General features: G+C 48.4%; 92 protein-coding genes and 1 pseudogene (2 of these 93 cut by a window edge). 43 read left to right on the top strand and 50 right to left on the bottom strand.

From position 1 onward, the window contains the following. From ACO0LE_RS03715 to ACO0LE_RS03830, 24 genes are all read left to right on the top strand, one after another. On the top strand, positions 1-363 hold the 3' portion of the coding sequence (locus ACO0LE_RS03715; RefSeq protein WP_422959065.1) for a hypothetical protein. It extends 249 nt beyond the left edge of the window; only the last 363 of its 612 coding nucleotides appear in the window; the start codon falls outside the window, past its left edge; the stop codon is at positions 361-363. A gap of 75 nt (positions 364-438) precedes the next feature. Then, positions 439-711: an HPr-rel-A system PqqD family peptide chaperone gene (locus tag ACO0LE_RS03720; protein WP_422959066.1), complete on the top strand. Its 273-nt coding sequence runs from the start codon at positions 439-441 to the stop codon at positions 709-711. Between the two features lie 67 nt (positions 712-778). Continuing rightward, positions 779-1,621, top strand: a complete 843-nt coding sequence (locus tag ACO0LE_RS03725) for an HprK-related kinase A (RefSeq protein WP_422959067.1) — start codon at positions 779-781, stop codon at positions 1,619-1,621. Further along, positions 1,618-2,730: a nucleotidyltransferase domain-containing protein gene (locus ACO0LE_RS03730; RefSeq protein ID WP_422959068.1), complete on the top strand. Its 1,113-nt coding sequence runs from the start codon at positions 1,618-1,620 to the stop codon at positions 2,728-2,730. The genes ACO0LE_RS03725 and ACO0LE_RS03730 overlap by 4 nt, the downstream gene beginning before the upstream one ends. Positions 2,731-2,974: 244 nt before the next feature. Next, complete coding sequence (locus ACO0LE_RS03735; RefSeq protein WP_422959069.1) at positions 2,975-3,883, top strand: transglycosylase SLT domain-containing protein; 909 nt, start codon at positions 2,975-2,977, stop codon at positions 3,881-3,883. Positions 3,884-3,895: 12 nt separating this feature from the next. Further along, entirely contained in the window at positions 3,896-4,708 is an 813-nt protein-coding gene (locus ACO0LE_RS03740; RefSeq protein WP_422959070.1) for a PEP-CTERM/exosortase system-associated acyltransferase, read from the top strand. Between the two features lie 52 nt (positions 4,709-4,760). Then, positions 4,761-6,188 (top strand): hypothetical protein, encoded by a 1,428-nt coding sequence (locus ACO0LE_RS03745; RefSeq protein WP_422959071.1) that lies wholly within the window; start codon positions 4,761-4,763, stop codon positions 6,186-6,188. A gap of 176 nt (positions 6,189-6,364) precedes the next feature. Beyond that, entirely contained in the window at positions 6,365-7,219 is an 855-nt protein-coding gene (locus ACO0LE_RS03750; protein WP_422959072.1) for a PEP-CTERM sorting domain-containing protein, read from the top strand. Between the two features lie 207 nt (positions 7,220-7,426). Next, positions 7,427-8,824 carry a TIGR03013 family XrtA/PEP-CTERM system glycosyltransferase gene (locus ACO0LE_RS03755; protein ID WP_422959073.1) on the top strand — a complete coding sequence of 466 codons (1,398 nt, stop codon included), beginning with the start codon at positions 7,427-7,429 and terminating at the stop codon, positions 8,822-8,824. Between the two features lie 25 nt (positions 8,825-8,849). After that, the gene (gene prsK / locus ACO0LE_RS03760; protein ID WP_422959074.1) at positions 8,850-10,955 is read left to right on the top strand and encodes an XrtA/PEP-CTERM system histidine kinase PrsK; all 2,106 of its coding nucleotides are present in this window, start codon (positions 8,850-8,852) and stop codon (positions 10,953-10,955) included. Beyond that, on the top strand, positions 10,952-12,304 hold the full coding sequence (gene prsR / locus ACO0LE_RS03765; protein ID WP_422954973.1) for a PEP-CTERM-box response regulator transcription factor: 1,353 nt from the start codon (positions 10,952-10,954) through the stop codon (positions 12,302-12,304). Before prsK ends, prsR begins: the two co-directional genes overlap by 4 nt. A gap of 54 nt (positions 12,305-12,358) precedes the next feature. Then, positions 12,359-13,951, top strand: a complete 1,593-nt coding sequence (locus ACO0LE_RS03770) for an acyl-CoA ligase (AMP-forming), exosortase A system-associated (RefSeq protein WP_422959075.1) — start codon at positions 12,359-12,361, stop codon at positions 13,949-13,951. Next, complete coding sequence (locus ACO0LE_RS03775; protein ID WP_422959076.1) at positions 13,948-15,183, top strand: pyridoxal-dependent decarboxylase, exosortase A system-associated; 1,236 nt, start codon at positions 13,948-13,950, stop codon at positions 15,181-15,183. Before ACO0LE_RS03770 ends, ACO0LE_RS03775 begins: the two co-directional genes overlap by 4 nt. A gap of 241 nt (positions 15,184-15,424) precedes the next feature. After that, on the top strand, positions 15,425-17,641 hold the full coding sequence (locus ACO0LE_RS03780; protein WP_422959077.1) for a hypothetical protein: 2,217 nt from the start codon (positions 15,425-15,427) through the stop codon (positions 17,639-17,641). 238 nt (positions 17,642-17,879) lie between these two features. Further along, entirely contained in the window at positions 17,880-19,067 is a 1,188-nt protein-coding gene (locus ACO0LE_RS03785; protein WP_422959078.1) for a glycosyltransferase family 4 protein, read from the top strand. A 187-nt stretch (positions 19,068-19,254) separates the two neighbouring features. Continuing rightward, complete coding sequence (locus tag ACO0LE_RS03790; protein ID WP_422959079.1) at positions 19,255-19,437, top strand: hypothetical protein; 183 nt, start codon at positions 19,255-19,257, stop codon at positions 19,435-19,437. An 8-nt stretch (positions 19,438-19,445) separates the two neighbouring features. Then, a complete protein-coding gene (locus tag ACO0LE_RS03795; protein WP_422959080.1) occupies positions 19,446-20,816 on the top strand; it encodes a putative O-glycosylation ligase, exosortase A system-associated in 1,371 nt (456 codons plus the stop codon). Positions 20,817-20,950: 134 nt separating this feature from the next. After that, positions 20,951-23,251, top strand: coding sequence for a polysaccharide deacetylase family protein (locus tag ACO0LE_RS03800; RefSeq protein ID WP_422959081.1), 2,301 nt, complete (start codon positions 20,951-20,953; stop codon positions 23,249-23,251). 43 nt (positions 23,252-23,294) lie between these two features. Further along, positions 23,295-24,800: a lipopolysaccharide biosynthesis protein gene (locus ACO0LE_RS03805; protein WP_422959082.1), complete on the top strand. Its 1,506-nt coding sequence runs from the start codon at positions 23,295-23,297 to the stop codon at positions 24,798-24,800. Positions 24,801-24,804: 4 nt separating this feature from the next. After that, on the top strand, positions 24,805-25,959 hold the full coding sequence (locus tag ACO0LE_RS03810) for a carboxylate--amine ligase (protein ID WP_422959083.1): 1,155 nt from the start codon (positions 24,805-24,807) through the stop codon (positions 25,957-25,959). A gap of 103 nt (positions 25,960-26,062) precedes the next feature. Then, positions 26,063-27,211: a hypothetical protein gene (locus ACO0LE_RS03815; protein ID WP_422959084.1), complete on the top strand. Its 1,149-nt coding sequence runs from the start codon at positions 26,063-26,065 to the stop codon at positions 27,209-27,211. 96 nt (positions 27,212-27,307) lie between these two features. Next, on the top strand, positions 27,308-28,267 hold the full coding sequence (locus ACO0LE_RS03820) for a polysaccharide deacetylase family protein (RefSeq protein WP_422959085.1): 960 nt from the start codon (positions 27,308-27,310) through the stop codon (positions 28,265-28,267). 246 nt (positions 28,268-28,513) lie between these two features. Further along, the gene (locus ACO0LE_RS03825) at positions 28,514-29,542 is read left to right on the top strand and encodes an acyltransferase family protein (RefSeq protein ID WP_422959086.1); all 1,029 of its coding nucleotides are present in this window, start codon (positions 28,514-28,516) and stop codon (positions 29,540-29,542) included. Positions 29,543-29,583: 41 nt separating this feature from the next. Then, positions 29,584-30,465 carry a glycosyltransferase family 2 protein gene (locus tag ACO0LE_RS03830; protein WP_422959087.1) on the top strand — a complete coding sequence of 294 codons (882 nt, stop codon included), beginning with the start codon at positions 29,584-29,586 and terminating at the stop codon, positions 30,463-30,465. A 128-nt stretch (positions 30,466-30,593) separates the two neighbouring features. On the opposite strand, the gene ACO0LE_RS03835 is transcribed toward ACO0LE_RS03830, so the two are convergent. The 16 genes from ACO0LE_RS03835 to ACO0LE_RS03910 form a co-directional block, all read right to left on the bottom strand. Then, entirely contained in the window at positions 30,594-31,256 is a 663-nt protein-coding gene (locus ACO0LE_RS03835) for a PEP-CTERM sorting domain-containing protein (RefSeq protein ID WP_422959088.1), read from the bottom strand. Positions 31,257-31,386: 130 nt separating this feature from the next. Next, complete coding sequence (locus ACO0LE_RS03840; RefSeq protein WP_422959089.1) at positions 31,387-32,640, bottom strand: hypothetical protein; 1,254 nt, start codon at positions 32,638-32,640, stop codon at positions 31,387-31,389. Positions 32,641-32,649: 9 nt separating this feature from the next. Next, complete coding sequence (locus ACO0LE_RS03845) at positions 32,650-34,194, bottom strand: MBOAT family O-acyltransferase (RefSeq protein ID WP_422959090.1); 1,545 nt, start codon at positions 34,192-34,194, stop codon at positions 32,650-32,652. Between the two features lie 216 nt (positions 34,195-34,410). Further along, positions 34,411-35,523: an acyltransferase family protein gene (locus ACO0LE_RS03850; RefSeq protein WP_422959091.1), complete on the bottom strand. Its 1,113-nt coding sequence runs from the start codon at positions 35,521-35,523 to the stop codon at positions 34,411-34,413. Between the two features lie 216 nt (positions 35,524-35,739). After that, positions 35,740-36,954 (bottom strand): TIGR04063 family PEP-CTERM/XrtA system glycosyltransferase, encoded by a 1,215-nt coding sequence (locus tag ACO0LE_RS03855; protein WP_422959092.1) that lies wholly within the window; start codon positions 36,952-36,954, stop codon positions 35,740-35,742. An 8-nt stretch (positions 36,955-36,962) separates the two neighbouring features. Next, on the bottom strand, positions 36,963-38,927 hold the full coding sequence (locus ACO0LE_RS03860; RefSeq protein WP_422959093.1) for an XrtA/PEP-CTERM system amidotransferase: 1,965 nt from the start codon (positions 38,925-38,927) through the stop codon (positions 36,963-36,965). Beyond that, positions 38,912-40,081 carry a TIGR03088 family PEP-CTERM/XrtA system glycosyltransferase gene (locus ACO0LE_RS03865; RefSeq protein WP_422959094.1) on the bottom strand — a complete coding sequence of 390 codons (1,170 nt, stop codon included), beginning with the start codon at positions 40,079-40,081 and terminating at the stop codon, positions 38,912-38,914. Before ACO0LE_RS03865 ends, ACO0LE_RS03860 begins: the two co-directional genes overlap by 16 nt. Beyond that, positions 40,081-41,598, bottom strand: a complete 1,518-nt coding sequence (xrtA, locus tag ACO0LE_RS03870; protein ID WP_422959095.1) for an exosortase A — start codon at positions 41,596-41,598, stop codon at positions 40,081-40,083. The genes ACO0LE_RS03865 and xrtA overlap by 1 nt, the downstream gene beginning before the upstream one ends. 55 nt (positions 41,599-41,653) lie before the next feature. Next, positions 41,654-42,862 carry a TIGR03087 family PEP-CTERM/XrtA system glycosyltransferase gene (locus ACO0LE_RS03875; RefSeq protein ID WP_422959096.1) on the bottom strand — a complete coding sequence of 403 codons (1,209 nt, stop codon included), beginning with the start codon at positions 42,860-42,862 and terminating at the stop codon, positions 41,654-41,656. A gap of 7 nt (positions 42,863-42,869) precedes the next feature. Then, on the bottom strand, positions 42,870-43,958 hold the full coding sequence (locus tag ACO0LE_RS03880; RefSeq protein WP_422959097.1) for a FemAB family XrtA/PEP-CTERM system-associated protein: 1,089 nt from the start codon (positions 43,956-43,958) through the stop codon (positions 42,870-42,872). Positions 43,959-43,963: 5 nt separating this feature from the next. Continuing rightward, a complete protein-coding gene (locus ACO0LE_RS03885) occupies positions 43,964-44,836 on the bottom strand; it encodes an XrtA system polysaccharide deacetylase (RefSeq protein ID WP_422959098.1) in 873 nt (290 codons plus the stop codon). A 7-nt stretch (positions 44,837-44,843) separates the two neighbouring features. Further along, positions 44,844-46,019 (bottom strand): non-hydrolyzing UDP-N-acetylglucosamine 2-epimerase, encoded by a 1,176-nt coding sequence (gene wecB, locus ACO0LE_RS03890; RefSeq protein ID WP_422959099.1) that lies wholly within the window; start codon positions 46,017-46,019, stop codon positions 44,844-44,846. Continuing rightward, positions 46,019-47,017 (bottom strand): XrtA/PEP-CTERM system-associated ATPase, encoded by a 999-nt coding sequence (locus ACO0LE_RS03895; protein WP_422959100.1) that lies wholly within the window; start codon positions 47,015-47,017, stop codon positions 46,019-46,021. Before ACO0LE_RS03895 ends, wecB begins: the two co-directional genes overlap by 1 nt. A 16-nt stretch (positions 47,018-47,033) precedes the next feature. Next, positions 47,034-48,605: a TIGR03016 family PEP-CTERM system-associated outer membrane protein gene (locus ACO0LE_RS03900; protein WP_422959101.1), complete on the bottom strand. Its 1,572-nt coding sequence runs from the start codon at positions 48,603-48,605 to the stop codon at positions 47,034-47,036. Next, the gene (locus ACO0LE_RS03905) at positions 48,586-49,599 is read right to left on the bottom strand and encodes an XrtA-associated tyrosine autokinase (RefSeq protein WP_422959102.1); all 1,014 of its coding nucleotides are present in this window, start codon (positions 49,597-49,599) and stop codon (positions 48,586-48,588) included. Before ACO0LE_RS03905 ends, ACO0LE_RS03900 begins: the two co-directional genes overlap by 20 nt. A gap of 68 nt (positions 49,600-49,667) precedes the next feature. Further along, positions 49,668-51,194 carry an XrtA system polysaccharide chain length determinant gene (locus ACO0LE_RS03910; RefSeq protein WP_422959103.1) on the bottom strand — a complete coding sequence of 509 codons (1,527 nt, stop codon included), beginning with the start codon at positions 51,192-51,194 and terminating at the stop codon, positions 49,668-49,670. Positions 51,195-51,771: 577 nt separating this feature from the next. Between ACO0LE_RS03910 and ACO0LE_RS03915 the strand changes: the two genes are divergently transcribed. Beyond that, positions 51,772-52,338: an XrtA/PEP-CTERM system exopolysaccharide export protein gene (locus ACO0LE_RS03915; protein ID WP_422959221.1), complete on the top strand. Its 567-nt coding sequence runs from the start codon at positions 51,772-51,774 to the stop codon at positions 52,336-52,338. A 322-nt stretch (positions 52,339-52,660) separates the two neighbouring features. Here the strand turns inward: ACO0LE_RS03915 and prsT are convergent, their stop codons facing one another. The 9 genes from prsT to ettA form a co-directional block, all read right to left on the bottom strand. Beyond that, positions 52,661-55,444 carry an XrtA/PEP-CTERM system TPR-repeat protein PrsT gene (gene prsT, locus ACO0LE_RS03920; RefSeq protein ID WP_422959104.1) on the bottom strand — a complete coding sequence of 928 codons (2,784 nt, stop codon included), beginning with the start codon at positions 55,442-55,444 and terminating at the stop codon, positions 52,661-52,663. 215 nt (positions 55,445-55,659) lie between these two features. Continuing rightward, the gene (locus ACO0LE_RS03925; protein ID WP_422959105.1) at positions 55,660-56,775 is read right to left on the bottom strand and encodes a GNAT family N-acetyltransferase; all 1,116 of its coding nucleotides are present in this window, start codon (positions 56,773-56,775) and stop codon (positions 55,660-55,662) included. 94 nt (positions 56,776-56,869) lie between these two features. After that, entirely contained in the window at positions 56,870-57,901 is a 1,032-nt protein-coding gene (locus tag ACO0LE_RS03930) for an SDR family oxidoreductase (RefSeq protein ID WP_422959106.1), read from the bottom strand. A 20-nt stretch (positions 57,902-57,921) separates the two neighbouring features. Next, positions 57,922-59,202: a nucleotide sugar dehydrogenase gene (locus ACO0LE_RS03935; protein ID WP_422959107.1), complete on the bottom strand. Its 1,281-nt coding sequence runs from the start codon at positions 59,200-59,202 to the stop codon at positions 57,922-57,924. 181 nt (positions 59,203-59,383) lie between these two features. After that, the gene (locus tag ACO0LE_RS03940; RefSeq protein WP_422959108.1) at positions 59,384-60,157 is read right to left on the bottom strand and encodes a S1C family serine protease; all 774 of its coding nucleotides are present in this window, start codon (positions 60,155-60,157) and stop codon (positions 59,384-59,386) included. Positions 60,158-60,337: 180 nt separating this feature from the next. After that, positions 60,338-61,429: a trypsin-like serine protease gene (locus ACO0LE_RS03945; RefSeq protein WP_422959109.1), complete on the bottom strand. Its 1,092-nt coding sequence runs from the start codon at positions 61,427-61,429 to the stop codon at positions 60,338-60,340. Positions 61,430-61,711: 282 nt separating this feature from the next. Further along, on the bottom strand, positions 61,712-62,305 hold the full coding sequence (locus ACO0LE_RS03950; RefSeq protein WP_422959110.1) for an IMPACT family protein: 594 nt from the start codon (positions 62,303-62,305) through the stop codon (positions 61,712-61,714). Beyond that, the gene (locus ACO0LE_RS03955; protein WP_422959111.1) at positions 62,305-62,736 is read right to left on the bottom strand and encodes a flagellar basal body-associated FliL family protein; all 432 of its coding nucleotides are present in this window, start codon (positions 62,734-62,736) and stop codon (positions 62,305-62,307) included. Before ACO0LE_RS03955 ends, ACO0LE_RS03950 begins: the two co-directional genes overlap by 1 nt. Before the next feature lie 123 nt (positions 62,737-62,859). Then, positions 62,860-64,527 (bottom strand): energy-dependent translational throttle protein EttA, encoded by a 1,668-nt coding sequence (gene ettA, locus ACO0LE_RS03960; protein WP_422959112.1) that lies wholly within the window; start codon positions 64,525-64,527, stop codon positions 62,860-62,862. Between the two features lie 176 nt (positions 64,528-64,703). Between ettA and ACO0LE_RS03965 the strand changes: the two genes are divergently transcribed. Continuing rightward, positions 64,704-65,324 carry an OmpW/AlkL family protein gene (locus ACO0LE_RS03965; RefSeq protein WP_422959113.1) on the top strand — a complete coding sequence of 207 codons (621 nt, stop codon included), beginning with the start codon at positions 64,704-64,706 and terminating at the stop codon, positions 65,322-65,324. A gap of 191 nt (positions 65,325-65,515) precedes the next feature. On the opposite strand, the gene ACO0LE_RS03970 is transcribed toward ACO0LE_RS03965, so the two are convergent. From ACO0LE_RS03970 to ACO0LE_RS03990, 5 genes and pseudogenes are all read right to left on the bottom strand, one after another. Continuing rightward, complete coding sequence (locus ACO0LE_RS03970) at positions 65,516-66,205, bottom strand: methylamine utilization protein (RefSeq protein ID WP_422959114.1); 690 nt, start codon at positions 66,203-66,205, stop codon at positions 65,516-65,518. Between the two features lie 86 nt (positions 66,206-66,291). Further along, positions 66,292-66,741: a group I truncated hemoglobin gene (locus tag ACO0LE_RS03975; protein ID WP_422959115.1), complete on the bottom strand. Its 450-nt coding sequence runs from the start codon at positions 66,739-66,741 to the stop codon at positions 66,292-66,294. A 75-nt stretch (positions 66,742-66,816) separates the two neighbouring features. After that, positions 66,817-67,686 (bottom strand): DUF3034 family protein, encoded by an 870-nt coding sequence (locus ACO0LE_RS03980; RefSeq protein WP_422959222.1) that lies wholly within the window; start codon positions 67,684-67,686, stop codon positions 66,817-66,819. A 359-nt stretch (positions 67,687-68,045) separates the two neighbouring features. Beyond that, on the bottom strand, positions 68,046-68,507 hold the full coding sequence (locus tag ACO0LE_RS03985; RefSeq protein WP_422959116.1) for a group I truncated hemoglobin: 462 nt from the start codon (positions 68,505-68,507) through the stop codon (positions 68,046-68,048). A 122-nt stretch (positions 68,508-68,629) separates the two neighbouring features. Further along, positions 68,630-69,438: pseudogene (locus tag ACO0LE_RS03990) on the bottom strand (DUF3034 family protein). Positions 69,439-70,071: 633 nt separating this feature from the next. Between ACO0LE_RS03990 and ACO0LE_RS03995 the strand changes: the two are divergent. Further along, positions 70,072-71,802 (top strand): diguanylate cyclase domain-containing protein, encoded by a 1,731-nt coding sequence (locus ACO0LE_RS03995; RefSeq protein ID WP_422959117.1) that lies wholly within the window; start codon positions 70,072-70,074, stop codon positions 71,800-71,802. 61 nt (positions 71,803-71,863) lie between these two features. Here ACO0LE_RS03995 and ACO0LE_RS04000 read toward each other — a convergent pair whose 3' ends face one another. Next, positions 71,864-74,224: an EAL domain-containing protein gene (locus tag ACO0LE_RS04000; RefSeq protein WP_422959118.1), complete on the bottom strand. Its 2,361-nt coding sequence runs from the start codon at positions 74,222-74,224 to the stop codon at positions 71,864-71,866. Positions 74,225-74,414: 190 nt separating this feature from the next. Then, positions 74,415-75,023: a methylamine utilization protein gene (locus tag ACO0LE_RS04005; protein WP_422959119.1), complete on the bottom strand. Its 609-nt coding sequence runs from the start codon at positions 75,021-75,023 to the stop codon at positions 74,415-74,417. A 357-nt stretch (positions 75,024-75,380) separates the two neighbouring features. On the opposite strand from ACO0LE_RS04005, the gene ACO0LE_RS04010 reads away from it, so the two are divergent. Then, the gene (locus tag ACO0LE_RS04010; RefSeq protein WP_422959120.1) at positions 75,381-76,439 is read left to right on the top strand and encodes a GGDEF domain-containing protein; all 1,059 of its coding nucleotides are present in this window, start codon (positions 75,381-75,383) and stop codon (positions 76,437-76,439) included. A 22-nt stretch (positions 76,440-76,461) separates the two neighbouring features. On the opposite strand, the gene yedA is transcribed toward ACO0LE_RS04010, so the two are convergent. After that, complete coding sequence (gene yedA, locus ACO0LE_RS04015) at positions 76,462-77,343, bottom strand: drug/metabolite exporter YedA (protein WP_422959121.1); 882 nt, start codon at positions 77,341-77,343, stop codon at positions 76,462-76,464. Positions 77,344-77,471: 128 nt separating this feature from the next. Between yedA and ACO0LE_RS04020 the strand changes: the two genes are divergently transcribed. Both ACO0LE_RS04020 and ACO0LE_RS04025 read left to right on the top strand, forming a co-directional pair. Continuing rightward, positions 77,472-77,927, top strand: a complete 456-nt coding sequence (locus ACO0LE_RS04020; protein ID WP_422959122.1) for an Lrp/AsnC family transcriptional regulator — start codon at positions 77,472-77,474, stop codon at positions 77,925-77,927. Positions 77,928-78,036: 109 nt separating this feature from the next. After that, positions 78,037-78,972, top strand: a complete 936-nt coding sequence (locus ACO0LE_RS04025) for a LysR substrate-binding domain-containing protein (protein ID WP_422959123.1) — start codon at positions 78,037-78,039, stop codon at positions 78,970-78,972. A 219-nt stretch (positions 78,973-79,191) separates the two neighbouring features. Here the strand turns inward: ACO0LE_RS04025 and ACO0LE_RS04030 are convergent, their stop codons facing one another. From ACO0LE_RS04030 to ACO0LE_RS04050, 5 genes are all read right to left on the bottom strand, one after another. Then, positions 79,192-80,334 carry an ABC transporter ATP-binding protein gene (locus ACO0LE_RS04030; RefSeq protein WP_422959124.1) on the bottom strand — a complete coding sequence of 381 codons (1,143 nt, stop codon included), beginning with the start codon at positions 80,332-80,334 and terminating at the stop codon, positions 79,192-79,194. Between the two features lie 127 nt (positions 80,335-80,461). Further along, positions 80,462-81,337, bottom strand: a complete 876-nt coding sequence (locus ACO0LE_RS04035; protein ID WP_422959125.1) for a carbohydrate ABC transporter permease — start codon at positions 81,335-81,337, stop codon at positions 80,462-80,464. Further along, complete coding sequence (locus tag ACO0LE_RS04040; protein ID WP_422959126.1) at positions 81,327-82,274, bottom strand: carbohydrate ABC transporter permease; 948 nt, start codon at positions 82,272-82,274, stop codon at positions 81,327-81,329. The genes ACO0LE_RS04035 and ACO0LE_RS04040 overlap by 11 nt, the downstream gene beginning before the upstream one ends. 99 nt (positions 82,275-82,373) lie before the next feature. After that, on the bottom strand, positions 82,374-83,624 hold the full coding sequence (locus ACO0LE_RS04045; RefSeq protein ID WP_422959127.1) for an ABC transporter substrate-binding protein: 1,251 nt from the start codon (positions 83,622-83,624) through the stop codon (positions 82,374-82,376). A gap of 148 nt (positions 83,625-83,772) precedes the next feature. Continuing rightward, on the bottom strand, positions 83,773-85,044 hold the full coding sequence (locus ACO0LE_RS04050) for a maltoporin (protein WP_422959128.1): 1,272 nt from the start codon (positions 85,042-85,044) through the stop codon (positions 83,773-83,775). A gap of 540 nt (positions 85,045-85,584) precedes the next feature. Here ACO0LE_RS04050 and ACO0LE_RS04055 point away from each other — a divergent pair. The 11 genes from ACO0LE_RS04055 (at position 85,585) to ACO0LE_RS04105 (ending at position 102,240) form a co-directional block, all read left to right on the top strand. Beyond that, positions 85,585-86,898 (top strand): ABC transporter substrate-binding protein, encoded by a 1,314-nt coding sequence (locus ACO0LE_RS04055; RefSeq protein ID WP_422959129.1) that lies wholly within the window; start codon positions 85,585-85,587, stop codon positions 86,896-86,898. A 10-nt stretch (positions 86,899-86,908) separates the two neighbouring features. Further along, complete coding sequence (locus tag ACO0LE_RS04060; protein ID WP_422959130.1) at positions 86,909-87,622, top strand: response regulator; 714 nt, start codon at positions 86,909-86,911, stop codon at positions 87,620-87,622. Further along, positions 87,615-89,144 (top strand): ATP-binding protein, encoded by a 1,530-nt coding sequence (locus tag ACO0LE_RS04065; RefSeq protein ID WP_422959131.1) that lies wholly within the window; start codon positions 87,615-87,617, stop codon positions 89,142-89,144. The genes ACO0LE_RS04060 and ACO0LE_RS04065 overlap by 8 nt, the downstream gene beginning before the upstream one ends. A gap of 748 nt (positions 89,145-89,892) precedes the next feature. Continuing rightward, positions 89,893-93,534, top strand: coding sequence for an indolepyruvate ferredoxin oxidoreductase family protein (locus ACO0LE_RS04070; protein WP_422959132.1), 3,642 nt, complete (start codon positions 89,893-89,895; stop codon positions 93,532-93,534). 497 nt (positions 93,535-94,031) lie between these two features. Beyond that, entirely contained in the window at positions 94,032-97,391 is a 3,360-nt protein-coding gene (gene icmF / locus ACO0LE_RS04075; protein ID WP_422959133.1) for a fused isobutyryl-CoA mutase/GTPase IcmF, read from the top strand. Positions 97,392-97,866: 475 nt separating this feature from the next. After that, positions 97,867-98,526 (top strand): hypothetical protein, encoded by a 660-nt coding sequence (locus ACO0LE_RS04080; protein WP_422959134.1) that lies wholly within the window; start codon positions 97,867-97,869, stop codon positions 98,524-98,526. A gap of 491 nt (positions 98,527-99,017) precedes the next feature. After that, a complete protein-coding gene (locus ACO0LE_RS04085; RefSeq protein WP_422959135.1) occupies positions 99,018-99,575 on the top strand; it encodes an SUKH-4 family immunity protein in 558 nt (185 codons plus the stop codon). Between the two features lie 157 nt (positions 99,576-99,732). Then, positions 99,733-100,185, top strand: a complete 453-nt coding sequence (locus tag ACO0LE_RS04090; RefSeq protein ID WP_422959136.1) for a hypothetical protein — start codon at positions 99,733-99,735, stop codon at positions 100,183-100,185. A 283-nt stretch (positions 100,186-100,468) separates the two neighbouring features. Beyond that, positions 100,469-101,143 (top strand): DUF4336 domain-containing protein, encoded by a 675-nt coding sequence (locus ACO0LE_RS04095; RefSeq protein ID WP_422959137.1) that lies wholly within the window; start codon positions 100,469-100,471, stop codon positions 101,141-101,143. Positions 101,144-101,263: 120 nt separating this feature from the next. Continuing rightward, entirely contained in the window at positions 101,264-101,761 is a 498-nt protein-coding gene (locus tag ACO0LE_RS04100) for a DUF3291 domain-containing protein (RefSeq protein ID WP_422959138.1), read from the top strand. A gap of 137 nt (positions 101,762-101,898) precedes the next feature. Next, positions 101,899-102,240 (top strand): zinc ribbon domain-containing protein YjdM, encoded by a 342-nt coding sequence (locus tag ACO0LE_RS04105; protein WP_422959139.1) that lies wholly within the window; start codon positions 101,899-101,901, stop codon positions 102,238-102,240. Positions 102,241-102,364: 124 nt separating this feature from the next. On the opposite strand, the gene ACO0LE_RS04110 is transcribed toward ACO0LE_RS04105, so the two are convergent. After that, positions 102,365-103,285 carry a hypothetical protein gene (locus tag ACO0LE_RS04110; RefSeq protein WP_422959140.1) on the bottom strand — a complete coding sequence of 307 codons (921 nt, stop codon included), beginning with the start codon at positions 103,283-103,285 and terminating at the stop codon, positions 102,365-102,367. A 284-nt stretch (positions 103,286-103,569) separates the two neighbouring features. Here ACO0LE_RS04110 and ACO0LE_RS04115 point away from each other — a divergent pair, with 284 nt between their 5' ends. Together ACO0LE_RS04115 and ACO0LE_RS04120 are read left to right on the top strand one after the other, a co-directional pair. Continuing rightward, positions 103,570-104,253 (top strand): hypothetical protein, encoded by a 684-nt coding sequence (locus ACO0LE_RS04115; protein WP_422959141.1) that lies wholly within the window; start codon positions 103,570-103,572, stop codon positions 104,251-104,253. 78 nt (positions 104,254-104,331) lie between these two features. Continuing rightward, positions 104,332-104,544, top strand: coding sequence for a DUF3820 family protein (locus ACO0LE_RS04120; protein ID WP_422959142.1), 213 nt, complete (start codon positions 104,332-104,334; stop codon positions 104,542-104,544). Between the two features lie 204 nt (positions 104,545-104,748). Here the strand turns inward: ACO0LE_RS04120 and ACO0LE_RS04125 are convergent, their stop codons facing one another. From ACO0LE_RS04125 to ACO0LE_RS04175, 11 genes are all read right to left on the bottom strand, one after another. Beyond that, complete coding sequence (locus ACO0LE_RS04125) at positions 104,749-106,257, bottom strand: sulfite reductase subunit alpha (RefSeq protein WP_422959143.1); 1,509 nt, start codon at positions 106,255-106,257, stop codon at positions 104,749-104,751. After that, a complete protein-coding gene (locus ACO0LE_RS04130; protein WP_422959144.1) occupies positions 106,250-107,296 on the bottom strand; it encodes an FAD:protein FMN transferase in 1,047 nt (348 codons plus the stop codon). The genes ACO0LE_RS04125 and ACO0LE_RS04130 overlap by 8 nt, the downstream gene beginning before the upstream one ends. 322 nt (positions 107,297-107,618) lie before the next feature. Beyond that, positions 107,619-108,443 carry a DUF4198 domain-containing protein gene (locus tag ACO0LE_RS04135; protein ID WP_422959145.1) on the bottom strand — a complete coding sequence of 275 codons (825 nt, stop codon included), beginning with the start codon at positions 108,441-108,443 and terminating at the stop codon, positions 107,619-107,621. Positions 108,444-108,466: 23 nt separating this feature from the next. Beyond that, positions 108,467-108,979, bottom strand: a complete 513-nt coding sequence (locus ACO0LE_RS04140) for a DUF2271 domain-containing protein (RefSeq protein ID WP_422959146.1) — start codon at positions 108,977-108,979, stop codon at positions 108,467-108,469. Positions 108,980-109,061: 82 nt separating this feature from the next. Continuing rightward, positions 109,062-109,736: a PepSY-associated TM helix domain-containing protein gene (locus tag ACO0LE_RS04145; RefSeq protein ID WP_422959223.1), complete on the bottom strand. Its 675-nt coding sequence runs from the start codon at positions 109,734-109,736 to the stop codon at positions 109,062-109,064. Between the two features lie 225 nt (positions 109,737-109,961). Beyond that, positions 109,962-110,903: a CysB family HTH-type transcriptional regulator gene (locus tag ACO0LE_RS04150; protein ID WP_422959147.1), complete on the bottom strand. Its 942-nt coding sequence runs from the start codon at positions 110,901-110,903 to the stop codon at positions 109,962-109,964. A 4-nt stretch (positions 110,904-110,907) separates the two neighbouring features. After that, complete coding sequence (locus tag ACO0LE_RS04155) at positions 110,908-111,978, bottom strand: sulfate/molybdate ABC transporter ATP-binding protein (protein WP_422959148.1); 1,071 nt, start codon at positions 111,976-111,978, stop codon at positions 110,908-110,910. A gap of 9 nt (positions 111,979-111,987) precedes the next feature. After that, positions 111,988-112,908, bottom strand: coding sequence for a sulfate ABC transporter permease subunit CysW (cysW, locus tag ACO0LE_RS04160; protein ID WP_422959149.1), 921 nt, complete (start codon positions 112,906-112,908; stop codon positions 111,988-111,990). Next, positions 112,908-113,762: a sulfate ABC transporter permease subunit CysT gene (gene cysT, locus ACO0LE_RS04165; protein ID WP_422959150.1), complete on the bottom strand. Its 855-nt coding sequence runs from the start codon at positions 113,760-113,762 to the stop codon at positions 112,908-112,910. Before cysT ends, cysW begins: the two co-directional genes overlap by 1 nt. 169 nt (positions 113,763-113,931) lie before the next feature. Continuing rightward, the gene (locus ACO0LE_RS04170; protein ID WP_422959151.1) at positions 113,932-114,780 is read right to left on the bottom strand and encodes an EAL domain-containing protein; all 849 of its coding nucleotides are present in this window, start codon (positions 114,778-114,780) and stop codon (positions 113,932-113,934) included. 344 nt (positions 114,781-115,124) lie between these two features. Further along, positions 115,125-115,343 carry the final stretch of a sulfate ABC transporter substrate-binding protein gene (locus ACO0LE_RS04175; protein ID WP_422959224.1) on the bottom strand. It continues 747 nt past the right edge of the window, so only the last 219 of its 966 coding nucleotides appear in the window; its start codon lies beyond the right edge, outside the window — the gene reads right to left on this strand; its stop codon occupies positions 115,125-115,127.

The raw sequence follows: 115,343 nt of genomic DNA on the forward strand, positions 1-115,343 counted from the left end.
TGCTATTGGGCGGGAACAACTAGCTGGCCTGGTGGTTTGAAGCACGATAATCCGGATAAAAAAATTAACGGCACTAAATTCCAGGACGTTTTTACTGACTGCTCAAAATCTTCTAAATACTATGGCGTAACTTGTTCAGACTTGGTCGCAGGACTGTCATTTGACAGTAGTAATTACTATGTCGGGATGTATTTGATGGCGGCATACCTGAATTCCCTGAGCCACTGGACGCCATTCCTTACTACGCAAAAGATACGTGATATGTTCACGCAGTGGCAAAGTAAGGGCAAATTCTCTCCTTCTCCTGGTGTATATTGGAACGCGGCTCAAATCGTTACCTATTTAAAAGCTACCTGGACCTGATTTGTGTAGTTGGGCTTACTATAGGTTTCTCGTTGTCATTCAATAACAAATTTTAGTTCCGGGTGGATAATTCGTATGCAATGGAGAGTGCTTGCAAGCACCGCTAGCAATTCTCATGATTGGGGTGATGAAGTTGTATTGTTTAATTGCCAGTCTGGTGCTACCCACTTATTGGATCGCGCAGCCGGACAAATTCTGGATCAACTAACTACTTCACCTGGCGATGCAAAATCAATCGCAACCAAGATGGCAGATCTATGGCACGTTGAGATCGACGAAGATTTAGTTCGTTATGTTCGTGACGTCCTTATCAGTCTGCATGCTCTTGTTTTGATTGAGCGTATTTAATTTGAAAGTAGCTGATTTATCTTATCCCGAGCTGTGCAATGAACTGAAGCACGGTTTGTTTCTGCAGATGGGGACATTCGTCCTCAATATCCAAACACAAATTCCAGCAGCAATACATAGCTTTGCCAAAATTTACGCAGATTATTCACTGGTCGGTTGTGAGTTTGCGGATTTTCATGTCCGGTTGAAATCCTCAGATGGCATGCGACGTTGGGTGCGACGGCAGGTTTTGTTTGAGTGTGACGGTACCTTGCCGTTTAAGCCGCTCCCATATAGCCAGGCTTTTCCTATGCTCGAATGGGGCATGAACTGGTGCGTGTCAAGCCATGCGCATAGCTATTTGATGATTCATGCTGCGGTATTAGAGCGGGGTGGCCACGCGGTTATCTTGCCTGCGCCGCCAGGGTCTGGTAAAAGTACCTTGTGTGCCGCTCTGACGCATCATGGCTGGCGTTTATTGTCCGATGAATTAACACTAATAAATTTGCATAATGGCGATGTAACCCCATTGCCGCGGCCGGTTAGTTTGAAAAATTCGTCCATTGACGTCATAAAAAAATTCATTCCTGATGCAGTTTTCAGCAATCCTGTAAGCGATACCATCAAAGGTACGGTTGCACACATGAAGCCGACCTTAGATAGTGTCGTACGAGGACAGGAAGTAGCACACCCTGCATGGATTATTTTTCCTCAGTTTCTGGTAAATTCTGAAACGATTATCAACACGGTTCCTAAGGCTCGTGCTTTTATTCGGGTTGCAGATAATGCATTTAACTATAGTCTGCTTGGTGCTGCTGGCTTTCACGCTTTAGCTAAGGTAATAGACGGTGCTGACTCGTTTGAATTTACCTATAGTTCCCTTGAGCAGGCCATCCAATTTTTTGATTCCTTAGTCGAGGCTAAGGGATGACATCGCATTTGATTGACAAAATCCAGAGTGACATCGATCCGCGACGACTTTTGTTGCGCAGCTTGCACGAGCCAGAACTCAGTCAATCTTTCACATTGTCCGATTGGGATTTGCTGATCCGGCAGGCGCGTGCCGCAAATATATTAGGCAGTTTGTATTACCTGTTTAAAGAAAAAAATTTATTACCATCAGTCCCCGATCAAGCTCTCAGACATCTCTTATGGGCGGAAAAGGTTGCACAAAAACACCGTCACGCAGTTCAGTGGGAAGTGCATATGATTGCAAATGCACTGAAAGATACAGATGTACCCGTTGTATTGCTTAAGGGCGCTGCTTATGTCATGGCGGACTTGCCGGCAGCACAGGGGCGTCTGTTTTCCGACATTGATATCATCGCACCAAAGGATGCGCTAGATGCTGTTGAGGCTGCTTTGATGTTGCATGGCTGGGAGTCTACGCATCACGATAAATATGACCAGCGCTATTACCGGCAATGGATGCATGAATTGCCTCCCATGCAGCATGTAAAGAGAATGACGGTCGTTGACTTGCACCATGCAATCTTGCCCGAAACCGCCGCGGTGCATCCGGACTCAAAAAAATTGCTTGATGCCACGATTTGCTTGAAAAACGACTCACAGATTCGGATACTGGCACCGGTTGATATGGTGTTACATAGCATGGTACATCTGTTCTATGAGGGCGAGTTTCATCACGGATTGCGAGATTTAATAGATATTCAGCGCTTGTTTGCGCATTTTGGTAAGAATCCATTTTTTTGGTCTGCCCTTGTTCCGAGGGCAAGGGAGTTAGAGCTGGGGCGGCCTTTATTCTATGCGCTGCGCTATATGCAGCTGATACTGCAAGCCGATATTCCTCAGGACGTCGTGGAGCAAGCCAAAGCAAGCGCACCGCATGCCTTGCTTAAGATTTTTATGGATCAGTTATTTATGCGAGCCTTGTTACCTGTTCATCTTAGTTGTGATGACTGGTTCACAAAAACGGCAAGAGGTATGTTGTACGTGCGCGCAAACTGGCTGCGTATGCCGCCATTTTTGCTGATGCGCCATCTATTTCATAAGGCATTTATATCGCCGCGAGATGCTTAAAGACGGATATTTCTTTAGTCAGTATTTTGCTTGTAAAGCATTCCCAAGAGCAAATTATAGAAAGCTGATCAGGTTGAAATAAAGTCAATATAATTGTATTTTTAATACTGCATTAGTTCGATTTGCCTGTAGTATATAAAATAATAACAATCACAAAAAATATCGGGATATTGACACTCAAGAACGACAAGTGATCTTTGTCAGATCAACACCGTTGAGACGCTCAATCGATACAACATATTTTATGTTCGCTCGTTTAATTATATTTTTCTCTGTCTTGGTGTCGGCGAGCAGTATTACACTCGCCGAGGAGAGTGCGTCCAGCTCTTTATATGGAGGGCTTGGAGATACGGGGGATAGCCGCGCCTTGACGATCATGGCGGCCAGATATGAGCATGCAGAGGGGGTGCCAAAAGATTATCCGTATGCGTTAGCGTTATATTGTGCGGCAGCGAAATTAGGTGATGCTGATGCGCAATATGCGATGGGCTGGATGTACGCTAACGGGCGTGGCGTTGAGCGCAACGATGCTACTGCAGCTCAATTATTTCAAGTGGCTGCTGAGCAGGGTCACGAACTGGCGCGGAGAATGATCGGCAATATGTCAACCGAGGACATATCGGCATTACCTCCTTGTCTGAGTTCTGAGATGATCAATCTGGACGAAAAAAAAGATCTGGTCTTTTTACCCAAATACCCAAAAGGCCGGATTTCGCAGCTAGTAGAAAAATGGGCGCCAAAATATTCTGTCGATGCTAATCTGGCCTTGGCTGTTATATCAGTGGAGTCTGGTTTTAACGAGCAGGCCTTATCTCCCAAAAATGCTCAGGGCCTGATGCAACTAACCCCTGATACTGCCCAACGCTTCAGCGTAAAAAATGCATTTGATGCGGAAGATAACATCAAAGGAGGCTTATCTTATTTACGCTGGCTATTAGCTCTTTTTAGAGGTAATGTCTCACTGGTAGCAGCTGCTTACAACGCTGGTGAGCGGGCCGTAGAGAAATACCATGGCGTTCCACCTTATTTGGAGACCATGGATTACGTGCAAAAAATTAATCGGTTGTACCAAAAATCGACGCACCCGTTTCAACGTAATATTGTTGACGCATCGTCTATAGTGATGCGCCCCACCCGCAGCAGTAAACCTTAAATCGGAAGGCATATGCTGATTAAGAGATTACTTAGCAAGCGCGATATTCTGGTTCCTTACTTTAATTTCCGTAAGGAATTAAGTGGAAATATTGAGTCCACTCTCCTCAAAGAAATTTTTCAACTGAGATATGAGGTGTACTGTCTCGAATGCCATTTTCTGCCGACTGAGGAATTTAAAGATGGTTTAGAAAGTGATGAGTTTGATGAGTGCTCCACGCATTTTGCCGCCTTCACTATGGATAACCAGATTGTCGGTACGGTACGCCTGGTGCAGCCATCTCCTGATTTGAATTATCCTTTTGAGGGGCATTGCAGCGTTTTTGATGACTATGTTATGCCGGTCAGGGAGACTGCTGGTGAAATATCACGCTTAGTCGTCCGCAGATCACATCGTCGTCGTAGAGGCGATTCGATGGAAGGTGTATCTCAGGATTTCCGGGAAAAAGGGAATGCCGCGTCAATTCAGCCGCATCAGGGCGGAAAAAAACGAGACGGTAATAGCCCTTTACTCTTATTAGGCTTATATCGGGAGATGTATCGCTACAGCCGAAAAAACGGCATTCGCTATTGGTATGCGGCGATGGAGCGCTCGCTGGCAAAATCGCTGGATAAAATGGGGTTTCGCTTTGTGCCGATAGGCCCGCAAACTGACTACTACGGGCCGGTTACGCCTTTTGTCGTGGATCTGGACGAACTTAATAAACGGCTACATAAAGAAAACAAATTTCTGGCTGCCTGGTTTAATGACGAGCAGATACCGTACACCGTAATTATCAGAACCATGATTAGTACATTCTGGCAGCAGATAATAAAGAAAAAATAAGCATAGAAATGCAGCGACTCCAAAACAAATTCAATGTCTGGAAAACAAAAAAATGAATCCAATTTTTGCCAGATTAAGCAGGCGGATAATTCGCTATCAGCTAGCAAGAACCACGTCTGATCAGCTTATTCAACTGGGTAAAAAGAAGTTGATTCGTGCATTTCGCAGAGCCGCCAGACACTCATCTGCTTATCAAATTTTGCTGCGTGAACATGATGCTTCAGTATGTGACATTAATACTGCTGATGATTTTGTGCGACGTTGCCCTGTCCTAGAAAAATCTAATACATTCCGCCGTTTCCCTATTGATCAATTAATTGCCAGCGATACGGATAAATCGCAGCTCGCCTCAATACTCACTAGCTCAGGTCATGGGAGTAATGGTTTCGCGATCGGACTTAGTACCAGAAAGCAATTGAAATCAACGGCGACTCTGATTGATATGGGGCTTGAACTAGCCTTTGATATTGATCGCTATAAAACCTTGCTGATCAATTGCTTACCGATGGGGGTGACATTTCAATCGGATACCGTATGTGTGGCTAATGTCAGCGTCAGGGAGGATATGGCTTGCGCAATTGTCGAGCAAGCGGGTGCTGCTTTTGAGCAAATCATTCTTTGTGGCGATCCTATTTTTCTTAAAAAATTATGTGATTTTTCTCAAAGTAAAGGGCTGGACTGGGGGCGCTACCGGGTTAATGTCATTGTCGGTGAAGAAACGTTTAGCGAGTCATTTCGAGATTATCTTGCGCTGGTTTTGAACAGCAATCCTGATCATCCAGCCAGTGGCCTGATTGGCAGCTCTATGGGCGTAGGCGAATTGGGACTGAACTTGTTTAATGAAACAAGAGAAACCATTGCTATGCGCAGAGCATGTATGGCTCAGCCGGACTTGCTGATCGATCTATTTGGCCGCAGCGCAATTGACGCACCAGTGCCGTCCTTCATGGTCTTTAATCCAATGCGAACTTTCGTCGAAGTGGTGAATACGGACAAGCACGGTAACGGAGACCTCTTGGTTTCCATGCTCGATCCGGATATCCCTATCCCGTTGATGCGTTATAAAACCGGGGATAAAGCAAAGTTGCTCAGTACCGCTGAATTAAATGCGGTATGCAGAAAAACCAATAAAGATTTTTCTCTCCCTTCTTTGCCAGTGATAGCTTTACATGGGCGAGCTAAGGACTATCTGCCAGATGGTATGCATCTGGATCATTTTAAGCACCTGCTTTACGCAGATCCGGCAATTGCGGCTCAAGTCAGTGGCGCTTTTCGGTTGACCTCTGCCGTGAATGGTCTTCGCTGGGAAATTCAGTTGCAACATGGAAATGAAATTTCCCCGCAATCAATTGCATCCTCGCTACAAGCTGCTGCCAGTTTGACATATGGGCGCGTCGAAACTATTTGCTACTCCTATCACGATTTTCCACATGGAAAATCCTTGGATTATGAGCGTAAATTTGTTTATTGGCTGGGGTAAATATTTTATGTCGGTTATTTTTACAGCAATGTGTTTTGATTGCCTTTTAGTTAATTTGGAAAAGTATTTTAACTAATAAAATCAGTTACTTATAGTTGTTTGTGATTTCTGGCATACCTTGTGCTTATAGATAGGCGTCGAGGTAGTGATTTGACCTAAATTAAGGGGAAGCTCAAATGAATATGAAACAAATTTCAAAACTGGTTGCAGGTATGGTTTTGGCTGCAGGTATGGTCGGATCAGCAAGTGCGATTAGTCTGGTAGCAGGCGATCTGAAATTCACGATCGATAACTACGATGCAGGCACAATCGGGTACGGCGCTACTCCAGGTGTTAAGTGCACGACAACAAGTGGCTGTGACGGTATTGCATCCAACCCGTGGCCGAATTCTTACGGTGATGATACTTGGGGTATTTTTTCCGTAGCGTCAATTTCCAAAATTTCTGACGGTTCCATCGTTTGGACTAAAGGAACTGGTCAGTACTTAACTGGTTTGTTCGGTGGTCTGAAGGATTACTATGTTGAAGTAAGCACTGGCTTAGTTAAAACAACAACTGCGCTGGCTAGTGGTGGTTGGATTGATCTCTATTTGAATAACACGGATTGGAATCCAACGACGGCAACTGCAGGTCGCACAGGTCAATATGCTTATACAGGTATCGCCACAGGTACAAATGTCTTGTCTGCAAGTTTTGGTGCTGGTGTAATTGGCGACGATCCTGCTGCTAGTTACGTTACAACTTATGCAAACACAGGTTTGTCAGGTGCTGGTCAGGGTTTCCTTGATGTTACTGGTGGTGCATGGGCAGCGCAGTTTGATACAAATACAGCAATTGATCCAAATGGTAACGCGCATGACTTTTTGTTAAATGTTACGTTTGACAATTTGGGTAACAAGGCCTCTAACATTGGCTGGACGGTAAAATCAGCTGGTCAGGTGAGTGGCAATGCAATCCCAGAACCTGCGTCACTTGGCTTACTGGGCTTGGGTCTGGCTGGCCTGGCAAGTATTCGTCGCAGAAGAAAATAATCCAAGCCAACCTTGGTAAAAGCTGCCTGGTGTAAACCAGGCAGCTTTTTTCTTTGTATGCGCAAAAAGTTGCTATGAAATATCTATTTACAGATATTCAAAACAAGTCAAATTAAGTGCTGTAAAAATTATCAAAAATATAGTACTCTGTCGCATAAAGAATGCTATTTTTGCAATATAAATTATTTGTCTGGCTGTGGAGTGTCGATGTTCAGGATTGCTAATCACCATGTATCGCGTATTACATCAATTCTTCTATTGATTGAATTTAGTATTGCACTTGCTTCGGTTTATTTGGGAGCCATCATCCGCACATTAGACAGTGCTTTTCCTTTTTCTGAGAAATCAGATAATTTCTTTAGTACGGCTTTAGTTTTTGCATCGATTGTTGTGTTCAGCATGAGTGCTTTGGGCATGTACCAGATTAATTTTCGTGAAGGCATCAGAAATACGTTTTTAAGATTGATGCCTTCTTTAGCGTTAGCGCTCATTCTGGTTACGCTGACATTTTATGTGCTTCCCACATTATTCATTGGGCGTGGTGTGCTGGGCATCGTGCTGGTGATTGCTGCTATTGGCATTTTGACCGCAAGAGTCTTGATTTTTAAAACCTCAGAATCAGGGTTGCTGCGATCAAGGATCATTTTTCTGGGCTCGGGTTCCTTGGCAAAAGAATGTTATGAACTGGCGCTGACCAACACTGCGCACCATGAATACGAGATATTGGGATTTGTACCCGTCACCGATGAGATATGCCAGGTTCCAGTGACGAATCTCTTGTCTTCCGAGGCGAGTCTGAGTTCAGTTGCAGAGAAGTATCATGCTGATGAAATCGTAGTTGCCGTACAAAACCGTCGTGGTGCGCAGTTCCCCATTGACGATTTACTGGACTGTAAATTAAATGGTGTTAAGGTCATTGACGCCGCGGCGTTTTTTGAACGTGAAGCATGTCAAATTCGTGTTGAGTCGTTACAGCCAGGGTGGTTAGTTTTTGGTGACGGTTTCAATCAAAGTTTTTTAAGAAGGTTCGGGAAGCAGATTTTTGATTTCGCAGTAAGTGCGATCATATTTTTGATTTCTTCGCCAATCATGTTGATCACTGCGCTATTGATTTATATGGAGGATCGTGGACCGATTTTCTATAAGCAAGAGCGTGTTGGGAAGAATGGTGAGACATATATGGTTCTGAAGTTCCGAAGCATGGGAATCAACGCAGAAAAGGCGGACAGACCACAATGGGCGACTAATAATGATCCGCGTACAACCAGCGTTGGTAAAGTCATCCGTAAATTACGTATTGATGAGTTACCTCAAATCCTGAATGTATTACGCGGAGAAATGAGTTTTGTAGGTCCGCGTCCGGAGAGGCCATTCTTTGTTGACCAATTGTGTAAAGACGTTCCTTTTTACAATATGCGTCACAGTATCAAGCCGGGCATCACCGGCATGGCACAAGTACGCTATGCCTACGGTGCTTCAGTTGAAGACTCCGTACAGAAACTGCAATACGACTTGTATTACGTAAAAAATAATAGCTTGTTCTTAGACGTTTTGATTTTGCTGGAAACAGTACAAGTCGTTTTATTGGGTAAGGGAGCAAGATAATGCTCGTTCATAGAAAGTAGAGTAGATGCTGATTAGCGTTGTTTCACTAAGCTATCTTGTCGCGGCCTTCGCATTTCTTATTCTGACTGTCGTTTTGATGACTAAATGGCACGGGCGACTTCATTGGAAAACGCTTGCTGCTGCCTGCATCATCACCACATCCTGGGCGGCCACGCTTGCATTTCATATTCTGTTTAGCTTGCCGTTGTCCACGTTTGCCAATGCGTTAGAAATTGCAAGAAGTGCGTCGTGGATCATTTTCTTGCTGATACTTCTTCATCCTCAAACTTCCGGCAATGTGTTCACCTGGGTGAGCGGCAAACCCTACAAGCAAGTCATCCTGATATTTTTGGGAACGTTATTTTTTTCAACCATCTATGTACATTCTACGATCGGTGATCCTCTCAGCGCAAAGATCAGCTTAATTACTGATACGTTTGGCCGGGTCGCATTAGCGGTGATGGGTTTGCTACTGGTTGAGCAATTTTTTCGCAATATGTCGGACCAAGGTCGCTGGGGTATTAAGTTTGCCTGCCTAGGTATTGGCGGTCTGTTCGCGTACGATTTTTATTTGTATAGCGATGCAATGTTGTTCCGTACGATTAACCCTGAGATATGGGCGGCACGCGGTCTGGTTGATGCGATCAGCGTTCCCTTGATCGCGATATCTGTTGCGCGTAATCCTAAATGGTCGCTGGGTATTCTGGTGTCCCGCCGCATGCTATTCCATTCGGCCACCTTATTTGGCGCAGCATTTTATTTGCTCGCGATGGCTGCCGCCGGATATTACTTGAGATTCTTCGGTGGAAACTGGGGAACAGTCATGCAGGTCGCCTTCTTGTTTGGCGCCGTTATTTTGCTGGTGGTGCTTTTATTTTCTGGCTCAGTAAGATCGTGGCTTAAAGTTTTTATAAGTAAGCATTTTTACAACTATAATTACGATTATCGAGAAGAGTGGATACGATTTACCAGAACACTTTCGATTGGTGGTGATGATTTGGGTGAGCGTGTGATCCGTGCTCTGGCAAGCTTAGTCGAGAGTCCTGCGGGTGTGTTGTTTGTCAGACGTGAATCGGGAATGTGCGAACCAGTGAACAACTGGAATATGCCTTTAGGGAATTCGACCGAATCCGTAAATAGTGCGTTCAGCAAGCTGCTTGAAGAAAAGCAGTGGGTTGTCGACTTATCTCATGCCGACGATCAAACCAATCCTTATGCTGAAGTGGCTATTCCGGAGTGGTTGCAACATTATCCGAGAGCCTGGCTAGTATTGCCTCTCATCTTTAACGGAAAACTCTTTGGTTTTATCTTACTGGCAGAAGCTCGCAGCAAAATAAAACTGAACTGGGAAGTGCTGGATTTGCTAAAAATCGCCGGTGTGCAGGCCGCGAGTTATCTTGCGCAAGAGCAGTCAGCGAATGCACTAATGGTAGCGAGACAGTTCGAGTCATTTAATCGTATGTCAACCTTCATGGCGCATGATTTAAAAAATCTGGTAGCGCAGTTGTCCCTTCTGTTATCAAACGCGGAGAAACATAAAGAAAACCCGGAGTTTCAAAAAGACATGGTCGATACCATAGACCACTCAGTACAAAAGATGAAGGTATTACTGCAGAAATTAAGCAGAGGTGCATCGGTTGATAAATTGGCAGTGATTCCTCTGGATGCCTTGTTAAGCCATGCTGTTGATTCCAAATCACCCTACGAGCCAACGCCGAAATTGGAGATTAACAGTCCAGATGTACAAGTGTTTGCAAACAGGGAACGGTTAGAGCGCGTTATCGGGCATCTGATTCAGAATGCGATTGAAGCCACACCTAAACATGGCGAAGTGCATGTCAAGCTTTCCCAGCAACATCGTCATGCAGTGATCGAAATTAAAGACACAGGTGTCGGTATGTCTGAAGACTTTATCCGGGACAAACTCTTCAGCCCTTTTGTGTCCACCAAGGTCGCTGGCATGGGAATCGGCGTTTTTGAGACCAAAGAATATATAGACGAGTTAGGCGGGAAACTGGAAATCATGAGCCGTGTCTCTGTTGGCACCAGCTTTAAGATCATTTTGCCCGGCTATTTTTTAGATGACACACATGCGTTGCAAGATGCTCAAACACAAAAGGTAACATCGTGAGCCAAGAAAAGAAAAAGTTGCTCATTATTGAGGATGACCTTGGGCTGCAAAAACAATTGCGTTGGAGTTTCGACGCATATGAAGTCCTGGTTGCCGGAGACAGAGAAAGTGCCTTAGCACTGGTGCGCCGCCACGAACCTGCGGTCGTCACGATGGATCTCGGATTACCGCCCGATCCTGATGGTGCGACAGAAGGATTGGCGATTTTGCAGCAAATTCTGTCATTGGCACCGGACACAAAAGTCATCGTACTTTCTGGTAATCAGGACAGAGAAAACGCGGTCAAGGCAATCGGGCTGGGGGCGTATGATTTTCATCAAAAGCCGTTCGAGCCGGAGATGCTGGGATTAGTTATCGAGCGGGCCTTTTATTTACATGCACTGCAACAAGACAACCGGCGCATGTTGCAAATGCAGACGGCATCGCCGATGTCCGGCGTCATCAGTCGCGACCCTGGCATGCTGAAGGTTTGCAGGAATATTGAAAAAGTAGCGCCTTCGTCCGCATCGGTCATGCTGTTAGGAGATAGCGGTACAGGTAAAGAAGTATTAGCCCGTGCACTGCATCAGTTGAGTCCTAGGCAGGACAAGCGTTTCATGGCGATTAACTGCGCAGCGATCCCGGAGAATTTATTAGAGAGTGAGTTATTCGGTTACGAAAAAGGCGCGTTTACCGGCGCGGTAAAACAAAATTTAGGCAAGATTGAATTGGCTAACGAGGGAACGTTTTTCCTTGATGAAGTCGGTGATCTTCCTATGCCTTTACAAGCCAAGCTCCTGCGTTTTTTACAGGAGCGTGTAGTAGAGCGTATTGGCGGGCATAAAGAAATTCCGGTTGACGTGCGTATTGTCTGCGCGACACATCAGAACCTTAAAGAGCTGGCTACCACCGGGCGATTCCGTGAGGATCTATATTACCGTCTCAGTGAAATCGTCATTAATATCCCGCCACTGGCTGCACGTGATGGCGATGCCGCATTACTGGCGCACCATTTCAAAAATAAATTTAACGCGAAAGAAGGACGTCCTGGCTTAAATTTTAGTCAGGATGCGCTGGCAATGATCGAGAGTCATACCTGGCCCGGTAATGTGCGCGAAATGGAAAACTGTATTAAGCGTGCCGTGATCATGGCGGATGGCCCACAGATTACAGCCGAGGATCTCGGCTTGTCGTCCGAACCAGTGGAGGAAGCGCCGATCAATTTGCGTCAGATACGTGAGGAGGCTGAGCATAAGGCCGTGGTCAAAGCACTTGCCAGGATGGATGGAAACATTGCAAAGGCCGCAGAGCTATTGGGCATCAGTCGTCCGACCCTGTACGATTTAATGAATCGTCACGCAATTAAATAAGTCTGGCGTACATATCAACATGCCTGATCCATCGTCGCTGATCTTGCAGAGCTTATGAGTTATCTCGTCCACGAATTGATCGTCCGTACCGCGCAACGCACGCCGCAGGCGGAAGCTCTGTGCTATCAAACGCAGCGACTCAGTTACGCTGACCTAGCACAGCAGATTCAGCTCGTTTCTGAGGCTCTTCAGGCCTTGGATATTGCACGGCATGACCGCGTTGCGGTGTTCCTCGAAAAGCGGATAGAGAATGTGGTGACGCTGTTTGCAGCATCTGCAGCAAGCGCTGTTTTTGTCCCGGTCAATCCTTTATTGAAAGCGGAGCAGGTCGCTTATATTCTCAAGGATTGCAACGTCAAAATTCTGGTTACGTCGTCCGAGCGCATCTCAGCCTTGTTACCTGTTCTGAAGGATTGCCCCGAGCTACAAACCTTGATTGTCGTCGGTAAAAGCATCCCTGAAATTAAGGAATTGAATTGTCGTGTCCTGCTTTGGCAAGATGCCTTGACTATGGCATCTGAGCGCATCCCACAACATCACCAGTGTATTGATCGTGATATGGCTGCGATCCTGTACACATCCGGCAGTACAGGTAAGCCCAAGGGAGTCGTCTTGTCTCACCGTAATTTGATTGCCGGTGCTGAGAGTGTTGCAGAGTATTTACAGAACTGCGCATCTGACCGGATATTGTCGGTCTTACCTCTTAGCTTTGATTATGGACTGAGTCAGCTCACCACAGCATTTTTAGTGGGCGCGAGCGTCGTGCTGATGAACTATCTGATGCCGCGGGATATTCTCAACGCAGTTGCCGAAGAACGGATTACGGGTCTTGCTGCGGTGCCGCCATTGTGGTTGCAGCTCGCACAGCAACGCTGGCCGGAAAAATCGAGCTTACGTTATATCACCAACTCTGGCGGCGCCATGCAGGGAGCAACGCTGAGCAAACTGCGGCAGCTTTTGCCTGAGGCGAAAGTGTTTCTGATGTATGGATTAACCGAAGCGTTCCGCTCGACCTATCTTGCGCCTGATCAGGTAGACATCAGACCAGATTCGATCGGCAAAGCGATTCCGAATGCAGAGATTCTGGTTGTCAGACCTGATGGCAGTGAATGCGCGCCGGATGAGGCTGGAGAGCTGGTACATAGAGGAGCCCTGGTGTCACAAGGCTATTGGAACGATAAGGCGAAAACCCAAGAACGTTTCAAGCCGATTTCCGGTACTGCTACAGGACTGGTTTTTCCCGAAATTGCAGTGTGGTCGGGTGACACTGTGCGGCGTGATGCCGAGGGGTATCTTTATTTTATCGGGCGGACCGATGACATGATCAAGGTATCGGGCTATCGTATCAGCCCGACAGAAATTGAGGAGATCATCTCCGGCTTTCAGCATGTGAACGAAGTTGCCGCGATCGGCGTCCCGCATTCCGAATCAGGTCAGGCCATTGTGCTGGTGATACAGCCAGACAAGCTGGATAGTATCGATGTCCAGGTGCTTCGCAAGGAGATGCAGCGCCACTTACCGGGCTATATGCTGCCATCGCATATTGCCGTAACGGCGGAGAATTTGCCGCGCAATCCTAATGGTAAGATTGATCGCAAACTCTTGCAGTTACGCTTTCATGAACTTTTCGTATCGGTATCTCAATGAAGCAAGCCAAACCTGTGCATGCGATGCAAACGCAGTTTTCAACCGTTGACGGTGAATTGCAGCTAGGCGGCATACCAGTCCGTCGGTTGGCGCAACGTGTTGGCAGCACGCCATTCTTTGCCTACGATAGGCAAGTGATGACAGACAGAGTGGCGCATGTACGCTGCCATTTGCCACAAGAAATCTTGCTTCACTACTCGCTCAAAGCGAATCCGATGCCAGCGGTCGTGCAGCACATGGCGGGTCTGGTAGATGGTCTGGATGTCGCCTCGGGCGGTGAATTAAAAATTGCGCTCGATACGCCGCTGATACCAGCAAAGATCAGTTTTACCGGACCGGGAAAGACGGACGCCGAGTTAGCTCAGGCTATCGCCGCCGGTATTGTGATCAATCTGGAATCCGCCGGAGAATTGCGACGCATAGACCGGCTGGCAAATGCCTGCGGTGTCCAGGCCAGTGTCATGGTCAGAGTGAATCCAGACTTTGAATTGAAGTCTTCCGGCATGAAAATGGCTGGTGGTTCAAAACAATTTGGTGTGGATGCCGAGTTGGTACCAGCTTTGCTAAAAGAGCTGGCTGTGACGAATGTTGAATTTCATGGTTTTCAGATTTACAGCGGCTCTCAGAATTTAAAATCAGACGCGATCATTGAAGCTCAGGTGAAAACTTTTGAACTGGCGCTGGCCTTATCAGACTATGCGCCAGTTGCACCACGATTGATTAATATTGGTGGTGGATTCGGTATTCCTTATTTTCCTGGCGAGTTGCCTTTAGATATTGCGCCTATCGGACAGCATTTGCAGCATTGGGTCAACCAGTTGGCGACGCGTCTGCCTGGTACGCGCATCGCAACAGAAATGGGGCGTTATCTGGTCGGTGAGGCGGGAGTCTATATCACCAGAGTTGTTGATCGAAAAATATCACGCGGACAAGTGTTTTTGATCACGGATGGCGGTATGAATCATCACCTTGCGGCGTCCGGCAATCTGGGGCAAGTCATACGTAAAAATTATCCTGTCGTTATTGCCACGAAGATGTATCCGGATGTAAAAGAAGTTACCTCTGTCACCGGACCTTTGTGTACGCCCCTGGATTTGCTGGCGGATCGAATGGAGCTTGCGCGTGCCGATGTTGATGACCTCGTAGTAGTTTTTCAGTCGGGAGCTTATGGATTAACCGCAAGTCCGAATGATTTTTTAGGCCATATCAGACCAAAAGAAATATTGGTCTGAGTCAACTAAGTTGTAACCCTTCTTCACTAATTTTTTAGCCAGCCGTTAACCTATTTACCGCACAAAAGTTACTCTATTAGTCGTAAATGTGGATATGTGGTTGCCGTTCGGTCGTTATCGAGTTCTCACTTAGGTTTCAATGAGTCTTGGTAAATTTACTGAACAAGAAATCAATTGACATGATTCCCGTGACAACTATGCTGACTAGGTGTCAATGTTCTCCTCTTGTAAAGCAGCTCCTATGACTACCCCAACATTTTCTACCGCACTCAAGCGAGTTAATCCATCACACATTATGTGTTTGACGGTAACAATGTTTCTTGTTGCCTGTGGCGGTGCTGGTACCGCTGTGTCCGGTACGACACCACAAAATCCTACGCCACCTATTGTTGCCATTCCGCCGGTGATTAGTACGCCGCCCGCCACGCCGACAACGCCGGTTCCTCCCGTTAATGCGCCTGATACGACCGTGGGTTTGATTACCACAGTCAAGGTGCAGAATACTGGTATAGATCAAAGCAATGTCCCGTTCAGCTTCGGACATGTTTTTGCCAAGGGGGATGTCGTTGCCACCAGCAGTCTCAGTGCCAAGCTCAGTGACGGCAGCATATTGCCATTGCAGCTTGACGTGAAGGCTAGTCATGACGACGGATCCTGGCGCCATGCTGTGGTATCTGGCGTACTTCCCAAGCTTATGGCAAATCAGACCGAGACGATCAGCCTGCTGAAAAACACTGTGCCCAATACCGCCCCCGTTTCCGGGACGCCGTCAGCTTTGCTTACTGCCGGTTTTACGGCATCGGCGACTGCAGTGATTGGCGGCGTACTCTATTCAGCATCAGCAGACGATTTGCTGAAGTCCGGCCAGTACACAAATTGGCTGGCAGGTTCCGTGGTGAATGAATGGCTGGTGTCGGCACCGCTGAAGACCGCACAGGGCGCAACACATCCCCACTTGACGGCACGTTTTGCGATTCGTTCATATACCGGGCAAAGCAAGGCCAGAGTCGATGTCACGATAGAAAACAACTGGGCCTATGAACCAGCTCCGCAAAACATCACCTACGATGCGCAAATCAAAGTCGCGGGACAGTCGGTATATGCCAAGTCTGCCCTGACACATTATCACCACGCACGCTGGCGCAAACTGTTCTGGTGGGGCGCAGAGCCACAAGTACATATTCGTCACAATACGGCCTATCTGATCGCGTCTAAAGCGGTTCCCAATTATGACCAGAGTATCGTATTTTCCACGCCATCTTTTGCCTCAATAAAAACTCAGTTCACCGGTGCCGCTGCCGAACCCATGGGCAACGGTATGGCCTTGCCATCGATGCCTAGCCCCGGTGGCAGGCCAGATATTGGTCTTATGCCTGGATGGGCTGCAAGCTATTTGCTGAGCATGGATAAGGACGCCAAACAGGCAACTTTGGGTACGGCAGATCTGGCGGGTAGTTGGTCTATGCATTACCGCGATAAAAATACCGATCGCCCGATCAGCCTGCTCGATTATCCCTACATGACCATACTCGGCAACTCTGGCGACACCTTTAATCCGGCGACCAAAAAGCTCGAAGCTTTTCCCGCATGCGGCGGTGTGTGTACCAACCCGAACGTGGCAGATTCCAACCATGAGCCTGATTTTTCTTACCTGCCTTATCTGGTAACGGGGGATTATTACCACTTAGAAGAACTGCAATTCTGGACCATGTGGAATCTGTTCCAAAGCAATCCCGGTTACCGTGACAACATCAAGGGTTTGTTCAACCGTACACCGGTACGCGGGCAAGCCTGGATTCTGCGTTCGCTGGCAGAGACCGCATTTATTACACCGGATAAAGATGCACTGAAGAGCCAGTTCGCCACTTTTTTAGCGATCAATCTGGACTGGTATAACACCAGCTATACCAACAATCCCAAACCAGACAATACGCTGGGTGCCATCTTTGATCTGTACTCGACTGAATACAATGACAAACGCGGCATTGCCCCCTGGATGGATGACTTCTTTACCTCGGCAGCAGGGCGTGCAGCCGAGCTGGGCTATACCAAGGCCTTGCCTCTGTTGAAGTGGAAAGCAAAATTCCCAATTAGCCGGATGAATGATCCTTCTTATTGCTGGATATTGGGAGCGATCTACTCGATGAACGTCCGTGATACGGCAACCAGCAGTTATTACACGACGATAGGTCAGGCTTATCTCGCCAGCAGCCCTACGACCCTGACTTCGCTGGCGTGTAATAGTCCCGCAATGGCCGCTAATCTTGGTTTGAAAGTCGGTGAAATGACAGGCTACGCGTACGGCACAGAAGGCTTTCCTTCCAATATGCAACCGGCGCTTGCTTACAGCGTGGACTCCGGTGTAGCGGGTGGTGCGGATGCATGGAAGATATTTATGAACCGTAGCGTCAAGCCCGACTATTCAACGAATCCAGAATTCGCTGTTATTCCTCGTTAGTTCCAGATAGCGACAGGCATGAAATCCTGACAGGGTTTCATGCTTTTTTATTTGTACTTCCTGATGCTCATAAACTCACCATGTCAGATCAAATTTGTTTATAATTTGATATTAAATTAAGCAGTCATTTTAAATGTCCATTTCGAGTTAATTTAGCGCCGGGTTCGATACAGGTGCCAATCATGGACTAAAAGTCAGCTGGCACGACCTGAGCAAAACTAAAAACAATGCAAAACCGATGCAGCTATTAACTTTTAGCACCCTATTTCCGAACGCACAGCGACCAGGCCACGGTATTTTCGTAGAAACACGTTTGCGTCATCTGCTGGCGAGCGGTCAGGCGATATCGCGGGTGGTCGCGCCGGTGCCGTGGTTTCCCGCTACCCATCCTGTGTTTGGTCAGTATGCGAGTTTTGCCAAAGTGCCTGAGCATGAGATACGCTTTGACATCCAGGTCGACCATCCGCGTTATTTCTTGCCACCCAAAGTCGGTATGCATATCGCGCCGCATATGCTGGCAATGGCTGCCAGACCGTGCATCGGCCGCATGATGGACGAGGGATATGACTTCGATCTGATCGATGCGCATTATTTTTATCCCGATGGTGTTGCCGCGACCAAGCTTGGAAAATATTTCAATAAACCGGTCGTGATTACGGCTCGGGGTTCGGACATTACCTTGTTGCCCTCGTATCCTCGTCCCAGGAAATTAATCCTTGAGGCTGCCGCCAATGCCAGCGGTGTGATCACTGTCTGCAACGCCTTGAAAGATGAGTTGGTGCGCTTGGGCGTGAATCAGGATCACATTGTTTCTCTGCGCAATGGTGTTGATTTGCAATTGTTTCGTCCGGTTGACCGAGAGAGTGCTCGCAAGGAGCTGGGTTTAAGTACATTCACCCTGCTCACGGTCGGCCATCTGGTGCCGGTCAAGGGACATGAGCTGATTATCCGGTCCTTGCCCTTGTTACCGGAAATGAGATTGCTGATTGCCGGGAGTGGCATCTTAAAACAGTCGTTAGAGAACCTGGCGAAAGAGCTCAGGGTCAGCGATCGCGTTAATTTTTTAGGTGCTCTGCGGCAAGATGAATTAAGAACGTATTACGGTGCTGCCGATGCTATGATTCTCGCTTCTGAGCGCGAGGGTTGGGCGAATGTTTTGCTGGAATCCATGGCATGCGGCACGCCTGTCGTAGCCAGTACCGTGTGGGGTACGCCGGAGGTCGTGGCGTCGCCGGATGCCGGTGTGCTGATGGCGGAGCGGACGCCTGCCAGCCTGGTGCAGGCGGTGCGGCATTTGCAAGAGCATTATCCCGACCGGGCGGCGACGCGTCGTTATGCGGAACAGTTCAGTTGGGACGCGACCACGCAAGGACAGCTCGCGCTGTTTGAAAAAATTCTGAATAACAAGCGTCAGAAGCGATCGTAGTTGTTGTCAGCCGAATGACTGATATTAAATATACTGGACTGAGTATATTTACAACGCCTGCATAAACAGTGCGGAATTAGTATTGTTTATAAAAAATAAGGGGGAGTATATGTTTTTTCTAATCATTGCTTCCCGCCCCGCCTGATAGTGAACTGACGATTACAGGCCATCTGAGTGAGGATATATTGTGGAAAGCGCCCTGTGGAGTATCAACCTGTTAGCCCTGGTGTATTTGTGTTTCTGGGCGATTCGTCAGGATAACGCTGAGCAAGAGGCGCAGGCAGAACAAGTCAAAGCCCGGGTTTTGCGTCAGGAGGAACATCATGCGCAACATCAGATGCAACATCAAGCAGAACATAGCGTTGAATAGAGAGCTGCATGCGTGATATTTTTTTATTGGCGATCTTGCCGCTCCTGGTGTACTCCATCTTCAGGCGTCCGTTTATCGGCCTTGGTTTGTGGATCTGGACTGCCTTATTCAATCCGAACGGCTGGGTCTATGGCATGGCCACTACGATCCGCTACAACTTATTGTTTGCGGCGCTCACGATCGGTGTTTTTTTCCTTTCAAAAAATAAACCCAAAGTCAAACTTACCGGCGTTGCCGGCCTGGTACTGTTATTTTTTATCTGGACGACGCTGAGCAGTATTTTTTGTGTCGGTATTGCCGAGGTGACCTGGGATTTTTGGGGGCGACTCGCCAAGGTTCTGGCGCTCTTTCTGTTCGTGCTCCTCATCATGGAAAAGAAATTGCATATTGATTTTTTCCTCTGGTGCATGATTTTTTCTGTCGGTTTTTATGCTGGTGTCGAAGGCTTGAAATATGTCGCCAGCGGTGGCGCACATAACATCGAAGGGATGGCAGGCCACGTCCTGGGGGATCGTAACGAACTGTCACTGGCGATGGCGATGTTATTGCCTATCTGTTTTTATTTATTGGGTGAGTACGGGAAAAAATCCTGGGTGCTCAAATTCGGTTTACTGGGACTGATTGTGCTGGTGGTCACGGCGATTATCGGCACCAGTTCACGCGGCGGTATGATTGCTCTGGCATCAGTTGGCGGCTATCTGTTCATCAAAAGTAAAAGAAAGCTGCTATTCGCTTTCCTGTTCGTTTGTATCGGCAGTGCGATGATTGGTTTGATTCCGGCAGAGTGGTTTTCGCGCATGGATACGATCAGCAATGCCAGTCAGGACGGTTCGTTCATGGGGCGGGTGATTGCGTGGAAATTATCGTTCATTCTGGCCGCCAAAAATCCGTTGTTTGGCGGTGGCTTCAAAGCCCTGGAGAATGGTCAGATCTGGTATGCCTTGTCTCAGGATTTTGATCTGTATTCGTTCTTCTACACTGGTTCTGCGGTACCAAACCCGTTCCTGTCGCGGGCTGCGCACAGTATCTATTTTCAGGTGCTCGGCGATCACGGTTTCGGCGGCCTGATTATTTTTGTTTCTATTCTTGGCCTGTCTTTCCTGAATGCGGGCCGTGTCGCCAAAAAGACGCGTGCAGCCAACGGGCCAGAATGGCTATTCAGTCTGGCGACGATGTTACGGCTGTCGATATTTGCGTATGCCATCGGTGGCGCCGCATTGAGCTTTGCCTATTTCGACATGATTTACGCGCTTTTTGCGATTGTGATTGTGCTCGAACATAAAATCTTGCCAGACATCATCAGGGCCTACCAGCAGCGTGAGCAGGACGCTGCGCAGGCAGCAGAAATACCGCCAATTGCCGTGTCCGTTGCATCGTGAGCATATGAATTTTCGTGCATTTATTGTAACATTGCGGTTTCATATCATTTTGCAAATAAATTACTTGCTGAAGGTGTGAACCGCGTCACTTTTCGCCAACCTATTTCCATGCTTGACTAGCGGGGCTGCAATACATGACTGTGCATACAAAGAACGGCCTCCTGACCTCTGCGTTCATCCGCATCATGGGCAACAGTATTGCGCGTCTGAGCAAACAAAAGCGCGTCTGCATCATCACGTATCACCGGATTCTCGAACATGCCGATCCTTTGCTGGATAATGAGCCGGATGTCGCTACTTTTTATTGGCAGATGAAAGTTCTGGCAGAGCACTTCAATGTGCTGCCGCTGCACGAGGCAGTCCTTGCCATGAAAGAAGACCGCCTGCCGCCACGCGCCGTGTGCATTACTTTTGACGACGGTTACCGGTCTACGCATGATCTGGCTTTGCCTATCTTAAAAGAATTCAATTTACCCGCCACCGTATTTGTCACCACGGCCTATCTTGGCGAAGGCAATATGTGGAATGATCGGATCATCGAAGCGATCCGCCGCGCACCTGACGGAGCACTCGATCTGCAGGACATCGGTATGGGCGTCCATACATTGCATAGCCTTGCTGACCGTCGTCAACTAATCAAAGCAATTAACGACGGCTCAAAATATCTGTCGTCGGATGATCGTTTAAACGTCATTCTGAAATTAGAAAAACTCACGGGAGACAAATCCAGCGCAGGCTTAATGCTGACGCGTGACATGCTGGTCAATCTCACCAAGGCTGGTATTGAGATCGGCGGTCATACGATTACCCATCCTATCCTGACCAAGCTCGATGATGATGTCGCCCGCTATGAAATCGTTGGCAGCAAAAAAGTGCTGGAAGAAATCATCGGTAAGCCCCTGCGGCTATTCGCTTATCCGAACGGCAAAGTGGGTAAAGATTTTGATGCACGACATCTGGCGATGGCGAAGGATGCCGGCTACGTCGCCGCGTTCACGACCGCGATTGGAGCGGCATCGAAGAATGATGATTTCTATCAAATTCCACGGAGTCGTCCATGGGATGTGACGCCGTTCCTGTTCCAGCTGCGCTTGTTGCGCTGGCTTGCTGGTCTTGGCTCTTACGGTGACCGGAATATTCATGATATAAAAAAACGTGCCTTGCTGATTGCCTTCCATTTTCCACCACAATCGGCGAGCAGCGGCATACAACGTACCTTGAGTTTCACGAGAAATTTGCCAGAATGCGGATGGGAGCCGATGGTGTTATCGGCGCATCCTATGGCGTATGAGCAAAAAAATTCTTCGCAGCTGAATCAATTGCCACCGGCTACCATCATCAAACGCTCGTACGCTCTTGATGCTAAACGTCACCTCGGTATTGCAGGACGCTATCCTGAAATTATCGCTTTGCCCGATCGCTGGATTTCCTGGTTGTTTTCCGCCGTGCCTGTCGGCCTGTATCTGATTCGCCGCTACCAGCCTAAAGTAATCTGGTCGACTTTTCCTATTTCAACTGCGCATCTGATCGGCCTGTGTTTGCAGCGGCTGACCGGTTTACCATGGGTGGCAGATTTTCGCGATCCTATGCTGCAATCCGAATATCCCAAGAGTAAATTACAAAGAAAAATTTACGCCTGGATAGAGCGTCAGACTATGCAGCACTGCACCAGAGTGATGTTCACCACGCAAAGTGCATCGAACTCGTACAAAAAACGGTTTCCCGACGTCCCGCAAGAAAAATTCATGGTCATCGAAAATGGCTATGACGAAGATGGTTTTGCAGCAGCAGAAGCTGCCGCAAAACACCAACCTGCAAACGGAGAACGGTCAAAAATCACGCTTCTACATAGCGGGGTGTTGTACACAGAAGGGCGTGATCCAAGTGCTTTTTTTGCGGCAATTGCAAACCTGAAAGCCAAGGGTTTGCTAAACCAAAACAATTTTGAAGTGATTCTGCGCGCACCTGGTGATGATGCACACTTCGAAACGATGATACAACAGCATGGTCTGACTGGCATGGTGCGTGTCGCCAATCCGGTTCCCTATCGCGAAGCCTTGGCTGAAATGCTGGAAGTCGACGGTTTATTGCTGTTCCAGGGAACACCTTTTAATCGTCAGATTCCTGCAAAAATTTATGAATACTTTCGTGCCAGAAAACCGATTTTTGGCTTGCTCGATCTTGCCGGTGATACAGCGAGTGTCTTGAATGCCGCCGGATTTCATGATCTTGCGGCGATGAATTCCGCAGATACGATCACGGAGGCGTTGTTACGTTTCGTTGAAAAAATTTATGCGGGACAGGCTCATGTTGCCAGTGATGCCGTGGTCTATGCGTCCTCCCGCAAACACCGTGCACGCCAGCTATCTCAATTATTTGAAGACGCCAGTGAAAGTACTGCTGACTCCATTTTGATGATGTCGCATCACCACTAAGCGATGAAATCCATCCTGACCATCATCATGAAGAGCGCACACCATGAGTAATGAATTACGCTCGAAGACCATCCGGGCGATGGGGCATCTCGGGCTAGGTAGCGCCATGGGTAAAGTAATTTCGCTTGGTACGACTCTGATTCTGGCGCGGATTTTAAGCCCTGCGGATTACGGACTGATCGCGATTGCGATGATTGTTATCGGGTTTATCGGTTTCTTCAATGAAGTCGGTATCGGCTCGGCTATTGTCCAAAAAACAGAACTCACCACGACCGAGGTGAATGGCTGCTTTGTGATTGCCTTGATGGTCAGCAGTGTGCTGGTGTGCCTGACGGTAGCATCAAGTGGTTTGATTGCGGATTTTTATGAACATCCCCAATTAAAGAAAATGATCTCGGTACTGGCAAGCGGTTTTATCTTTGGCGCTTTCAGTACGGTACCCATGGCGTTCTTGCGCAAGGAAATGCAGTTTAAAGCGATTGCTGGTGTGAATATTCTGGCGACGCTGATACAAAGTATCGTCAGTCTGGTACTGGCGTTGCTCGGTTATGGAGTCTGGTCTTTGGTCTGGGGGTTTGTGACGGCCAGCATCGTCACGAGTACCGGATTCTTTTTGCTCTCTTCCTGGCGTCCGCGTGGTGCTTACGGCATACGTGAGGCCAGCAACCTGGTGATCTATGGATTGCATGTGACGAGTACACGTATTTTCTGGTATCTCTACACCAACGCAGATAAGGCCATTGTAGGAAAAATGCTCGGAGCGAAATCTCTGGGGATATATGACATGGCATTTTCATTAGCGACTTTGCCCAGCGCTCAAATCACGACCTTAGTGATCAATGTCGCTTCTCCTCTATTTTCCAAGCTACAAAAAAATCTTGTTGAGTTATCGTCGGTCATGCTGCAACTCACCCGTGGAGTCGCCTATGTCACTTATCCCGTACTGATCGGGATGCTGGTATGTGGACATGAATTAATTATGGTGCTGCTTGGTCCTGACTGGATTGACGTCCTGATACCATTTTGCGCACTTTGCCTGATGGGGCTGATTAAATCCGTTGATCCTTTATTGTCCCAAGTGCTAACCAGCACCGGCAACGCAAAAAAACTGTCGGCATATACCGCAATGTGCAGTGTCGTAATGTTACTCGGGGTTGTAGTTGGTGCCATGGTAGATGGTCTGCGAGGCGTATCTATCGTCTGGGTGCTGATCTATCCTTTATTGTCGGTCAAATTATTGCGTGATGTCAGTCAAGTGATTGGCATGCCTATGCTGACCTACTATCGCACTCTATGGCCAGTCTTGTCTGGCACCGTCGCGATGGGAGCTATTGTCCTGGCCGTGCGCGAGCTTGCGATCTCTTCTATTCCTTCGGTGCATGCCTTGCTTGCCCTGGAGATTGTCAGCGGCGTTATTAGTTACTTTTTCTGGATTGTCTATTTAGATAAAAAGGGGCTGGCTCAGATTCGTCAGACCTTAATTGATCTAGGTATATCCGAAACACGTCTCAACCGCTGGCCATTTATTCGTCACACAGAACCTACATAACATCATGTCACATTACAAATCAGATCAGCCAGCAGTCGTTCTCGGTGGCGGCGTCAATGCATTAGGGATAGTGCGCAGCCTGGGCGGTGCGGGTGTCGCTGTAGTGGTCATGGATAATGATATGAAGTCCCCGGCAATGCTATCGCGCTACGGTAAAAAAATGCGTGTGCCGACACTGGAAGGTCAGACCTTAGTCGATCAATTATTGAGCTTCTCCAAGGGCTACACGGTACCGCTGATGTTGTTTGCCACTGAGGAAAAAACGGTCAGGACGATATCCGAATACCGTGATCAGTTGAGTACCGCTTACCATCTGCGTTTGCCGCAACATGAGCGCCTGATGGCACTCATGCACAAACAAGGATTTCAAGAGTTGGCTGAGGCGAATCATGCGCCTATTCCTAGGACCATTAGGCTGCAGGGTATGGACGATCTTGTCCAGGCAGAGCAATTGAAATTCCCTTGCGTGTTAAAACCAAGTGAAAAAAATTATGCCTACGGTGCGCGGTTTAAAAAAGCCTATAAAGTACTTTCTGCTGACGAATTGCGAACGATGTATGCAGAGATTCACCCCGTACTTGCTGATATGGTGGTGCAGGAGTGGATTGAGGGTAAGGATTCGGAGATCTATTTTTGCCTGCAATATCTGGGCAAGCAGGGCGAACTGGTGGCTTCATTCACTGGCAGAAAAATTCGCTCATGGCCTATCCGTATTGGCGGCACTGCAAGCTGTACGTCTGCATGGGAATACGATCAAGAACTGACGCAAAAGACTAAGGCATTTTTCGATCAAGTCGGATTCACCGGCATGGGCAGTATGGAATACAAGCGTGATGAACGTGACGGTCAGTTTTACACGATCGAGCCCACCGTAGCCCGTACAGATTTTCAGGAAGAGGTCGCGACATTCAATGGTGTCAATGTGCCGCTTGCTGCTTATCTGTATGAGAACGGATTGACACCGCAAGCGGCGAAGCGACCAGATCAGGCGATGGTATGGCGTGATCCTCAGTCAGACCGCTGGGCGTTTGAAGAAGGTGGAAAAGTCGTTGATGAGCGTTCGTGTTCATTGTCTGTCGCCGATGCGTATTGGCGCTGGAATGATCCTATGCCCTGGGTGTATTTTATGTGGGACAGAGTAGCGCAGCGATTTTCGTGAAAAGTAATATTTGCAGTACAGAAATTAATCAATAACGGTAATCCATATGTGAACAAGGCAGCGATCAATCGCGCTGCTGGGCACAAGAATCAGGAACAAGATAATGAATCACATGAAGCAATTGGTGAAAGATAAGTTGGGACTGAGCGTTTTCCCTACGCAATCCATAGAGACCCATTTAAAAGCGGCGGCAGACTGGATACTTCAGGCGCAGTTGGGTACAGCGGACGACGGCGTCGCGCATAGTTACGATATCCGTGCGAAGAAATGGCTCGCGTCTTATCCGGAAACAACTGGTTACGTTATTCCTACGCTTTATGATTATGCAAAGCACTACAATGCACCTCAATACGCAGAAGCTGCCCGCAAGATGACCGTATGGGAGTGCGAGATCCAGCTTCCGGATGGTGGTGTTCGCGCCGGGACGATGGATGCGGAGATTGTTGCACCGACTATTTTTAATACCGGGCAAGCACTGTTCGGCTGGGCCAAAGCGTATCTGGAAACGGGCGATGACCGCTTCCGCATTGCACTGGCAAGAGCGTCAGACTGGCTGGTCTCTGCACAAGATGAAGACGGTGCATGGCGCCGGTTTCCGTCTCCTTTTACGACGTCTAAACTTAATAGCTACAACACACGCTCAGCCTTCGGTCTGGTCCGTGCTTACGAAGCCATAGGGAATGCACGTTATCTGGAGGCGGCAATTGCCAATGTCGAGTGGACACTGGCGCGGGCGCATACGAACGACTGGTTGCCCGATAACTGTTTATCCGATAATCAGGACTTGACCGCATTAACCCATACCATTGCCTATTCGATTCGCGGCATTTTAGAAGTGGGCGTCGCAGCCGGACGACAAGACTATATCGAGCGTGCAGTGCGCATGGCGAAAGCGGTCGCAGCGCAACAGCGGGATGATGGCGCATTGAATGCCTTCTACACGCCGGAATGGAAAACTGTCGTGAGCTGGAGCTGTGTCACCGGGAACTCACAGATGGCGATCAACTGGTTGCGTCTGGCGCAGCTGACAGGTGAGACCGCCTTGGTTGAGCATGCAAAAAAAGCCAATCGCTTCAATATGTGTATTCAAGACCTAACTACCGGTGACTTGCATGTGCGCGGTGCGATGAAGGGTTCACACCCGATTAACGGTGGCTATATGACGTATCGTTATCCGAACTGGGCAACGAAATTTTTTATGGATGGATTGATGCTAGAACAGTTGTTTAACAAAGTGAACAATATCGGATAACTCCAACTCTTGGCGACCTTTGACGATACTCGACGGTACTGGGTACTGTTTAGGCGATCGATCTACTGGTTTTTTTAAATTTATTGCTATCTGCTTATGTTGAATGTGTTTTTTACTGTTGACGTAGAAATTTGGTGTGGAGGATGGAAAAACCTCGACGCCCGGTTTCCGCAGGCTTTTCAGCAATATGTGTATGGTCGCACGCCGCGAGGTGAATACGGTTTACGCTACCAGTTAAAAGAACTGCGCGATCACGGTTTATATGGCGTCTTCTTTATTGAGCCTTTGTTTGCTACTCGTTTTGGTATCGAGCCTTTAGCAGAAATTATTGGCCTGGTACAGGAATACGGACAAGAAGTCCAGTTGCACATGCATCCGGAATGGGTAGACGAGGCACGTGAACCCTTGCTCAAAAACAGTGAGCATAAACGGCAATTCATGCGTCAGTTTTCGCTGGAAGAACAAACCATCCTGATTGCCAAGGGGGTGGAATTGATTGAACAGGCGAACGGTGGCCGCGTCAATGCATTCCGTGCGGGGAGTTTTGGATTTAACCGTGATACCTTGCACGCATTGGAAGCGAATCATATTCCCTTCGATAGCAGCTACAACGCCAGTATGATGGGACTAGAGAGTGGCGTGTTACCCGGGCAGGTACTACATGACCCTGTCCTCTGCGACGGAGTGGTGGAATATCCGATGACGATCTTTGACGACGGCACGGGAAAACACCGGCATGCCCAGATCGGTGCCTGTTCTAATCTGGAGCTAGAGGGCTTGATGCAACAGGCTTTAAAAAACCAGCGCCAGTCCTTTGTGATTCTTTCGCACAATTTTGAATTGATGAATGCACAGCGCAATAACGGCGACCTCATCATGATCAAGCGTTTCCGGCGTTTTTGTGAATTTATGGCGAAGCATAAAACTGATTTCCAGATGCGTGGATTTCAGCAACTGTCGTCGGACACCTTGTCTAGTCATTCCACTGTACTTACTTCACCTCTGTGGAAAACTGTACACAGAACAGTCGAGCAAGTTTTGCGTCGCAGATATTGAGTCATTGATTAGGTCGATATAAAAAACTGCAATCTCAAAACTTACTCCCGAAACCTCTTACTAAAGACGAGCAGAGGATACGAAGAGAATAACGCTATCGTGTTTATACATAAGACCCCGCAAGCAGGATGCGCCTCCTGGCACAGAATGCCTCTGAAGGCCGCATCCAGCCTGCTGGTTTCAATATGAATGCTAGCAAGCAGTTTTCTGGTTTGCGTAAAACCTAATCGAGATAGGGCTGTAGTCATGAATGATCAGCATGTTGATTATCTGGATGGCTGGCGAGGCTTGGCAATCCTGTTTTTATTGATCGGCCATTTTTTTTCGATACCGGGAATTAACTTTGGACGGGTAGGCGTCGACTTTTTCTTTGTGCTGTCTGGCTTTCTGATGTGCCGGCTACTTTTCATCAAAGAAGTTCCGATTGCAACATTTTATCAACGTCGCATATCGCGGATATTTCCTGCTTTTTTCAGTTTTGTGATTATAGTGCTGATCTATTTTTTGCTCTCGGGCAAATTGATTGATTGGACAGAGACCGGTGTGGCGAGCCTGTTCCTGAATAATTATTTTCCGGGGACAGTTGGACACGCAGTCATGCCTTTCGGCCATATATGGTCTTTGTCCGTAGAGGAACATACCTACATTTTTCTAACTTTGGTTGCTGTTGTTGTTAGAAAGCAGTATCTCACTGCCCGGTTAGCACTTACCATCGCGGTGGCAGTTTCAATTGCTCTTGGACTAAGCTATTGGAGATTATTTTCTGCGCAAAAATTGGAATTTGAGTTGTGGGCACACTCGGAGATTTCTGCTTACGGCATTCTGTTTTCAGGCTTACTTTTGTTATGTCTGCAAAAGGTAAAAATCCCGACTTTGCCTGCTCTTGTCTATCCGGTTTTGATCGTGTTTGGCTTGACGTGTTATTGGTGGTCTATGCCTATTCCGCTGCGCGGTTTTGTCGGAGTTGGATTGTTTGCAGTTGTTCTTAATATTCTCAGCACTGCGCCACCTTTAGTAAAGCGTTGCCTCTCGTGGTGGCCTTTAAAGAAATTAGGGCTTTGGTCTTTTTCTATTTATCTTTGGCAGCAGGTCTTTTACTTGGCCCATCACAGGGATGGATTGCCAGCCACCATCGCGCTTGTTTCAGCTATTGTTTGCGGGATTGCTTCTTATTACCTGATTGAGAATCCGGCACGTCATTGGCTGAATCAGAGATGGGCGAATCCAGCGCCCTTACATGAATGGAACAAAGTCATTTCGAATGACGTGAAATGAGATCAAATGAGATCGTTAGCGGTAATGCCGGAGTAATCACAATGCTTGTTCAAAATAAAAAAATAAAAAAATTTATCGCGATCTTCGCCCATAACGAATCGCTAAATATTATTGCTTGTTTACAAAGTGTGAAAAATGCGATTACTGACGGAGATCAGTGCCTTGTATTAAACAATGGGAGCAGCGATAACACAGGGGAACTGGTGGAAAAATTCGCTCAAGAGAATAACTTTTGTAGCTTAAAAAATATTCAGATCGGGGATAAGTCGAATGCCTGGAATGTGTTCATCCATGATCTTGAGATACACGCAGATCATTACTATTTTTTGGACGGTGATTGCAAGGTCTTACCGGATGCGCTGACTGAGTTGGAGCGGGCATTGCACCAACATCCGGAAGCGCATGCAGTCGCTGCCTTGCCCGCTGACGGCATTGGAGACAAAGACAAGGACCAGTTATTACGTGAAGGCGGCCTCTGCGGAAATCTTTACGCCTTGTCAGGCAAGTTTGTCGATCAGTTGCGTTCGTCTAATGTGCGACTGCCAGTTGGCTTGATCGGGGATGATTCTTTGATTGGCGCGCTGGCGTATTGGGATCTAAATCCTCAGCAAAGCTGGGACATGCGCAGAATTTTTATTTGTGAACATGCACGATTTAGCTATGATCCGCTGTCAATTTTCTCCTTTCACGATCTGCGCTTGTATTACCGCCGGAAAATTCGTTACAGCCTCAGGCATTTTCAAAACAAGATGATCAAGTCGCCTCTGAAGACGAGCGGACTTGCGGGTCTTCCTCGTCACGTCAACCAACTGTACAAAGAACAAGCTGGCGAATTGACCTTGGCCTGGCGAGGAGTCGATACCTGGTTTGATAGGCTCGCGCTGCAACGTATTAAGCAAGTAGCGGACAAAGAGATCGTTTGATCCGTGAAGGTAGGGAATGCCCTGCGCACCGATGCGGTTCTGGAAGAGTTACATCAATAAAAAAGCTTGCCATCAGCAAGCTTTTCTATTGACTGAGTAAAGTTTTAACTCAGGTGATTATCTGGTGATCACTTCGTCACTTTACGACGACGCATACCCAGTGCGGCCAGTCCAAGACCCAGCAAGGCGATTGATGTGGGCTCGGGTACATCATTTCCCGGCGGTGTTTCTGGCGGAGTTGTATTTCCTTGGTCTAGTACTAAGTTGTCGAATTGGTGATAAGGAAATCCTTGACCCCAAGTGACGGAGTCAAGATTCGTGAATCCGCTAAACAAAAATGTATCGAAGCTCAGGTTCGTCGTCAGCTGGAAGGATTGCGTAATGGTACCGCCGCCATGTACGTTGCCAGTAAAGGTAATGTCTTTACCCGTTTCAAACGTGTAGTAATCGTTTAGCGATGCGAGATCAATAGAGTCCAGCTCGAATACGCTGCCATCAACTTTGCTCAGTGTCGTGACACCGTTACCCAGTCCATCATTAAACAGGCTTGTTGAGCCGTAGTACCAGGTCATGATGTGGCCGTTGTATAAAAAATTCACATCGCCAGTACGGGCAGAGCCGAAGCCAGCATTTGAGGTGAACAGGAAGCCGTTCTCGGTGTAATTGACCGGGCTGACGAAACCTGTGCCGCTAGTTGTCAGAGGATCGAAACCAATGGTTGTTGCGCTAGCGCACACAGACAGTGGCGCCAATACGGCGAGCAGGGCTAATTGGCTTAAATGCTTTTTCATGATTTTCCTTTACAATAACTTTCACAGGAAAAGAGCAAGAATTGAGCCTGATTTTCCAAGTTGTTGAAATTAAAAGATATTTAAAAAAATGATGCTCTGCTCATTGCGTGTTTGTAAAAAAAATCGACGCCTATTTCTTCTTTAATTCCTTTGCAGCCAATGTTTCTGCCTGTGTAAAAACTAAAGGATATGTGCGGCTGCAGGCAACTTTTTCCGTTTGGATCCTGATTTGATTTTCTAAGAAATTCTCTTCCCTGAGCTGTGTACCAAACGTATCTTCCGCTATCCGGTGAGTACGTTTTTCCAGCAGGCGCCCCAATATGACATCTCCCAGGCTTTGCTTGAAATGTCCGGCTTCCCAATACCATTTGGTGGTGCTCTGGGTGTCGCCTTTAGCCGGAATCACTTCACATTGCGCTGCTCCATAACCGCTGAAATCCCATAACTTTAGCTGGGCGTTTGGATACGCCTTATTCGCTGCGTTGACTTCCGTGAGCAGGATTTTTTTCCAGGCTTCAAATGCGGGCAATAAACCGACTTGATCAAATATAGCCAGAATCTGCGCATGATAGGGATAGATGATGATATGGGCTTCCGAGTTATCGGCGGCAATCATGGCCAGTGTTGCGCGCAAGCCGTCCAGCTCAGGCGAGCTATCGGTTTGCGGGTAGCGCAGATCATGCGGTTTGTGGCTAAACGTTTTTGCGTATTCCAAGGCCCGTTGCTGGAAAATAGCGTAATAGCCCTCTTCCCGTGCAAATTTTTCATACTCATGCAAAGGATTGAGTCCGCGAGAACTGATCGTTTCTGCCTCAGTATTTTTTTGAATCCGTATCGTTTTGATGGCGTCGCTCACTGAGGTCAATGAGAACAGTGCATCGAATTGCCATTTAATCCCGGTAACATCATGGGGATTATCAATAACCTTTGATGCTGGCGTGGACGGTAGCGGCGGCTTCGATGCATCAACCAGATAATCTAAAAAGTCGACCCCGAGAATAATAAATTCTGGTTTTTGACCAATGCTGCGTAGATAGGCGAGATCGCGCTTGGTCGTTCCCATTTTGGTACCAGATAAGGCCATGTTGTAGCCGGACAGGCCCGCCTTGGCAAATCCTTCGTAATCTGGATTCAAACCATATTCAGCTCGCGAGTTGCCAAAAATGAGTGCGGTTGCTTTAAGCTGCCGGGCATTGCTCAGTTTGATTTCTTCCTGATAGCGATCTGGTTGCGGCTTAATCCGATTGATGCCTGCAATCTCCACGATACGATAGAGTCGGTAGGGATCAATCACTATAACAATCGCTATCGCTGCAAAAACACCGGAGACTACGACGATCATGATCAGACGAAGAAAACGGACAAAGGCTTGTTGTGTCTGCATGTCGTTTCCTTAAAACTGAAAATAGAGAAATTCAGCTGGGCGATTAATCAGTAGCAGACTTGCCACCAGGATCAGGCCTATCCATATTGCCCATGCCAGGCTTGGCTGCCAGGTCAGGTAGCGCCTAACAAACGAGCTGCTGATTTGTCCTGATTGATGATCCAGAGCAGGGTTAAATTTGTCCATAATTTCCTGCGTATTGGGCAGAAAAAAAGCGATGGCAGCGGCCACCAGCACCCAGGTGTAGGTTTGGACAAAACGTGTACCGCCACCCAGGTAGAAAGTGACGCCAAAGTGTTCTAGCATTGCTTTTAGCCCGCCGAGATGGGTTCCAATATTTTCGGGAATACCGATACCGTTCATATTCAGCATGCCCTGAATAATTGCACTTGCTCTGCTGAAATCCGATGCGCGGAAGAATACCCAGGCAAAGCATACCGCCGCAAAAGTCAGGCAGATACTGCACAGCCGCCACATTGGTGAACTCACCGGTAATCGCAGACGATGCGCCAGTCCTGCCCAGGCATGATTCACCATCAGGTAGGCGCCATGCAAACTACCCCAGATCACAAAATTCCAGCCTGCGCCATGCCACAAACCACCGAGCACCATTGTCGTCATCAGGTTCGCATAGCGACGTACTTGCCCTTTTTGATTGCCACCCAGTGCGATGTATAAGTAGTCGCGTAAAAAACGGGACAAGGTCATATGCCAGCGCCGCCAGAAGTCGATGATATTCACTGCTTTGTATGGGGAATTAAAGTTCAGCGGTAAACGGATACCAAACAAACGGGATAAGCCTATCGCCATATCAGAGTAACCAGAAAAATCAAAATACAACTGAAACGTATAGGCAAGCACGCCACCCCAGGCGACCAATAAAGATGGGCTATCCGTCTGATCAAAAAAGAATGTCGCATGGACCGCCAGACTGTCCGCAATCAAGACTTTTTTTGCTAGGCCCATCGCGAAAATAGCAATGCCGACGGCAATATTTTCAGGCAAGCACCGGTAGGTTTTGGCATCGCCGAATTGCGGCATCATCTCTTTGTGATGCAATACCGGTCCGGCAATCAGATGCGGGAAATAGGTAACAAAAAGCAGATAGTGTATGAAGCGATACTCTTTGACTTTGCCCTGATAAGTATCGACGAGAAAGGCGATCTGAGTAAAAGTAAAAAAAGAAATGCCGACAGGAAGTATGACGTGTAATACCGGAAAATTACTTCCGGCTAATGCATTGATGCTGGTGATATAGAAATCTGCGTATTTGAAGTAAGCGAGTAAGACAAGATTCAGCGCAATTGCGCCAACTAGCCATGGTTTTGCTTTGCTGCGTTCGGTGTGACCAATACGCCAGCCCATCCAATAATTGAATACGATAGATGTTAGCAACAGAGGCAGGTAGCGATAGTCCCACCAGCCATAAAAAAACAGTGATGCCAGTGCCAGCCAGCCAGCCGCCAGTTGATGACTGCGTTTTGCCAGAGAAAAAAACACGACTGCCGTGATAGGTAAAAACAGCAGTAAAAAACTAAAAGAATTAAATAACATGATCTACAATATTTTTATTCAAATTCTGTGATAAAGGAAACGTATCGCCCAATGTTGATGAGCCTTTCCAAGGCAAATATGCCAGAAATCCGCATGGATATTGCGGATTCGGTTATTAGTGCTGTCAAAACATGGCCAGTGCATAGCCGCTTAGCGAGGTGCTTACGACGCAATCGACTCATCCCGTCATTTTTTTAAAAGCACACTCTCAAGAATTTAACCTTGATGCTGTTTTGTTACTGATGATTTACTGAATACAGCTGCCAAGCTTCCCCACAATCTATCGAAGCAACGTGCAAACCATGTCTTCTTATGTTCAGTCACTGCACCAATCAGATAAGTGAACAGTGCAATCAACACAGATATGCTGAGTATGTCGGTGATATTGCTGTTGTCATGCCGGTAGAAACGCAGCCACATTGAAATTACTAGCATGTGAGCGAGATATAGCGTGAAGGTATAGGAAGAAATCGTTTTTATACCGCGAGTAAATTTTTCCAAAAGTGTAAACCTGGCATAGCGGGCGCACCAAAAATTGCTGAATACGATGAGGCAGACCACGTAGTCCGCCAGATAGCGGCTGGCACTCCCAAGCATTAATGAGGTAAAGGGCCAGATCGCTTCACCCCATGCAGTCAGATTTTTGTCTGCATCCAGGTATTCAAAAATGCCAAATACCAGAATGCTGATACCCCAGCCTATTCTTGCTGTGGTGACACGCAGTGGAAATCTATTTTGTTGATGGTATAGAAAAACCCCGCTCATCCAGACCGGTAGCAATAACCATAGTTTATGTCCCAATACCAGGAAAACGAGCATGCTCAAAAGTACTCGTTTATATGATGAAAAATAATACAGCGTCGCAAAAAAGATGTAATACCAGACTTCATAACTCAGCGACCAATACGGAATAAGCCAGGGTGGTACTTCGGACAAATTCCATAATTCGCCCAGAAAAAGCAAATGAAACGGGATATACACATAGGCTTTAGAAACTTCGTAATAGGCTTTTGACGCGCCACTGAAATAGGTATTGCACAGATAATTCAAACAAAATGCCGCCAATAACAGTGGCAAAGCGACGGAGTAGATACGGGCGCAGCGCGCAACCACGTATTCCCGCAAATTTTGCTGTTTTACCTCGGTGGTAAAGGCAATCACATAACCGGATAAGACGAAAAAAATAATCACCGCCTCGCGACCAAATTCAGGAATGTACTTGCCAAGCTCGCGGCTGACAATTTGCTGTCCGTTGAAATGATCGAGCACGACAAACACCGATGCTAGAAATCGGACGATGTCGAGATAGAGTGAATACTGTTTATTCATAATTGCGATTCGTCATGAGGTATATCGACGAAATGGCTCACCTGCCTTAGTTTTTTCGCTTATGCGAATCTCAGAAAATTTGTAAAAATTGATGGAAGTGCGAGGGCAGCTATTTGACACCTGTTCAATACTGATTTAGTGCTAATTCAACACTCATTCAACACACATCTACTCCAGATCTGTTTGCCCTGCTCACGCAGGTTCGACAGATCAGGCTCAAATTTTCTTTGCCTTGATCAGGGCTGGATAGATCGTCTGGTATCTGGCCACGCTGACTTTCCAGTTTCTTTCTGTCTCTACAAATTCTCTCGCCGCCTTGCGTAATCCAGACCAGCGTTCTGATTTTTCAATCAGATCTACTACTTTCTCTGCCAGATCTTGTGGATTATCCGCCTGGAATAGCACGCCTGTCACACCGTCTTTGATCAGTTCCAGATGCCCGCCTACGTCAGAGGCGGCCAGCAGGCGGCCTTGTGCCATGGCTTCAAGCGGCTTTAAGGGCGTGACTAACTCAGTAAGGCGCATGCGCAGGCGTGGATAGACCAAGACGTCGACCAGGTTGTAATAGCGCTGTACCTGATCATGCGGCACACGCCCGGTGAAAATGATATGGCTGGCGATATTCAATTGATTTGCCAGTGCTCGCAGTGCGCCTTCTTGTTGTCCGCCACCGACGAGCAGAATACGGATATCCGGATTTTTTTTCAGCATTAGCGGCAGGGCTTGCAGCAATATCAGTAAGCCTTCGTACGCGTAGAATGAACCGATAAAACCTAGCGTTACTTTTCCGTCGAGCCCCAGCTCTTTGGACAGTTGCAGGTCCGCAGTCTCCCCCACACGGAAATTCTCGATGTTGACCGCATTAGGGATTACCGTCACTTTTGACGCCGGTATACCGCGCTGTACGATATCGCTGCGTAGACCTTCGCAGATCGTCGTAACAGCATCGACCTTACGAATTGCATAGGTTTCCATTGCTCGTGTGAGCCTGTATCGCAGACCCCATTCTGTGCTGGTGCCGTGATCGACTGCCGCATCTTCCCAAAAGGCCCGGATTTCATAGACAACAGGGATACCTAATGCACGTCCCACCCTGAGAGCGGCGATCGCATTCAGTGCGGGGGAGTGAGCATGCAAGACATCGGGCTTGATTTGTTTCGCGACTTCCAGCAAACGTTTTGCAAGACTGTTAATCACTGCTAACTGGTTCAGTACCGGTAGTTTGGCGAGCATCCCGGCACTACGCGGCGTACGGAAAAAATGCCAGCCATCAACGTCTTCCTCAGGCTTCGTATAATTCGTTTGTTTCGGGCTGGTCAGGTGAAACGTTTCCCATCCCAAGGCACGCTGCTCTTTCAGAATAGAGATCGTTCTGAAGGTGTAGCCGCTGTGTAGCGGTATCGAATGGTCGAGGATATGCAGGATACGCATGTGTGTTGTCAGTCCTGGTAATTCAGTGAGTGTAATTGCGGGTTAAGCAAATCGCGGATGTTGGCACGGGCACTGGCATCGTCTGGCAAGACGTTTTTCAGGAAGGCCGCAAACATCAGCAGCGTCCATAACGGTGCCGTGTAATCACGTACGCCGGACTGATGCTGCTCTACCATATCGGTCAGGAAGCTCATATTGAAGATGCCGGTATCTGCCATCATAGGACCGAGCACTGCATCCCGTGTACTCTGTTTAAGTGGTCCGCGTAACCAGCTTGCCAGCGGGATCGAGAAACCCATTTTGGGACGATACAAAATATCGTTCGGCAGATACGGCTCAAGCGCTTTCTTGAAAATATATTTTCCCTCGCCCTGATGCAATTTGATTGACGATGGCAATCCCGAGATCCATTCCACCAGCTTGTGGTCTAGCAAAGGCACACGCACTTCCAGTGAATGCGCCATACTGGCACGATCAACTTTTGTCAGGATGTCGCCAGGCAAATAGGTTTTAAAATCCAGATATTGAATCAGCGACAGCGGGTCATCTGTCGGTGAATTAGCGGCATGAGCGCGCATGACTTCTATTGCCTGATAGCCTTGTAAGTCCTTGCGGAAGTGCGGACTGAATAACTGGTCCCGTACCCGGTCCGGCATGATGGACACGCCGTGAAAATAGCCTTCGACCAGATCACGTGCTAGGGCTTCAAAGGTTGTCTTTGCGCGAAAGACACGCGGTGCCCAATCTGCTTTTGGATAAAGTTTTCCAAGCATACCAAAGACCGGCTGACGAAATGAGAGCGGCAGCAGCGAGCGAACTTTTTGTTCCGCCATCGCATACCGGTAGCGACGATAGCCGGCAAAATTTTCATCTCCGCCATCTCCAGACAAAGCGACGGTTACACGCTTTCTGGCGAGCTGGCAGACGCGATAGGTGGGAATTGCTGAGCTATCTGCATAAGGTTCGTCGTACAGTGCCGCCAGTGTGTCGATCAGACCATAATCGTTCGTATCAACGGTCTCGGTGTGATGGCGGGTCTGATACCGTTGAGCGACTTGATTGGCAAACGTAGATTCGTCGTAACTCGGATCATTAAAAGCGATGGAGCACGTGTTGACCATATCTTTATTTTGCTCAGCCATCATCGCAACCACGGCGCTCGAATCGACTCCGCCTGATAGAAACGCTCCCAGTGGCACTTCGGCTTCCATCTGGCTTTGAACTGATTCACGCAAGCGGTCTACGAGTTCGTTTGTTGCTTCCTGCTCGGTCAGTGGCGCGAGTGGCGTGAATGGCAGATCCCAAAAACGTCGTTGATGAATCTGTTTGTCGCCGGCTTTGAGTGTGATGGTATGACCAGGACTGAGTTTGAACGCATCATGAAAAATGGTTTTTGGTTCTGGAATATAACCATAAGCAAAAAAGTCTTCAACTGCCTGAGGATTCAGTTTGCGCGATAGCGCAGGGAAGGTCATCAGTGATTTCAGTTCAGAACCAAAGACAAAATGACCATCTGGCAGCAATGCGTAGAACATCGGTTTTACGCCGATATGATCGCGGCCCAGAAATAAGGTTTTCCGATTTCTGTCCCAGAGGCCGAATGCGAACATGCCACGAAAATGAGATACGCAGCTTTCACCCCATTGTTCCCACGCGTGAACAATGACCTCGGTATCGCAGCGTGTGCGGAACACATGCCCAAGCTGAGTCAGCTCGGTCATTAATTCTCTGTAGTTATAGATCTCACCATTGAATACGACGACGACGCTATGATCTTCATTAAACAGCGGTTGCAAGCCGGATGCCAGATCGATCACGGACAGGCGGCGGTGGCCGAAACCGACGCCTGGCTCACGATGCAGTGATCCTTCGTCAGGTCCTCGATGCAATTGACTCTCGTTCATGCGTGCTAGTATTTGCGCGTCAATCTCGCGCGTGCCCAGCGTATCAAAAATGCCTACGATTCCACACATGGCTTACTACTTTCCTTGAATTTGTTTTTGCATAAGGCATCGTATAAATTCGCATACGAATTCACCATTGCAGTGACGCTGAATTTTTGTCTGATGTATTGGCTTGCTGCCATGCCATGCTGCTTAAGCAAGACTGGTTGCTGGCAGTAGCCGGCGAACGCTTTACTGAAAGCCGCATCATCACCCGCATTGACCATTGCGCCATGCACACCATCTTGTATGACTTCAGGGATGCCACCTACTCTTGAGGCAACGACCGCTAGTCCCGACGACATTGCTTCAAGCAAGGTGACTGGTGTGCCTTCTGCCAGTGATGGCAAGGTGAACAGACTAAAGCCGCGCATGATGCTGGCAATATCCGAGCGTGCACCTGGCAGCCAGACCACATCGCTGATACCTGCATCAGCGACTTGCTGCCGGAGGGCGGGAAGCAAAGGCCCATCACCGATGATGCTCAGCCGCAATTTGTTCTGATACTCAGGTAAGGCATGACGTAACAGAATAAAAGCACGTATTAAGCCGGATTGATTTTTAATATCTTGTGCTCTGCCGACGGTACCGATGACGAAACAATCAGCAGGCCATGGTGTGGTGGCGGTGAGGTCGTTATCGGGAGAAAACCGCTGGGTATCGACACCGTTATGTATCAGCAGATTTTTTTTGTCTGGTACTCGAATGATTTGTTGAAGCCAGTTATATAAATCCTGTGATACGGTGACATATTGATCTATAAACGGTGTCATCCAGCGACGCAGCAGATTATGTTTGCGGTTGAGTCCTAACGGATCATTGATATCGCGCCCATGTTCCGCATGAATACGCACAGGAACGCCAGCCAGGCTAGCGGTGAGGGCATATTCATTAGCGGACAAGTTATACGTATGCAAAATCGCCGGACGCAGCTTACGCAGCAATTTCCAAAGCGTCATATGGGTGCCCAAACCTAATCCGGCTGGCTTATTTAAATCAAAAATTTGTACATCTTTACGGGTAATTTTTTCTGAAAATACGCTGTGATTTGTCAGGCAAACGACGGCATGTCTGTATTTTTTTGTCGGCATGTGGTTAATACAATCAACCAACAAGGTTTCGAGTCCCCCGAAATCAAGCCGGTAGATCAGGTGTACCACTAATGGAATTGTGTCCTCAGCCATTACTTTTTATTCGCTTGCAGTGTTTTTGTGATCGAGCTCACATGCGCCTGCATAAATTGCTGCATGGCTTTACGTGCCTCATCAGGTTTTTCTGCATAAGGTGCATAGATCAGTATGGATGCCGCGTCGTCACCTTGTAAAAAGAATTTCGCTTTTGTCTGCAATACTTTGCCAACATATTTATTGGCAGTGAATTGACCATCTATCCAATACCAGTCCCAGACAAGCAGCGACTCTGTCGACCCTTTGATATAGGTTTCACGCACTGTCAGACTTTGTCCATCCAGTTTCACGGTATGGGTTTCGCTATGGGTCCTGAGCCAGTTGCGGTCATGATCCTGCACCATTTCATTGAGGGTGCTGATGACGGCCGAGTCACGATTCTGGTTCCGGTAATAGTTAATCAGCACGCCGACTGCCTGGGTGCCATCCAGATAAGATTTATCGAGCACAGCGCTGCCAGGTAAAAAGCTGGGGCGCCACGTTGTGACAGGCGATGATTCCTTCCATGACACTGACAGATCATCAATATGAATCGCAGTTTGATTTAGATTGAGTTGCGAGACATAGGCTGCATAAGCTGGCCATAGGGCGAGGCATAAGATAGCGACGAGTGATGCGGAAGCAAGGCGACTTGTTGATGCAGGTGAATGGCTGGTCAGTGCCGCGGGAATATCGTCTGCCCTATCTTGATCGTCGCGCCAGAAGCTGCCTAGCCAGAACATAAAGAACATGACGATACCGAAGAAGATCCAGCCATAAATCAAATGATCGACACCGACAGCGAGTTTCATACCGCTTAGATGTCCCAGCATGACGATCATATAAGCGCGTAAGCCATTGGCGATGATAGGCACAATAATGGAGGCCAGAATGAACCAGACGCGTCGCCAGGTTGAATGGTAAGTCAGATACGCATATAAACATCCTAGGGTAATCGAGGAGATTAAATACCTGACGCCACTACATGCTTCGACAACAGACCAGTTCCCGGAAGGGATGGAAAAACTGCTACCGTCACGCAGCACAGGGATGCCGGTAAATTGCAGCGCAATTACGGTAAAGTCCGCAGTAAAATCAATGAGCGGAGCGATAAATATTTCGCCGAACGGGACTGCCAGCAGCAGGAAAAATAGTGGGAAAGCGAGTGCCCATGCGATTTGCCAGCCGAGTACGACGATCACAATCGCTGGAATCATCGCTACAAACATATATTGTCTTACGACCTGTACATCACCTAATTCTGCAAGCAACCAACCAAATCCACATGCCGCAAGTGCAAACAAGCCGGGCCAATACGGCTGCGGCGTCATGCGCTGAATGACTGCTTTACGCTTCCAGATAAGCCATAGACTGATAGGTAAAATGATATAGCCATGCGCGAAGGTTTCTGATTGGTTCCATACAGAGACAATCGATTGTGCGGTGCTGAAATAAATGAGGAACGGCGCTAGCAATACAACTAGTATCGCTAGCAAGGCCGGATAGGGCAAAGGTGGTGTTGATGTAGCAGTCAAGGATAATCCTTTGCCGTGAAGAATAGAATAGTTTAATTATATTGCATTTTTACTACTATATCGACTCCAATGCAGCATCTACTTTCTGAAGATTCGCATCCCAGTTGTATCTGGCGATGACTCTGAGGCGTGCTGCTTTTTCTAGCGCGGTATCGGTATTTTCTAAAACAACAGATACCGCATGGGCAAAACTGTTTTCGTCTTCCGCCAGAATTAACTCTTCGCCGATGGCGGCGTCGATGCCTTCGAGTGCTTGCGGCGACACAATGACGGCTTTTGCCATTGCCATCGCTTCCAGCACTTTATTTTGTATCCCGCGGGCGATACGTAAAGGGGCAACGGCAACTTTAGCGTGAGCGAGATAAGGCCTGACATCTGGCACCGAGCCGGTGACCCGCACGCCCGGTAATTGCGCCAGAGCTTTCACCTGCTCGGCCGGTCGGGTGCCGACGATATAGAACAGGGCATCGGGATGTTTATGTCGAATCAGCGGAAAAATTGCTTGCGCAAACCATGTCACAGCATCGATGTTTGGCCAGTAATCCATTGCGCCGGTAAATACGATAACCAGATCTTGCGCGTGGTATGGATTATCCAGAGCATGTTCAGGTGAAAAATACTCCGTATCGACACCGTTATTAAAGAAGCCGATTTTATCTGTGCTTTCAGGAGCTAGTTGCCGGAATAGGTCAGCCTCTGCCTCCGATACGAATAAGGACGCATCACATTCGCGTGCGATGCGGCGCTCATAATGCAATAGACAGCGCCCCTCACGCCGGTATAGCCAGTTCATGGGGAATCTTTTTTTCTCTGCGTATTGCCGCCATTTATCAGAGTCAATATCGACGAAATCAATGACACGCGTGAGCGTTGACATCTGTTCGACAAACTGTGCCATCACGGAAGAAAATACGACAAGCTTGTCGATTTGATGCTTGCTGACGGTCGTATTGACCCAATCTTGCATGGCTTTGCTACGGTAATAGTCGAGCGACAAAGGACGGTCGCTTAATAATGCAGCCAGGCTGGCGATTTTTGCAGTAGCTGGATTCAGTCTCTCGAAATGGGTGTCGCCACACCATTGTCTGACCGTTTCAATATGCTGCATGTCGTTAGCGTCATCAATGAAGCAAGCAAGATGAATCTGATATTTTTTCGCCAGATGCTTGAGCAAATGATACGAACGAATCTTATCGCCCTTATTGGGCGGAAATGGAATCCGGTGCACCAACAATAGCAAAGCTTGTTTGGGGTTTTGTGTCATGGGACGATTAACCCAGGTTCTTGACGATGTGGGGACCGATGAGATTTGCCAGGGCAAGCGGCATTTTTTGCCACATCTTGATAAATAGCTGGTATTTTGGGTTCAGTGGATTGTTATCCGGCAAAGATGCTGCGCTATGCAGCTGGTATTCATAATGCAGTGCTTGCGGTTCAAAGCCCCAATTTTTTTTGAAATCAAAGGCGCCTGTTCCTAATTTACTACGGCCAAAATCAAATACTTTATACGATCTGGCACAAGCTCTGCGCATCAATTCCCAATACATGAAATCATTACCGGCAACATCTCTTGCCTCATGCGTGCCGCCGCCATAATACGGTAAGACTTCATCGCGAAAATAGAAGCTCATGACGCTGGCGACCGTTGTTCCTTGTGGACTTACGATAGTCATAATTTCGCAGTCATCACCAAAGGTTTGTTTTAACAGACGGAAAAATTTCTTTGAAAAGACCGGCGTGCCAAGCCGATGCACACTGGTGGAGTATGCGTAAAAAAAACGATCAATCTGCTGATCAATTTCGCTGACCAAGCCAGCCTTAATACCCTTGCGCACCATTGCACGCTGCTTGCGCGGTATGGCTAGCATATTTGTTTCTTCGTCTGGATCAATCGCTTTACGGAAAGTGACATACAGCTCTTTGCTATGCCAGTCTTTTTCTTGTGGCGTGATACTGCGGTACTCGAGGTGACCTACTTTTAGTGTTTTTGCCAGGGCCTGTGCCGCCTGGCTCAGCAAACTCTTGGCCTCGGCAGATATGGCCGCGACACCGCCATATACGCAAAAGGGCAGGGCAACTAGTGAATGGCCGAATAAGCGGCTCTTGATTTCTGCCAGCGGCAAGACACCGAGAATTTCACCATGTGCTTCTGCGTAATAAAACCAGGTACGGTGGCCAAATGCTTTTTCAATGACGGGCTGCCAGCCAGCACGGTGAAAAAAAGTCGCATCTGGACATTGCACCACAAAGGCATCCCAGCGGGCGTAATCTTGTAGTTGCAGCAGCTTGAGAGAAATCTGGGCAGGCGCGGAGGCGGGTAAAGTCATGGCAGCCGGATTGGCCGTCAATGTGTCAGTCATGGAGTTCATGTGTTGGGTAAAAAGATACGGTCCATGCGATCCCATTGGAAATCTCTGGTCAAGGCTTTGAGACGATTTTCGGTTCTATCTAGATTCACGTAGTGACGGAAGCGAGTTTTCCAGCCTATATTTTCCTGACGTGGCTGCTTAGGATCTACTTCCCATGGATGAAAGTAGAAAATGCCGGATTGCTTATCTTGTTGATTCACACGTCGTAACAACCAGCGAGAGAGCTGGTACGGAAACAGACGGAAATAACCGCCGCCGCCAGCAGGAAAATTTTTCTGCATGAAACGTACCGTGGTAATCGGCAATTCCAGTAAGCCATCCTGGCCGTTAGGATAAAAACTAAAGCGCGGCGCACTCGGCATGCCGTAATGATCATGCTGAATAGGATAGATGCTGGAGCTGTAGTGATAGCCCGCATTCAATAAAACATCTAGGGCCCACAGATTTTGGGTGCCGATAGAAAAACTTGGGGCGCGGTAGCCCAGCACTGCTTGTCCACCCAGATCTTCGAGAATTTTTTTACTGCTGCTGACATCTTCCCGGAACTCATCTGGTGTCTGATCTGACGCACGTAAATGGCCATATCCATGGCTGGCTAACTCATGTCCTTCCGCCACAATTCGTTTGACTAAGGCTGGATAACGCTCGGCAATCCAGCCAAGGGTGAAAAATGTAGCCTTGACTTGAGACGCGCTCAGCAGTGCAAGGATACAATCGATATTCCGCTCAACCCTGCATGGCAAGTTAGTCCAGCTATCACGCGAAATATGAGGCGCAAATGCCGAGACCTGGAAATAATCTTCCACATCAATGGTCATGGCATTACGGATAGGCGGGCTGTTAACCTGTACTGGGGCAATGATGGACATGGTGACCTTATGATGACTGAGCCGTTACAGGAATGGCGATGCCAAGCTGGGTCGCAATGACGGCTGCGATGCGGTCGGACGCGTGACCATCCCAGAATTGCGGAATACGGCCACCCTTACCGCCGGTATGCATGACATCCTGAAAAATTTCTATGATCTTTTTCGGATCTTGTCCCGCAATGGTATTACTCCCCTCTTCTACAGTAATCGGACGCTCGGTATTGTTACGCAGCGTGATACAAGGCACGCCCAGTGCTGTCGTCTCTTCCTGTATACCACCAGAATCCGTTAACACCAGCTTTGCCTCTTTCATCAGACCGAGCATTTCCAGATAACCCATGGGCGGTAGCAAGAGGATGTTTGGTGTAGTTAATTTCTTGTCTAGGCCAAATTTCTCCAGCATTGATTTGGTACGAGGATGCACAGGAAAAATAACGGGGACTTGTTCACTGATGCTGATAATTGTCGTGATGAGTTCGCTCAGGATCGCTTGGTCGTCGACGTTCGACGGACGATGCATGGTGACCACGACAAAACCTTTTCCGGCATCCAGAAAACGAGGATTGCCAGCATCTGCAGCAATTTGAGCCGGAGCGATGGCACGGCTCAGATTATTACGCAGCGTATCGATCATGACGTTGCCGACAAAATGTATGCGACTATCGGCAACGCCTTCACGCAACAAATTATCTTTGCCACTAGGTTCCGTTGTGAATAACAAATCAGAGATCTGATCGGTCAATACGCGATTGATTTCCTCTGGCATACCACGATCCCAGCTACGCAAGCCAGCTTCCACATGGATGACTGGTACGCCCTTTTTTGTCGCTACCAGCGCGCAAGCAATGGTGGAGTTCACGTCGCCTACCACTAATACTGCTGCAGGTAAATTTTCACCCATTGCCGTTTCAAAACGGCACATGACTTCCGCAGTTTGTACGGCGTGACTGCCTGAACCTACTTCTAAATTAATATCTGGTGAAGGAATGCCAAGAGCTTCAAAATATTGCTCATTCATGGCAACGTCGTAATGCTGACCTGTATGGAGCAGTGTGACTTTCAGATGCGGTTTTAATGCGTTGAGCGCGGCCATGATCGGCGCGATCTTCATAAAATTTGGACGAGCGCCCACCACGCAGATAATCTCGCTTGGACCATGTTGATTTGGGCTTAAAACCTGCATTAATTTTCCTTCTCGGAGTAGTTATTTGCTTTATTGCTAGGGAGCATTTTCTTCAGGGCATCAATCACGGATAAAATAGATCGTTCCATTTTTGCCATTCTGTCGTCCATATGTTCCAGATTTATATTCGGTAAATCTTTCAAGCCTGTGACTTGATTGCCTGTTTCAAGATGGGAGGGTGGCAACTGGAACTCTTGCTTGATGTCCGCAATTACCTGATTTACCTCAATCTCACCAAAGTGATGTAACTCTTCCAGATAGCCCATCAAAAACAGGCGGTCGCAGAGCGCATTGATTTTTCTGGGGATGCCGTTGGTGTAAGCAAAAATTGCAGCGAATGCTTCTGTATTGATAACAGGATCGCCTTTCCATCCCACCGTATGCAACCTGTGCTCGATATAAGCGCGCGTATCGATCAGATCGAGCGGGCCAAGATGGTAGCTGGCGATAACGCGCTGTAAAAGCTGCTGCATATCTTCGCTCAGCAGGGTGCGACGAAATTCCGGTTGCCCTAATAAAAACGTCTGCAACAATGATTTATCTGCGGTCTGAAAATTTGAAAGCATGCGCAGCTCTTCGACCGCGCGCGGCGTCAGATTTTGTGCCTCATCGACGACCAGTAAAGCACGTTTGCCCTGCACATCACACTGACGTAAATATTGCTCAAGGCGAGTCAATAATGTCGCTTTGCTGGCGTTTTCATACTCCACGCCAAATGCCGCAGCCACAAGACGTAAAATATCGTCCGAGCCTACGTGAGTGTTCACAATTTGCGCGGCCTGAATTTTGTCAGATTCTAATTCGTTAAATAAATTACGCATCAGCGTCGTCTTGCCTGCACCGACTTCACCAGTAATGACAATAAAACCTTCGCCCTGCGATATCCCGTATTCGAGATATGCCATCGCACGTTTATGACCTTTGCTGCCAAAGAAAAAACGTGGATCTGGCTTTAACTGAAATGGTTTCGCATTGAAACCGTAGTAGGACTCGTACATCTCTTCATCAACTCCGCTAGAACCCTAGCAACAAGAATAAGGTGACGGCATTTTCATTAAAATTGCCAGCCCCATTGGCGAGATTCGACTGTTTCTCTACTCGCCGTACTTCAACCGTTGCTCTTAATTTGGTTTGTAATTGGCGCGAGATAGATGCTCTCGCGGTTTTGGTATTGTCTTTAATGCCGGTGTTGGCCGAAACAGTTTGCGTGTAGCCTGTGCTGAGGTTGGCACTGGTTCTTGGTGACCATTGCCAGTTCCACAGTGCATTGACACCCGTTTGTCTGACTTTTTCTAATAAAGCAGGATTGGAAATACCCAGCAGCAGGATATCAGCCTGGCTTGCTGATTGTGCTTCTCTTTTGACGTTCAATGCGCTCAGTAGAACAGTATTTTGCGCACCGGTGAACGCGACGGATGCTTGCAAGTTTTTTTGGAGGAACACACGATTGGTCACTGTATTAAACGGCTGCGCAAGTGCTGAGGGCAAATTGGTGTCACGGATAAAATTATCAACCAGTTGTTGCCGCGTGTTGTTATCTGGAATACTTGCTTTCCATAATTGATTCAAAAATGCGGATGTATCGTTGGTCGCGGGTATCAGATATTGGCCACGGGTTGTTGTAATATCTTCGTTATAGCCTAGGCTCCAGACACTGGTACGAGCTCTTTCACTAATGGTTGCGGAATAAGTAGAGCCGTAAAAACGCTTACCTGCACTAAAGGCGAAACGGGTTCTTTCTGTTGGCGTCCATGAAAATCCAGTAGTCCAAAAAATTCCCGAAGGTTTTTCACCTAATGCAACATAAGTATTGTTTTCGTATCCTGCCGTTGCCGTCAGACTAAACAGTGAGGAAAGTGCGTAGTTGCCGTTGACGGTTGATGTCTGGAACTCGACGTCTGCCTGATTCGGATAATGAATTTTTTGATCGGCGAATTGAAATCCCCAGCTAATAGTTTTATAGGCTGAGCCACTCTTCAGGTCGAATAGAATTTTATCGCCAGTGCTATCAAACACATTTTGCGTACTGGTTTTTACGGAGTCGCGCGTGTAGCGTAATTCTGCGGTGAATTCAGGGGAGAAATTTTTCCGGAGATATGGGGAAACGCTATAAGTCCTTACTTCAGTCCGGTTAGATGACAGATTGAGATTACTGGTTGCCTGATCTGTAAATGGATTGACACTCTGCTGACTAATATTCGCAATACCGTCTAAAAAAAAAAGATCTTTGATCAGCTCGCTATTGGCGTTGGCGTTGAGTAGGTGACTGGTTTTAATTCCATTGTTATTCCCTGAATAGTACAGATTCTGCATCACATAGTCTGCACGGAAGCGCAATTGCGCTCCGGTTGCTGTGAGACTCAGACCCGGGGCGACTTGTGTGATGTATGAACTTTCTGCGACGGGAGTCAGTTTGACGTTGTCCGTATAACTCTCACTTACATTAATTGACGGCATTACTTTCCATTCCGCCGCAGATACGCTGCCAGCAGACGTCATACCTAGCAAAGGTATGATCGACGTCAGTCCCAGTGCAAGAGGACGAGTTTGCCAGGGCGCCATCGTCTTAGCCGTAGTACTGGCCATAGTAATCCCCGTTTGAGAATGCTCTAGCTTTGTTATAGATTAAATTCACATTGGCTTTCGATTTCAACTGGCGCAATACTTCTTTGACGGTATGTTGCGTCGTTGCTTCTGCTTCAACAACCAGGACGATTTGTCCCATTTGATTCGCAAGAACTCTTGCTTCGGTTGTGAGCAGTAAAGGAGGGGAATCGAAAATAACAATACGATCAGGGTAGCGATTGGCGATCTCTGATAGCAAGCTACTCATCCCCTGACTTGCCAATAATTCTGTCGCACGTTTGTGGCTATTACCGGCCCTCAGAAGACTTAATGTATCGATATTGGTTCTGAGCATGGCATCGGCAAGATCGAGTTTGTCATCAAGCAGTACATCCATCAGGCCAATTTCTGAGCTGGTATCGCCCGGAAGTAAATTCAAATATCTCGGTACAGAGGGGCGGGCTACGTCGGCATCGACTAAAAGCACAGTGTGATCAAGCTCCATAGCAATACTTATGGCGAGATTGACGGCGCAAAAAGTTTTTCCTTCGCCCGGCAAGGAACTGGTCACCATGATGAGATTGCCATGATGCAGAGGGCCTTTTTTCTGATTGAATGCTTTTTCAATCAAGGGGCGCTTGATTAAGCGAAATTCTTCTGCAATCGCCGTACGTTCTGCATCGGGTGTCACCATGCCTAAGCGGTGCAACTGTGCGATGTCAATTTCTACTTTGCGCTGACTGTTTTTCCCAAGTACATCGGCTGAGAGTAACGGCGCATTAATCGTGCCAGCCGCGCTCGTAGTAGTTGATGTAGTAGCTGTTGCTGCTGACGTTGGAGTAACGGTCGCTGCAACTGGGGCTTGCACTGCCTTGACGTGCAACTCTTTTGCGACAACCGGAGCGACGGGCGCAACGATTACCTGAGGAGCCGGTTCTGCAGACACCTCAGCGGTGTGCGCTGCAATTCCTTTGCCCTGCTCTAGTCTACCAACCGCTTTTTCAATAATGCTCACGCTAACTCCAAGTAGATTCGTATTTCCGACTGCCAGACGATCAACAAATATTTTTTATACTAATAATGTTATTGCTTGATGTACATGAACGACATCACTCCGGCGTAAAACACCAGTAATACAAAGGAGGAAGCGGCGAAGCCATACAAACTTTGCTTTTGACGTCTTTTCTCACTTTCAGTCCAATTCATCGACACTGTACCGAGAATTGGCAAGCCAGTGATTTCCAGCAGATCAATGTGCGTGAGGAATGTAGGGCGTATCTTGCTCATCAGGACGGCACCTGCCAGGCCAATAGCAATTGCTGCGGCAAATACCATAGACAGCAGTCGAATCCGATGTGGACCAACAGGTGTCAAAGGCGCTGTTGGCGGATCCACAACCCTGAACGTCATCATTTCTGTCGTGGTACTCAAATCGCCGGATAACTTGGCTGATTCACGGCTTGCCACCAGTTTTTCGTAATTTTCTTTATTGATCTGATAGTCACGATTTAACTGGGACAACTGAGATTCGATCTCAGGTGCGGCAATACTGAGAGTTTTTAATTTTGAGCTGCGGTTTGAATATTCATCAACGCGTGCTCTCATTGAGGCAACGCGAGCCTCGGCTGCAGACAGAGAAATTTTTAGTTGCTGCAATAAAGGATTTGACGCAACCAATTCTGACTCAGGCTTGCGAACTTTCGCTTCTTCCGCCTTCTTTACTTCTAGCTGCGCAATTAATCTTTTGGTCGACACGATATCTGGGTGTTGGTCCGTGAACTGTAATCGTAAAGAATCCAAGTTTTTGTTCAGTGTTTGAATCCGGGCATCAATTTCGGGGTTTGATATGGTTGCTGTTGCCTGATCTGGCTTCATTGAGTTTTCAGTGCTGGCGACTTGCCGCTTGATCGCATCTCGGGCCTGTTCGGCTTCAACTAATTCTAAACGTGCCTGATTCAGGCTTTCGGTCATTTCGGACAGTTTTGTGCCCGAGTCACTACCTTGCCGCGGCAGTAAAGTTATATTTTTCAGTTTGAAATCTTTTAAAGCGTTTTCTGCTGCGATCAGTTTTTCTTCATAGATTTTGATCTGGCCATCGATGAAAACGACAGCTTTCGTGGAGTCTTGTTTTTTGTCACCAAAACTACCCTCTACAAAAATAGTCAGGAGCGCCTGAACCACATCCTTCGCTAACTTAGGGCTTTCGTCGTTGTAGGTAATCGTATAAATGTCGTTTTGTACGGTGCCACCGATTTTAATTTTTGCTATTAGATTCTCGATCAGCAATTCACGATCTTTACCAGTATTTGCCTTGATATCGAGATCAACCATACGCATTACACGTTCGACGTTTGGCCGGCTAAGTAATGTCCGGCTCATGATAGATACCTGCTGCTCGACATTGGGTACACTGGTCATCCCAGCCAGCAAAGGTTTCAGAATACTTTGAGTATCAACAAATACACGTGCGGAGGATTGATAATTGTCTGGCAGTGTATAGACAACACCGAACCCGATTGCGGATACCAGCCATGCGATTGTTACCGCATACCAGCGATATTTCCATCCGCCCCTCAGCAGCGATTGTAACTGCGTTAACAGCTCCTCCATCTTGTTGACTTCTCCATATGAGGTGATTTTAGTGGCGATTCGCTATATTGCTAACTTACCAGTTTATTACTGGGAAAGGCACGAATATTTTGAGAATCATAATATTATGTAAATGTAAAAAAAACAAGTAAATTCGGTGTTTGCTGAACTAGGGTGTCATACTTTTTATGATATTTGCAGATAAAGCAGAGATAAGCAGAATTACCTAGCATATTTTGCTAAGTGTCGGATTCTAAACACTTTATTTCTATATGGAAATTAAGTGTCTTATGGGAAATTGTTCAAATTTATACAGAACGTGAGTCGAAAGTCGTTCTCTCGCGAATGTCTGTACTATACTTTTGCAAGCGAGCTGATCATTGAAAAATGTGTCAAAATAATTATGTAAAAAAAACAAGTAAATGAGCTTGTTTTGCCATCCGTTGATGGTAATATCATGCTTTCATGTTAACTTCTGTTGAATGCTAATTTCAGTGAGAAGACATTCAACCATCTCACATAGGGGACTCACGTGAACAAGCTTCAATCAAAAATTTCCAGCTGGCTTTCATGCCTATCCGCGACATTATTCGTCTTAATCGTCAGCGGTTGCGCGACGAATGTTACACCTGCACCAACGGCTGAATCTCAAGCCCCTAATCATGACTACCTTATCGGTGCAGGTGATTCGGTCAATGTCATTGTATGGCGTAATCCTGAGGTATCGATGGTGGTCTCAGTACGTCCAGACGGTAAAATCACGACACCTCTGGTTGAGGACGTGGTGGCGATTGGTAAAACTTCGACCGAATTAGCCCGTGATATCGAGAAAGCCTTAGCAAAGTTCATTCAGCAACCGGTAGTTACTGTAATTGTGACCGCATTCTCTGGCCCCTATAGCGAACAAATTCGTGTGATAGGACAAGCAGCCAAACCTCAGGCACTGGCTTATCGTAAAGGAATGTCTCTGATGGACGTGGTAATTGCTGTAGGCGGTATTACGGAATTCGCCTCTGGTAACAAAGCAAATATCATCCGTACCATCGACGGTAAACAGCAAACACTGAATGTGCGCCTGAATGATTTGATTAAAGATGGCGATATCTCTGCCAATGTTCCGGTTCGCCCCGGTGATGTTCTGGTTATCCCACAAAGTTTCTTCTGATCCTGTGCTGTTAAATAAAAAAGCCACTTCGATGAAGTGGCTTTTTTATTGGTGGGTACTATTTTTCGTTCTGGTATTTGATGCATCAACAAATTGATTCAAATACTTTTGCATTTATTTTTTTGCACACAATGTGAATAACGCCTGTTCCTACTAGCTGGAAAAAAGGCATTTGATCTCGTGTGAGTCATGACTTACACATATTCCAAGCGCTACATAATAAGTTCACCGTGTGTGTCAATGAAGGCGGGGAAGTACACGTATCTGCTTGAGTCTAAGTGGTATCGAGTTGACTGCTGCTTACTAGATACCACTCAGGTGCTTAGAGTTGCTTTAACAAGGCCTTGGCTTCATCTGATTTAGCAAAAATCTTCCCTGGTGCTGTAATGCTCTCCAGTTCTTTCTTTGCTTTTGCCTTGTCACCTGATTTTACAAGCGCTACAGCGAAGTGATAGCGTATTTCCAATGCATCTGGTTGAAGTGTGCTTGCTTTTTCAAGTAAAGGTAAGGCACGCGCTGTATTACCTTGATCCAATAAGATCCACGCAAGTGTGTCCATGATGGTAGGATTGTCACCTGAAAGCTTGTAGGCGCGCTCTGCATACTCAGATGCTTTTTTGTCTTTTTCCTCAGAATAAGCCCAGGCAATATTATTTAATGCAGGAATATTATTCGGATCGTTCTTCAGGATGAGTTGAAACTGTTCGATGGCCGCCGGACGGTTTTTAACCGTGTTCAGTAAGTAAGTGCCCAGGTATAAACGTACACCGAGATCTTCTGGATGCGTTTTTAACCATTGTGCTATGCGGGTATCTGCGTCTTTGGCTTTGGCATCCGCCAGTAAAGCATTATGTAATTTAATGAAAACTGGTCCAGCTGCGTTGATCTTCAACGCCTGTTCATAGGCCTTGACTGCCGGAGCGGACTTCTTCTGCATCAGCAGCGTGTCACCTTCCATTACATAGCCAGCCGGGGATTTTTCCTGCTGTTTCTGTACCTGTCTTGCGATTGCTAGTGCATCGTCAAATTTACCATTTTTAATATGTACGCTTGCTAACGCCAGTTCGGCGTCCAGAAATTTATCATCTAATCGCAATGTCTTTTTCAGCGCATCAACGGCTGAGGTTTCGTTGCCCATTGCCATGTAAGTTGATGCGACCTGGTACTGCGCTGCCGCTGATTCTGGCAACAAGACTGTTAGCTTGGTATAGCTATCCAAGGCGCCGGCTTTATCTCCGGTGAGCATTTGAACTTTTGCCAGAAAATTCATTAACTCAGCACTCTTCTGGTTTGTTGATTGCGTCTTTTTGACAAAGGCCAATGCCTTATCTTTATCGCCCATTCGCAAATAGTGCGTTGCTAGCAACTGTACAATTTGCAGGTTGTCAGGATTTTCAGTGTTGGCACGTTCTAGCCAAACTTTCCCTCCTTCGTTGTCTCCATTGGAGATCGCAAGGCTTGCCAGAGCAGTCATGGCGGGGAGATTTTTTTTGTCTTTTTCTAATAAGGCTTCAAAGCGTTTTTTTGCTACTTCAGGTTTTTTTTCCTGAATGTCTAATCTGGCGAGATTTGCAATTGCTGGGAAAAACGTCGGCTGTAACGAAACTGCCTTTTCAAAACTCAGGCGTGCGTTAGTGATATCTTTTTTATTCAGATAAATGCCGCCTTTAAGATTTTGAATTAGCGGATTTTCTGGTTGTTCTTTTTCTGTGACTTTAACAGCAGCAAGAGCCTTATCATATTCCTTCAATTTTAAATGGGTCATGATCAGCAGAACGCCTGCTTTGGTCGATTTTTCATCCAGATTAACGGCTCTTTCAAGTTCAGCAACAGCTTGCCCGCCATCACCCTGACCCAACTTACTCATTCCCAACGCAGCGCGATAATCACTTTGTTTTGGCGCTAGGGAACTAGCTTTTTCAAAGTATTCAGAGGCTTTGGTGAATTCTTTTGTCATCATGTACGATTCGCCAGCCATTGCCATTAACTGACTATCATCGGGTGTAAGTTTCAGTGCTGTTTCTATGACGGGAATTGCGTCGTGTGGTTGGTTGCTTTTCAGCAGGGTTGCAGCTAAAAGTTTCTGCGCGTAGGCGCTGTTTGGAACTTTACTGAGATACTTTCTTAAGTCCTGTTCGGCCTGTTTAGTCGCTCCTAAGGCGTACTGCACAGCGCCAGATAATAATACCGCTGGCATATAATCCGGAGCGACGCGCATTACCTGTTGCAGTGATTCATGTGCTTCCGTATTTTTGTTTTGGCTAAAATCAAGCAACGCTTGCGTGTACATCACCAGAATATTGCCGCCAGATACTTTCTTTGCAGAATCGATGTCTTTTTTTGCTTCTTCGAATTTTTTTAAACCTATTTGCAAGTTCGCCCGTACCAGCAACGCTTGTACATTTTCTGGTTGCAACTTGATCGTTTCACTATAGGCTGCCATAGCTTCGTCAAGCTTACCCTGCACGCGCATCAGATCACCTTTAAACAACCATGCAGCGATATTTTGTGGATTCTTTGTGACTGCGAGATCAGCATAGGTATTTGTGCTTGCAATATCTTTATTTGCAAATGCCTGTTTGGCCAAACCTATCAGTGCATCAGGATAATTTTCTTTGTCTTTAAGAGCCAGCTCAAATGCTGTCTTTGCCTCAGTCGCTTTCCCCAATGCAAGATAGGCATTTCCTCGTAAGCTCAATAATTGAGCGTCGGACTTGGACTTGGGATCTTTGTCTGTCTCATCAAGTACTTTTTGGAATTGACCTTGTGCCAGTAAGGCTTTTGCTAGATCCATTACAACAAGGTTTTGACTGATGCCAAGACTGATCGCTTTTCTGATTTCTTTTTCCGCAGACAGTGCATCACCGGTTTCGTTATAAATTGAGCCCAATAAAAAACGCACCTCTTTATTGTCTGGATCTTTTTGTAAGGCGTTTTTTAGTTGAATAATGGCAGCTTTGCTGTCACCTTTTTGCTGGTATTGTTTCGCGTCAGCTAATAATTTGTCCGTACTTTGTGTTTTGCTGCATGCGCCTAAGCTTGCGATAAGAACAGCAGATGCGGAGAGCATGGCGATCGATGTGCGTTTGCTTCTGATACGTGACATATTTTTATCCTTTTAACTCAGAAAACTACTCATGAGGAAATATTTGTGTAATCCGCGAAAAACTTATTTTATTAATGAAAAGTCATTATTTTTTGAGCTTACACCATTTTTGATTTGATTCCCATAGCGAGCAACTGAAATACCATGAGTTCAATATGCGATGTGCCTTTTGCGCTTATCTGGCATGTAAACACTCTTTTCTGTCAGGCAAGATATCAATTGCCGAAATGAACTATCTGTCGGATCAGTTTGATTTTGGATCGTACAAAACGACCGCTCAGATGTTTTATCGCTGAGATGACACCAACAACAGTGCGCAAATTAAATGCCATGATTCCCCATCTCTCACGACGGTCAGACATCCAGTCTTGTTTATACGGATCATCGCCGGTCAGATAATCGACTTCATGCACCTTATCGATATCAATTACATGCTGCATGACACGGGCGGTCAGAATCGATCCTATCGAAAATTGTGCGTAACGTTCGTCGTAGGCGAGTTTGTAAATAGATGCTTTTCGGTGGTGAACTATCCATATTTGCGCTGCAACAGCTTGTTCATCAATGTAGGCGATACCTAAGCGTAACCATCCTTGATGAGCGCAGCTAGTCACTAGCCCAGGAATAAATTCAGGGAAACCTTCTGCCGTTTTCCAGCTGGCCTGATATACCTGCTCATAGGCATTTAATGCTTCAGATAATTCATCTTTATCTTGGATGATCTTGATCGTCAGCCGATGCTGCTTTTGAAGCTGTTTCGTTTTTCTGGTGATGGTATTTTTTAGCTTTGACGGAAGACCGATGAAATAATCTTCGAAAGACCTGCCATTAACGTTGAGGTACCAGTTACCAAAACAAAAATAAGTTTGTATCGCGATGCCTGCTCGGTCCAGTGCTGACTGGATTGCCTCGAAACAAGGATCGCTCGTATCCATAGGATGAAAATTAATCGTATCCCAATGCGGTGTTGCTGTCGTCATTGCGGTGATCAGATCGGGTACGTCAGGTATTACTTCATGGTGCTCACCTGCTGCAAACGGGCGAAAAAGCGAGGTATAGAAATTCGCCATGGAACACAGGCGACGTACAGGCCATCCGAACATTGTTGAGTCGTTGGACCACAGTGGACAGATGGTATAGCCAATGCTGCCGTTGCTTGATTTTTTTACCGAATAGATACGTTCCTGATGGTGTTCGGGAGACGCGGTCTTCGCTAAATTATTGAACCAGGTGAGTGTAAGGAAGAAATCTGCGTCGTCCTGGGCAGTGACGGCGTCCGGATTGGACCGGATAAACTCATCAAAGCCGTTATGGACGGAGATTTTTTTCATGAAAATGCCCTCTTCATGAAGGGAAGCGAGATAGCCGATGCCATCTCAGTATATGGTTATTCGACACATTTTCTGAGATGGTTAACAGAGGATTTTAAGCTTGTAAATTCGCTTTATACCAATCCATCGCTTCCCTTAGACCCGCATCAACGCTATGTGTTGGCGCGTAGCCTAATAAATTTTTAGCCTTAGTAATATCAGCCTGTGAGTGTCTGATATCACCGACACGGAACGGTTCATACTTGGGTTGATGCGTTTGAATATGCGCAAAGCTGCTCATCAACAACTGTTGCATCATTTTGTACAATTGATTCAGACTCGTCGTGTCATTGAGAGCAACGTTATAAATCTGATTGACCGCCTCGGGATTCTGACTCAGCGCAGCTAGTAAGTTTGCTTGTACGACGTTATCGACATAGCAGAAATCGCGCGTGGTCTCGCCATCACCATTGATGCTCAAGGTGGAGTTTTTGATCAGCGCTGCGATCCACTGCGGAATCACCGCAGCATAGGCACCATTCGGATCCTGTCTGGGACCGAATACATTGAAATACCGTAGTCCTATCGATTCAACTCCATAGCATCGCGCATATACATCGGCGTATAACTCGTTGACATATTTAGTCACGGCGTAAGGTGACAGTGGTTTGCCAATGACGTCTTCGATTTTTGGTAAATCCGGATGATCTCCGTAGGTAGAGCTGGACGCAGCATAAACAAAGCGCTTGACCTTCGCATCACGGGATGCCGTCAACATCGTTAAAAATCCGGTGACATTGTTTTCATTTGCCAGCAGCGGATCTTCAATCGAACGTGGTACAGATCCCAGCGCCGCATGGTGTAAGACATAATCGACGCCGGTGCAGGCTTGCTGGCAATCTGCCAAATGCCGGATATCACCCTGGATAAAGCGAAAGCTTGACCAGGCTGTCGGCCCGACAAGTTCTTTCACCTGATCCAGATTGTGTTGATGCCCGGTTGCGAAATTATCGAGACCAATTACTTTTTGATTGAGCTTCAGCAGTGTTTCCAGAAGATTGGAACCAATAAATCCTGCAACGCCCGTAATCAGCCAGGTTGACTGATGGTTTTGTAATTGTTCTTGAATAGCTTGGTAGGTTGCCATGTTTTTGATGCCGGTATATTTTAGAGACGCCAGATGCTGAAGCCCGCATCACGCAAGGCGGCACGGTCAAACTTCGACTTGATATCGACGAAGCAGCCATTCGGAATAGATTTCGCCTGATAGTCGGACAAAGGACGTTGCATTAATTCCTGATGGGAAACGGCTGCAATCGTTACCGTTGCAAGCGGTAATTGTTCCCAGGTTTCTAGCTTCAGGCCATATTCGTGCTGCGCTTCTGCGGCATCTGCCAGCGGATCGTGAATATGCACATCAACGCCATACGATTGCAGTTCAAAAATCATATCGGCAACCTTAGAGTTACGCAGATCGGGACAATTTTCTTTAAAGGTTAAGCCTAATACGTTGACGATACAGCCTTTCACATGATGACCGGATTTGATGATTTCTTTGACGACCTTTTCTGCAATAAATTTAGCCATCCCATCGTTGATACGACGTCCTGCCAAAATGACTTGCGGGTGATAGCCCAGCATGTCCGCTTTATGTGTCAGGTAATAAGGATCGACGCCGATGCAATGTCCGCCGACCAAGCCTGGGCGGAAATTCAGGAAATTCCATTTGGTGCCAGCTGCCTCCAGAACTTCCAGTGTATCAATACCGATCATGTCAAAAATAATCGACAACTCATTCATCAAGGCGATATTTAAATCGCGCTGGGTATTTTCGATAACTTTTGCCGCCTCTGCGACTTTGATGCTGGTCGCACGATGCACGCCGGCACGAACGATGCGTTCATACAGTTTTGCGACTTTATCCAGCGTATCTGCATCGTCGCCGGAGACGATTTTTAAAATCGTTGTCAGGGTATGTTCTTTGTCGCCCGGATTAATCCGTTCCGGGGAAAAACCGACGTGGAAATCTTCTTTCCATTTTAGTCCTGAATGCTTCTCTAGGACGGGAATGCAAACTTCTTCTGTTGCGCCCGGATAGACGGTCGACTCATAGACAACGATCGTTCCTTTTTTCAGATGCTTGCCTACTGTTTCGCTGGCACCGATCAAAGGACCAAAATCCGGATTATGTGCCAGATCAACGGGAGTCGGTACTGCGATCACGATATAGTTTGCTTGTGATAATTCGGCAGGATCAGTGCTCACACTTAATTGCGTGGACGCACGCAATTCTTCTGTCGAGAGTTCACCGGTTGGATCGATAAATTGCTTGTAGCTCGCAACCTTGCTCGCTGACAGATCGAAGCCGATGGTTTGCATTTTTTTGCCAAATTCTACGGCTAAAGGCAATCCAACATAACCCAAGCCAACGACGCCAACTATATCCATAAGATTTCCATTTTGATAATGATATTCAGACAATATAACAGATACTCAGAAAAGCCACAATATCGATGCTCCGGTTTTGCCTAAGTCCTTGCTTTATATTAATAATTTTTAATGACCGCAATGTTTCCACTGAGAATTTTTATTCTAAATTTGGATGCTTTTACCTTTTTTAAACTTATTTTTAATTCTTTCGTTTGAGTAAATCATTGACGTAATTAACGGGAATTGCGTACGAAATTCCGCTGGGATTCGTAATGGCGGTTTCTTTCAGACCTTTAATGAATACCATATTGATGACGCCAATGACGGCTCCTGTTTCAGGTTCATACACGGGACTGCCGCTATTGCCCGGATAGGCTGTTGCATCGAGTTGAAATACTGAATAAGCAGCCTTCCTGAGCTGAGCAATTACTTTGGGATCTAAGCGACGGGAGTCTTGTGCTGGTCTGGCAACAGGGGTTATGGATGACACAATGCCGCGGTGTGTTGCGTGATGAAAGCCTAGTGCAGCACCAAGAGGAAAGCCAGTAAAGGCAATTTGCTGACCTTCAGCTACCGTATCGGGATTGCCTAGCATGAGTGCAGGCAAAGGCGTACCGGAAATTTTTAGGCGAGCCAGATCATGTTCTTCGTCGATAGTAACGACAGTTGCTGGGCGAAATTCTGCGGTATCGTCTTTTCCTGTCAGTATGCCGATGGTTTCATCCGCCTCCAGGCTGCTATTGCCATTTACTACGTGTGCATTGGTAATGACGGTTAAACCGTCTCCAACGATAAATCCCGTTCCGCTAAAGCTGACGGCGGGGCTGCGTGTTTTTTTAAACGTGCCGATGGCAACAACAGAGGGCTTAACGGCTTTGACCGTATTGATGAGGTCCTGCGCATGGCAATCACTTGTTGCAAAAAAAATAGATAGAACGACGGACAGGCAGATATGGCGGGAGACATTTTTCATGGCGATGATGTTGAGAAAATCTACCAGTTGGAAGAGTCTTCACCGTAGCGGATTCGTAATAAAAACGCAATGCAATTTCAAACTCTGTGGCGCTTTATTTACATGTGAACGAGATACAGAATCAGGATCGCAGGCGTAAAAAAAGCGACCAGAGGCCGCTTTTTTCAGAGATCAGAAAACTTATACTTTAGAGCGACGACGAATCATCAGCAACATACCCAGACCAAGTCCCAGAATAGCAATGCTGCCTGGTTCTGGAACGATTTGGATCGCGCCACCAGTTGCAGCTACCAGGTAGTCAGTGTAGCTGGCCAACAAGATGCCACCGAAGTAAGTACCGAAAGATCCTTTGACCTGACCTTGGAAATTACCGCTGAACGTGTTATTCGCAACCAGAATGTATTCGCCCGTATTTGGGTCAATGACAAACGACGGTCCGCCGGAATCACCGCCACCAATGCCTGATTCTTTGTCGTTAGGCAGAACTGGTGAGCATACGCCATATTGTGTGCAGAAGGTGTCTTGCAGAACACCTTTAGCGTTCACACCGTCAAAGTCAGCATAGTACACTTCGTTTGCACCACCAAAGCCTTGTTCATCATCACCGTCAAACAAGTCAACATAGTTTTCACCGCTACGTTTTTTTGAGAAGCTAGGTGACACGGTATAGCCGTTAATGCCATCGCCAGATGTGCCATAGCCCGCCATCACGATATGGGTGCCAGACGTGACTGGATTGGAGCTGACCCGGTAGATTTTTGCGCTGGCAGGTGCATCTGTCGACAAGGTAATTACAGAGATATCATCGTTTACGCAGAATGAATTAATGCCTGCCGGGCAGTTACCAAAGCCTGCGTAGTTGGAGTTCATTGAGACAGCAGATGCGGTAATCAACGCGTTCACATTACCATTGCTGTTGAATACAACACGAACGTCATTGCCTGGTTTGTTAATGTCGATGATATGACCATTGCCATCGGTATCAACGCAGTGACCGGCAGATACGACCGAGCGTTTGCCAACCAACGCACCGGAGCAAATGAAGGATTGTCCGTCGTAACGGATATTGATACTGACAACGCCAGAGAATGGTGAGTTAGGCGTGTTGGCATCAACGTGCGCAGCAGGTGAATCAGGCAATGCGCCTGAGGTAATGGTTGGAGTGACGATACCTCCGACGATTGGAGATGCTTGTGTCTGACCTGCGAAAAATGCACTCGCGATTAGAGTCACTCCCACTACTTTATTAAAAAGATTGTTCTGACGTAACATTGCCTCTCCTTGAGATTGGTCGTTCTATATGGTCGATATTTAAGACTAGCTTGTTATCTGTGATATTTGCGTTGTTCGCGAAAATGCTTAATGCAAAAATAATGCCATATATGAAAATATGTTTTCTTTCAGATACTTATGTTTTTTTATAGAAAAAAATGTAAATGAATGTAAAATTTTCCGACAGATTTTGAGGTGAACTTGCTAGTGCTACGGCTGATCTCGGAAATGGCGTGAGTAGCGGGGTGAATTGATGTAATTGATATTATTAATATAATGAATTTAGCAGATATCGGGATCACGTATCTGCAAAGAGCCGCGTAACAAGTCGGATGCCAGTTGTTCAAATACCTGTACTTGCTGCTGTTTTAGCTTGAGGCGCAACTCGACTGTGTCGGCATAGTCAGCACTGACGATGCTGATCTGATGCTGCTCGCATAAACGGCGCAGACTGGATTCATCGGCGAACTGAAGATGGAAAATACGTTCGCAATACGATTCAACTTGTTGTAGTTCGGCAGTTTTAAACGCGTCTGAAATTGCCTGCCCGTAAGCGCGGGTCAGCCCGCCAGCGCCTAACTTGGTGCCGCCCCAATAACGTATGACGACAGCCAGTATGTTATGGAGTTGTTTGTGAACGAGAACGTTGTAGATCGGTCTGGCCGCAGTGCCGGATGGCTCTCCGTCATCGTCTAGCCCGGAATCTCCATCGCAAATCAATGCCCAGCACACATGCACGGCATTGGGGTGCGCGGTGCGGATATTGAGAAGTAAGGAGCGTGCTTCAGCACGTGTGGTAACGGGATAAAGTTGCCCCAGAAAACGGCTTTTTTTAATTTCTATTTCAGCCGTAGCCAGCGAGACTAATTGGTACATCAATTCGATGCTTTCATCCTGCGAGATTTACGGAAAACGTTCGGCCCGCTGGAATAAATTGGCGTAAATCTCGCCCAAAAATTATTGGATAACAAAATTTTCAAAAAAATATCGGTTACACCATCATGCTCTTTGACGTCCAGGGCTTTATTGACGGCATTACGTAATTCCTCTATCAGCTCGCGTTTTCCTTCACCTGTTTGCAACGGTGCCGGTTCTTTGCTGCTCAGGCCAAGCAAAATAAAATGCCGGACGACAGGCATGTACACCTTGATTTTTTCCCCTATTTCCGCGTTCGCTAGTTGCAGCGTCAGGCTGACTTGCAGATAGCGTTCCGAGGTTGATAAATTGACGGTGAAGGGTTCTAGCTTGGTGGTTGCGCTGCCGCCGGATGCACTGGCTTCCTTGCCTCCGGAGTTGGCTGATGCCATTCCCGTGAGCAGCAGTGACGCACAAAAAACACAAAATAAAACAGCTTGGTGAAAGGCGTTATTTTTTTTTCATGATCGACTGCCGCAAAGAAAAATTGAGTGAAACAAGGCGATGAAGAGGAATCAGGTTGTCAAAGGCTTGTAACGAATGCGTTTTGGTTTGGCACCTTCTTCACCCAGACGTTTCTTCTTGTCTGCTTCATATTCCTGATAATTGCCGTCGAAGAAGCTGACTTGCGAATTGCCCTCAAATGCCAGAATATGCGTCGCAATCCGGTCGAGGAACCAACGGTCATGTGAGATCACCATCACACTGCCGGCAAATTCGAGCAAGGCATCTTCCAGGGCACGCAAGGTTTCTACGTCCAGATCATTGGATGGTTCATCGAGCAGCAAGACATTGCCGCCTTGAAGCAAGGTTTTCGCCAGATGCAGACGACCACGTTCACCACCAGACAAGTTACCAACAATCTTTTGTTGATCGCCGCCCTTGAAGTTGAAGCGGCCAAGATAGGCGCGAGACGGCATTTCAAAACGCCCGACGCTTAAAATATCAGCGCCATTGGCGACGTCTTCGAACACGGTTTTGGTGTTGCCAAGATCTTCGCGAGATTGATCAACCAGCGAGATTTTTGCGGTCTGCCCCAGCACGACTTCACCACTATCCGGTTGTTCCAGACCTTTGATCATTTTAAACAGCGTCGATTTACCCGCACCGTTCGGGCCGATAATGCCGACGATGGCGCCCGGTGGAATCTTGAAGCTGAGATTGTCGATCAGCAGGCGATCGCCAAAGGCTTTCGACACGTTTTTAAACTCGATGACTTCATTACCCAGACGCTCGGCGACAGGGATAAAAATCTCTTGTGTCTCGTTACGTTTTTGATACTCGTGCTCGCTCATCTCGTTGAAACGGGCCAGACGCGCCTTACTCTTAGCCTGACGCGCTTTCGGGTTTTGACGTGACCATTCCAATTCTTTTTGCAGGGCTTTTTGGCGCGCGGATTCAGTCGCCTCTTCCTGCTTCAGACGGGCTTGTTTTTGATCCAGCCAGGAAGAGTAGTTACCTTTCCAGGGAATACCAGCACCACGGTCGAGTTCGAGAATCCATTCTGCAGCGTTATCCAGGAAGTAGCGATCATGGGTAATCGCGACTACGGTGCCCGGAAAGCGTAACAGGAACTGTTCCAGCCAATCGACCGACTCTGCATCCAGATGGTTGGTCGGTTCGTCGAGTAACAACATATCTGGTTTTGACAACAGTAATTTGCACAAAGCGACACGGCGTTTTTCACCACCGGACAACACACCGATTTTGGCATCCCAAGGTGGCAGGCGCAATGCATCAGCCGCCATTTCTAATTGCAGTTCAACGTTGTCGCCTGCGGACGTGGAGATGATGGCTTCGAGTCGTGCCTGCTCGTTCGCGAGGGCATCGAAGTCGGCGTCCGGCTCGGCGTAGGCTGCATAGACTTGTTCTAACTTCGCTTTGGCTTCGAATACTTCACCCAAGGCGGATTCCACTGCTTCGCGTACCGTTTGTTCCGGGTCGAGTTGAGGTTCTTGCGGCAGGTAACCAATATTCAGATTCGGCATCGGTACCGCTTCGCCCTGAATATCTTTGTCGATACCTGCCATGATTTTTAGCAGCGAGGACTTGCCGGAGCCGTTCAGACCCAGTACGCCGATTTTGGCGCCAGGGAAAAACGAGAGGGAAATATCTTTCAGAATCTGGCGCTTGGGCGGCACGATTTTGCCGACGCGATTCATGGTGTAGACGTAATTGGCCATTTTTTGAATTTTTTAGTGGTTGAGGTCGATGCCCGCAAGGATACCTCAATGCCGCAGTGAAGACGAGTAAAGAGACGAAATTTGTGCTGCGCACCAATCTTGATTTAGCTCAAATTGCCTGGTGTAGCGCGGCACTACACTTGCCTCATCACTGTTGAAAATAAAAGGAAATCAAAATGAAAAAAATCGCTACTACATTGTCTCTGCTCTCTTTTGCGCTGCTCGGCCTGGCATCGACTCAGGCAATGGCACAACAAAGTCCATGGGAAATCCGTGCCCGCGTGGTGAATATTAGTCCGGCAAATGGCTCTGATCCTGTCGGCGGTGCCGGCGCTGCGGATCGTCTGACTGTCAGCAGTAAAACGATTCCAGAAGTCGACTTCACGTATTTTTTCGCGCCAAACTGGTCGGCCGAGCTGATCCTGACTTATCCGCAAAAACATGATGTGATGCTGGATGGTGTCAAAATCGGCACGTTCAAGCATTTGCCACCAACATTGACGGCTCAGTACCATTTTGCACCCGAAGCACAGATCAGTCCTTACCTCGGTGCTGGTGTGAATTACACGCGTATTTCTGACGTCTCATTGCTGAATGGCGCTGCTGACCTGGATCAACATAGCTATGGTCTGGCGCTGCAAGCAGGCGTGGATTTTAAGCTGGATAAAAACTGGTCCTTGAACTTTGATGTGAAAAAAGTACAAATCCGCAGCGATGTGACGATCGGTGGCGTGAAGGCCAGTGCGGTTAAGGTGGATCCATGGCTGGTTGGCGTCGGCGTTGGATATCGCTTCTAAGCGTTGATGAAATCATCACCGCTGACGATAGAAAAAAGCTGCTCACGTCGATTGAGCGGCTTTTTTTATGGCCCTGAGAGGTATTAGGAATTATTAGAAATTATGAAAAGTTATTGGGAATATTGGAAATATGGGGAGTATTTTTCAATCACACCGTAAATAAAGCGGATAAAGCACTGTTTATGGCCATACTAGTACCCAGTATTAGGTTTTGGCAACTGGGCAGGTTTTCTTGGAATAGGTACGAAGTCAAATTGAAATTTCAACGGTGCTGACTGATTGTTGATGGTGACGGTCTGGCTCAGGGGCGGCTTGATGCTGCCCATGTTCGGGTGCCAGGCTTTGATCTCGTACTGTCCGTCGGGCAAATTCTCTATTTTTGCCACACCGCTGGCATCTGTCTTCGCAAAGTAAGGTGTTTCCAGCACCAGCACATAGGCGCGCATCCAGTTGTGCAGCAGGCAGTAAACCACGACGATACCCGCTTTATCAAACAACACTGGCGGCGGCGTCACCCCTTTTTCATAGGTTTTGATTTCAAACTCTTTGGAGGGGGAAAACGACTTTACGTGATGTTCCATCTTGTCGTAGTTCGGGAACTTGACCTGCGAACCCACACGGATCGGCATGACATACGGTGTAAATTGCATATCGCTTTGCGCAATAATCGCGGCTTCGGTCTTCGCCGTCGCAGGCATCGGCGCGCCTATCGGCGTCGCATACACTACGACGTCCGACATGACGGCGCTGTTTTTATCAATCGCCAGACCAAACACGGTTGCTGACCAGGCCGGAGAGATCGATCCTAGACTACCTAATACGCATAGCAGCAAGCCTGTTTTAGAGAGCCTGAGCCAGGAGTTGCGGTGGTGTGAAAGCATGATGGGTCCGGTAAGTGAGATGAGTGAGGGGAGCGTCGCATTCGCTAGCTTGCAGTGAAGGCGACTCGCCCTCCAATGTACACCAATTATTTACTGACGATAGGTCGCTGCATCGGTGCAAGTTTCGCCACGAGTTTATTCGACACAGATGAAGGAATATTATTTTTCTCCATGGCGATTTGCAGGTCTTCGGCGAGTGCATTGAATTGCGCGTTGGTAACGTTCATACCTTTGTGCGCTTCAGCCATATTCTTGCCGCTGTACTTGCATGGGCCGCCGCTCACTTCGCAAAACTGCTCTGTCAACATGAGTGCCAGGCGTTCCATATCGGTATCTTTGAAGGCGGCGTTAATGCGTGTGTCAGCTAAGACAATCGGTAAAAAATCACCGACAATTTTACTGATACCGGTTTTTCCACCGAGGTCTTGATAGACTGCGTCCGGTGCCGTCTGAGCAACAGCACTGGTGCTGATGCAGACACAGGCGGCGAGAAGGGAGAGAAGATATTGGCTACGACGGATAAAATGAGTGCGCATGATCATGTCTTTCTAAATAAGAGTGTGGATTCAGCTTGACGAGCGGGTACACATCATCAAGCTGCATACGTGAAATCAGAAGCCTGCTTGCAGCGATAAATACCAGCCGCGTTGATTGGTCGGATTGAATACAGTGATATCGCCCAGCGTCGCATAAGCCGCAGTGATCGACAGATTCTTTGTCGGGAAATAGGCGACAAAAACGTCGTAGTAATCTTTTTCATTATCGACGCCAAGGTTGCGTGGCTTCATACGGTATTCAGCACCGATTGCCAGCTTGCGATTCACCAGATAGGCCGCAGAGCCTTCCAGCATTGGCTCATATTTATTTTTCTTATCGCCACCAAAACCAAGGATCCCCATTTGGTTTGCCTTGGTCATACGCAGGGTGCCGTTGATCAGCAGACTTTGTTCCAGATAAATTTTGGTTGCTGATGCATAGTAATCAACTCCGCGGTCATCGTTGGCACCGAGTTGCTTGACGTTGGTCACTCCCAGGGCACCCAATCCGCCGATACCGTTATTGCGCTTGATCATGGCGCCGACCGCGATTTGCGGCATCCAGCTGTCTTGCTCATAGACCGCATCGCCCAGGACTTTGACTTTGACACCGACAATATCCTGTTGAATATTCAGCGCATTCAAGGGAGCTAGACTGCCAGTGAATTCTTGTTTCGCGATAGATAACTCCACTCTATCGGCGATGCCGACAGCAACGCCGTAGGTTTTTAAGCCGTAATCTTGCGTTTTCACCTGTGTGTAGTGCACGTTAGCACCGTAGCTATCGCGTGAACCATAACCGGAAATCAGCGCCCAAGGCGTCAAGCCGCCACCGCCCGCACCTTCTAGCTGGCTGACGCCACCGGTGGCGGTCAGTTTGCCCATATCCGGCGTCAGGTCTTGCGCGCCAGCAAATTGGCACAGCAATAGGCTGCTACTGAGCATGAGAGTTGGTAAAAGTGGTTGTCTGAGAAGCATCTTGATTTCCTCGTTAGGTTATAAGTCAGTGCAACGCACATATGGCGTCCCCTGAATACATACGTGGCCGTGCAGAAATCGGATTCAACGAATTTAAAAAATTAATACAATCAGGAGAAACCAGGAAAAACGGTTGAGAAGAGTAGCTGAGAAGAGCAGTTGATAAAAGCGGTTTAAAAAAAAACGGCGGAAGACAATAGCTGAAAAAAGAGAGCAACCCTGTAGCGCAGAAAATCAATAAGACCCTACCAAGATCACAGCAAATAGAGCTCATCTATTCCTGTGGATGAAAGGCGTTGTATGTCGGCCATCATTACTATAAAACGTTACATTTTCGGCGTCACGATATCCCGTTTCATCGGTGCTAATTTAGCAATTAGTTTATTCTGTGTTGATGTGGGAATCTGATGTTTGTCCATGGCGGTTTGTAAATCTTCTGCTAAGGCGTTGAACTGGCTTGCCGTGATGCCCAGTTTATCGTGTACCAGCTTCATATCGTCACCGGTGTATTTGCACGGGCCGCCAGAAAGGACGCAGAATTGCTCTTTGAGTAACTGACTGAGGCGCTTGATATTGGTCTCTTTAAATGAGTCTTTGATGCGTGCATCAGCCAGGACCAGCACAATCAGATCATCGACAATCAGGCCGATGCCCGCCTGATTGCCTAGGGCCTGATATAAAGCGCTGGCGTCAGGGTTTGCCTGTGCGTGGCACGCGGGGGCGGCAACCAGTAAGGGCAGACTGATGAACAGGGCGGCTAGTGGTTGATACAAAGCGGTATGTCGCATAACCTGATCCGTGTTAATTGAAGTGATGTTACTAAAACCGGTACGATGCCAGCGATGTTAGTGTTTGGTCTTGTTTTTTGCAGTAGTGACCAATCGTGACGGCGTCATCGTTTGTTCGTTTGTTAATTACCAACCTGTAGTGACAGATACCAGCCGCGTTGATTTTTAGGATTAAAAATAGTGATGTCACCCAGATTGGCATAGGCGGCAGTCACAGAAAAATTTTTATTCGGAAAATACGCCAGGAAGATATCAGAAAAATCTTTTTCATTGTCGACACCAAGGTTGCGTGGCTTCATTCGGTATTCCACGCCAGCGACCAGCTTGCGATGGATCAGATAGGCGGCGGAGCCTTCGAACATTGCCTGATAGTGATTGCTCTTATCCCCACCAAAACCGAGAATACCCATTTGATTTGCCTTAGTCAGACGCAAGGTCGCGTTCAGCAACAGACTTTGATCCAGATAGAGTTTGGTCGCTGACACGTAGTAATCAACCCCCGTGTCATTGCTGGCACCGAGTTGCCTGACGTTGCTTAATCCTAAAGCACCTAGCCCGCTATACCGTTATTGCGTTTTAGCATGACACCAACGGCGATTTGCGGCAGTAATTTATCCTGATCAAATACCGCATCACCAGTCAGTTTTAATTTAATGCCGACAATGTCTTGCTGAATATTCAGTTGATCGAGCGGCGCCAGGCTACCGCTGAATTCTTGTTTTGAGAGCGACATTTCCAATTTATCGGCGAAACCCACGGCGACTCCGTAAGTCTTTAGTCGGTAATCCTGGGTACCGACTTGAGTAATGTGCGCGTTGATGCCGTAGCTATCTTCGCTGCCATATCCGGTGATCAAGGCCCACGGCGTAATTCCGCCACCGCCAGCGCCTTCGAGTTGTTTGACGCCGCCTGTTGCAAGGAGTTTGCCCATGTCGGGCGCCGGAAAATTATCAGCAGCGGCACTCGCTGCGAGTCCGCATAGCGTGGCGCTGAGCAGAGCGACCCTGATTGAGCGCAATGTGTTTTGATACATTCATTACTCCCTGTACGCGTCGTAAAAAATAAGCTTTGAGTCGTTTGCAAACCATTGCAATGAAGCGTAGCAGGCTTATGCTTGCTTTGGCATTACTTCTTCATCACAAAAAACGTCACGAACAATATCCGGAGGACAAAGTTTTTCCTGAAACTCAATTAAAAGTACGTTGAAACCAAATTGAAGTTCAGTTCAACTTTAGGTCAACTATTGTTAAATACTGTTGAAAAAGTCATCGTCAAACCGTAAAAATTCAGCGACGAATTTGACAACACTTTACCAAAAAATACCCACACCTCTCATGGAAAATCGTATCAGCCAGCGACAAGTCTCTATATTATTGAGTTGTGTATAAATTTCGATACATTGTGATGCGTCACTCTGGCTATCTATGCCGAGTGATCCGTTGTCCATTTGCAAAAAGAAGTAAAACCATTTTGCTATAAAAGAAAAGTAAAGCGAAATGCGCCCCTTGCCTCTCATGCGGCTGCGACCAGAGCATCGTCGGATTATCATCAGGAACCCAAAGGCATGAGCAAGTCTTCCTTACGTCGCGAACTGGTTGTGCCCATTACTGTGCTGGTGATAGGCGTGTCCGCGGCGATTGCCTGGGTGTCGATGAAGGCGGGAACCGATGCCGTGCATACACTGACGCAACGGGTCTTGATCGATATGGTCAACCGGATTAGTCATGCGACGGAGCAACATCTTGATGGCGCTCTGATCGCCCTGGAATCTGTTGCTCCCGATCCCAAGCGTCAGCCAAAGGCGCAGAATTTTTCCGATGATCTGCATAATCTCGAAGTTAAATTGTGGGCTGCCAGCGGTCTGTTCATGGATGTGAACAACTATGTCTATTACGGCGGTGAAGATGGCCGTATGGTCGGCGTCTTCCGGATACGCAATGATTTTGTCGAGTTGTACTGGCATGAGCCAAATACCGCTTTGCGTCAGGTTTATAAAGTCAATGCCCCGGGCGACCGTGCCGAAGTATTGCGTACTGATCAATACGATCCGCGCAAACGGCCGTGGTATCAGGCAGCGGCGCATACCGACAAGCCGGTATGGTCAAAAATTTATAATGATTTTACGTCCGCAGAACCACCAGTGACGCTGGCCAAAGCGGTGTATCAGCAGGACCGTTCCCTCGCTGGTGTTGTCGCGACGGATGTCACCTTGAAAGTGTTGTCAGATTTTTTGCGTACGCTGGATATTAGTAAAAATAGTGTGGCCTATATCATTGACAGCGATGGTTACATCGTTGCGACCTCGGGTGAGGAGCAGGCGGTAAAGCGGGTGAATGGCGCGCCTGAACGTTTGCTTGCCTCAGAAATGAAATCGCCACTGATCAGCGAGACGTATAAGAAAAGCGACACCTGGCAACGCAAAATTTTGCAAGGAGACAAAACAGTCTCTTCGACTCAGCAGTTAGAGCTCGCCATCGGGACGGTCGATGTCGCGGTGTCATCGCTGGGAACCAAACAGGGCTTAAATTGGCTGACCGTAGTTGCTGTGCCGCGTTCAGACTTTATGAGCAGCATCAATCAAGGTTTTTTTCAGAGCTTGGTGATTGCTATCGCCTGTATCGTATTTGCCCTGACCATTGGCCTGACGATTGTCGATAGGGTGATCCGGGATATCCGCAAGCTGACCAGTGCGGCAGAAAAATTTGGCGATGGACAACCTCTGCCTGAATTGAATATACGACGTGATGACGAAATCGGTATTCTGGCGCAGACCCTGATTGAAATGGAAAACAAGCTGCGTTTTGATAAGCTGACGCAGGTCGCCAACAGAGAATCCTTATTCGCACAAATCAATTACCTGCAAAAAAATGCCATGAACAAGGCGCATGGTCTGGAGGTATTTACGTTGCTATTCGTCGATCTCGACCGCTTTAAGTATATCAATGATAACTATGGACATGATGCCGGTGATCGCGCACTGGTGATTATTGCCGCTCGTCTTCAAGCTTCTATCCGGGATACTGATATCGTGGCTCGTTATGGCGGCGACGAATTTGTGTTGCTACTGAAAGATACAAAGAGTTCGATCGATATTCACAATATGGTTGAGAAAATTTCTACCCTGGTAGAAGAGCCGATTGCACTCGATGACGTGATTGTCAGCGTCGGCGTATCAATCGGCTGGGCGAGTTATCCGGAAGATGGCGACGATTATGTGCGACTGATTAAGATCGCGGACAGTCGTATGTATAAACGGAAGCGGGACCGGAAAAATAAACAGATGCATTTGGTCTAATGCAGAACGGCTATGCTGTAACGTAACCCATTGCTAGCCAACTTGCAAAAACCACCGAAGCTCAGCCCGGAGTGGATTCCCATGTCTGCAACCAGCTTAAAAATTGATCGGACGGCATAGGTTTACTAATGTAGTAGCCCTGTGCCTGATCACAGCCCATGTCTTTCAATAAGCTCATAACTTCTTTGTTTTCTACACCCTCGGCGACTACGCGTAATCCCATATTGTGACCAAGATCGATCGTCGACTTGACGATCTTGGTGTCGTCAATATCTTGTTCCATCTTCAGTACGAACGACTTATCAATTTTCAGCTCATCAACTGGCAGGCTCTTCAGATATGCCAGCGATGAGTAACCGGTACCGAAATCGTCAATCGATAAATCAGCACCCATTGCATGCAATCGTTCCAGCGTATTTTGCGCACGAACCGGATCATCCATAATCGCGCTCTCGGTTATTTCCAGGCAAAATGCGGCAGGAGTGATCTGGTGTTTCTCAAGGATATCTGCAAATTTATTCGGTAAATCCTGATCGAGTAAATCGCGGGTAGAGAGGTTTACCGACATCTTCAGCTGGCGACCATCGGCAATCCAGGTACTGCAAACACGGGCAGCCTCGTTCAGTACCCAGCGTGTCAGTTGACGGATAAAACCGGTTTGTTCTGCAAACGGAATGAATTGATCAGGATAAATGAAGCCACGCTCAGGATGTATCCAGCGTATTAGTGCTTCGACAGCAATCACCTTGCCGCTATCGAGTGCGACTTTGGGTTGTACATACAGACGAAAGTTTTCCTGCTCCAGCGCCGTTCTTAGCTCGCTTAATAAGGACAAGCTCTGCTGACTGGTCTTGTCTATTGCGGGCGTATAAGTTACTGCGCCACTGTTGGCATGTTTAGCCGTGTACATGGCTACTTCGGCCCGGCTTAATAAGGACTCCGCATCATTCGCATTATCAGGAAAACCGGCAATGCCGATGCCTGCGCCCAGATCTACCGTCTGATCTTCAATGGAGATCGGTTTTTCCAGAGACTGTAAAATTCTTGCTGCAAGATCTTGCGCCTCCCTGAAGGACGAATTCGGCAGCAGGATCGCAAATTCATCACCACCCAAGCGTGCTGGTTTTGTTCCGCCCTGACCTAATTCATCACTAAGTCTGAGCGCAACTTGTTTGAGCAACTGATCGCCAAAACTATGGCCCATCACGTCATTGACGTGTTTGAAACGATCCAGATCCATCATTAATACAAAGCAGGCCTGCTCCGTGGCGCGCGCCTGTTTGATTGCATCTTGCAGCATGCTCACAAACAAAGCGCGATTAGGTAAATTGGTCAGGGTGTCCCAATACGCTAGTCGCCGGATTTCTTTTTCACGGTTCGCGATACCGTCGCGCATCGTTGCGAAAGTCTGTGCGAGATCACCGATTTCATCATTTCTTTTTACTGTAATAGCAGCGGTGTAGTCGCCTGCACCTAATCGTTTCGCGGTATCGGCTAATTGCCGCATCGGTTCGGTAATCCGTTTGGTGCTGAGCACACTGATGATGCTGGCGATAATGACGCCCAATACGGTGAGGATCAGAAGATTTCTTTGTAATTTTTTGTAGGGAGCAATCGCTTCACTGACCGAAATTTGCAAGACTGCGACCGTCATTGAGTCAGCATTTTGAGCAAGCTTTAAGACGCGTGCGCTGTAGTCTTCATCACCGATGTTGAGGTCGGCAATGAGTTGGCTTTTCTCATTGATTTTCGGTACTAGTTGAGCCAGTTGCTTTACCTGTTCGCTATTCAGGGTAGATACACCCGGCTTCCATTTGCCATCAGCACCACTGGTAAGTAAGGTGACTTGTAATGCGGACAGCTCGCGCATATCGGCAACGATTTTTTGATCGATAGGAATCGCCATTACTACCCATGCAATCCTGACGGGTGCTTTGACAGAAATCATCACTAGCTGATAAGGATGTCCCTCTACGATGGCGGTACTGAAGGCGCTGCCATTTTCTGATTGCTCTGCCTGAATAAATAATGGCTGCAGAGATGATGTTGCATTATTCGCCAGACTATTATTGGTGGAGGCCGCAACAGTTTTGTCTAATCTGACTAAAGTAGAAAAGCTCGCGCCAAATCTGTCGCCAAGGTTACTTAGTGCAGATACGATTGTGTCGGTATCGTTGGTCGCAATCGCCTCACGGAATGCAAATTCGGACGCCAGTACGCGCGCGCCTTCGGTTAATTTTTGTTTGTTTTGATCGAGTAAGTGACCAAAAATTTTCTCGCTGATTTTTAGCTCTTCCTGAATTGCAGCGCGTGCATTGCTATCAATCGCATTACGGATAGCAAAAAAGCCCGCGAGCTGAACGGCGAGAATCAAGACGATAAACAGGGTAACGACACGACTTTCCAGACTATGCAAACGCATGAATTTCCTTGCAAAATACTTTTGATATAGCGGTGAAGTGAATGATTAATTAGCTCGTATTTCAATGACCGGCAAAAACGGCCAGCCTATGCATGCTTCTCTTTTGCGACACCTGCTCAGGCAAATAATTGCCGCGCTGTGCGGCGATCAAAAGGCTTTTCTATTTTAATGCCTGAATAGAGAAATTTTCTTAATTTACTTTGAAACCAAGCTTGATCGTAATCGTGGCATTGTCATCTTTAATATTTACCGGCTGTTCGCTGATAGCGTCACCTGTCATCTGTTTGAAGTGCCAGGCTTTGAGTGTGTATTTACCATTGGGAATAGACGCGACCCGGGCTTTGCCGCTGGCATCTGTCTTGGCAAAATAGGGCGTATCGACCACTTGAATATACGCCAGCATCTGATCGTGTATATTACAGCCGACGACGATCGTACCAGGTTTGTCGAAGATAATTGGCGCTTCGGGTTTGCCCGCGTAGAGCTTCAGCTCAAACGTCTTGGCTGGTGAGAATGAATATGCGTGGTGCCGGACGGTATCATTGTTCGGAAAGCTGATGGAAGTTCCTGTTTGCACGACTGTGACCAGTGGCATGAACTTTTTATCTTTTTGCTGAATTTCGGCATTCGCGGATTTTACTTTTTCTGCATTACCATTTTCAAAGTACACGACGGCATCTGCAACCGCTTGTCCCGCGCTGTCGACTACTTGCACCAGTTGACTTGCTTGCGCAGGGAGCAACTGCGTAGCGAGCAAGGCGATCACTGCAAATCGTTGAAGTTTCTTGGCATGTAACATCGTGGCTGTCCTTGTTAAGCAATCGTATGGCGCATTGCGGTCGGCAATGGTGACAGATTGCATTGGTGTCAGCCAACTTTACTGGTTTCTTTGTTTTCTTGCAGAGACTAAACCGCTTACTTGCTAGCTCCGTTGTTATAATAGTGTAAAAATTGCTATGTAAAAACCTTTGTTCCTCAGGTTTTATAAAGATAATGAATAAAATTGCAAGTATCCCAACCTGGCGCCGGCTTGCAAGTCGTAAGTAAATGCACTGTAATTGTTGTAAATGTTTTCGTGCTTATTGTTTCCTGGTTGCAGCTAAGGTATTGTCGTTCGACTTTATTTGCTTTTTTTCGGACATCTCTTAGATAGAGCATGGATTCCATCATAAAACACCTTGTGGAAATCACTGGTCATCGTGACCATGATCTCCTCAATATTTCTGTTATTTCTGCATTGTGCGAGTTGACCAATGCGGAATATGCGCGCGTGCTCGATATTGCTACGGTCGGGTTGCAGATATTTGTACAACCACAAATTACCATTAAAAACGGTAAGGTTGTCGCTTTAGCAGAACATGCAGTCGCGAGTCAGGGTGGTGATGTGATTGGTAAATACCCGGCTCTCGAAGAGGGGATCAAGCAACACATGAGCTTGATTGAGGGACGCTCTGAGGACGGCAAGCGCTTGATCTGGCTCCCGATGTGGGTCAATGAGAAGCTGAATACTTGTCTCGAAATAGCAAATCCCGCTTCATATTCAGAAAATGCCATGCAGGTCATGGAAGGTATTTTAATCGTCTATCGTAATTTCCAGAACCTGTTGGATTACAGTGAGCGTGATTCATTGACAGGATTACTTAACCGTAAAACGTTTGACGATAACTTCTCCAAAATTTTGCGGGCGAGCTCGCAGCAAACTAATGGTATTGGCGGGGAAGACGGTGACGAGATACAACAAGATCGTCGTGCCTGCGAGCCGGAAAAACAAAATTGGCTGGCAGTGCTCGACATCGATCACTTCAAGCGAGTAAATGATCAGTTCGGTCATCTGTATGGCGACGAAGTTCTGATTCTCATTGCGAATTTATTACGATCTTCTTTTAGACCCACAGATCGCCTGTTCCGGTTTGGCGGCGAGGAATTTGTGATCTTATTGCGCTCGACTTCCCAGGAAGATGCCCAGCATATTTTTGATCGTTTCCGTGAAAATGTGGAGCAATATAATTTCCCGCAGGTCGGCAGAGTTACGGTCAGCGTGGGTTTCGCACGCATTGATGCATTTGAACCGGCAGTCGCGATAATGGGACGTGCTGACCAGGCGCTGTATTTTGCCAAGAGTAATGGCCGCAACCGTACCTGCTACTACGATACGCTGGTGACCAGCGGTGACTTGCACGCCGAGCAGTCAAACGACACTGCTGAATTTTTCTAAAGCCAGCAGAAGAACGGTATTACTAAACGCTGTTTTTCTGCTTGCTGCGTGCCGTTGTCAGAATGAATACACTACCGAGAATAATCGTCATCGCCAGTATTTCGCGAGCCGCTACCTGCTCTCCTCCCAGCATCACTCCCAATGCCACGGCGATGACCGGATTCACATACGCATAGCTGCCAGCCAGAGCGGGCGGTACGGCGGATAATAAATACATGTAGGCCGTAAAAGCCAGCAAAGATCCGGCAACCACAAGATACGACCAGGCGAACATTGCATTCATGGTGATGGGCGCATTGAATTTTTCACCGGACAAAAAACCGACCACTGTCAGGAATACGCCACCCAGCAGCATCTCGCTGGCAAATCCCATGGCCCCTGGTGCCATCTTCAATTTACGCTGCGATAAGACGGAGCCGATATCCCAGCAAAGAATCGCACCCAGCAGACTGATAATACCGGCAGGCCGTGCTGAGAATTCGCCTCCCAGCGAGAGCAGAACAGCACCGGCGAATCCTATGAGGATACCTGTCCATTCGCGTCTGTTTGGCCAGTCGCCGAACAGGCCCACGCAGAAAGATAAAATCATCGGCGAGCACGCAATAAAAACTGCAGTCAGGCCGGACGAAATACTTTGCTGTGCAACTGCGGTCAGCCCCATGCCACCACCCAGCATTAGGACGCCGACAACACCGCCATCGCGCCATTCGCGCCAGCTTGGATTGGCGGTGCCACGAAATTTTTGCCAGGCAAACAGTAAACCACCCGCCATCAGGAACCTTGTCCCCATAAGTAAAAACGGGGGAAATGCGGTCAATGCGACATGGATGGCAAAGTAAGTTGAGCCCCAAACGATATACACCGTGAGTAAAGCAATCAAAACAGAGCGTGGCAAACGTGACATGACAATCTTTCGGGAAAAGCGACTTTGAATGCAGCTAGTGTAGGTGACTAAAACCAGATTATGAATGGATAAAGCAAGGTAAATCAGTTACATTACTTTGAGATTAATTGAAAAACAGGTGATTTTCCATGAAGTTGGATTTAGATCAGATGGATGCAAAAATCCTGGATATTTTGCAGGCCGATGCCAGAGTCACGCTGGCTGAAATCGGACGACGCATTCATATGAGTCAGCCCGCAGTCGCCGAACGGGTGAAACGTATGGAGGCCGCCAACGTGATCACGGGCTACCATGCGCGCGTCAATCCAGAAGCGCTGGGCTATGGCATTACCGCGTTTGTCCGCGTTGCCAGCCGCTCCAGCGATATTCCGGTTACTAAAATTGCTGAACAGGTTCCCGAGGTCATCGAGTGTCACGCGATTACCGGTGAAGATTGCGTGGTTGTTAAAGTGGTTGCGCCATCCGTCAAAGAGCTGGAGCGAGTGATTGTGAGTCTGGCCCGCTGCGGCGTCACATCGACGTCCCTGATACTCTCGTCGTCGATAGAGCGGCGAGCGATTACGCCGGTCACGTCGTCTGCATAAATTAATCACCTAATGCTCGCGTCTACATCAGGCTTCTTTGATCAAACCTGAATAGACGCCGAACGGACTTTGCCAGCCACAGCTGGCCACAACTAGCCGGATAAATTGCATGGAACTCCGCCAACTCCGTTATTTCGTCGCCATCGTCGATCATGGTTCCTTGTCCCGTGCGGCGCGCGTGCTGCATATCGTACAGCCCGCATTGACCCAGCAACTACAGCAGCTTGAAGAGGAATTAGGCACGTTGTTGCTGCATCGCTCAGCGCAAGGCATGCAGGCAACCGATGCCGGCAAACTGTTTTACGAGCATGCCCAAGCTATACTTAAACAAGTCAGTGATGCCAAATCCGCTGTTGCACAATCGACAGACAAGCCCACAGGCACAGTAGCGCTCGGCATACCGCAAAGCGCGTCCGGCGCCTTAGCTTTCCCTTTGCTCAAAGCAGTCCGCGCCGCTTATCCGGATATTGTTTTTCAGTTGACCGAAGAGTTAACCGGCAACCTGACCGAGCAGTTGCGTTCAGGGCGATTAAATCTGGCTATCTTATTTGACGATGGTCAGCTGGGAAATTTCGCGAGTAAGCCGCTGGTAGAGGAAGAGTTGATGTATATCACCCGCAGCGATTCCCAATTCGCCTGCAAGCGTAAAAGCCTCACCCTGGAAAAGGCGTTACAGGCGACCTTGATTTTGCCCAGTATGCAGCATGGCGTCCGGCCCCGAATAGAACAGGTCGTCAGGCAGCAAGGCAAGCAAATTGATCATGTCATTGACATCACCTCAATCGCGATTCTGAAGTCTGCGTTAATGGCGGATATGGGCGCAACCATCTTACCCGTGTCGCCGTTGCTCGCAGAAATTGAGCGCGGCGAGATGCGCGCTTCATCCATCAGCGACGTACAGCTATCGCGCACCGTGACTCTCTGTGCTTCAAAAAATATTCCTCTGACCAACGCTGCAATTGCTGTCGAGAATCTGGTGCTGACCGTGACCCGCGAGCTTTGTGTCAGCGGTAAGTGGCTGGGGACGACGAATTTAATACCTTAGCTCGGGGATGTTGATGCCATTGCAGATGTTTTAGTTAACGCTGAATAGCGCATAGTGATGCCAGAACGCGGTGCATTCGCTAAAGCGAATCCGCAGTCTGGATGCGCCTTCTGGCACGAAATGCCTCCGAAATCCGCATCCGGAATGCGGATTCAATTTTAGAAATTCTCTAATATTTATTATAAGCCAGGCTCTAATACGGATCTCACATCCTTCGCCTCAAGCCAGCCGCAGCTCGCTCACTGCATCAAAAAATACTGCTTTAGAAAGATCAAATGCCAGACGCATTGTTTGACCTGGCACTGCCGCTGCGCGCGGGTGGGTGCGGCAGGTGATTCTTGCTCCGTTGAAGCTAGAGAACACCAGCGTATCCGGGCCTGTTGGCTCCGTCAGTTCAATTACGCAGGCAACCTCAGTCGGAAGGTAGCCATCTGCGGTTTCAGAGCGGCGTGCGCTGACGGCATCTGTGACATGCTCAGGCCGGATTCCGAGAATGATGTCGGCAGGCGCATTGCCAGCTAGATTTTTTTTCAGGGACAGAGCTAATTTTTCTGGCAAAGGAAGGAGGGTCGTTTTCCCCGCGTGCTCCAGCATAAACGCGACATGTCCTGTATCGCTGACGAGCTTTCCGCGTAAAAAATTCATTGAGGGCGATCCGATAAAACCCGCTACGAACATATTCGATGGCTGATCGTAGATCTCCTGCGGGCTGCCAAACTGTTGCACGACACCGTCCTTCATCACGGCAATGCGGTCTCCCAGCGTCATGGCCTCGACCTGATCATGCGTGACATAGACTGTGGTTGTACCCAGACGCTGATGCATCAGCTTGATTTCAGCACGCATTTCTACGCGCAGCTTAGCGTCTAGGTTCGATAGTGGCTCATCAAATAAAAACAGTGAAGGGTTGCGTGCAATTGCCCGCCCCATCGCGACACGCTGACGCTGTCCTCCAGATAAGTGAGCGGGTTTGCGGTCCAGCAGATGCGTCATCTGTAATGTCTCGGCAACCCGCTCAACAATGCGCTTTTGCTCATCTTTGGGCACCTTGCGGATGCCAAGGCCAAACGAAATATTTTCTCTGACGGTCATCGTTGGATACAAGGCATAGGACTGAAACACCATCGCAATATCCCGTGACTTTGGCGGCACATTATTGACGCAGCGGTCACCAATACAGATTTCTCCTTCTGTCACGGTTTCCAGTCCGGCGATCATATTCAGCAGGGTAGACTTACCGCAGCCGGAGCCGCCAACAAGGATCAGAAATTCGCCTTCTTTTATCTCTAAATTAATGCCTTTTAAAATCTCTGCACCGTTTGGATAAACCTTGCGTACGTTGCGTATCGATAAACTTGCCATTCCTGCTGTCTCCTGAAACTATGTGTTGTCGTCGATTTTGTCAGGCACTAGCCATTCACGACGTTATTTTGATTGATATTGATTGATGTATCAGTGTGGTGCTTGAGTATTAGCCTCAGCCTCAGCCTCAGCCCTTCACAGCACCGGCAGTTAGACCTCTGACAAAATATTTACCGGCGACCAGGTACAAGACCAGGGTCGGCAGAGCTGCAATGATGGCCGCCGCCATGTTGACGTTATATTCCGTCACACCGGTCGAGGTATTCACCAGATTATTTAACGCCACCGTAATTGGTTGCGCATCTGAGCCGCCAAACACCACGCCGAATAAAAAGTCGTTCCAGATCTGGGTAAATTGCCAGATAAAGCACACCATAAAAATCGGTAAAGAAAGCGGCAAAATAATACGCCAGTAAATCATGCCAAAACCTGCACCGTCGATCCTTGCAGCTTTCACCAATTCGTCGGGTACCGATACATAGTAATTACGGAAAAATAAGGTGGTGAAGGCAATACCGTAGATGATGTGTACCAGGATCAGACCGTAAGTCGTGTTTGCCATATGCATCAGGCCAAGTAGACGGGCCATCGGTAATATCACCACCTGAAAAGGGATGAAACAGCCGACCATTAGTGCGGTAAAGACGATTTCAGACCCGCGAAAACGCCAGTGCGCCAGGATATAGCCGTTCACCGATCCGACAAAGGTCGAGATCAGCACAGCTGGAATCACCATCTTTACGGAGTTCCAGAAATAGGGTGCCAGTCCCTCGCATTGCACGCCAGTGCAGGCACCACCCCAGGCTTTGGCCCATGCAGCTGTATTCGGATGTAAAGGAATATCAAGCAGATTACCGCTACGAATTTCATCGAGGGATTTCAATGAGGTCGTGACCATGACGTATAGCGGCGCCAGATAATACAGAGCGCAAAAAACCAGCAAAACATAGATAGCAATACGACCCAGCCGCACACCGGATGATGTTGACGAATTAGCGTGCATGTCGCGCCTCTTTTGCTTCAAGATAAATCAAGGGAACCAGTACGGCTAGTACGGTTGCCAGCATCATCATCGCAGATGCAGCACCCAGGCCAAGTTGTCCGCGGGTGAAAGAAAACTGGTACATAAAAATCGCCGGAACATCTGATGACGTACCCGGTCCGCCAGCAGTTAGTGCCATCACTAGATCAAAACTCTTGATCGCAATATGCGACAACACCAGCAATACGCTGAAGAATACGGGACGCAGGGATGGAATGACGATACGGCGGTAGATAGTCGGCAGACTCGCGCCGTCTACCATGGCGGCTTTGATAATACTGTCGTCAATGCCGCGCAAACCTGCAAGAAATAAGGCCATGACAAAACCGGATGATTGCCATACGCCGGCAATGACGACGGTATAGATTGCCATATCGGAGTCAACCAGCCAGTCCAGAGTGAAGTTCGGAAACCCCCAGTCTCTTACCATTTTTTCCAGTCCAAGCCCGGGATTGAGTATCCATTTCCAGGCCGCACCCGTCACGATAAACGATAGCGCCATCGGGTACAGATAGATTGCCCGCAACGCACCTTCGACACGGATACGCTGATCAAGAAATACAGCGAGTAACAAGCCGACTACCAGGCAGATCAAAATAAACAGTCCACCAAAAATACCGAGATTGCTGGCAGATACCCACCAGCGGTCAATATCAAATAAAGCGACGTATTGCGAGAATCCAGACAACGTGTAGTTCGGCATCAGGCGGGATTCTGTCAAAGACAAATACGCGGTCAGTCCGATAAAACCGTACACAAAAATCAGGGAGGCGATGATGGTGGGTGACAATACGATGCGCGGAAGCCAGACATCGGCGAAACTGGCAAAGCCGTGTGGACTTTTACGTGGGCTGCTGTTGGGTGAGACACCCGGTGTTGCGGGGGAAGACGCTGACATCAAAAATCTCCGGATCGATCAGATGGGCATACATCGTCTGATTGATCTTATACATATTTAAGTTGGACGTCAGCCTAGCCGACGTCCAATTTTTTCAGATTACTTCGCTTTTGCCGCTTTGGCTAAAGCTTGTACCGCAGCCTGAGACGTCATGGTGGAGTTCATGAACTTCGCAATCACGTCCTGAATCGCGCCAGCCTTGGCAGAATCAATTGCCATACCGTGGGCGAAACTTGGTACCAGACCACCGCTCTTGCTCGTCGCATCCATGTCGTCCATGGATTTGAGTGCGCAGCTATCAAACTTGGCGCGGGACACGCCAGCCCGTGCCGGGATCGAACCCTTGTTCAGGTTAAATACTTCCTGAAATTCCGGACTCATCACTGCGCTGGCCAGAGTCAGTTGGGACTTTTGTTGGTCGTCTTTTACCTTGAACATCGTCAGCGAATCGATGTTGAAGGTGAACGCCTTGTCGGTTCCCGGCGCAGCGAGGCATAAGAAATCTTTACCTGCGACTTTGCCAGCCGCCGTGAATTCGCCCTTGGCCCAATCACCCATGAACTGCATACCCGCTTTGCCATTGATGACCATCGCGGTTGCCAGATTCCAGTCACGACCTGCAGCATCTTTGTCGATGTAGGTTTTGATCTTGGCCAGCGTATCGAACGTCTTGATCATCGTCGGACCAGTCAAACTCGCCTGATCGAGCTGAACGATGGCTTTTTTGTAGAAGTCGGCACCGCCTACACCCAGCGCAACAGATTCAAATACCGTCGCATCTTGCCAGGGTTGACCACCATGGGCGATCGCGATCATGCCGGCTTTTTTTATCTTGTCGGCAGCATCAAAAAACTCATCCCAGTTACCAGGGGCTTTTGCACCGGCTTTTTTTAGTACTTCCGGGTTGACCCATAACCAGTTGACGCGATGCACATTGACTGGCGCTGCGACATAGTGACCCTGGTATTTCATGATATTTGAAACGACCCTCGGCAAATTCGCATCCCATTTGCCTTCGCTTGCAGCGGCATCGATATTCGCCAGAACACCTTCTTTACCCCACTCTTGAATCGATGGACCTTTAATCTGTGCGGCGGTTGGTGCGCTACCGGCGATGACACGGGCTTTCAATGCAGTCATAGCGTTCTCGCCACCGCCACCGGCAACCGCGAAGTCTTTCCAGGTCACGCCTTTCGCTTCCATCATTTTTTTCAGTTCGGCGACGGATTTTGCTTCACCGCCGGAAGTCCAGTAATGCAACACTTCGACTTCAGCTGCCTGAACCTGAGCAGTGGCAGCGATCAGTGCTGTCACTGCCATTGTTGCCTGAACGATTTGTTTCAGTTTCATGATTGTCTTCTCCATTGTTTGCGACGTTTTGACTTGTTCGCAATGAGATTGATCTGGATATGCGGGAAGGAGGCGCAGTACCACGCTCCCTCCCGTTTAATTTTGTTATTTTGTCTGACTGAACCCGTGGTTCTGTCAACTATTCAAATCAAAACCAGGTTTCGAGTTGAATACCGACGGATGTGCCGCTAGTCTTGCTTCCATAGACCGGACCTGAGTTATTGCTCGCATTGACGGCGGCTGTTGCTGCATCATTCCATTTGCCATAGGTCACAAAGGCGCGTAACTCAGGGCGTGACCAGTAGCCTTCACCCATAGACAGCGTCGGGGCAAACGTTAATTTGGTCAAGCGCAACGCATCGCCGCCATTTGGCTGTGTAACACGGCTGGTGCCAATTTCTGCTTGCAGTTTGAAGTTCTTGGTCAAGGCATACACCGGTCTTGCACCTAATGTTGTCCAGGTAGATGAACCTTGGGCATCAGATTTGTCACGCTGCATCAATGCAATAAACTCTGTACTGAATTGCGCTGTCGGCTGAATGACCAAGTTATCAAAAATACGCAAGCGTGTCACGTCTGAGCCTAGCGTTGTGCTACCTGAGCTGCCAATACGATCACAGCAAGGGCCGCCAATACCGGTACCCGGACCAACGCCGTACTGAATACCGAAGGTATTTGCACCGCCAAAGACTTTATCCTGCTTGTGGAAGACCGAGAACTGCCAGCCGTTGTGGCGATTGTCGCCCTGAGCACTGATCAGGGTAAAGGCCATATCGACGCTGCCATTTTCATTGACTGGGACGCCTTCATAGATAAAATTCTGACGTACAGCAGCTGGGGTATTTTTTACTTTACCGGTTGTCGCATCAATCTCATTTGTGTCATTGTCTTTGAAGACGGCATAGCCTAATTTACCCGGACCGAAACCACCGACTTTATCAAAGCCGCCGCCTGTACCGTTCAGATTAATGTATTGCAAATCCAGCATATGGATATCAGGACGGAAGTAGTAACGCTTACCGATCCACGCCGTACCGCCGTTCAGGAAGTCCAGGCCTTTGGCCTCGACATAAGCTTTGGCGATTTCCGGTTTGGCATTACCGAAGTCAGAACCATTTTTGTAAGCATCAATCCACAGTGTGCCAACCCAGCTCACGCCGTTGTCGGATTTTGCCAATTCTTTGGTATAACCGCCTTCGAAATAGCTATCGCATTCATTGCCGAGGCGATACTTCATGGTGTTGCCACCTAGGTCGTAGCAGCTTTGCGGTCCTTTTTCGGAGCTGGAACCTACACCAGCACGTAAGTAACCATGGAATTCGCCTTCTGCGTCGCTGGCATGTGCCAGACCGGCGGACAACGTGAGGGAAATTGCGAGGGGTAATGCTTTGAGGGCAGCACGAGATACGGCCTTGGTCATAATGTCTCCTTTGTTATAAATTAATCGCTCGCTAGCAAGCTGACGCTGCTGTTGAGCATGCGGTCATTCCCGGTGTATCCCGGTTAGGTATTCATTTGTTGCTGATGGCTGCCTGAATTTTCTGACCATCATTTGCGCAAAACGCGTGCTGGAACTTCTCACGGTATTGCTGCATTTTGTTGCGGCGAGCAGACATTAACATTGCAGAATATGTGTCACCACCTGACTGTGGTTTGCGCTCTGATTAGATGTTAAGTGATTGATTTATATGAAAAAGTTAAAAATTGCGGTAAGAGGTCTTGTTACATAACTTTACGTTGTCATTTTTAAAAATTGTCGTGATGTCATGCAGATTTTGACAACTGTTCATAGGGAAACAGCTCACTCTTGGAGGCATTTCCGGGCTTGCAATAAAATGCAACGTAAGCTCACACTTCATTACAAATATCGATGCTTATTTACCTTCGCAACAACATTCACATCGGCTATAGTCTGTGCCGAGACAAAGAAGACCCGGAAGGACTCCGGAAGGACCCTCAGGTGCAAACAGCAAATACAAGATTGTTGCCCTTCACAGAATGCATATCTTCTTCCCGCCCGCAATGGAGACAAGTGCTGCGCGTGGTGACCTGGTTCATTTTGCTGATGGTGGCGAGCTCATCAACATGGGCGGATTCATTACAGGTACTGCATTGGTGGAAATCCACTAGTGAGCATAAGGCTGTCGATTTTCTGGCCAGTAAACTCGCGCAAGAAAACATCGTCTGGCGTGACGCAGTGATCCCCAGCGGATCCGGTGTCAGTGCAGGGATTGTCCTGAAAAGTCGCGTCTTATTCGGTAATGCACCAGAAGTGGCGCAACTCAACGGCGTCTTGATCGGTGAGTGGGCAGAACTTGGTTTGTTGCTGGAATTTGATGCGGTAGGCAGCAATAACAAGTGGGACAAAATTCTCTTTCCCAGCGTCTGGGCTCTGACTCAGTCTAAGGCCCATGTGGTCGCTGCACCGCTGGGTATTCACCGTATCAATACCCTATTCGTCAACCGCAAACTATTCAAAAAATACGACTTAGCCCTCCCTGAGACTTGGGACGAGTTTGAAATTGCAGCAAAAAAATTACAACAAGCAGGTGTTGTTCCCTTGGCTCAGAGCAGCGAACCCTGGCAACTTGCGACCTTGTTTGAGACGCTGGTGTTATCGGAAGCCGGTGCTGGTTTTTATAACGATATTTTTGTTAAAAAAGAGCAGTCCGGTTTTTTAGATCCGCGTTTCGGCCAAGCCTTAAAGCGCTTCCGTTCCATGAAAAAATGGATGGCAGCACCGGTGCAAGATCGTTCATGGAATGAGCTGGCAAGGCAATTCGCCGACGGCGGTGCCGCGATGATGGTGATGGGCGATTGGGTTAAGGCAGAACTAAATGCATGGGGACTGGCGACGGACGTCGGTTTTGCCTGTATGGCGGTACCTCAGACCGAGAATTATCATCTCTACGATATCGATACTCTGGTCATGCTGGCGGGAGACGGTTCCCACAAAGCCGCTCAAGAAAAACTGGCGCAGATCGTCTTATCGCCTGCTGTGCAGGGAGATTACAATCAGATCAAAGGATCGGTGCCGGTTTTACGTAATCCTGATATGAGCAAAATGGATAGTTGTGCCCGCACCTCGTGGAAATTATTTGCCCGCGGCAGTGCCGCGCAAGTACCAAGTCTGGCGCACCGCATGGCGACCGATGAAATTTCTAAAGATGCGATCATCGCGGAGATTTATCGCTTTTTTATGGATGACCAAATTACCGTAAGTGATACACAACGTCGCCTCGGTGCGATTGCCCGGTCACTGAAAAAAACTTAGACAGCACAACATGACACGCAAGATACTCGTGGTCGATGACGACCAAAAAACCAGAACCTTGTTGAAAGCGTATCTGGAAAAAAATCAATATGAGGTCAAACTCGCTCACAACGGCGAATCGTTTTTGACTGAATTTCAGCGCTATGCTGATGAATTGTCATTAGTCATTCTAGACGTGATGTTGCCGGACACAGATGGGTTTGCCTTATGCAAGGTAGTCAGAAACCGTTCGAATGTACCTATCATTATGCTCACCGCCAGCTCTGATGAAACGGACCGGATTGTCGGTCTGGAACTCGGTGCCGATGACTACATTGCAAAACCTTACAGCCCTCGCGAACTACTCGCCAGGATTAAGGCAATCCTGCGTCGTACACGCAATGAAAATGCTACTGCGCCACGCTACTACCGGTTTGTCGGATTTACTCTCGACACAGTGGAACGTACCGTCAGCGACAGTCATGGCGAAGTGATTGCACTGACCGGCCTGGATTTTCAATTATTAAAATATTTTGTGGAACATCCCGGCGATATTCTTGACCGTAATGTGCTGTGCGAAGAGACGCGTGGCCGTGATGCGGGGCCGCTGGACCGCTCGCTCGATGTACAGATCAGCCGCCTGCGTCTGCGCCTACATGACGATGGCAAGCAGCCTGCATTGATTAAGACGGTACGTGGTGCCGGCTATGTTTTTTCTGCCGATGTCGTCAGTACTCATGCCTAGTTCCTCTCCTGGTCCGTCTCTTAGCCCGTCTCTTTCTCAGCGCCTGTTACACCGCATTCTTCCGCAGTCTTTGCTCGGACGTCTGACAGTGGTGATGGTGGCAGGTGTCATGCTGACCCAGGTTGTCGGTAACGCTTTCTGGACTTCTCAGGTACGTATAGAATCTGAGGCCGAAACTAAGGCATCTTCGCAGCACGTCGCGCGTAGTGCGGCCTCGACTATGCGTTATTTTTTTGGATTGCCTTCAAACTACCGACCTCTGACCATCCAGCTATTCCGCGAAATGGGCGGTACCCGGTTTTTCGTGAATATCAACCAGCAACCCGTTAAGCTCAGAGAGATGACGGATAACCGGCTCACCACATTGGCGGTACAGCAGATACAAACCTCTCTCAAAGAGGAGTTGCCCAAGTTATCCAAGCTACACATAGGATTTGCCTGGCCTACCGATCTGGTGGTTTCTGATGACGGATCGCTGATCAGTGAAGTTCCGGAAAAATGGGTACAACATATTCTGATCACCGAACCCAATCCCGCGCCGATACTCGTGTTGCAGACAGAAATGGATGATGGTCGCTGGCTGTATATGGCGACGCTGATGCCGAATCCTTATTTCTTCAAAAGCGGTGATCCTTTTTCTCCTGACCGTGTGCTGCTACAAGCGATGTCCCTGGCTGCGGTGCTGGTATTGTCGATCCTCGTCGTGCGCTGGACCACGCGTCCGCTGGCAGCTTTGTCTGAGGCGGCACAAGCTTTTGGCAAGGGTGAGCATGCGCCGCCATTGCCAGAGACCGGCAGTAAAGAGTTTGTCAAAACCGCACGTGCCTTCGGTGAAATGCGTGAGCGCATCCAGAAATATATTGACGATCGGGAGCGTCTGTTCGTCTCGATCTCACATGACTTACGTACACCGATTGTGCGCTTAAAATTACGGACCGAATTACTTGACGATGACGCAGTCCGTGCTGAGTTTCATGACGATCTGGATGAGCTGGATATGATGGTCAAGGGCGCACTGCAATGCGTGAAAGACAGTGATATTTACGAAAATCCTACCGAAATACGTCTCGATGCCTTGTTGGGACGCATGGTAAAAGGCGCGCATCTGGCGGGCCATGAAATTTCGTTTAACGAGTCCGGCCTGACCATTTTTGCCAAGCCGCTGGCAATCAAGCGTGCGGTTGGTAATTTGCTGGACAATGCAATTCACTACGGCAAGCAAGTCGAGATCCATGTTGTTGAGCAGGCAGACAAAATCGCGATTGAGATCCGCGACCACGGACCTGGTGTGCCTGAAGATGCGTTTGCGAGTTTATTCGAACCTTATGTCAGGCTGGAGCATGGTCGCCATCAGAATGCGGCAGGCATGGGCTTAGGCCTGGGCATTACCCGCAGTATCGTGCAGGCACACGAGGGTGAATTACAGTTAAAAAATCATCCTGAGGGCGGTTTGATTGCAACGATCCTATTGCCGGGGCGGCATGATGCTTTGGTCTCGCACTCAACAGAGCGCGACGCATAAGCTCGCATACGGACTTACGCAAAAAACTAAGACCTCTCACCACAGAGACACTGAGACACAGAGGAAAAGCAGGGGTAGCAGTATTAGCAGTATTAGCAGGAGAGCGCGGTTCCATGAAATATCGATTCAAGGGTTTTTATAATTTCTCAAAACGAATCCGCAGGCGAAATGCGCCTGTTGGCCCGAAAAACCTCTGGAAGCCGCATCCAGCCTACGCATTCAATATCGATAGTGACAGGCAACTTGTCGTTTTTGCGCAAGTCCTGACATATAACACTCACACCAGATTCCTACAAAAGAATTAAATAAGTAATGGGTATCAGTATTTGTGATATCCCTATTTTAATTCCGTATTTTCCTAAATCATCTTAGCGACCTACACTGTGAACACAGCAGATTTCAAAGGAAGTCGAAGAAGCGCTGCAGCGAAATTCATGAAGCTTCTTTTGATATTGCTTTGATTCGGTGAAGCCGGTGACTGGCGGGCGAGCAGCAGTTGGACTAGCTGTTGAGCGGTGGCATAAGCAAGATGTTGCTTTGTTATGAGCAATGCAGAATTTGCTTTTTCGTACGCTTTCGTGCCCGATTGACATCGAATTTTTTACCGGATTCGAATAAAATGGCTGCTATCTCAGCCAACGCAAACTAACCTATACCCGATACCTCGCTATAGGTGACGAGCAAACTTGTGTCTTACCGGACACGACTCATGTTCTTTGCGATCTAAATCACAAATTTTGGAGCCACTATGTCATCTGACCCTACGATGGAGTCTGCTGGACTCACGTCCGCCTCAACTTCTGGAGCGCCTGCATCGCCTGCATCATCCGCACCAGACAGCACCGCAACCCCGAATTCCCCCGCTTTACCTCAGGTCAAATTGAATGACGTCAAGCTCGATGATAAATATACGTCGAATAGCGGCACGATATTTTTGTCCGGCATTCAGGCCTTAGTCCGTTTGCCGATGATACAGCGCCAGCGCGATCTGGCCGAAGGCCTGAACACTGCAGGATTCATTTCCGGTTATCGCGGATCGCCTTTGGGTGGGCTGGATGAAACATTGTGGAAAACCAAAAAATTACTCGAAGATAGTCACGTTAAATTTGTTCCGGGTGTGAACGAGGATCTGGCAGCAACCGCAGTCTGGGGAACACAGACCGTCGATCTGATCGGCCCTGCCAAATACGATGGCGTGTTTGCGATGTGGTACGGAAAAGGCCCCGGTGTAGATCGCTGCGGTGATGTTTTCAAACATATGAACCATGCCGGTACTTCGAAACACGGCGGTGTCTTGCTGGTTGCCGGTGACGACCACGGCGCGTACTCATCGACCTTGCCGCATCAGTCCGACCATATTTTTTCGGCCTGCATGATCCCCATGCTTTATCCCTGCAATGTGCAGGAATACCTGGATCTGGGTTTGCATGCCTGGGCCATGTCCCGCTACTCCGGTTGTGCTGTCGGTTTTAAAGCGCTGGCAGATACGGTTGAATCCAGCTCCTCGGTGGATGCCGATCCCTTCCGCCTGAAGATTGTCTATCCCTCCGATTTTGTGATGCCGGAAGGCGGATTGAATGCCCGTCTGTCGCTGGATACGCTGGGGATACAGGCGCGCAAGCAAGAAGCGCTGATGCAGGATTACAAAATCTATGCAGCGCTGGCGTATGCCCGTGCGAATAAGCTGAATCACACCACCATCGATAGCCCGCATGCCAAGCTCGGTATCGTGGCTTCCGGTAAGTCTTACCTTGATGTACTTGAGGCGATGGAAGAACTTGGTATCGATGAACAATTCGCCGCTGAGATCGGTATTCGTCTTTATAAAGTCTCGATGCCATGGCCGCTGGAGCCTGACGGCGTGCGCGAATTTGCGCAAGGACTGGAGGAGATTCTGGTGGTGGAAGAAAAGCGCCAGATGGTCGAATATCAACTTAAAGAGCAACTCTATAACTGGCGTGACGATGTGCGTCCACGCGTGATCGGTAAGTTCGATGAAAAAGGCGAATGGGTTCATCCACGTGGCGACTGGTTGCTGACATCGAAGGCGGATTTCTCCGTCGCGCAAATTGCTCGTGTCATCGCGGCACGAATTGCCCGCTTATTTCCGTCACCTTACACCAGCGATCTGATCAAAGCGCGTCTGGCTTTTTTAGAAGCAAAAGATGTGGTGCTGAACAAGGACGTGAACACGCCGCCACGTCCGGCGTATTACTGCTCCGGTTGTCCGCATAACACCTCAACTAAAGTGCCTGAGGGCAGTCTCGCGCTGGCAGGGATTGGCTGCCATGTGATGGCGACTGCGATTTACCCCGAATTTAATAAGCTCACTACGCACATGGGCGGCGAAGGGGCGCCATGGATAGGACAAGCGGCATTCTCGACTTTGCCACATGTGTTCCAGAATCTGGGTGACGGTACTTATTTCCACTCGGGTTATCTGGCAATCCGCGCCGCGGTCGCTGCCAGAGTCAATATCACGTATAAAATTTTGTACAACGATGCCGTCGCCATGACAGGCGGACAACCCGTCGATGGCACCATCACGGTGCCGATGATGGCACAGCAAATGGCGGCGGAAGGCGTGAAGCGGATCGCATTGGTGACCGAGGATTTATCGAGATACGCTGACCGCTCTAATTTGCCCGACTTTTTGACCTTGCATGACCGCAAGGATATGGACGCCGTACAGCGAGAATTACGTGAAATCGAAGGGGCGACTGTGCTGATCTATGACCAGACCTGCGCCGCTGAAAAACGTCGTCGTCGCAAGAAAAAAGAATTCCCTGATCCGAACCAGCGCATGTTTATCAACGAAGCCGTGTGTGAGGGCTGCGGTGATTGCGGCGTGCAATCAAACTGCACCTCCATCATGCCGCTGGAAACTGAATTCGGTCGCAAGCGCACGATTGATCAATCCTCCTGCAACAAGGACTATTCCTGCGTCAAAGGATTCTGCCCAAGTTTTGTGACGGTAGAAGGCGGCACCTTGCGCAAGTCGAAAACCGGAACTGCCAAGACCGATGATTTCGGCGGATTGCCAGAGCCGGTATTGCCAGCCTGCGCAGCACCGTACAACATCTTGTTGAATGGTATCGGTGGTACTGGTGTGATTACGATTGGTGCCCTGATCGGCATGGCGGCGCACCTGGAGGGTAAAGGCGTGTCCGTGCTTGATATGACCGGCATGTCGCAGAAGAATGGCTCGGTGACGTCCCATATCCGTATTGCCGACAACGTCGCGCGTTTGCGTGCGCAGCGTATCGCGACCGGCGAGGCCGATCTGATTTTGGGTTGTGACATGCTGACTGCCGGTGCGCATGATGCGATCTCGAAGATGCGTGCTGGTCGCACTCGAGCCGTCGTCAATACGCATGAACAGCCAACCGGTCCTTTCGCCAAAAATCCTGACTGGCAGTTTCCCGCAGAATCGGTTGAGCAACTGATTGCTGAGGCGGTCAGTAACAAGGTCGATTTTATCAATGCCACCCGATTAGCAACTGCTCTGATGGGCGATTCGATTGCGACGAATCTGTTCATGCTCGGCTTCGCCTACCAAAAAGGCGCCATCCCGGTTTCCGAAGCGGCCTTGATGCGCGCCGTCGAGTTAAACGGCGTTGCGATTGAGTCGAATAAAAAAGCCTTCCTGTGGGGTCGCCGTGCTGCCGTTGACCTAGCAAAAGTAGAAAAAATTGCGATCCCGTCATCGCCGGTCATCGTGCAGATGCCGCAAAGTCTGGACAGCCTGATCAAGCGTCGCGTGGACTATCTGACGGCTTATCAGAATGCTGGCTACGCTCAGCAATATCAAGCTCTGGTGAGTCAGGTTCGCACAGCCGAAGCCGCGCTTGGTGCTGGCAATAAACTGGCAACTGCCGTGGCGAAGTATGCATTCAAGCTGATGGCTTACAAGGATGAATATGAAGTGGCACGTCTGTACACCGATGGCCAATTTACCGACAAACTGAAGCAACAGTTTGAAGGCGATTTTTCTTTGAAATTCAATCTGGCGCCGCCGCTGTTATCGAAAAAAGATGGCCAGGGTCATCTGATCAAAGCGCAATATGGTTCCTGGGTCTGGCAGGCGTTTAAGCTACTGGCAAAATGCAAAGGCCTGCGCGGCAGCAAGCTTGATCTCTTTGCTTACACGGATGAGCGCAAAGCCGAGCGCGCCCTGATCGTCAATTATCGTGAGACGATCACGAACCTGCTGAGTGGATTAAACAAAGACAATCTGGAGAAAGCGATCGCCCTTGCCAATTTGCCCGAGCACGTTCGTGGTTTTGGTCATGTCAAAGAAAAAGCCATGAAAAACTACTATGCTGAACAGGCACGTCTGTTGCAAAAGCCGAAAGCACCTGTGATTGGCGAGATTACCCGCGCTGCCTGAGGTGTTTGAATTGTCTGAATTGTCTAAATTGTTTTAGATGTTCATCTTCCAGCAAAATGCTTGCGGGAAGACGAATATGAGCAGTTTTTATATATTCTTTAGTGCCATCCGCAATACTGACGTGGCTTCTCAGGCATTTTGGGCTGAAAAGCCGCATGGATAGTGCGGATTGGTTGTTGAGAATTTTTAAAAAAACTGATCGAACAGGTGAGGTTGGCGTGAATAAACTCCGCCTGACTTCCCATGCTTACTATAGGTTTTTTAGCATTTCCTTTTAAAACGCTGAGTTGTTATTTAGATTGACGTTTACGTTAACGTCATATAACTTAGGTGATCCAACCCGAGACCGACACAAAATTGAAAGAGCGCTAGTTGCACCGTCTCGCATGTCGACAGATTGAGACGTGCGATTGGTACGGCGGTGAGCTGTAATACTGCTGGAGCAGTTTTTGTATCCATCCTGAAATTATTAGAAAATCCAGATTGTTGAGGAAGACATGACCGACCTGTCCGTAGCCCAAAAACTGACCGAATATAAACCAGCCAATAAAGTCCGCTTCGTCACAGCGGCGTCCTTGTTCGACGGCCACGATGCCTCGATCAATATCATGCGACGCATCTTGATGGCGAACGGCGCAGAGGTCATTCATCTCGGGCACAATCGCTCGGTAGAAGAAATCGTCACCGCCGCGTTGCAGGAAGATGCGCAGGGGATCGCGATTTCCAGCTATCAGGGTGGTCATGTCGAATATTTTAAATACATGATCGACTTGCTCAAGCAGCGCGGTGGCGAGCATATCAAGGTATTTGGCGGTGGCGGCGGCGTAATCGTGCCGGATGAAATTGCCGATCTGCACGCTTACGGCGTCACGCGGATTTTTAGCCCTGAGGACGGACAGCGTCTCGGCCTGGTTGGCATGATCCTGTCGATGATACAAGCGTGTGATACCGACCTGTCGAGCTACGCACCGACGACGATTGATCGTTTGCAAAGTGATGATATCGTCGCGATTCATCGTCCGCTGGCCCAGTTGATTACCGCTTTGGAGAATGATCGTGTCGCACCGGAATTGCGCCATGCCTTGCATCAGGCCGCCGACAAGATCACTGCCCCGGCTTTTGGCATCACCGGCACGGGCGGTGCAGGTAAGTCATCACTCACCGATGAGCTGATACGCCGCATACGTCTGGATCAGGATGATCAGCTGAATATCGCGCTTATTTCTATTGACCCCTCACGTCGCAAATCTGGCGGTGCTTTGCTTGGTGACCGTATCCGCATGAATGCGATTAATCCCTGGGGCGGCAAGCTCAAGGTGTTCATGCGTTCACTGGCAACGCGCGAAGCCGGATCTGAAATTTCTCAGGCTTTGCCAGATGTCATCGCTGCCTGCAAGGTTGCCGGCTTTGATCTGGTGATCGTCGAGACCTCTGGTATCGGTCAAGGCGATGCGGCGATCGTGCCGCATGTTGATTTGTCGATGTATGTCATGACACCCGAATTCGGTGCAGCATCGCAATTAGAAAAAATCGACATGCTGGATTTTGCTGACTTCGTGGCGATTAATAAATTTGATCGTAAGGGCGCACAAGACGCTCTGCGTGATGTAGCAAAGCAGTATCAGCGTAACCGGGAAATGTGGACCAAGAAGCCGGATGAAATGCCGGTCTACGGTACCCAGGCATCACGTTTTAACGATGATGGTGTTACGGCCTTATATCAAGGCATCTTGCCTGCGCTGGCTGAGCGCGGACTGAAAATTACGCCGAGCAAACTCGCGCCAGTCCATGCAAAATTCTCCAGCGGAAAAAACGTCATTGTACCCGCCGCACGGACACGCTATCTCGCCGAAATCGCCGACACAGTACGTCAATACCACAGGCACACCGGCAAGCAAGTCGTCTTTGCCCGCGAGCGCCAGCAGTTGCAGGAGTCATCCCGCATGCTGCGTGAGTCGCTGGATAAAGTAGGGCGCAATGCGGCAGCGTTAGGGGATAAGACTCCAGGCTCCCCGCTGGAGACACGCTTGCGCGAAAACGACATTCTGTTTGAGTTGAATACCCTCGCAGAAGAAAAAGACGCTCACCTCGACGCCGAATCTAAGAAACTCATCACCATGTGGCCCGACATGCAGGCCGCCTATTCTGGCGATGAATACGTCGTTAAAATCCGCGACAAAGAAATCCGCACCCAGCTTGTCAGCAGCACCTTGTCAGGTACCAAAATCCGTAAAGTCGCGTTGCCACGCTTTGTCGATCACGGCGAAATCCTGCGCTGGCTGATGTTAGAAAATGTTCCAGGTTCCTTCCCGTTCACGGCCGGTGTATTTGCATTCAAACGCGAAGGCGAAGACCCGACCCGCATGTTCGCCGGTGAAGGCGATCCTTTCCGTACCAACCGTCGTTTTAAACTGGTGTCGCAAGGTATGGATGCCAAGCGCCTGTCCACCGCATTTGATTCGGTGACTTTATACGGTGCTGATCCGGCGATTCGCCCTGATATTTATGGCAAAGTCGGTAACTCAGGTGTGTCGGTCGCAACTCTGGAAGACATGAAAGTGCTGTACGATGGTTTCGATCTCTGCGATCCGGCGACCTCCGTGTCCATGACGATCAATGGTCCGGCACCAACGATTTTGGCCTTCTTTATGAACACCGCCATTGATCAGCAAATGGACAAGTTCCGCGCTGACAATAAGCGTGAACCGACAGCGGACGAATCCGCAAAAATCCGCGCATGGGTATTGATGAATGTACGGGGTACGGTGCAGGCCGATATTCTGAAAGAAGATCAAGGTCAAAACACCTGCATCTTTTCGACCGAATTCTCACTCAAAGTCATGGGCGATATTCAAGAGTATTTCGTGCATCATCAGGTGCGTAATTTCTACTCGGTATCGATCTCCGGCTACCACATCGCCGAAGCTGGTGCGAACCCGATTTCGCAATTGGCATTCACCATGTCGAACGGTTTTACTTTCGTCGAAGCCTACCTCGCACGCGGTATGCATATTGACGATTTTGCCGCCAATCTGTCCTTCTTCTTCAGCAATGGCATGGACCCCGAGTACACGGTCTTAGGTCGCGTGGCACGTCGTATCTGGGCAGTCGCCATGCGCGACAAATACGGCGCGAACGACCGTAGCCAAAAACTGAAATACCATATCCAAACCTCAGGCCGCAGTCTGCACGCACAAGAGATCGACTTCAACGATATCCGCACTACACTGCAAGCTCTGATCGCGATCTACGATAACTGCAACAGCCTTCACACCAACGCCTACGACGAAGCAATCACCACGCCGACTGACGAATCCGTACGTCGCGCCCTGGCGATTCAGCTCATCATCAACCGCGAATGGGGCCTGGCGAAAAACGAAAACCCAATTCAAGGCAGCTTCATCATCGAAGAACTTACCGATCTGGTAGAAGAAGCGGTCATGCAAGAATTCGAACGCATTGCAGAGCGTGGCGGTGTCTTGGGCGCGATGGAAACCGGCTACCAACGCGGCAAGATACAAGAAGAATCCATGCACTACGAACACCTGAAGCACGACGGCACCTTGCCGATCATCGGCGTCAACACCTTCCGCAATCCAAAAGCCAACGATACCCCACAAAAAATCGAACTGGCCCGTTCGACAGACGAAGAGAAACAATCCCAGTTATCTCGTCTGGCAGATTTCCATCAACGCCACGCCCACGAAGCGCCAAAAGCACTGGCCGCATTACAACAGGCAGCGATCAATGATGAAAATGTCTTCGCCAAATTAATGGACGCAGCACGGGTCTGTTCTTTGGGGCAGATTACGACAGCGCTGTTTGAGGTCGGGGGCCAATATCGCAGGAATATGTAATAGTTCAATACAGGCATATATAGCCACATATAGCCACATGTAGTCGCATGCAGTCACCTATTCGGCGGGTGGAACCCGCCGATCATTGCATGTGAGGTCATGCCAAACATCGCGCATTGCACTTGCCCTTGTGGCTTCACGTCACTTATGCGTCGACACAACAAACTTGCCGCTCAATCACCCGCACCATTAAAAAGCCTCGACGTCGGACACACCATCTCAAAATGATGGTGTAAGCCAGATCACCGATAAAAAAGCTTACTGAACATACCTAGAGCTTGCTTGATAACAAGCTGCAACGCTAATAACGCAAATGTCCGAACATTAGATCAAGCAAACGCGGTTTTGCCGAGGTGATGTTTTTGCCCATTTGGTTATACTGGATATTTGATCAATATAACCAGAGACACGCAGCATCCATGCGCCTTTCCAGCGAATTGAAACAAATTGTCTATTTTTAATTTGTCGGTTATCTTTGCAAAATGAAAATTATATCGCGTTGGGCGTCATGAGTAACAATCGAGAAACCTACATCGCGGGAAAGAACACGCGAGCAGATTGGATTGCTCTTCGCGACACGCTCATTGTTGGTGTACCGAATGGCTGGGACAAAGCGTTTACAGAGTTCTTTGAAGCTCGACTGAAGTTGCGCTACCTAGACCCAATACAGGTTCTGCAAGACAAACGCACCTCAAACGGAGAAGGCTTCTCTATCGTCGCCATCCAATGCAGTCTGATTGAGTTTTTCGAGTCCATGGAACAAGGGAAGAACTATCGGCACTGCAACAGGGGCGAACAGCCAGCTCAGTTTGAGTACTCGAAGAGCAAGAAGCTGTTTGTCAAATTCCTCAGCACCCAACCCCCGTTCTCAGAAGCGTTCAGCGAGGGAGCTGCCGAAGATTTCTATGCCAACGTGCGCTGCGGCCTTGTTCATGAGGCTCGTACAAAGAATGGGTGGCGAATACTCGCAAACGACACCAACGGCCGATTTGTCTCTGTGGCTGATCGGATTGTTTACCGCAATGACTTTCAACTCGCCATAAAGTCGTACGTACGGGCCTATGGTCAGAAGTTGCCAAACGACCCTGCTCTCCAGGAAGCATTCATTCGCAAGTTCAACAGCCTAACCGAGTAGCGTCGTGACGCCCAACCCTTCAATCGAGAGGACGTGCCCCGGCAAGCCGGGTCACGCCTCTCATCTCAAACGTTAGAGCACTTGTATGTCATTCGAAAATTTGCGACTTCACGACGCAACTCTCTCAGCTGCACATATCAGCTGGGAAGCAGCTCAGTGCGACTTTCGGGTACATCCGGTCGGTCAAAATGTACATTGGTTGATTTTCGAGGGGTTCACGCATCTCGAATTCCCGCGACACGAAAGTTGGGGACCTTCGGTATCTATCAACTCATTAAAGCAACCGCTATCTGATATGTTTGAAATTGAACTTCAGTCTGGAGATGTGTTATGCGTTGAGGCTTCGAATTGGAGTTGCCGGGCAGTGATAGAAGAATGACCTGCTCTAACAGGATGGTTGATCGGACTGGCCGCGATGCGGCTTAGATTTTCTTAATTTTGTGTGCGGCCATCCGCTGACCGTTGCGTTATACATTTCAATAGGAAGCATCGTGGATTGGGGAAAGTTTGAAATTGAAATTGAGCGATTTCCTGCTAGATCCATAGAGGGAAAAAATATCGCAGCTCCTGCTAAAGACTATCTTGAAAACGTTGGGCTTCCTTCGAGGTGTGCGCCACACCTGCATTTTGGTTCATTTAGTAATGTATACCTGCCATTGCTAAGTGAATGGCCTTGGGCAGATGACTGGAGAAATTCATATCAAGTAGCAATTACCATATGTCCAAATGCATATGTAGTCGGCTCTGCACAGCATGATGAGCCCATTGTCTTATTGCCAGATAACACGTCTGTCCATATATTTACAGAGGCAGGAGAGCAATTACAGCGATTGAATACAAGCTTAGAAAATTTGGCAAGCACAGTTTTTGCCTTTGCAGAAATGGTTGAATGCGCCACTATTGAGTGTAGTAGCTCGGTTTCCGAATGTCGTGTTCCATATTCTCTAGCAGAGATATTCATAAATAAATTTCTGGCGCTTGAGCCTAGTCTGCGTGAATCTAATTCTCCATGGGTGTTATGGACAAATGAGAGATGCAAAAATGCATAACAAGTCGCTCAAGGGCGCTTCGCTGGACAGCCTCAAGCGGCGAATGCTTCGCATTATATGCGCCGCTTGTGTATGCTCCTTAGCTCTGCGTTAAGCACCTCAATACATCATTACGCAATTCAAAGGAGCCAGTCAGGTGAAAAACTGTAAGCTAATCTTGTTTCTCGCAGTGACGCTCATTCCTGCCGTAGGGATTTGTCAATCACTCGGCTATGCCGATGCTGATAACCCTAGTGAAGCTGTTGGAATGATGCAGACAACAATGCTCACTGCACGAATCATGAAGGAGGAGTGTATCAAGCGCTTTCCAGAACTGACTCCGCAGCTAGACGGAAATCTGTCAAAGTGGCAAGCCAAAGAGGCTGATGCGATTCGCAAATCAAATTTCTATTGGGCTCAGATGGTGAAGAAGGATCCCAGCGCGGCGAAACAAATGCCGATGGTGGAGGCTGCAGTGAGGAAGGGACTAACGGCCGTTTCCGAAATGCCAAGCGAGGCTGGTACCAAGACATTCTCGAACACCTGTACACAACACTTCTCTGCTCTCGCATCCGGTATTTGGCGAACACGAACGCCAAACGCTTACAAGTACCTAGATTCAGCACCGTAAATGCGGATCGGCTATGCTTAACTATTCACATATTGACTCTCCCCAAATTACAAGTAATTAGTCAATAGTTCTGACATGAGGAATAAGCCTATGATCGTCAAGGGTCTTTCTTCACGACCTTTCGATTTCGATGTATGAGGTTGGTTGCCAGATCTTTGTATTGCATCTGGGCTTTACCTAAAGCCCAATTAAAGGTGCGAGAAGTGCTAAAGTAAGTGAACTTTTTTTCTCAAAATAATCTTCATCCACTTTTTGTCTTACTCCTGACTACTAGGTTTTACTTATGCTTCTCCCTCTGACCGACAATATCTGGCATGTTCAGCATGCATTTGTTGTGAGCGGTGTGCCGATCACTTCGCGCATGACGATTATCCGATTGACGAGTGGTGCGCTTTGGGTGCATTCGCCGGTACCTGTCGATAGCACAACTAAAGCGCAGATTGATGCCTTGGGGCCTGTCGAATTTATTGTTGCTCCGAGCAAGGCGCATCATTTGTTTGCGAAGAAATTTGCTGAACACTATCCATCTGCGAATTTATACGGAGCACTGGGACTTGCTGATAAACGACCTGATTTAACGCGCTTGCAAACCTTGACGCCTGAGCCAGGGATATGGGCACCGGAATTGTCCTATCTGCTTTTTAATGGCATTCCTTTTGCCAACGAAACGGTGTGGTTTCACATGCCGACCAAGACCTTAGTGCTGACCGATCTGTGCCAGTGGTGGCAGGGTGATTTGCCGTGGCAATCCAGATTGTGGAATGGGTTGACGGGTGTTCGCCAGCGCTTTGATGTGCCTAGATCGGTGAGGATGCTGGTGCGTGATAAGGCGGCGGCCAAAGTGAGTGCTGGCCAAATATTGGAGTGGCCGATACAGCGTATCGTCATGGCACATAATTCTGTCATTGAGCAGGACGCACACAATGAACTGCAGCGTGCGTTCCGGCATTTTCTGTAGCGAATTGGAAATGGTATTTGTGTGAGTTTGGTATTTCTTATAAAAAGCTGTCCTACTTTTCTACGAATCAATAGGAACGAACAGGAATGAACAGGAATGAGATCGTGAAAGGATTTTTGCATGTCTGCTTATGAATTAGCGCAACTGAATATCGCTGTCATGAAAGAGCCGCTCGATTCGCCCGTGATGGCTGATTTTGTCGCAAACCTTGATCGTATTAATGCGCTCGCAGAGACCTCAGAGGGTTTCGTATGGCGGCTGCAAACAGAAGAGGGCGATGCGACTGCAGTACGTCCTTTGGGAGACGAGACCTTAATTAATATGTCGGTCTGGCGCGATGTTGAATCCCTCAATAAATATGTATACGGATCTGCTCATGTTGAGATTATGCGTCGTCGTAAGGAATGGTTCGAACGCATGCAGGAGTCGTATGTCGTGCTCTGGTGGGTGAGCAAAGGACATCGCCCTAGCCTGGATGAGGCAATAGCAAAATTAGCTTTGCTGAGATCAGCAGGACCGAATGAGGCTGCATTTACTTTTAAGAATCCGTATGCACCACCCGATGCGATCCAGAGTCGCTCCCCCGCATCATTTGACGATGCCTGTCCTGCAAACTGAGTATGTATATTTGATCAATTTTGTGTGTACAGACTGATTCAACTCAAAGTGATCGCACAAATCTGCTGGCAAGCAAAGGCGTCCGGTTATACTACCGGCCTTGTTTACTTATGCTTTAACGCACTTTGAAAGAATGTATGTCAACACTACCAGCTTGCCCGCAATGCGCCATGGAAAATACTTATCCTGATGGCGATAACTATATTTGTGCTGACTGCGGTCACGAATGGCCAATGGTGGCCAGTGCGACTTCAGAGGACAGCGACGACAGAATCGTGAAAGATTCTAACGGTAACGTTTTGAGTGATGGTGACGCCGTTGTGTTGATTAAGGACCTCAAGGTCAAAGGTTCTTCGACCACTTTGAAAATGGGAACGAAGGTCAAAAGTATTCGCCTAGTCGGCGGCGATCATGAAGTCGATTGCAAAATGGATGCCGGTAGTTTTATGCTGAAGGCTTGTTATTTGAAGAAGGTTTGAGTTTTTTGAACGCATATCTCGTATCTTTATTTTCATGACGCATCTGTCGAGAGCGGTGATATGAGCTGAATTGAGTTGAACCGATGAATAAAAAAACCTCACCGCAGTGAGGTTTTTTTATTATTTACTTCTGAATTGCCGAGAGAGCTCGAAGTTGTCTCGATAAAATATCCTGTATCTGGGGAAGTACGGGAGTGCCTCTTTTGTTCAACTCTGCAAGAGATTTGTCCTGCGCTAATCTGGCATTGGCGATCGCTTGTGCGGTAGCCGGATTGACTACCAAGTCGGACTTTTCAGTTGCTGGCGCTATCTGACCTTGCACAAAGCTTTTTGATGCCGTCCTGAATGCAACCCAGTTTTCGCCGCTTCCGGAGAGCGTCGCCGTTTTTAGGTAAGTCCAGTGCGTACCTTCCATGCGGTTGAAACCCGTAAATTTGAACAGGAAAAACTGATAATACGAGGTGGATGAGTCGAGAATGATGGACCAATATCCGGTACTCGCATCATAGGAGCATAGGGCGATGCTTGCGCTTGATCCTGTTCTGTATCCCTGGAGGTAATTTGTACCGTCGGCTCCGATGTAGGTGGTGTTAAATTTGATTCTTTCGCCGTAGTAGACTGGATAACTTGGGCTACCATAAACCCCTGACCATTCGCCATAACAGGCATTAGGGTAGCGTGTATTATCACCGTTCGCAAAATCGAAACGAGTGATTTGCGTGGTGTATCCCATGATAGTCAGGCTTGCATCTTTGGCACCATTAAACTTGATCGTTATAGAGCCGACATCGACGCTTTGAGGCGTTCCTTGGGAGCATCCAAAGCAAGAGCCATTGACTGCTTTGACGACTCGCCCTGTGTACGTGGAGTCTCCTGTTAAGGTACCTGAGCTGTAATACCAGACGGGTTGTTTGTTCAAATCGTAGGTATAGGCGGCGACAAAAACCTGATTATCCTGAATTTCAATTGAATAGCCTCTGCCAGCTTCTGAGGCGTTCCACCACCAGCCAGATTCAGGCATATTGGCGTGGGCAGAACCGATCAAAGAGCAGAAAAAAAGAAAGAATATCGTCAGGCGTCGAATTACCATTTTTTTGCAATACGGAAATTTGAAGTTGCTGAAGTGTATCATATCACTTGTAAATAAGTAACTAGTTGTAAGTAATTTGTAGGGATGGGATGCTCTAGATGGAAAGCGTAATCAAGCGCAATTAATTTATTTTTTAAAATCCGGTGTATTCACCTGTTTATTTAAATGTAAAAAGATTAACATTATCTTTGTGCTTGTTTTATCCTGTGATGCGGTGAATTAACTTAAGGAGACTTTCTGTGTATCAGCGCGCTTACATCTATTTTTCTCTGGCAACGCTTGTCGCCTTCCTCGGTTTTTTCCCTTCGTATTTTTCACGTTTAGGCTCCACAGATGCGGCTCACCATTTCCACGGCATCATGGCCTCGGCGTGGATGCTGATGCTAGTGTTACAGGCCTGGCTGATGCGGCAAAAGAAAATGGTGCTACATCGCAGCATCGGTAAATTGTCGATCGTGATCGCCCCCTTGTTTTGGGTATCGGGTTTGTTGGTGATGCACGTGATGCTGGCGAGTGACAGTCCGTTTTCTAAGATTTTTGGTAAGCGTTTAGCTTTTCTTGATCTCACCACCATCTTGTACTTTGCCTTTGCGTATATCGCGGCGATTTACTATCGATCCAATGTTCAGTTGCATGCGCGGTTTATGGCGTCGACGGCGATACTGGTGTTACCTCCTGCACTTGCCCGCTTCCTTGGTAATTATGTTCCCGGAATCAGTTCGTTTGAGATGTCGGTTTACAGCAGCTACATTCTCAGCCTGCTCATCGTCGTATTGTTATTGTTAGACGACAAGCGACTGGGGCGCATCCGGATGCCATATGTTGGATTGCTACTGTTACTGCTCGCGCAGCTTGTGGGTTTCATGAGCATTCACCAGGTGAACGCGTGGGTGCAATGGTGTAATTGGTTTGCTGCGCTTTAAGTTATCTGCCATTCCATTTGGGGGGGGCGTGTTGATTATTCGATGGCATCTTGCTGACACCAGGTTCCAATTACTTTTATGCAACCAGAAAATTTACAACTTCTTGTGACGCGTACGATGCCTTACGGAAAATACCAAGGTCGCTTGCTGGCAGATCTGCCAGGACATTATCTCGGCTGGTTTGCGCGCGAGGGTTTTCCTCAAGGTGAGCTGGGTAGTCTGATCGCCCTGATGTATGAGCTGGATCACAATAACCTGCGATCCTTGTTGGATCCTTTGCGATCAGCGTGATGGTACTTAATCCGGATTGATGTAAAAAACCAGAACTCCTCACCGCTGAAAATAGACAAGAGTAAGCGGCGCTGATGTGGTGATTTTAAAAATGAATCCGCAAGCCAGATGCACCTCGTGGCACGAAATGCCTCTGGAAGCCGCATCCAGCTTGCGGTTTAGTGTCATTTTCGGCAGGTAGTCTTTCGTTTTACCGAGGTCATGTTAATACACATCACGTCTATATCTGCCATCGTCCAATAATTGTTCTAAGACCTCGTCACCAATGATCTGTCTTAGTGCGCGGTCAACACCATCTGCCATGCCCGCCAGGCTGCCGCATACATAGATGGCGGCGCCGTCTTGTACCCAACTAAGGAGCGTCGCCGCATTGTCTAGGAGCTTGTCCTGAACATAGATACGTTGTTCCTGATCGCGTGAAAATGCGAGATCGAGTCGTTGCAGCACACCTTGATTTTGCCAGGTACGGATTTCTTCGCGGTAGAAGAAATCCTGATGCTCATTTCGCTCGCCAAAGATCAGCCAGTTCGATTGCTGTCCGTCGGCTGCTCGCTGTTTGAGGTGGGCGCGTAATCCGGCCAAGCCGGTACCGTTGCCAATCAAGATCATGGGCTGACCAGTAGCAGGCGGATGAAAACTGCGGTTTTCACGGATACGTACGGCAATCTCGGCGCCTACTCTGGCATACGCTGTCAGCCAGCCGGAGCCGATGCCGAGTTTGCCGTTTGCCTGCTTTACCTGGCGTACTAAAAGCTCAAGTGCGCCATCTGTTGGAATCGACGCAATCGAATATTCACGATGGGGTAGTGTGACCGGATCACTGGAGGTTCGGATGTGGTCAGGAGGAAATTCGGGACCGATTTCTACAATATCGCCCGCGCGCCACTGCGGCTCACTGTTTGCTGGTGGTGTTAAAACGATGTGAAAGGCGGCGCCGCCAACACTACCCGGATTGAGCAACTGTCGTGCCGTCAAGGTCCAACGCTCGTAGCTGGGCTGGCTCCAGTCCGCCATATCGGTATGACCGCTCAGAGTGCCGAGATGATGCTGCCAGTGACGCAGCGCTCCTTCGTCACCATTATCGACCTCGACCAGGTCAAACAAACCAGAGGCATGATGTTGCCTTAACCATTGATCGAGCTGATGGCCGAACGCACAGTAATGCTGGTAATTACGATCACCGAGCGCGAGTATGCCGTAGCTCAATCCAGACAAATCAAGTTGCTGGCTCATCGCATGACGAGTGAATTTTGCTGCCTGATCCGGAGCATCGCCTTCTCCTGTGGTACTGACGATGAACAGGAGGCGAGATAAAGTGTGCGACATCTGAAGGAGCCGCTCAGTCGTCAGGTCCTTGATGGACATGAGCTGCACGGACATATCGGCGTCGTGCAGGCTTCGTGCCGTCTGACGGGCTAATTGTTCGGCGTAACCCGTTTGGCTCGCGTACACAACGACGATAGCCGGATGAGCATGGCCGGATGTCAGTGCCGGTAACACATCGGGTTTGCGCGCCTGATGTGCCTGTCGGATCGCACTACAAAACACCAGATAGGCGAGGACAACCAGCGCGGCGAGTGAGTAAGCCTGCTGTGCAGGCGTCATGCCCAGAGCGTGATGACCCAGATAGATGCCGCAACAACTTAGAAATATAAAAAGTCCGGTCAGCAAGAATGGCTTGATTCGTTCAAACATAGGGATTAATTTATGCATCCAGCATCGCCTGCATGGCGTTACTCATATGCTCGGTAAAGTGATTGTCGGTATTGTCGCGGACTACGTCATAAGATAAAAACAGCGCCGCGACATGCAGTTGATTGGCGTAGGCTAGACCTTGCTCTGCTCCCATGACCATCATAGCCGTCGCCAATGCGTCTGCCACCATACATTCCGCATGACATACCGTGACAGAGGCAAGCGGATGCGTGACCGGATATGTGGTACGCGGATCAATCGTATGAGAATAGCGATGCCCATTTTTTTCTATATAACGACGATAGTCGCCGGACGTGGCGACGGATAAACCATGCAATGCAAGGATCTTCATCCGATCCTGCGCAGAAGGTGTGGCTTGTCCTATAGCCGGAGCTTGTTCCAGTTCTACCCACCAGGGCTGGTGATCCGGCTTGGTGCCAAAGCCGCGTAACTCACCACCGACTTCGACCAGATAAGATGGAATCGCTTGCGACTCCAGATAGCGGGCAACTTGATCGACGCCAAAGCCTTTGGCAATCGACGATAAATCGATTGCCAGCCCGCCTGGTTGATAAGCACGCTGATTTACCCGGTCAAGTTGGAGCTTTTGCCAGCCTGAGGATTGCTTTGCGTCTTGCAAGGCTGGATCTCCCGGCAAGTCATCATGCTTGTCCGGTCCAAAGCCCCAAAGATTGACGATCCGGCCAATGCTGGGATCGTAGGCACCGGCGCTTTGCTGTGCGATAAAGACGGCGTAATCCAGTACCTTAAAAAACTCCGCAGGCAGGCGATGCCACGTACCCGCAGCAGCCTGATTAAATTGACAGAGATCAGAACTCGCCAGCCACGTACTCATCTGCGCGACAACTTGATCGAGTTGTGCCTGAATACCTTGTTCCAGCATCTGAAGCTGGTTCTGCAACTGTGGCCCGCCAGAGACAAGCAGTTTTACCGACCAGGTAGTGCCCATGGTATGACCGGATAACGGCATAAGCTGCGCATCCGGCGGTAGTGCGGGTGGTTCAGTGAAGCTGAGAGGGATAAATACCTGTTTCATTAAAGCGGACTTTGTTCTGAAGCTTGTTATGGTCAGGACTTACGCAAAAACCAAGACGTCTCACCACAGAGGCATGGGGGGCTCAGAGATTCGGAGACTCAGAGAACAGCTAAGAGTCAATAAGGCCATGATGAGTCGATGAAAGGGTTTTTAGCAGTTTTCTAAAGCGAATCCGCAAGCTGGATGGGGCTTTCAGAGGCATTTTGTGCCAGCAGCCGCATCCAGACTGCGGATTCGATGTGAGTCGTAATGTTAGTAGTGATGTAAGCAGCGATGTAAGTGTCTACCAGCAGCTAGCGTTTTACGTCAGTCCAGATGGCGTTTATTGAGGCAATACTTCCAGCGTAGCGACATAGCTCGCGCGTCGTTCTTTTGCCCCTTTTACCGTTGCCTTATCGTCTTTGACCGTGGCTTCCAGCCAGTACATACCTGCGTTCGCTGTATTGATGGTGAACTTGCCGTCAGCATCGGTAGTCAACAATTGCTCATCAAGTTTTTGACGGTAGCGAATGCCACCTAAGATCACACTTACCTGAATTTTAGCCGCAGGTTGTCCGTCCAGCATCATGCGGAAATTCGCTTTTTCACCCGCCACCAGATCATTCGGATGACTGATTGCCTGCATCTCCAATCCCTTGCCTGTGATCTCAAGTGACTTGTTACTAGGCTTGCCACTCGTGACAAAGGTATCGATACGCGCTTGTGCTTGCGTGACTTGCAACTCCTCTGCGTCAGCGGGAATTTCTTTGCTCATGTTGTCTGCCAGACCGCGCCAGCGTTTTGGCGTTCCTTTGTCTTTGTAGCTTGCCATGACATTGTCGTTCAAGATACTTAGCTTATAGGTGCCGGCAGTCGCCAGGCGCAGATCAAAGGTGCTGCGGAGCTTGCTGGTATTCGCATTCTCTTCTTTAATTACACTGCCGTCGGGCGCAATAATTTTTAAGCTGTCGAGTCGTAATGGCATGTGGTCAAGATAAAACATATCACTGGCGACGGCAGCATCTACCGTGATCCACGGCGCATTGGCCGCCGTGACGGTCGATGATGGCAGCAGGAAGGCACGATGAGCCTGCGCTGCGAACGGTGCAGAGACAGCGAATGCGAGTGTGAGGAATTTGAGAGCGACGATGTTAAGATGGAATTTCATAGTGATGTCGGTGCCTTAAATTTTTATGGTTTGACGGTGAGACTGACCTGACCCAGCTCATGACTGCCTTGGGCTTTTGCCGTTTGTTCTGTTTTAGCATTCCATTGGAAAGGCAGCTTCACGACTTCACGGCCACCGCCTTCGCGGGCTGCTTCTACTACCAGCTGATACTCACCGGCAGGTAACTTTGCCAACACGCCCTTATCGCCGGCAAAACTTAAACTCTGTTCACCGACAACCCGGGTCGCACCGCTGACGCCATCGACCGGCATCGCCAGATCGCGACCGCTGCGACGCCACCATTGGCGCAAATCCTTCAACCATTTCGCTCCTTCGTTGTCGCGTTTTTTAAGGTCATACCACACGGACAGATTGCCGGCAAAAGTCTGATCCGGACTTTCTATCCACACCGCCACATAAGGACGATGGTATTCCGCGACGTTGAGGCGAGGTACTTCGATTTTGGCTGTCAGATCCGCAGCCATGCTGCTTGTGCCAAGCAGGCTGGTGATCGCAAAAGGGAGCAATTTACGCATGAACAATACCTCACAAAATGAAAGAAAATAAAATCTGTATAACTAGAAAAAACTCAAGGAGTAAGTAAAAAACGGAAAGCGGCTAGTGCACAAACAGGATCGCCAGCAACAAGGGCAAGACGAGGCCAAGACCGACTATCGGCCAGGTGATGGGGCGATTAGCAGTGTGCATTTTTAAGAGGAATAAACCGGTAATACAAAAAATCAGACAAGCGATCGCAAACAGATCAATAAACCAGCTCCAGGCGTTTCCGGCATTGCGACCTTTATGCAGATCGTTGAAATACGCGATCCAGCCGCGATCCGTCAGTTCAAATTCGAGTTCGCCATTATCGAGAGCGATACGCAGCCAGGCATCACCACCGGGGCGCGGCAGGGATAAATACACTTCCTCCGGCGACCATTCTGCGGCTTGCGTATTGACGCGTACGGACAGCGTTTGTTCTAGCCATTGACGTACTTCGGCGGGCAGCGGATCTTTGTCACTGTGCGGTGTTTTTTGATGTTGCTGAAGTTGTGTCAGTAAAGCTGCCGGTAACTCGGCAGATTTTTTTGTCACTTGCGGATGGGCTTCTATCTGCGCAGAGTGATTCAGCGTGATGCCAGTCGCAGCGAATAACAGCATGGCGATCAGACAAAGTGCCGAGCTGATCCAATGCCACTGATGCAGGTGGCGCAGCCAGAAAGCACGCTTCTGCTGCTGACTGGGATCGGGGCGGTGATGTGCGACTTTTGTCGTGGCACTGGTATTGGGCATGTCGCTTACGCTACCCGCCGCATGGCAACAGATAGACATTCTAAATGATAATAATTCTCATTATAGAATAAAACATGTTGTGAAAAGCAACTTATTCGGGTTTTTTTGTAACGGCTTGTTGAGACAGGCAACGGCATTACCCCAATAAAAATACCACAAGCAGCGACGTCTTATTTCAAGGGTCGTTACTTGTGGCTCATATCGGTTCGTACTCTCTCGTAATGCTTATGTTTCGTCTGGTGCTAAGGCCAGGCGAATATCTTCATAAGTTAATTGCGGTGCAAATTGCACGATGAAATCGAGAATATAGCTACGCAGATAAGCGCCGCGCCGCACCGCAAGCCGGGTGACATTCGGTGCAAACAAATGGCTTGCAGGCAGAGCTTGCAACGCGCTGAAGCGGCGCGTGTCGATCCCGGTTTCCACCGCCATCTCGGCCACTAGTCCCACGCCTAATCCGAGCGCTACGTATTGCTGAATCACGTCAGAATCCATCGCGGTAAGCACGATATCAGTACGCAATCCTGCTTGCTGAAACGCCTGATCAATATGGCCGCGACCGGTAAAGCCGACATCATAGGTAATCAAAGGATAATTCGATAAATCTTCAAGCGTAATCGGTGTTTTTCTCAACAAAGGATGGCCGTCCGGTACTACGATCACATGGTTCCATTCGTAGCAGGGAAACGATACCAGATCCTTAAACTGCGACAATCCCTCTGTCGCAATACCGACGTCTGCTTTGCCCGACAACACCCACTCAGCGATATGCTCAGGTGAGCTTTGTTGCAAGGCGATACGCACATCCGGGAAGGCGTTGCGGAATCCCTGTACCACTTTAGGCAGCACATACCGCGCCTGCGTATGAGTGGTTGCAATCGTCAGCGTGCCTTTGGTCTGATCAGAATAGTCATCGCCTGCCTGACGTAAATTTTCTGCTTCGATTAATAAGCGCTCAATAATTTTCAGAATATCTTTGCCCGGCTCGGTCAGGCCGGTCAGCCGTTTGCCGTTGCGCTCAAAAATATCGACACCGAGCTCTTCTTCAAGTTCGCGTATCTGACGGCTCACACCGGGTTGTGAGGTGAACAAAACATTGGCGACTTCGGTCAGGTTATAACCGCAACGCGCAGCTTCTCTGATCGAGCGTAATTGTTGGAAATTCATAATGTTATCCTGCGGCCTGATCAACAAACACGGCCAGACGCCGTGGTTTGACCACCAGTGCTTCGCCGACTTTTAATTTGAGCTGGTGGTAGCGCTCACTAGAAATCATTGCCTCGATCAGATCACCATTATCATCACGCTCCAGCTCCAGTTGTGCCAGCGGGCCTATGCTATGGACACGACGCAATTGCACCATCAAGCCCTCTACACCCGGTGAGTAGCGGTCAATTTCAAGATCGTGTGGACGTACATAGCCAATCCCTGTGGCGTCCCGTGTAGTCGCATGATCCGGCGCGTCAAATGCCACACCACCGGCATCGAGAATCCCTTCGTGCAGACGACCTTTGAACAGATTTACATTACCGAGGAAGCCATACACAAAAGGCGACGCCGGATGCTGATACACCTCGGCAGGTGCGCCGATCTGTTCCACCTGACCGTGGTTCATGACGACGATCTGGTCTGCTACTTCGAGCGCTTCTTCCTGATCATGTGTGACAAAGATACTCGTGACATGCAACTCATCATGCAAACGACGCAACCAGCGGCGCAGTTCTTTACGCACCTTAGCATCGAGCGCGCCGAAAGGCTCATCGAGCAAGAGAACCCGCGGTTCTACTGCCAGCGCACGTGCCAGCGCAATACGTTGCCGCTGTCCGCCGGATAACTGCGGCGGATAGCGATCTGCTAGCCAGTCAAGCTGCACCAGCTCTAGCAGTTGTTTGACTTTTTCTCTGATCACCGCTTCTGATGGCCGTATGGCGCGTGGCTTGACGCGTAAACCGAAAGCGATATTTTCAAAAATCGTCATGTGCTTAAACAACGCGTAATGCTGAAATACAAAACCAACCTGACGTTCGCGCACATGCTGATCGGAGGCGTCCTGACCATCCAGCAATACCTGCCCGCTGTCCGCATGCTCTAGTCCGGCGATGATACGTAACAGCGTGGTCTTGCCGCAGCCCGACGGGCCGAGCAGAGCGGTCAGTTCACCATTGGGAAAATCCAGCGTGACATCGTTCAGCGCGGTGAAGCTGCCAAATTTTTTATGTAAGTGATTCACTGCGATACTCATTGTGTACTCCTATTCCTGAGGGATGGCTTGCGACTCATCGGTACGCCATTCCACGATCATTTTCAAAGCCAGTGTTAAAAGCGCCAGCAAGGTCAGTAGCGATGCCACCGCAAAGGCGGCTGTAAAGTTATATTCGTTGTAGAGAATCTCGACCTGTAGCGGCATGGTGTTGGTCTCGCCACGGATATGTCCCGATACCACGGACACCGCGCCGAATTCCCCCATCGCACGGGCGTTACACAAGATCACCCCGTATAACAGTCCCCATTTGATATTCGGCAAGGTCACATACCAAAAAGTCTTCCAGCCTGAGGCGCCGAGCACCAGCGCCGCTTCCTCTTCCTCGCTGCCTTGCGCTTGCATCAGCGGGATCAGCTCACGTGCAATAAATGGAAAAGTCACAAAAATGGTTGCCAGTACGATGCCGGGCACAGCAAATAAAATCTTGATGTCATGTTCACGCAACCATGGGCCGAACCAGCCTTGTGCGCCGAACAGCAAGACATAAATCAGGCCAGAGATCACAGGTGATACCGAGAACGGCAAATCAATCAGGGTTAGCAAGACGTTTTTACCGAGGAACTCAAATTTCGCAATCGTCCATGCGGCTGCTACGCCAAACACCAGGTTCAACGGAACCGCGATACCCGCCGCAATTAGCGTCAGACGAATCGCCGATAACGCGTCTGGTTCGATGATAGCTTTCAGATAAACTTCCCAGCCTTTTTTAAACGCCTCAGCAAACACCGCCGCCAGCGGGACAAACAAGAACAGAGTTAAAAAAGTAAAAGCGGTGACGGTCAGTAGCACGCGAACCCAGAGCGGCTCCTGTGTTGCGGCAGGCGTAATTGCCGGCTCAATCCGACGTCGTACTGCCGGGGTGGCACTAGAGGTATCTGTCGCCGTTGCATTGAGAGAGGTGCTCGTCATTATTCAATCTCACTTTTGTTTCGGTTGCGGCTCCAAGCCTGCAATAAGTTGATCGTCAGCAGCAGAACGAATGACAGCAGCAGCATGACGACGGCAATCGCCGTGGCGCCCGCATAGTCATATTGTTCCAGCTTGGTGATCATGAATAAGGGCGTAATCTCAGACACCATAGGCATGTTGCCAGCGATGAAAATCACCGAACCGTATTCGCCGGTCGCCCGTGCAAACGCCAGCGCAAAGCCGGTCAGCAGGGCTGGCAAGATGGTCGGTAAGATGACTTTGACAAACGTCTGCCAATGGCTCGCGCCGAGACTGATGGCGGCTTCTTCCAATTCTTTTTCCGCCTCTTCCAGCACTGGTTGCACGGTACGGACGACGAACGGCAAACCGATAAAAGTCAGGGCGACCAGCACGCCTAATGGGGTGAACGCGACTTTTAGACCGAGGGGTTCTAGTAACTTACCAAGCCAGCCATTCGGAGCATATAAAGTCGCCAGCGTGATACCGGCGACTGCGGTCGGCAAGGCGAACGGCAGATCGACCAGCGCATCAATCAGGCGCTTACCAGGGAATTTATAACGGACTAAAACCCAGGCGACGATGCCGCCAAAAACAACATTGATCAGTGCGCCGAGAAACGAGGCACCAAAAGTCAACTTATACGATGCAACCACCCGTTCCGACGTGACCGTATTCCAGAAAGCTTCCCAGGTCATGGTGAAGGTTTTAAGGAAAATGGCAGACAGCGGAATGAGAACGATCAGGCTAAGGTACAGCAGAGTAAATCCTAGGGAAAGCTGAAACCCCGGAATCACGCGCTTAAACCGTGATTTTGTATGTAAAGCATGGGCCATGCTTAGTCCTTATTACGAAGATGACTATAGATGGCACATGATTGCAGGATTTTATTATATTAAAAACGAATCTTTTTGCATGTTTATAGATGAAAAACGCATAAACGATTGGTTCACAGTGAATTTTCTGTTGCGATTAGCCTGATCCGGCGAGGCAAAGTCACTCGGTTCAGGCTGCGATCAAGGCACTGTTGACGAGTGACGTTGCTGATAAGTCCAGTGTATCGGCCAAATTAGCGCGTGGCAGATCGAACAAAAAGCCTTGCAGATAATACGGATACTGATCAGTGTTACTAACCTGAAGAGCATTAAAACGGGCGTCATTATCAATTCGCTTGAAGATGACTTTGCAGTTAACGCGCTGCGCTTTTTCCAGCAACTGTTGCTGAGCGTCTGCGTTATTCGCGTGAGTAATGTCGATTTTGATCGAATCAGGCTGCACACGTTCCAGTAACTCGCGCGCCTGATCCAGGCTTGCCGCGTTGACTCCGATCCGAAATCCGTTACGCCGGTAATTGTCAGCTACATGCGTCAATACCCAGCGCTGACTGGGCGCAATCAGCGGCAGTTGCAACACAATCTGCTGATGCGGCAAACCGAGCAAATCCAAGATGCGGCGAAACGCCATGCCATGATTGCCCTCGATCGCCGCCAGCAGACGCGTATGCACACTCAGATAGAGATCGCGCTGCGCCGAATCCGGCTGACGATAAAAATTCACCGCATGCAAAATCCGGCAGAGCCGGTCAAGTTCCACTGACTCCGCATCATTCGCCGCATGATCCAGCAAGCGCCAGATATTCAAACCCTGATCGACACTGGAATAACTGCGCGCATACGCTTCATAGGCAACTACGCACTGATCATCCGCAGAACGGATCGCCTGGAAAGCACTGGTCAGCGTCGAATTAAAATACCGTCCGCGCGCCCGTCCTGTCTCGTCCAGGCATATAGTGCTGCTCGCACTGTGACTGCTATTCAGGTGACTTAAATATTGCTGTAACGCTGGAGACGGCATAGTTCTTTCCTCATCTATCGACGATTAATACGGAGTATCAATGATCGATACCCTGCAGAGGCAAAGAGTAGTGCGTGTGCTTAGAAATGAAAACGAATCGTTTCGCGTTTTAATATGAGGTTTTTGAATTTGCTTGGGCTGACTTGGGTCAGTATTCAATAATTGTGCAAATGTTGAAAAACGCGCGCTATCAGTAATAAGGCTTTTATATATAGTTAGCCTGATTTGCATAAAAGTCTATGATTGCCGACAAACCAAAACTGGCGTAGAAAAAATTAATGCGCATCCTTTTTTCAAAAAGATGCGCATCAATTATTCAATCTCAGATGATCCTCATTAAAAAGTTATTTCTTACTAAAAATTTTATCGAACTCGCCGCCATCGTCAAAATGTTTTTTCTGCGCTGACTTCCACCCGCCGAATACTTCATCTACTGTAAATAAAGCGACGGGTTTAAATGAGGCGGCGTATTTCTTTGCGGCGATTGCCGAGCGTGGACGTAGGTAGTGTTTGGCGATGATATCCTGACCGGCCTCTGAATATAAAAATTGTAGATACGCCGT

Source organism: Undibacterium sp. Xuan67W (assembly GCF_049340165.1).
In the GTDB taxonomy this organism is placed as follows: Bacteria; Pseudomonadota; Gammaproteobacteria; order Burkholderiales; family Burkholderiaceae_D; genus Undibacterium.

What these genes read in the sequence shown, in the direction of transcription:
- ACO0LE_RS03755 (WP_422959073.1), top strand. Translation starts at nt 7,427, where the DNA reads ATGTTCAGGATTGCTAATCACCATGTATCGCGTATTACATCAATTCTT.
- cysW (WP_422959149.1), bottom strand. Translation starts at nt 112,908, where the DNA reads ATGACGAGCACCTCTCTCAATGCAACGGCGACAGATACCTCTAGTGCC.
- ACO0LE_RS04065 (WP_422959131.1), top strand. Translation starts at nt 87,615, where the DNA reads ATGCCTAGTTCCTCTCCTGGTCCGTCTCTTAGCCCGTCTCTTTCTCAG.
- ACO0LE_RS03975 (WP_422959115.1), bottom strand. Translation starts at nt 66,741, where the DNA reads ATGCGCACTCATTTTATCCGTCGTAGCCAATATCTTCTCTCCCTTCTC.
- ACO0LE_RS04010 (WP_422959120.1), top strand. Translation starts at nt 75,381, where the DNA reads ATGGATTCCATCATAAAACACCTTGTGGAAATCACTGGTCATCGTGAC.
- ACO0LE_RS03910 (WP_422959103.1), bottom strand. Translation starts at nt 51,194, where the DNA reads ATGGAGGAGCTGTTAACGCAGTTACAATCGCTGCTGAGGGGCGGATGG.
- ACO0LE_RS03880 (WP_422959097.1), bottom strand. Translation starts at nt 43,958, where the DNA reads ATGACTGACACATTGACGGCCAATCCGGCTGCCATGACTTTACCCGCC.
- ACO0LE_RS03940 (WP_422959108.1), bottom strand. Translation starts at nt 60,157, where the DNA reads ATGAAAAATGTCTCCCGCCATATCTGCCTGTCCGTCGTTCTATCTATT.
- ACO0LE_RS03970 (WP_422959114.1), bottom strand. Translation starts at nt 66,205, where the DNA reads ATGCTTTCACACCACCGCAACTCCTGGCTCAGGCTCTCTAAAACAGGC.
- ACO0LE_RS03735 (WP_422959069.1), top strand. Translation starts at nt 2,975, where the DNA reads ATGTTCGCTCGTTTAATTATATTTTTCTCTGTCTTGGTGTCGGCGAGC.
- ACO0LE_RS03775 (WP_422959076.1), top strand. Translation starts at nt 13,948, where the DNA reads ATGAAGCAAGCCAAACCTGTGCATGCGATGCAAACGCAGTTTTCAACC.
- ACO0LE_RS04125 (WP_422959143.1), bottom strand. Translation starts at nt 106,257, where the DNA reads ATGCATAAATTAATCCCTATGTTTGAACGAATCAAGCCATTCTTGCTG.
- ACO0LE_RS04120 (WP_422959142.1), top strand. Translation starts at nt 104,332, where the DNA reads ATGCAACCAGAAAATTTACAACTTCTTGTGACGCGTACGATGCCTTAC.
- ACO0LE_RS03985 (WP_422959116.1), bottom strand. Translation starts at nt 68,507, where the DNA reads ATGCGACATACCGCTTTGTATCAACCACTAGCCGCCCTGTTCATCAGT.
- ACO0LE_RS04000 (WP_422959118.1), bottom strand. Translation starts at nt 74,224, where the DNA reads ATGCGTTTGCATAGTCTGGAAAGTCGTGTCGTTACCCTGTTTATCGTC.
- ACO0LE_RS03810 (WP_422959083.1), top strand. Translation starts at nt 24,805, where the DNA reads ATGTCACATTACAAATCAGATCAGCCAGCAGTCGTTCTCGGTGGCGGC.
- ACO0LE_RS03740 (WP_422959070.1), top strand. Translation starts at nt 3,896, where the DNA reads ATGCTGATTAAGAGATTACTTAGCAAGCGCGATATTCTGGTTCCTTAC.
- ACO0LE_RS04035 (WP_422959125.1), bottom strand. Translation starts at nt 81,337, where the DNA reads ATGCACGCTAATTCGTCAACATCATCCGGTGTGCGGCTGGGTCGTATT.
- prsT (WP_422959104.1), bottom strand. Translation starts at nt 55,444, where the DNA reads ATGTCACGTATCAGAAGCAAACGCACATCGATCGCCATGCTCTCCGCA.
- ACO0LE_RS03805 (WP_422959082.1), top strand. Translation starts at nt 23,295, where the DNA reads ATGAGTAATGAATTACGCTCGAAGACCATCCGGGCGATGGGGCATCTC.
- ACO0LE_RS03780 (WP_422959077.1), top strand. Translation starts at nt 15,425, where the DNA reads ATGACTACCCCAACATTTTCTACCGCACTCAAGCGAGTTAATCCATCA.
- ACO0LE_RS03885 (WP_422959098.1), bottom strand. Translation starts at nt 44,836, where the DNA reads ATGTCCATCATTGCCCCAGTACAGGTTAACAGCCCGCCTATCCGTAAT.
- ACO0LE_RS03895 (WP_422959100.1), bottom strand. Translation starts at nt 47,017, where the DNA reads ATGTACGAGTCCTACTACGGTTTCAATGCGAAACCATTTCAGTTAAAG.
- ACO0LE_RS03770 (WP_422959075.1), top strand. Translation starts at nt 12,359, where the DNA reads ATGAGTTATCTCGTCCACGAATTGATCGTCCGTACCGCGCAACGCACG.
- ACO0LE_RS04130 (WP_422959144.1), bottom strand. Translation starts at nt 107,296, where the DNA reads ATGAAACAGGTATTTATCCCTCTCAGCTTCACTGAACCACCCGCACTA.
- ACO0LE_RS04045 (WP_422959127.1), bottom strand. Translation starts at nt 83,624, where the DNA reads ATGAAACTGAAACAAATCGTTCAGGCAACAATGGCAGTGACAGCACTG.
- ACO0LE_RS03820 (WP_422959085.1), top strand. Translation starts at nt 27,308, where the DNA reads ATGTTGAATGTGTTTTTTACTGTTGACGTAGAAATTTGGTGTGGAGGA.
- ACO0LE_RS03865 (WP_422959094.1), bottom strand. Translation starts at nt 40,081, where the DNA reads ATGGCTGAGGACACAATTCCATTAGTGGTACACCTGATCTACCGGCTT.
- ACO0LE_RS03950 (WP_422959110.1), bottom strand. Translation starts at nt 62,305, where the DNA reads ATGTACCAATTAGTCTCGCTGGCTACGGCTGAAATAGAAATTAAAAAA.
- ACO0LE_RS04030 (WP_422959124.1), bottom strand. Translation starts at nt 80,334, where the DNA reads ATGGCAAGTTTATCGATACGCAACGTACGCAAGGTTTATCCAAACGGT.
- ACO0LE_RS04040 (WP_422959126.1), bottom strand. Translation starts at nt 82,274, where the DNA reads ATGTCAGCGTCTTCCCCCGCAACACCGGGTGTCTCACCCAACAGCAGC.
- ACO0LE_RS03965 (WP_422959113.1), top strand. Translation starts at nt 64,704, where the DNA reads ATGAAAAAAATCGCTACTACATTGTCTCTGCTCTCTTTTGCGCTGCTC.
- ACO0LE_RS04095 (WP_422959137.1), top strand. Translation starts at nt 100,469, where the DNA reads ATGCTTCTCCCTCTGACCGACAATATCTGGCATGTTCAGCATGCATTT.
- ACO0LE_RS03750 (WP_422959072.1), top strand. Translation starts at nt 6,365, where the DNA reads ATGAATATGAAACAAATTTCAAAACTGGTTGCAGGTATGGTTTTGGCT.
- ACO0LE_RS03835 (WP_422959088.1), bottom strand. Translation starts at nt 31,256, where the DNA reads ATGAAAAAGCATTTAAGCCAATTAGCCCTGCTCGCCGTATTGGCGCCA.
- ACO0LE_RS04155 (WP_422959148.1), bottom strand. Translation starts at nt 111,978, where the DNA reads ATGAGTATCGCAGTGAATCACTTACATAAAAAATTTGGCAGCTTCACC.
- ACO0LE_RS03955 (WP_422959111.1), bottom strand. Translation starts at nt 62,736, where the DNA reads ATGGCATCAGCCAACTCCGGAGGCAAGGAAGCCAGTGCATCCGGCGGC.
- ACO0LE_RS03875 (WP_422959096.1), bottom strand. Translation starts at nt 42,862, where the DNA reads ATGACACAAAACCCCAAACAAGCTTTGCTATTGTTGGTGCACCGGATT.
- ACO0LE_RS04140 (WP_422959146.1), bottom strand. Translation starts at nt 108,979, where the DNA reads ATGCGTAAATTGCTCCCTTTTGCGATCACCAGCCTGCTTGGCACAAGC.
- ACO0LE_RS04150 (WP_422959147.1), bottom strand. Translation starts at nt 110,903, where the DNA reads ATGAATTTCCAACAATTACGCTCGATCAGAGAAGCTGCGCGTTGCGGT.
- ACO0LE_RS03785 (WP_422959078.1), top strand. Translation starts at nt 17,880, where the DNA reads ATGCAGCTATTAACTTTTAGCACCCTATTTCCGAACGCACAGCGACCA.
- prsK (WP_422959074.1), top strand. Translation starts at nt 8,850, where the DNA reads ATGCTGATTAGCGTTGTTTCACTAAGCTATCTTGTCGCGGCCTTCGCA.
- ACO0LE_RS03850 (WP_422959091.1), bottom strand. Translation starts at nt 35,523, where the DNA reads ATGAATAAACAGTATTCACTCTATCTCGACATCGTCCGATTTCTAGCA.
- ACO0LE_RS04100 (WP_422959138.1), top strand. Translation starts at nt 101,264, where the DNA reads ATGTCTGCTTATGAATTAGCGCAACTGAATATCGCTGTCATGAAAGAG.
- ACO0LE_RS04105 (WP_422959139.1), top strand. Translation starts at nt 101,899, where the DNA reads ATGTCAACACTACCAGCTTGCCCGCAATGCGCCATGGAAAATACTTAT.
- ACO0LE_RS04020 (WP_422959122.1), top strand. Translation starts at nt 77,472, where the DNA reads ATGAAGTTGGATTTAGATCAGATGGATGCAAAAATCCTGGATATTTTG.
- ACO0LE_RS03980 (WP_422959222.1), bottom strand. Translation starts at nt 67,686, where the DNA reads ATGCTCAGTAGCAGCCTATTGCTGTGCCAATTTGCTGGCGCGCAAGAC.
- ACO0LE_RS03800 (WP_422959081.1), top strand. Translation starts at nt 20,951, where the DNA reads ATGACTGTGCATACAAAGAACGGCCTCCTGACCTCTGCGTTCATCCGC.
- ACO0LE_RS04070 (WP_422959132.1), top strand. Translation starts at nt 89,893, where the DNA reads ATGTCATCTGACCCTACGATGGAGTCTGCTGGACTCACGTCCGCCTCA.
- wecB (WP_422959099.1), bottom strand. Translation starts at nt 46,019, where the DNA reads ATGCAGGTTTTAAGCCCAAATCAACATGGTCCAAGCGAGATTATCTGC.
- ACO0LE_RS03825 (WP_422959086.1), top strand. Translation starts at nt 28,514, where the DNA reads ATGAATGATCAGCATGTTGATTATCTGGATGGCTGGCGAGGCTTGGCA.
- ACO0LE_RS04135 (WP_422959145.1), bottom strand. Translation starts at nt 108,443, where the DNA reads ATGAAATTCCATCTTAACATCGTCGCTCTCAAATTCCTCACACTCGCA.
- ACO0LE_RS03725 (WP_422959067.1), top strand. Translation starts at nt 779, where the DNA reads ATGGGGACATTCGTCCTCAATATCCAAACACAAATTCCAGCAGCAATA.
- ACO0LE_RS03860 (WP_422959093.1), bottom strand. Translation starts at nt 38,927, where the DNA reads ATGTGTGGAATCGTAGGCATTTTTGATACGCTGGGCACGCGCGAGATT.
- ACO0LE_RS03720 (WP_422959066.1), top strand. Translation starts at nt 439, where the DNA reads ATGCAATGGAGAGTGCTTGCAAGCACCGCTAGCAATTCTCATGATTGG.
- cysT (WP_422959150.1), bottom strand. Translation starts at nt 113,762, where the DNA reads ATGGCCCATGCTTTACATACAAAATCACGGTTTAAGCGCGTGATTCCG.
- ACO0LE_RS03855 (WP_422959092.1), bottom strand. Translation starts at nt 36,954, where the DNA reads ATGCGTATCCTGCATATCCTCGACCATTCGATACCGCTACACAGCGGC.
- ettA (WP_422959112.1), bottom strand. Translation starts at nt 64,527, where the DNA reads ATGGCCAATTACGTCTACACCATGAATCGCGTCGGCAAAATCGTGCCG.
- ACO0LE_RS03845 (WP_422959090.1), bottom strand. Translation starts at nt 34,194, where the DNA reads ATGTTATTTAATTCTTTTAGTTTTTTACTGCTGTTTTTACCTATCACG.
- ACO0LE_RS03900 (WP_422959101.1), bottom strand. Translation starts at nt 48,605, where the DNA reads ATGGCCAGTACTACGGCTAAGACGATGGCGCCCTGGCAAACTCGTCCT.
- ACO0LE_RS03925 (WP_422959105.1), bottom strand. Translation starts at nt 56,775, where the DNA reads ATGAAAAAAATCTCCGTCCATAACGGCTTTGATGAGTTTATCCGGTCC.
- ACO0LE_RS04005 (WP_422959119.1), bottom strand. Translation starts at nt 75,023, where the DNA reads ATGTTACATGCCAAGAAACTTCAACGATTTGCAGTGATCGCCTTGCTC.
- icmF (WP_422959133.1), top strand. Translation starts at nt 94,032, where the DNA reads ATGACCGACCTGTCCGTAGCCCAAAAACTGACCGAATATAAACCAGCC.
- ACO0LE_RS03795 (WP_422959080.1), top strand. Translation starts at nt 19,446, where the DNA reads ATGCGTGATATTTTTTTATTGGCGATCTTGCCGCTCCTGGTGTACTCC.
- ACO0LE_RS03815 (WP_422959084.1), top strand. Translation starts at nt 26,063, where the DNA reads ATGAATCACATGAAGCAATTGGTGAAAGATAAGTTGGGACTGAGCGTT.
- ACO0LE_RS03930 (WP_422959106.1), bottom strand. Translation starts at nt 57,901, where the DNA reads ATGGCAACCTACCAAGCTATTCAAGAACAATTACAAAACCATCAGTCA.
- ACO0LE_RS03840 (WP_422959089.1), bottom strand. Translation starts at nt 32,640, where the DNA reads ATGCAGACACAACAAGCCTTTGTCCGTTTTCTTCGTCTGATCATGATC.
- ACO0LE_RS03945 (WP_422959109.1), bottom strand. Translation starts at nt 61,429, where the DNA reads ATGTTACGTCAGAACAATCTTTTTAATAAAGTAGTGGGAGTGACTCTA.
- ACO0LE_RS04145 (WP_422959223.1), bottom strand. Translation starts at nt 109,736, where the DNA reads ATGCCCAATACCAGTGCCACGACAAAAGTCGCACATCACCGCCCCGAT.
- ACO0LE_RS03745 (WP_422959071.1), top strand. Translation starts at nt 4,761, where the DNA reads ATGAATCCAATTTTTGCCAGATTAAGCAGGCGGATAATTCGCTATCAG.
- yedA (WP_422959121.1), bottom strand. Translation starts at nt 77,343, where the DNA reads ATGTCACGTTTGCCACGCTCTGTTTTGATTGCTTTACTCACGGTGTAT.
- ACO0LE_RS04060 (WP_422959130.1), top strand. Translation starts at nt 86,909, where the DNA reads ATGACACGCAAGATACTCGTGGTCGATGACGACCAAAAAACCAGAACC.
- ACO0LE_RS04025 (WP_422959123.1), top strand. Translation starts at nt 78,037, where the DNA reads ATGGAACTCCGCCAACTCCGTTATTTCGTCGCCATCGTCGATCATGGT.
- ACO0LE_RS03730 (WP_422959068.1), top strand. Translation starts at nt 1,618, where the DNA reads ATGACATCGCATTTGATTGACAAAATCCAGAGTGACATCGATCCGCGA.
- ACO0LE_RS03935 (WP_422959107.1), bottom strand. Translation starts at nt 59,202, where the DNA reads ATGGATATAGTTGGCGTCGTTGGCTTGGGTTATGTTGGATTGCCTTTA.
- ACO0LE_RS04050 (WP_422959128.1), bottom strand. Translation starts at nt 85,044, where the DNA reads ATGACCAAGGCCGTATCTCGTGCTGCCCTCAAAGCATTACCCCTCGCA.
- ACO0LE_RS03830 (WP_422959087.1), top strand. Translation starts at nt 29,584, where the DNA reads ATGCTTGTTCAAAATAAAAAAATAAAAAAATTTATCGCGATCTTCGCC.
- ACO0LE_RS03995 (WP_422959117.1), top strand. Translation starts at nt 70,072, where the DNA reads ATGAGCAAGTCTTCCTTACGTCGCGAACTGGTTGTGCCCATTACTGTG.
- ACO0LE_RS04170 (WP_422959151.1), bottom strand. Translation starts at nt 114,780, where the DNA reads ATGCCGTCTCCAGCGTTACAGCAATATTTAAGTCACCTGAATAGCAGT.